Here is a 109,784-nt window from a genome sequence, read left to right on the forward strand (position 1 = left end):
GCTCGTGTTCGACTTCGGCAACCCGATGCCGAACATGAACCCGATCAACTTCGACAACACGTACAACAAGGCGTCGATCTTCTTCGACTTCCAGTGCAACCTCCCCCCGACGGCGAGCGGGCCGGGGATCTACTACTGGGACGATGTCGCCTTCGGTGACGTCATGCCGGTCGCGAGCGAAGACGGCAGCGGCCTCCCCCGGATGCTGGAGCTGACGCAGAACTACCCGAACCCGTTCGGCGCGAGCACGACGATCCACTTCTCGCTACCGAGTGCGGAGTACGTCGGCGTCTACGTCTACAACGTCCTGGGCCAGCGCGTCGCTACACTCGCCGAGGAGACGCTGGAGGCGGGTGACCACGCGCTGTCGTTCGACGCGTCGGGCCTCGCGAGCGGCACGTACTTCTACCGCCTGAACCACGGCGCGGGGAGCCTCACCCGGTCGATGGTGTTGACTCGGTAGTCTCTCCCTCCGATGCTCGTGCAGGCGAAGACGCTTCTCCTCCGACGGGGGAGGCGTCTTCGTCGTTCGTTGCATCGACGCCTTCCGTCCACTGAGCCCGGCCTGATACCATGCGCTTCCGCCTCCTGCTTCTCTTCGTCCTCATCACGGGTCTCGCCTCCGGGTGCGGCGTCCGACTAGAGCGGGCCTCCAACGCCGAGCGGCCCGAGGCCCGAGCGGACCAGACCGCCGTGGACTCGCTGCTCGCGGCTGATTCGACCGGAGTCGCGCTCGCCGCCGATGATGGACCCGCGCAGATCCAGAGTGCCGTCGGCGCGGGGAACGTGCCGACGGGCGTGGGATCGGGTGCGGCACAGGGCGTAGCGGTGGACGCGTCGCGGCTCGGCTCGCTCCGAGACGTAGAGCGCGGACCCGTCGCCGCCGACCTGCTCGACTCCGAGGCGTTCCTCCGCGCGGCGAGCACGCCGAGCGCGGTGCCGGACGACGCCGATGCCCGCGCCGCTGCGCTCCTGGCGCAGATGACGCTCGAAGAGAAGGTCGGGCAGATGACGCAGATCACGCTCGAAGTGATCGCCGACAAGTCGGCGCGGCCGTACCTCATCGACCGGGCGAAGCTGCGGCGCGCCGTCGAGGACTACCACGTCGGCAGCGTGCTCAACGTCGTGGACGAGACGTACACCGTTGCCGAGTGGCGGGCGATCACCGGCGCCATCGACAGCCTCTCGCGGGCGACGCGCCTTGGCGTCCCCGTGCTCTACGGCATCGACGCCGTGCACGGCGCGAACTACACCGTCGACGCGGCGCTTTTCCCCCAGAACATCGGGCTGGCTGCCACCTTCAACCCCGCGCTCGTGCAAGAGGCCGCTGCCCTGACGGCTCGCGATGTACGTGCGAGCGGGATCCCGTGGGACTTCGCGCCCGTGCTCGACATCGGCCGCCACGTCGCGTGGTCGCGGTTCTACGAGACGTTCGGCGAGGACCCGCACCTCGCGAGCGTGATGGGCGTCGCGCAGGTGCGCGGGTACGAAGGCGCGAATCTCGACGCGGGCACGAGCGTCGCCGCGACGGCGAAGCACTACGTAGGCTACAGCGGACCGCGGACGGGCCGCGACCGGTCGAGCGCGTTCATCACCGAGCGCGAGCTGTGGGAGCTGTACCTGCCGCCGTACCGGGCCGCGATCGACGCGGGCGTCCACACCGTGATGATCAACTCCGGCGACATCAACGGCGTCCCGGTCCACGCGAGCCATCGGCTCCTCACGGAAGTTCTGCGCGACGAACTGGGCTTCGAGGGCTTCACCGTCAGCGATTGGGAGGACATCAAAAAGCTCGAACTCATCCACCGCGTCGCCGAGAGCGAGCGCGAGGCGACGAAGATCGCCGTCCTCGCCGGCGTCGACATGAGCATGGTGCCCAACGACTTCTCGTTCTACGACCATCTCCTCGGCCTCGCGCGCGACGGCGAGGTGCCCCTCGCGCGGATCGACGAAGCCGTCGGCCGCATCCTCCGCGTGAAAGCTCGCCTCGGTCTCCTCGACGCGCCCGCCGTGGACGGCTCGGTGCCCGAAGCCGTCGGGAGCGACGCGGCGCATCGCACAGCGCTTCAGGCGGCGCGCGAGTCCATCACGCTCCTCCGCAACGGCGACGTGGACGGCGCGCCGATCCTCCCACTCGCCCCGGACGCCCGCGTACTCGTGACCGGCCCCGCCGCCGCGTCGATGCGCGCGCTCAACAACGGCTGGACGTACACGTGGCAGGGCGACGGCCGCGCCGAGCTGTTCTTCCCCGAGGGACGCACCGTGCTCGACGGCATCCGCGCGATTGCGGGCACCGAGAACGTGGACTACGTCGAGGGCACCTCGTTCGACGCCGCGCTCGACCTCGATGCCGCCGCGACGGCGGCGCGTCGGGCGGACGTGGCCGTCGTCGTGCTCGGCGAGAGCAGCTACGCCGAGGTGCCGGGCTCCATCACGGACCTCACACTCCCGCAGGGCCAACTCGACCTGCTCGACGCTGTCGCCGCGACGGGCAAGCCGGTCGTGCTTGTCCTCGTTGAGGGCCGACCCCGCGTGCTCGGCGAGCACGCCGCGGCGGCCGACGCGATCGTGATGGCGTACAACCCCGGCAACGAAGGGGGGCAGGCCGTGGCCGAGGTCCTCTTCGGGCGCGTGAACCCGAGCGGGCGGCTCCCGTTCACGTATCCGTCGGGCCCGAACATGCTCGTCCCGTACGACCGCACGCTCTCCGACGATCAGGACACGAGCTACGGCTTCGACGGCTTCCGCCCGCTCGCGCGTTTCGGCGACGGGTTGAGCTACACGGCCTTCGCTACGTCCGCCCTCGGGGTCCCGCCACAGGCGTCGCTAGACGGGCTCGGCGAGGGCGTAGCCGTGACGGTGACGGTCGAGAACACCGGGCCGGTGGCGGGGCACGAGGTCGTGCTGGTCTACCTCGCGGACCTCGTCGCGAGCGTCGCCCCACCGATGGAGCGGCTCGTCCGCTTCGCGAAGGTCTACCTCGAACCCGGCGAGCGCCGCACGCTCTCGTTCGCGCTCGACGCCCGCGCCCTCTCGTTCGTGGACGAAACCGGCCGGCGGCTCGTCGAGCCCGGCCGCTTCACGGTCCGCGTCGCCGATCAGACGGCCGACTTCGCGCTCGACGGCGATACTCCGCTCGTTCTCTCCTCACGGTAATCCTCCCATGCGCGTCCTCCCTCTCGCCCTCGCTCTGCTCTTCGTCGCGGCCTCCGGCGCGCACGCTCAAGACCCGCCGTCCGACGAGTGGATCCTCGTGTGGGAAGAGGACTTCGCCGCCCGCGATGCCGCGTTCGACGCGCGCTGGGACGTCGGCACGCACACGTTCGACGGCAACGAGGCGCAGTTCGTCGCGGAAAACGTCGTCGTCGAGGACGGGCTGCTGAAGCTCCGCCTCACCGACGAGCCGGCTGGCAACCGGCTCTACAGCGGGGCCGAGCTGCGCACCGACAACCAGACGGGCTTCTTCACGTACGGCCGCTTCGAGGCCCGGATGAAAGCGGCCACGGGGTCGGGCATCATCTCGTCGCTCTTCACCTTCCGCTACCAGCCGTGGCAGGAGATCGACATCGAGTTCAAGGGGCGCGACACGAACGCGATGCAGGCGAACATCTTCTACAACGGGGGCCGCGCGGGCGACCCGAACAACGAGCCCTACGAGGTGCCGCCGTTCCCCGAAGACGCGCCGCTGCCGTACGACGCCGCGGAGGAGTTCCACGTCTACGCCTTCGAGTGGGAGCCCGGCATCATCCGCTGGTTCGTCGACGGCGAGCAGGTGCTGGAGAGCCAAGACCCGGCGCAGGTCCCGAATCTCCCGCAGCAGCTCATGATGAACATCTGGATCACCAACCTCCCGTGGGCCGGCCCGCTCGACCCCGACGCCGCCCCCGCCGAGGCGCAGTACGACTGGGTCCGCGTCTACCGCCGCGACCGCGGCCTCGTCTTCGACACGTTCGACGACGGCGACGTGAGCGACGTCTTCGTCTTCAGCGAGACGGGCGGCGGCATTGGCGTCGGCCCGATCGAGGACGCGAACGGCGTGCCCGACCGGGCGGTCAACGTCGGCATCAATCCGGCCGGGGCGGGGTCGTTCGCCGGGGTCGTCTTCGCGGGCGATGCCGGGGTGATGGACGCCAGCGAGGCGACCGCGCTCACGTTCCAGCTTCGCCCGTCCATCCAGGCGAGCAACCTCCCGCTCACACTCGAGATCAACCTCCACGAGGACGTGAACGGCAACAACGCCTACGACGGCGCGACCGAGGACGAGTACCAGGCGACTTACGAAGTCACCGGCCCGTCGGGCTACGTCGACGTATCGATCCCGCTCTCGGCGTTCACCGACGACAACTCGGTCTTCCCCGGCGCCAATGACGGGTTCGACTACACGAAGCTGTTGGAGATCGTCGTCGCCATCGTCGGACCGACGGGGCCGGGCTACGCGCTCTCGTTCGACGAGTTCGCCTTCGCCGCCGTGACGACGGCGGCCGAAGCGCAACCCGAGCCCTTCGCCACCGCGCCGGTCGTCTTCCCGAACCCGACGCGAGACGCGGCCACGGTCGCCTTCGAGCTCGCGGCGCCCTCCGATGTCCGTGTGGAGGTGTTCGACCTGTTGGGCCGTCGCGTGGCCGAGGTCGCAGCGGATATTCAAGCGGCGGGGATGGTCCGCCTCGATGTGTCCACGGAGGGCTTAGCGCCGGGCGTCTACCTCGCCCGCGTGCAAACGGAGACGGCGGTGACCACGACGCGCTTCTCAGTCGTGCGATAACGCCGGGTCGGGGCGGAGGGCGACCCTCCATCACACATGCAGGGCAGGCTTGAAAGCGGCGGGAGATCTGGCGCATCCTTTGGCCTATCCTTTTGTTGCATCTGTTTTTATCCTATCATGAGGTCCTCCGTACGGGTTAGGCGCCGGTGCGATGGCACGGAGGCGCTGAACCGTTGGGTGTTTGTGCGGGGATACTGCCGGGTGGCACTGCCGTCTCCGGCTCGTCTCGCTCTCTCTGCTCCGTGGACGACTCATGATGCCGCCGTGGACCACCCCTCCCGCCGCAGCTGCTGACGAAGCGGCAGGGAAGCCCGTGTGCGATGAGGTGCAAGTCCGAGGAGCGTATCGCGGGGCTTTGCTCGGCCCCGAGCTCGAGTTCTTCGTCGTGAACGAGCGGACGCTGAAGCCGTGGGATGGGATGGGCGTGCTGGCTCGCCACCCGCTGTTCGGCGAGGCCATCAAGCCGGAGATCGCCCGAGAGCAAGTGGAACTCGTCGCCCCGCCGACGTGGTCGCTCGGAGAGATGGAGCGGTTCCTGACGGACCTCGTGCACGAAGTCGGAGCGCTCCTGAAAGCGGAGGGGGCCTGCCTGCTGCCGCTCGCGCTCTACGACACGGCGCCCTTCACGATCACCGAGGCGCCCCGCTACCGCCTGCTCCTCGACGTGTTCGGCGAGCACTTCTGGACGCACGCGCGCGCCATCGTCGCCGACCAAGTGAACGTGGGCGCCGCCGACGAGGCCCAGGCGTTCCGCGTGTTCGAAGCCGTAACCCACTACCTCCCGCTCTACATGGCGATCTCGGTGGCGAGCCCGTTTCTGGGAGGGCGCCCCACCGGCGTGGCGAGCAACCGGATGGCGCTCTACGACGCCTGCGCGAGCCGCTACCCCGAACTGGTCGGACTGCCCCCGCCGATCGCCTCGCTCCGCCACTACAACCTGTTGTTGGAGCGGCAGCCGGTCCTCCACCACCCGAACATGTTTTACCGCTACGCGCGGCCGATGCCTCAGCGCGGCGTGGCCGCCGAGATCCGCTGCATCGACAAGCAGCCCACGCTGCGGGACTTCATGGCGCTCGTCGCCCTCTCGAAAGCCATCGCCGGCGAGGCGACGGCGTCGGACCGGCTGTACTCGCGCGACGGGTTGGAAATACGCTTCGCCGAGGCGCGGCGGCGCGGGGTGACGCGCCCGGCCGCGTGCAAGCGGACGCTCGACCGGCTGCGGGCGTTTCTCGACGAGGGCGAGCAGGTTTACTTCGACCCGCTCTACGAACGTCTCCTCTACGGCTCGGCGGCGTCGGTCCTCCAGAAGCGCGCACGGGAGCAGGGGTACGACGCCGCGCTCCGCCACCTCGCCGCCCACTACCTCGATCCCGCAGCGTCATGACAATTTCGGCGACATCGAACGAGTCGACGGCAGCCGCTGCTGCGGAGGCGTTCGAGCGTATGGCAGCCACGTACGTCCCGCTGCGCGGACGGCTCCACGTCTTTGGCAGCGGCGAGCAGCACTTCGTCATGCCGGGCGTGGACGACGAGCGGGTGCGGCGCACGCCGGCCGGTCTCGAACTCGCCCTGCCAGACGCGCTGGCCGAACTCGAGCGGCAGGGCCGCCGGTGTCTGTTCGTTGTCGGCGGAGCGGGGGCGGGGAAGACGGCTTTTTTGCAGGCGCTCTGTGGGGCGGTAGTGCGAGACGGCGGCGCTGTCGCCGGGCGTCCCGTCTGGCACGGCGAGGTGGCAACGGTGCTCGCCACGGACTCCGGCGCGGGGACGCGTGCGCAGCTCCCGGCGAATGGGTACATCCTGCTCGACGGGTTCGACCGGATCAAACCGGAGGCCGCGCGGGTCGAGGCCGTGCGCACGCTCGAAGCGGTGATGGTGGAGCGGCCCGAGGCGCGGTTCGTTGTGGCGTCGCGGCCGTCGGCCCTGTCGTCGGCGTGGCTGGACGATCGTTTTTTAGAGGTGCGGCTGTGCGCGTTGGACGGGACAGAACGGGCGCGCCTCATCGAGCGGTGCTCCGCAGCGTCGGACGGCGGCGATGCCGATGCGGTAGCGGTGCGGTTGACGGAGGCTTGCGCGACCCCCGCCGGTGCTTTTCTGGCGCGTACCCCGCTCGTCGTCCGCGCCCTCTGCGAGCGGGTCGACCGCGACGGGACGCTGCCCGGCCCCGTGTCCGAGTGGGTGGAGGCGTGTGCGCTCTGGGCTGATGAGCGTCGCGATCTAGCCTCGACGGTGGACGGGCTGCGGCGAGGCGTGGAGGACCTCAGAAACGCATACGGCAACGGTCGCGAAGCGCTCTCCCTGATCCGGGTTCGCGGCGGCTCGTTCCCAATGGGCTCGCCAGACGACGAGGCGGGGCGGTGGAGCGACGAGGGGCCGGTGCACACGGTCACCGTACCCGACTTCCTGCTCGCGCCGCTTCCCGTGATGAACCACGCGTACGGCCTCTACCTCGCCGCTCACCCCGACACGGAACCGCCGCCGCACTGGGGCGACCCCGCTTTCTCGCACCCCGATCAGCCGGTCGTGGGCGTAGAGTGGGAGGAGGCGCGCCGGTACGCCGCGTGGGCCGGCGGCCGGCTCCCGACCGAGGCCGAGTGGGAGTACGCCTGCCGCGCCGGCACGTCGGCTCCACGCTACGGCGACATCGAGTCGATTTGCTGGTATCGGGGCAACAGCGGGGCGGAACTGCACCCCGTCGGGCAGAAGGAGCCGAACGCGTGGGGCTTCCACGACATGCTCGGCAACGCATGGGAATGGGTCGAGGACGACTTCCACGCCGGCTACGCGGGAGCGCCCGACGACGGGCAGGCGTGGTGCGATCGGCCTCGCCGAACATCGCACGTACTCCGTGGAGGCTCGTGGGCGGACGCGTCCCACGTCCCGCGCGCGGCGACCCGGCTGAACGACCACCCCGGGCCGCGTATCGCGAATGTCGGATTCCGCCTCGCCCGATCCCTCCATCCCTGACCCCGCGCCCAACGGCCCGGCCATGCCCTCGACTCCCAACCGAACCGCCTCGCACGAGACGCCCGTCGCCATTCTCGGCGGCGGCGTGGCCGGGCTCAGCCTGGCGCTCGCGCTGACGCGCGCGGGCGTCGGGTGCCGGGTGTACGAGCGGTCCCTCGACATCGGCGGCGGCGGGATGGGATTCATCCTCATGCCTGACGGGCTCGCGGCGCTGGAGCGACTGGGTTGTGCCGACGCCGTGCGGCAGGCGGGCGCTACTGCGTGGCGGTCCGAAGAGCGGTCGGCGTCCGGCGCTCCGCTCGCTGAGAAGGTGCTGCCCGAGCACGTGTGCATTCTCCGCCGCGCGCTGCTTCCGCTGCTGTTCGCGGCGCTCCCCGACGGCATCGTGCGGCAGGGCATCGCGTTCGCCGGATTCGACGAGGGGGAGCATCGCGCGGCGCGGCTCGTGACGGACCCGGGAGAAACATCCGGCGAGACCGTCACGGCAGCGGCCTATGTCGGGGCCGACGGCAAGCGGTCGCGGGTGCGGGAGGCGCTGTTCCCGGCCCACCGAGTCGAAGAGACGCCCGTCACCGAGTTGATCAACGGCCTTCACGCCCCCAACGTGGCCGAGGCGCTGCGCGACCGACTCCTCAAGTTCAGGGACGAGCGCGGCGGCCTCGCCGTCGGGCTCGCGTCGGTGGGGGAGGGCGAGGTCGTCTGGTACGTCCAGTTCGACCGGCGCGCCCACCCGATGCCGGAGGACGAGGCGGACGCCAAAGAGCGCTTCGCGCGCCGTCTCCTCCGGGGCTGGCCGGAGCCGCTGCCGGATCTCATTCGCCGGACCGATTTCAGCCGCTCCTACCTCTCGGAAGTCGTCGGGATGGCGACGCTGCCGCGCCTGTACGGCGGGGACACCGTGCTCGTCGGCGATGCGGCGCACCCGCTGCCGACGCTGCTGGGGCAGGGGGCGAACGCGGCGGTCTGCGACGCTGTCCTGCTCGCCGACGCGCTCCTCGGGAACGGCGGATTCTCGGCGGAGCCGGCAGCGCTCCAACGCGCCTTAACCCGCTACGACCGACGGCGCTTGCCGGAGGTGGACGCCCTCCACCGCGAAGGGCGGGCGCGGGTCGATGCGTTTACCCGATCCGCCGATCGGGTCGGTGCGCCCCCGCCGTTCTCCCTCCGTGAACCTTCGAGCCGAGCCACGCTATGAGCCCTGTCGCTACGCCTACTCTCTTCACCGACGATGCGGTCCGCATGGACCTGCTGCGCGAGCGGGCGCACAACATGCGGTGGGCCGAGCTTCCGCCCGACGTGATCGTACTGACGGCAGCGGACCCCGACTTCCCCGTCGCGCATGAGATTCGGGAAGCCATCCGCGAATACGTCGGCGGCGGTGTGCTGTCGTATGGCCCGGCGGAAGGTCTCCCGAGCTTCCGCCACGCCGCCGCCCGCTTCGCCCTCGAGCGGCGCGGGATCGACGCGCACCCCGACCGCGTCCTCGCTACCGACTCGGCCGCGGCGGCGATGCACGTCATCGCCCGCTTCGCGCTGGAGCCGGGCGACGAGGCGATCATCTTCGATCCCGTCGACTTCCTGTTTCAGCAGTCGGTCGAGGCGGCGGGCGGGATCGCCGTGCGGAGCCCCATCGACCCGGCACGCGGGGCGTTCGACGTGGAGGACGTGCGGGCGCGGATCACGCCGCGCACGCGGATGGTCGGGCTGTGCAACCCGCACAACCCCTTCGGGCTCGTCGCCACGCGGGAGGAGCTGCAGGCGCTCGGAGAACTGGCCATCGAGCACGATCTGTGGATCATGTCCGACGAGATCTGGTCCGACATCGTCTTCCCGCCGCACGAGCACGTTAGCATCGCGTCGCTCGGGCCGGAGATCGCCGCCCGCGTGCTCACCGTCTTCGGATACTCGAAGTCGTTCGGGCTGGCCGGCCTCCGCATCGGGTTCCTCGTCGCCCCCGACGCCGACGTCTTCGAAGCCGTGACCGAGGCCTCGCACGCGCGCTCGACCATGTTCGGTGCGGCGACGGTGTCGCAGATCGGGGCGCAGGCAGCCTACGAACACGGCTGGTACTGGGTCGATGCGTTCCTCGATCACCTCCTCGGCGTGCGCGACCGCGCCGCCGCCCGGCTCAACGCCATCGAAGGCGTGACGTGCCGTGCTCCACAGGGGACGTACCTCCTCTTCCCAGACGTGAGCGCCTTCGGCCTGAGCAGCATGGAGCTGACCGACTACCTCCTCACCGAAGGCCGCGTGGGCGTGGTGCCGGGCGCTGCCCGGTGGTTCGGCCCCGGCGCGGAGGGCCACATCCGCATCGCGTTCCCGACCTCGAATGCCATCATCGACGAGGGGCTCGACCGCATCGAGCACGCGCTCGCTCGACTCGGCGGAGGTGGGTGAGGGGACACGTTCCCGCCCACAGATCGCTTCACGTTCATCCCCGACATCCACCGTCATGTGCCGCGTCGTCGCCTACCTCGGGTCCCCGCTCCTGCTCGACGTGCTCCTCTACCGCTCGGACAGTTCGCTCGTCCGGCAGGCCTACGACCCGAGCATGCTCTCCTTCATGAACCTCGCCGGCTCGGGCTTCGCTGCCTGGGATTCGGCCTCGCCGCGCCCCGAGGTACCGTTCCTCTACAAAGATACCCTGCTGCCGATGTACGACAGCAATCTGATCCAGATGAGCGGCAAGATCCGCAGCGAGTGCATGATCGCGCACGTCCGTGGGGAGGACTACTACGGCGGGTCCGCGCCCCAAGTCGGCCGCGCCAACCTGCACCCATTCCAGTACGAGGGCGCAGGTCTGGCGATGGCGCACAACGGCGGACTGGCGCGTTTCGCCGAGATGAAGTACCACCTGCTGCCCCACATCCGCGAGGAGGTGGCCGCACGGATCGAGGGGACGACCGACAGCGAGTGGCTCTACGCCCTGCTCCTGTCCCGCTTCGAGGGGAGCGCCGCAGAGGCAGGCCCCGACGAACTGGCCTCCGCCGTGGTCGAGACGCTCCGCATCGTCCGCGCCGTCCGCGACGAGCACGGGATTGACGTCGCCTCGGGCGTGAACCTCTTCGCCTCCAACGGCACGACGCTCGTCGCCACGCGCTTCAGCTACGACTTCGGGTGCTACGACGGCCAGATCAACGAGCGGCAGCTCGTCTACCACTCGCTCTGGTTCACGGCCGGGCAGGCCTACGGGCGCTACGAGGACGAGTGGCGCATGGGCGGGAGCATGGACGAGGCCGACTCCATCCTCATCGCCTCCGAGCCGCTCACCCGCGACGCCTCCTCGTGGATCGAGGTGCCCGAGTACACCCTGCTCACCGCGACCCGCACCGACGGCCGGCTCGCCCTCACCGCCCGAGACCTCGACCTATGACGAGCACCACCAACGCCACCGCGTTTCTCCGAACGCTCGATTTGTTCAGCGACCTCTCCGATCGCGAGATCGAGGAGCTTGCGCTGACGGCCGTGCCGTTCGAACGGAGCGCGGGGGGCTACCTCTTCCACCAGGGCGATGTGGCTGACGCGATGTACGGCATCGAGGAGGGTACCGTCCGCATCACCGTGCGGATGGCCGGCGAAGAGGAGGTCGAGTTGGTCAGGGTGGGGGCGGGGGCCGTCGTGGGCGAGATGGGGCTCGTCGATGCCGACGTGCGTTCGGCGTCGGCCGCAGCCACCGAGGCGCTGAGCGGCTACCGCATCGACGCGGCGGCGTTCGACGTGCTGCGTGCCGCGTTCCGCCCCAGCTCGTGCAAGGTCGTCCGGCGTCTCGCCGAGCTGATCAGCTCGCGCATCCGCGCCACGACGCTCGACCTCTACGGAGCGGCGGACGCGCCCGCTCTGAACGACGCCGATCGCTCGCCACCGGTCTCGTCCTCCCGCCGCCACCGCCAGGACCCGGACCTGGACCACCTCCTCTGCCTGCCCATCTTCGGCGCGTTCGCTCGGGACGAGATGGCGGACCTGCTCGGCGAGATGGACTGGCTGGAAGTGCCGCGCGGCTGCGTGATCTTCGAGACGGGCGATGCGCCCGACGCCTGCTACGTCGTGACGCGCGGGGCCGTGGAAGCCACGCGCTTCCGGGGCGGCGGGCACGAGAAGATCGCGCTGTGGGGGCCGGGCCGGATGGTCGGCGAGCAGGCGCTCTTCTCGTCGGAGCCGCGCGACGTGCGGGCGACGGCCCGCGAAGACTGCCACCTGCTTCGACTGGAGGTGGAGCCCTTTCGGAGGCTCTTCGACGAGACCTCCACGATCGCCTTCAAGCTCTCGGACGCGGCTACGCAGCAGATGGTGGTGGCGCTCCGCAATCTCAACCGGCGCCGGACGTGGCTCACGGCGCACCGCGGCGGCCGCTTCCATTTCTTTAAATAGCTGGACTACGCTATGACTGACACGACCCGTGACTACGACTATCTGATTCTGGGGGCGGGCCCGGGCGGGTTGCAGATGGGGTACTTCTTGCAGCAGCAGGGCTGCCGCTACGTGATCCTCGAGCGGAACGAGGCCGTGGCGTCGTTCTTCCGCAAGCTGCCGCGCAGCCGGAAGCTCATCTCCTTCAACAAGGTCCACTCCATCTTCGACGACCCCGAAATCCTGCTCCGGTGGGACTGGAACTCCCTGTTGACGGACGATTACGGCTTCCTCTTCCGCAACTACAGCCAGCGCTTTTATCCCCACGCCGACGAACTCGTGGCGTACCTGGAAGGCTTCGCCGAGGCGTACCAGCTCAACATCCAGTTCGGCACTAGCGTCGAGGGCGTGCGCCGAGCAGAGGACGGGATGTTCGAGCTCCGTGACAGCGAGGGGGGCTGCTACCGCACGCGGGTGCTGGTCGTCGCGACGGGCCTCAGTAGCGCCTACCGCCCCGACGTGCCGGGGCTCGAAGACACCGACGATTACGAGGACGTCCCGCTCCATGCCGACGCCTTCGCGGGGCAGCGCGTGCTGATCGTAGGGAAGGGGAATTCCTCCCTGGAGATCGCCGACGTAGCCCTCGAATCGGCCGCCATCGTCCATGTCGCGAGCCCGCGCTCGCTCGTGCTCGCGTACAACTCGCGCCACCCCGGACACGTCCGGGCCGAGTACGCGAAGCTCATCGACGCCTACCACCTCAAGACGCTTAACAGCCTCCTCGACTGCTCCGTGCTCGGCATCGCGAAGCAATCGGACGGCACCTTCGTCGTCACCGTGGCCTACACGCATGCTGAGGGCGAGGTCGACGAACTGGTCTACGACCGGGTGGTCCGGTGCACCGGCTTCTGCCTCAACACCGACTTCTACGACGAGGCCTGCCGGCCCGCGACGCTGCTCGACGAGCGGCTGCCCGCGATCACGCCGTACTGGGAGTCCGTGAACGTTCCGGGGCTCTTCTTCGCTGGCGCGCTGATGCAGGGGCGGGACTTCAAGCGCTCCTCCTCGGCCTTCATCGACGGCTTCCGCTACAACGTGCGCACGCTGTTCCGCCACCTCATGAGCCGGTACGAAGACATCCCCGTACCACGTGAGACGCTGCCGGTCGATCCGGAACTGCTCATGCAGACCGTGGTCGAGCGGGCCAGCCGTACCTCGGCACTGTGGGCCCAGTTCGGCTATCTCTGCGACGTCTTCGTCGTGCGGGACGAGCAGGTCGAGTGGTACGAAGAGCTCCCCTTCCAGGGACTGCTGGAAGGGGAGTTCAAGGATGAGGCGCACGTTTACAGCCTGACCTTCGAGTGGGGGAAATGGAACGGGGATGTGATGGCCATCGCCCGTCACCCCGTGCCCGACGCGGCGCACCGCAGCGTGTTTCTCCACCCCATCGTCCGCCGCTTCGCCTTCGGCGAGTTGGTCTCGGAACACCACCTGTTGGAAGACCTGTTCGGGGTCTTCTCCTCGACGCGGGAACGGGGGGGCGTGCTCTCCCACTCGGGCGAAGGCATCGAGGACTACCACCGCTCGGCCCACGAGCAGCCGCTGGCCGCGTACTTCGCCGACGCGTTCGCGCACGGCCCGAGCTCTCAGAGCGAGCGGCTCAATGGAGTGGAGGTGTCGGTCAACGTGCCGTCGCCTCCGCCACTTTCACGAAACGAACCCTCACCCTAGACCCGAGAGATCATGGCTCACATCACCGTTCCTGAAGGCGTCCCCGGCATCCTGGGACCTATGATGCGCTACCCCGAGACGGCGCAGGCGCTCAACGCGCTCGCCCAAACCCTGCTCCGCGGCGAGTCGTCGCTGCTGGAAGCCGAGCGCGAGCTGATCGCGGCCTTCGTCTCTCGGCTCAACGACTGCACGTTCTGCTGCAACTCGCACGCCGCCACGTCGCGCTACCTGTTCGGGGAGCAGCAGGGCGTCGTAGACTCGGTGCTCGACGACATCTTCTCGGCGCCTATTTCGGAGCGGGCCCAGGCCCTGCTTGCGATCGCCGCGAAGGTGCAGCAGGGCGGGCGCCACGTGGAGGATGCGGACGTTGCCCGTGCGCGCGCAGCCGGTGCCGACGACCGAGCGATCCACGACACGGTGCTCATCGCCGCTGCGTTCTGCATGTTCAACCGCTACGTCGACGGGCTCGCCACGTGGGCCCCGCAAGAGCCGAGCGCCTACGAAGCCATCGGGGCGCGGCTGGGAGCGCACGGATACGTAGGCTCTGTGAGTGGGACCGCCTGATTCGGTTTGGAATGCCGCAGGTGAGACGCTGAATGCTTCCGATTGTGGTCGGGAGGGTAGCGGTGGCATCACTCGCAACCTCGGGTGAGCCGGGCTGCCTCGGCCGCGTGCGGGAACAGGTCGCGTGCGGCCTGCGCGTAGTGGCACCGTGCCTCCCGGTCGTTCCGCGAACGCTGGGCGAGGCGGAGCTGGACGCGGTAGTTGCCGGGGTCGAGGCGGGCTGCTCGCTCGAGGCCGGCGCGGGTTTCGTCGGCCGTGTAGAGCGCCATAGCGACCGTTTGCCTGGCGCTTTGCACGGCAGCTGCGCCCGCGCCAAGCGTCAGCACGAGGAGGGCAGTGGCGCGGGCCCAACCCGGCACGCGGACCTCGGGCGCTCCCCCCGGCGACAGCGCGCCGACCGCGGCGGCGACGAGGAGCGTGGGCCACGCCAGCAGGAGGACGGCGTCGAAGGCGCCCACTGTAGCCGTTGCGGCGAGGAGGGCACAGAGGGCGAGGGCCCGCGTTCCGGCTTCCACGTCCGGCGCCCTCCATAGCCCGCGCCAAGCGACGAGGACGAGGCCCCCGGCGGCGAGAGCGAAGAGGAGGAAGCCGACGAGCCCGCGCTCGGCCAGCAGCGCGACGATGTCGCTGCTCGGCCACGGGTTCGCCGTCCGCCCGGCCTCGCTCCGGTCCATGGCGGGGTTCCCTGGCTCGGCGAACGCCGGGTAGACCACCGGCCAGTTCCCCGGTCCGACGCCGAGCACCGGATCGGCGAGGGCCATGCGGAGCGAGGTCCCGTACTGGAGGAGCCGCCCGCGCCCGCTCCCCTCGCGGTAATTGGCGACTCCAGCGGCTGTCTCGAGGTATGGCGCGTCGCTCGTCCAGCGGAGGGCGTTGGGGAGAGTCAGTGCGGCGCCCACGCCGGCGGTCCCTACGAGGAGGGCAAGGACGAAGCGCAGCGCGAAGCGCCTCCGTCGGTGCCGCACGGCGAGGATCGCCACGCCGACGAGGACGACGGCGAGAACGACGACCAGCCCCAGCCACGCCGCCCGCGAGCGTGTTAGCACGAGGGCCCCGGCGGTGAGGGCCACGCCGAGCAGGGCAACGAGGAACGGCTTCGGACGCCGGGCGCCGGCGGCGGCGAGGAGGAGAAGCGGGAGCCCGAGAGCAGCGAAGTGGCCGACGAAGTTGCGGTTGCCCAGCGTGCCGCCGGGCGCACGCTCCACCGAGAATAGGGCCGGCCGGAATCCGTAGGCCTGGACGAGTGCGGTGACGGCGGCCAAGACGACTGCTAGCGCAAGGGCGTGGAGGAGCGGTCGGCCCAGCCCGGCGGCGCCCACCCCCCGCGCCGCCCAGAAGACGGTGACGCCCGACGCGCTGACGGCAAGCGCGCGCGTGGCGAGCCACCCGTTCGCGGCGAACACCGTGGAGGCCGCACTGGCGACGAGGAAGGCGGCCAGCAGCACGTCGACCCGAGCGAAGCGCCACCGCCGAGCGGCACCGAGCGTCAACAGCCCGGCGAGCGCAGCCGTGACGTGGAGGACGAACTCCTTCGGTACGAAGAACCGATCGAGTTCAAACGGTTCATAGGGCACGACGAGCAAGACGGACGCGAGCGCGCCGAGTTGCAGAACGCGGAGGGCCGCCCGCTCCCCACGGGTGGGAGGCGAGGTCGGGCGGGGGGCAGAGAGGGGAGACGGCACGGCAGAAGGTAGCAGCGAGAGTAGAAACGTAGAACGGTCCGCCTCGACCGAGCGCTGGTTTCCACATATGCGAAAGCCCCCACAAACGATCAGTTTGCGGGGGCTTTCTGTGGGCTCTACTGGATTCGAACCAGTGACCTCATCGATGTCAACGATGCGCTCTAACCAACTGAGCTAAGAGCCCGCTGAGGCTTCGCAGACGGCCCGAGGGCCTCCGCGAGCGGGCATCGAATATACCGTGGCCCGAGAACGGGAGTCAAGCGCGCGTGGCCCGTCACGCGGCGTCCCCACGTGAATCTTCTATGCACGGCCCTGGCATTGTGGGCCCGTGCCGGTTACGATTCGGACCCCGCTTCGGTACCTTGACCCGGCGTATGTCGCGACCCACTTTACAAGCGCGGACGCGTGAGTGGACAGGGAGACACCGACGGTCGTCACAATCCGCCTGTTTATCGGCTGCTGCGGCTGCAGATCGTTGGAACAGGAAGCCAATCGCGCGGAATGGCATATGCTTTGGGTGCCGACAGGGACCCCCTGTGCCCGGCCGGCGCTCGTTGAGCTTAAGCTGCTGGGCGTAGCCCATTTGCCTGACGCTCCGTTCTCCAATGGAATTATCATTCGCGCTCCGTTCCCATGAAGGGGCAGGGCGTTCACCGGTACCGTCGATGATGAAAGAGGCCCTAGCCCGGGCGATGGATGCGGCCCGCGACCCGCTGGGGACGCTGACCATCACGCCGTGGCGGTTCTACCTCCTCGGCGCAGAGACGATCTCGGCGGTAGCGTGGCTTTACGCCCGCTTGCTCGAAGGGGAGGTTGGGGCCGATGGCGCACGTGCGGCCTACGAGCAGTGGAGGGCCGTGCCGGGGTGGATCGTCGTGACGTGCATGCGGTTCGAGGACGAGCAGCAGATGGAAACAGCCGTCGAGGACTGCCTCACGTCGGTGCAGCGGTGCTCGCTCTCGCTCTGGAGCGACAACGTTCCGACGAACTGGGTGACCGACGTCGTGACGGAGTCCCCGGACCTGTACGAACTCGTCCAGGTGGACCCCGAGCGCGAACTCGTCCTCGGCATCCTGTGGTACGGGCACCCGGAGCGCCCCTCCGCCGGCGGGCTCAGCAACGACGAGGTGCACGAGCGGCCGTAGGGGAACACGAGAGCACGTAAGTGGTGCGGGGTAGTCCCCTCTCGCTTCTGGTTTCGACCGTGAACCTGCACCACGCCCACCCCTGGGATGTCGCCCCGCGCGAAGCCGTCGCCCTCCAGCGCGATCTCGCCGAGCGCGTCCGCTTCGAGCCGCTGCCTTCGGACATCGAGACGGTCGCGGGCGTAGACGTCAGTGTGCGGGATGATCGCGTCCGGGCGGCTATCGCCGTGCTTGCGTTGCCGGATTTGGAGGTCGTCGATCACGCGACGTGGGAGGGTCCGGTAGCGTTCCCGTACGTCCCTGGCCTGCTCTCTTTCCGCGAGATGCCGGCCATCCTCCCGGCGCTGGACCAACTCGCTTCGGTCCCCGACGTGTTCATCCTCGACGCGCACGGCTACGCGCACCCGCGCCGCTTCGGCCTCGCGTGCCATCTCGGCGTGCTACTGGACAAGCCGGCCTTCGGGGTGGCGAAGTCGCGCCTTGTGGGGAGCTACGACGAGCCAGGAACGGCGAAGGGCGAGCGCTCGCCCCTCGTTCATCGGGACGAGGTCATCGGGAGCGTCGTGCGGACGCGGGCGAACGTGAAACCCGTGTTCGTCTCCGTCGGCCACCGTGCCACGCTCGACGACGCCGTGGCTCTCACGCTCCGCCTCGCCACCCGCTACAAGCTCCCGATGCCGACGCACCTCGCCCACCGCCTCAGCAAGTACGGCGCGCTGTAAGAGCAGGGTCAGGGGCCGCGAGCGCCAAGGTTCTCGTAGCGGCGTAAGACATCTAGGCCGAGATCCCCCTGTGCAAACATGAAAAGTAGAGAGCCGAAGAGTGCGCCTGTAATGGCTCCTGCCAGAGCCCCCTCGCGGGCGGCGTTGCCATAGCCTCTACGCTCGTCGAGAGGAGTGCTGTTCTCTCCAGAAATACCAGCAAGAACTCCCGGTCCGATGCCCAGAAGCGCGCCCACACCTGCACCGACTAAACCATAGCGCATCGCCCCAGACACGTAGAAGCCTACTGACCGTACCTGAGGCGTTGCGAGGGCCATAGGAATGTGCGGACGAGGCAATCGAACCGAATCGTTGACTGCAAGGAAACGCGCTGAGTCCGCATCGAGATAGAAATCGACCCCCTTTATTGTCTGCCCTCCTACGGTCTCGATGATTACCTGCTCGCCTCTTACCTCCTCGTTGACGGAAATCTGCACCCTTGGATCGCTAAGGTCCGTGCGGACCACGGTGTCTGATTCAAGGAAACGGCCTACCGGAGCGCAGCCTGTGAGGGTGATCCCAAGAAGGCACGCGAAGTAGAAAAAGCGGAAGAAATGCTTTCCGCGTGTCGCTTCCAGTTCCATTAGAAGTTCAGCCGCATACGGACGTTGACGGTGCGCGGAGTGAGCCGCGTCGGGATGCGCTGCCAGATGCCGGTGGCGTCCTCGACGTAGGAGTACGAGATGGTGTTCGTCATGTCGAACACGTTGAGGATCTCGCCCGTCAGCTCCAGCCGGACGGGGTTGCCGGTCGGGGCGCGCTGGGCGAGGACGGCCTCCTTCGTGATGCCCATGTCGACGCGGCGGTATTCGGGGTAGCGGCCGGAGTTGCGGTCGCCGGGCACGCGGAGCGTCACGCCGCCGATGATCTGGCCGGGCTCGGGCGGGGTGTACGGCGTGCCGGTCCCGAAGAGCGCCCGGAGGTGAACCTTCCACGACGTGCTGTTCGGGACGTAGTCCTGCACGAAGAGGGCGACGTTGTGCCGCCGGTCCGTCGGGCGCGGCACGGCGCCGTTGACGCCGGGCGTCGGCGTGAGGAACTCCTCGCTCGTCTTGAGGAAGCCGTAGTTCAGCCAGCTCTCGAGGCCGGGCACGAACTCGCCGCGGAGCTGGAGGTCGAAGCCGAAGGCGTAGCCCTCGGCGTTGTTCTCGCCGGAGTAGACCGTGCGGACGTTGTCGACGTTGTACGTGATGAGGTTCGAGAGGTCTTTGTAGTACGCCTCAGCGCGGCCGTAGAACCGGATGCTCGGGAAGAACCGCTCGACGCCGGCGATGACCTGCACGGCGCGCTGGCTCTTGATGTCGCGGTTGAGCGTGCCGAGGATGATGTTGTTGCTCCCGACCGTCGTGCTGTCGTAGATCGGCTCGCCGCGGAGCTCGCGGTAGGTCGGGGCCTGGTGGTAGACGCCACCGGCGGCCGTGACGGTCGTGAACTCGTCCCAGACGTAGCGGGCGGAGAGGCGGGGGCTGACGGTCCACTCGTCGTTGAACGAGAAGTAGTCGCCGCGCACGCCGCCGGTGACGACGAGGCGGCCCGACTGCGGGAGCACGTCGACCGCGTCCTGCACGTAGAGCGCCACCTGCGACTCGTTGAACGCGGCGTCGCCATTGAGGCTGTCGAGCGCGACCTGCGTCGGATTACCGTCCAGGCCCCGCCCGGAGACGTAGCTCACCTCGAAGAGGTCGTCGCTGAAGTCGAGCCGACGGGCGCTCCAGCCCGCCTCGGCGGCGTGGCGGCCGAGCGAGAGGCGGTAGCGCCCGCCGCCGGAGAGCGTCGTGACGCGGACGGTGTTGTTCGTCGTGTCCTGCTGCGTGGCGGCCCCCGTCTGGATCAGGTTCGTCGGGTCGTCCGGGTCCTCGAACGGGTTGTCGATACGGAAGAGGCCGACGGCGCCTCGGATGTCGACCCGCTCGAACTCCTCGACGTCGAAGTACGACACGTCGTGCTCGACGCGGAACGCGGACGAGACCCGGTTGAGCAGGCGGACGCCGCCGAAGGTGAGGTCGTAGCCGTCCTCCTCCTGCCCGGTGTACCCGAACGAGATGCTGCGGAGGTCCTGGAAGGTGCCGAAGAACGTCCGCCGTCGCGTCGGTTGCAGACGGAAGCGGTTGGCGAGGAGGAGGCCGAGGCCCTGGATCTCGTGGCCCTCGGCGATGCGGTACGTGAGCGTCGTCTGCACGTCGTTGAACTCGGGGTCGTACTCACCCTTCAACTCCTGCGAGCCGAAGAAGCCCTGCGCCCGCGCCGCGCGCCCGGCCACCGCCACCCCGAGCTTGCCGCCGAGCGTCCCCACTTTCACGCTCCCGCCCGCGTCGAGCGTCGAGACGTAGCCCGAGCCGTCGACGGTGTTGCCCTCGGCCCCGCCCGGCCGGATGTAGGCCACGTCGAGCGCCGAGGCGAGTTTGCCGCCGTAGCGCGCCGGGAATCCGCCGGCGTAGAGCGTGAGCCGGTCGGTCATGTCGAGGTTGACGATGCCGAGGCCCTCCTGCTCGCCCTGCTTCGTGCGGAACGGGGTGTAGACCTCGAAGCCGTCGATGAAGTAGAGGTTCTCGTTGTAGCCGCCGCCGCGCACCGAGTATTGGTACGAGGTCTCGTTGTTGCTCGTCACGCCCGGCAGGACTTTGATGGCGCGGAGCCCGTCGTTGAGCGGAGAGGGAATGTCCTGCGCCGTCTTCGGGTCGATCGTGAACACGCCCGCATCCTCGGCCACGGCCGAGCCCTCGACCTGCACGCCTTCGAGCTCGATGTCGGTCTCGGCGAGGGCGATGTCGAGCCGTGTCGCCCGGTCTTTGAGGACGGTCACGGAGTCGGTCCGCGCCTGGAAGCCGATGGCCGTGATGCGGAGGGCGTAGCGGCCGGTCGGGAGCCGGAGGGCATACGCCCCGTCGCTCTCGGCCGCCGTCCCGAACTGCGTTCCGTCGACGACGACGGTGGCACCGGGGATCGGGGCGCCGCCGGTCTGCTGGGTGACGCGGCCTTCGATCCGGCCCCAGTTCTGCGCGAGAGCGCCGGGGGCGAGGAGGAGCGCGAAGCCGAGAACGAGAAGGAGACGCATGGCGCGGGTACCGTCGAGTGCGAGCACGAGTGCACTGGAGTTGGTGAGCAAGAGCGGACGGTATCGGAGGCGCAGCGGCGTCGGGGTCGGGTGGGCGGATCGGGACGGGAATATAAGGGTATCCGCCGCCGATCCCGGCACGGGCGGCCTGGGGATACGGTTGTGCCCTGCTTCCCCTTTTATCCCGTCAGCCCGAGCGCCCGCACGATGACCGACAATTCCACGACGGGCAGGATGAGGCCGAAGAGCGCGCCTGCCACGACCTGGCCGGGCGTATGCGCCCCCACGCGTACCCGCGCCCACATCAGGAGGGGTAGCAGGACGAGGAGCGGCGTCACCGTCACGGCGGTCAATACGAGCTCCGTCGCGGGCGGGAGGTCGCGCCAGACGGTGAGCGTGACGAAGAGGAGGATCGACACGAACCCGGCGAGGCTCGTCATGTGGACAGAGATCTTCCACCGCAGGTTGATCAGCACGATGAGCGCCGTGTTGATCGGGTAGAGCAGCGCGAGCGCGACGAGGAACGCCACCGCCGTCGTCCCCGTCGTCGCCATCACGACCATGCCGACGGCGTACGAGGTGATGCCGACGAGGAACGGCTTGAGCCGGCTCTCACGCCGCCGGATCTCCAGCGTCTCGGCCTCGCCCCGGCGGATCATTCGGATCACGTACGCTAGCGGGATCAGACAGAAGAACACGAGCGCGACGCCGACGACCCACGCGATCTCCGTGCCCGGCGCGCCGAAGTGCCACAGGATCAGCCCGAACCCCACGGGCGGGAGGACGAGCGGGTTGAACACGTACGAGAGGACGTTCGCGACGTGGTAGCCGGCGTCCACTCGGGGTTGCCGCGGCGCGAGTCCTGTGGCTGTAGCTCTGCCGGTGTGCATGGATGAGCGACGGAATGGAGAGAAAGGAGGGAAGAGAGGGAAGGGAGAGAAAAGCGCGACGAGGGGGGAAGCGGTGGCACCCCTCCATCCCTTCCATTCTCTCCCCGCCTTCCTCTCAATACGATCGGGCGAAGAGGACGCGGCCGTCGGACGGCTCGCCGGTGAGGAGGTCCTTCCCGGTCTCGTCCTCGCGCTCGAAGGGGACTACGCGGATCGTGGCCTTCGTCTCCTCCTTGATACGGGCTTCGGTCTCGGCGGTGCCGTCCCAGTGGGCGAGCACGAAGCCGCCCTGCTCGATCGCGTCCTTGAACGCGTCGTACGAATCCGCCTTCGTGGTTTTGCTGTCGCGGAAGCTCGCGGCCTTATTGAAGAGGCCGCGCTGGATCTGCGAGAGCAGGTCCGTCACCGTCGCGGCGAGCGTGTCGAGCGGGACGGACTCCTTCCCGCCCTGGTCGCGGCGGGAGAGCTCGACCTGGCCGTTCTGCACGTCGCGCGGGCCGACGGCGAGGCGGATCGGGACGCCCTGCACCTCGTACTCGTGGAACTTCCACCCCGGCCGGTGCTCCTCGCGGGCGTCGACTTTGACGCGGACGCCGGCGACGCGCAGCTCACGCTCGATTCGCTCCACGACCTCCATCACGGCCTTTTTGTCGTCCTCTTTGTTCGCCCGGTAGATCGGCACCACGACGACCTGCGTCGGGGCGAGGCGGGGCGGGAGGACGAGGCCCTGGTCGTCGCCGTGCGTCATCACGAGGCCGCCGACGAGCCGCGTCGAGACGCCCCACGAGGTCGCCCAGACATACTCCTGCTCGTTGTCTTTATTCGTGAACATGCAGTTGAACGCCTTCGCGAAGTTCTGCCCGAGGAAGTGCGAGGTGCCCGCCTGCAGCGCCTTCCCGTCCTGCATCAGCGCCTCAATCGCGAACGTGTCGACGGCACCGGGGAAACGCTCGCTCTCGGTCTTCGCTCCCTTGATGACCGGCATCGCCATCCAGTCCTCGGCAAACGTGGCGTAGACGTCGAGCATCTGCCGGGCCTCGTCGATGGCTTCCTGCTCGGTCGCATGCGCGGTGTGGCCCTCCTGCCACAGGAACTCCGACGTGCGGAGGAAGAGCCGGGTCCGCATCTCCCAGCGCACCACGTTCGCCCACTGATTGATGAGGATCGGGAGGTCGCGCCACGACTGGATCCACCGGCTGTAGGCGTCCCAGATGATCGTCTCACTCGTCGGGCGGACGATGAGCGGCTCGTCGAGCTTGGCGTCGGGGTCGACGACGAGGTCGCCGTTCTCGTCCGTCTTCAGCCGGTAGTGCGTGACGATGGCGCACTCCTTGGCGAAGCCCTCGACGTGGGCGGCCTCCTTCGCGAGGAAGCTCTGCGGGATGAAGAGGGGGAAGTAGGCGTTCTGGTGCCCCGTCGCCTTGAACATCCCGTCGAGCGCGCGCTGCATGTTCTCCCACAGGGCATAGCCGTTGGGCGGGATGATCATCGAGCCGCGCACCGGCGAGTATTCGGCGAGGCCGGCAGCGCGGACGACGTCCACGTACCACTGAGAATAGTCGTCTTGCTGGGAGGTGATGGCGTCTGCCATGGAGAACAGTGGTGGGGAGGATGGAGGTCGGAAAGGCGGTCCGCCGCGGGGGCGATCCCGGCGGCGGGCGAGGGGAGCCCTCGGGGCGGGCGGCGGCGCGTTCTTTGCAAAGTTCGGAAGCCAGCCCGTGTTACTTCGTGCCGAGGCGCGGCGGCCTCTCTCGTGAGGGCGGCCAAATATACCCCGCACCGCGCACGGCCCGCAACGCTCACGGCCCGTGCCGGGTCCATGCCGGGACCTTCAAACGCTGCCGCTGGTACACGCCGTGACGGTCTCCGCCGTAGCCGAGGCCGCCTCGCCATCCCCACGCATCCCCTGCCGTCATGACCGCGCGCTCCCGCTTTTTCGCCACGCTCGTGCTCGTCGCGAGCAGCCTCGGGCTCTCGAGCTGCTACACCCAACTCGCCGCCGACGGGGCCCGCCCCGACCGCGCCGAGGCGTACCGCATCCCGGCCGACCGTGCCGCCGAGCAACCTGCTGCCGCGCCGTCGTGGAACGGCGAAGCGCGCGTCGGGCTCGGCCAACCGGCGGAGACCGGTTTCGAGCAGGAGTACACCGAAGACGGCTACGGAACCGAAGGCGTCGAGGACGACGGCTACTACGCCGAGGGTACGTACGAGGGCGAGGCGTACGGCGGCGGGTACGACGACGTGCAGGTCACGCGCTACCGCTACGACGACGAGTATTACGACGACTACGATTACGGGTACGACGACTACTACGTCGGCGACCCGGTCCCGTACTACTACGTCAGCTACTCCCCGTACTACCGCTCCCCGCGCTGGCACTGGCACTACCTCTACTCGCCCTATTACCCCGCCCCGGCCTGGGCCTACGGGTACGACCCGTACTTCGACATCCGCTACCGCTCGGGGTGGAGCTTCGGGGTCAGCTTCACGTTCGGCTCGCCGTACCACTACGGCCGCTACTACGACCCGTACTTCCACGACCCCTTCTACGGCGGCTACTACGGCTACGGCTACAGCCCGGTGTTCTACGGCGGCTACCACAACGGGTACAACCACGGCTATCACAACGGGTACTATAACGGGCTCTACGCCGGCGGTTACAACAGCGGATACAACAACGGTGGCTATAACAACGGCGGTGTGCGCGGACCGCGCGGCAGCATCCGCTCCGCCCTCGGCACTGACCGCACGCGGCTGAACACGCTGGCGTCCTACGCAGGGGACCGGCCCGACCGCGTCCTGCTCGACTCGCCGCTCGGCATCGGGAGCGTGCGCGCCCTCGCGAACGACTCGCGGCAGCACGTCCTCGCGCAGCAGTCGATCCGCACGTCGATCCGCGGAGACGCCAGCACCCGCGTCCTGACGGCGCAGCCGGACCGGACGACCCGCGTGCAGAACGGAGGCACGACGCGCGTACAGCCGGACCGCGACGTGCTCGGTGCCCCGCCGGTCCGCACGGCCGCGCCGCCCGACCGCACGACCTCCGTCTCGCCCCCGACGCGCGTCACGCCCGACCGGACGACGAGCACGCTCCCCGATCGCACGACGCGTACGCTACCGGGCCGCACGCCGAGCGCACTGCCCGACCGCACCACCCGCACCCAGCCGGACCGGACGCCGAGCACGCTGCCCGACCGCACGACGCGGACGCAGCCCGATCGGACACCGTCGACGCTTCCGGACCGGACGACGCGGACGGCCCCGACGCCGCGCGTACCGCCGAGCCGTACCACGCGCCCTGCCCCGTCACGCACCAACGACGGACGGGCTGAGACGCCGCGGACCCGCACCGAGCGTCCGACCCGGACTCCGGCGACGCGCCGCGCCCCGACGCGCCCGGCGCCCACGCGCTCCGAGCCTGCGCGGCGCGCTGACGACGACAATGCTCGTCCGCAGCCGCGCTCGCGTCCGGCCCCGCAGTCCCGCCCGGCTCCGTCGCGTCGTGGCGGCAACAGCCCGGCGGCCCGCCCGTCGAGCCCGCCACCGTCCCGCAGCAGCGGGGGTAGCGCGGGGTCGAGCCGGTCCGGCGGGTCCTCCAGCGGCTCCAGCGGGCGGAGCTCGCGCCGCGGCGGCAACGACTGATCCGCTCCACGCTTCGCATCGGGCCCCGCGCCCGCAGAGGAGGCCCGTGCGCCCCGTACGGGCCTTTTCTATGGCCAGACCCTGCGGCTGATCTCCATACGATTCTCCTGATTCCCCGTACAGACGCAGCATGCTGCGTCTCTACCCCTCCGACGACATGAACGCACGCTCCCTCTCCGTACTCGCCCTGCTGACCGTCTTCGGCGCACCCCTCGCTAGCGCGCAGACAGGCGAAGACATCCTCCGCTACAGCCAGCGCTTCCCCGCCGTCGACACCCGGATGACGGGGATGGCCGGGGCCGCCGTCGGCGGCGTCGGTGATTGGGGCGCGGCCTACGCCAACCCCGCCGGGCTCGGGCTCGTCCGGCGCTCCCACGTCGTCGGCGCCTTCGCCGCGGGCTCGATTCAGAGTGACGCCCGCTACTTCGACGGCGGGGGCGAGGCGACGGCGACGCAGACGGCGATCGGCAGCGGGGCCTACGTCGCCGCCCTCCCGACGCTGCGCGGCTCGCTCGTCTTCGGCATCGGGTACAACCAGACGCAGGGCTTCGACCGCGAACTGGCCTTCGCCGGGTTCAACCCGAACGCCGAGTTCGAAGGGCAGGTCGGGCTCCAGCAGTTCGGCGACGTACTCGAAGATGGGCTGAGCGGCGAGCTCTCGCTCGTCGGCGCCGTCGAGGTCGCGCCGGATGTGATGGCGGGGCTCTCGATCAACCTCGTCACCGGCGACTACCAGTTCCAGCAGGTGCTCGACGAGCAGGACGGGAACGGGGCGCCGGCCTTCCTGACAGAAGATTTTCTCGAAGCCGACCTCCAGGGCGTGAACGTCCGCGCCGGCGTCTCGGCCGAGGTCGCGCCCGGCGTCCGGCTCGGGCTCGCGACGGAGAGCCCGACGTACTACCGCATCGAAGAACGCTCCGACCTCTTCGAGTCCGGCCTCTTCGACTACTCGATCACGACGCCGTGGCGGATCTCCGGCGGCATCGCCTACGACATGGCCGGCTTCCTCCTCACCGCCGACCTCGAGTTCCTCGACTGGTCGCAGGCCCGCCTCCGCCCGACGGCCGATTTCCGCCCGCCCTTCACAGAGGTGGACGAGAACCTCGAGATCCGTCAGACTTACCGCGAGGTGCTCAACACCCGGTTTGGCGCGGAGTACGACCTCGGCCCGTGGGCCGTCCGCGTCGGCGCCGCCTATCAGCCCGACCCGCTCCGCGAAGAGCTGGACCTGCGCGGGTTCGACGTGGACCGCCTCCGCACGACGTACACGATCGGGTTCAGCCTGAAGACGCTCGACCGCGTCGCGCTCGACGTGGCGTACGCCTACACCGAGTTCGAAGACGTGCTCGTGCCCTACGCCTCGTTCGAAAATCCGCAGCCGGTCGTGGCGGAAGAGGTCGCGCGCAACCGCTTCCTCGTCGGCGTCCGCGTGGACCTGTGAGCGTACGATGTGATGCGTAAAACGTGAGGGTGCCCGCAGCGAACCTGTGCTGCGGGCACCCTTACGTTTTACGCATCACGCATCACACTTCTGCCGGCACCGGCGGGGCGTTCCACTCCGGCAGCGTGGGCGCGGCGCGGCGGAGCGACGGTGCCCGCCCGAGCGCGCTGTGCAGCAGGCCGATCCCGATGAGCATCAGCACCGCGCTCGGCACCGACGCGAAGGCGACGGTTTGGAGCAGGAGGCCGAGCAGCGACGCCGGCACGGCGACGAGGAGGGGGACGAAGCGCTCGGCCATCGAGAACCGATCGGACCGCCGCGAGAACGGCGGTTGGCCGTAGAAGAGCGCCTGCGCCCGCGTGACGAGCGCGCACAGCGCGAGCCAGAATCCGGCGTGGAGCGCCGCGTGCCCGAGGGGCATCGCGAGGCTCAGCACGACCCAGAGCGCGAGGTGCAGCGGGACGAGGACGCGGAACAGCAGCGCCGACTGCGCGCCGATCTGGAGCCCGCGCCCGCTCCGCATCGGGAGCGTGTCGAAGACCCACGCCGCGCGCTCGTGCGCCGAGAACTGGACGGACTGCACGAGCGTCTGCGCGCTGAACAGCAGGACCACGAGGACCGAGAGGTGCATCTGCACGGACGGATCCGTGAGCACGTTCTCCGCGCCGTGGACGAAGAGGTCGCCGAGCCCACCGGTCCACCAGCCGAACGCGGCGAAGACGAAAGCGAGGAGCGCCGCCGGCCACACCCGCCCGCGCACGAGCGCGTCGCTGCGAAGGGCGGCGACGGTGAAGCCGAAGGCCGCGCGGGATTCGGGCGCGCGGACGAGCAGCCGCTCCAGCCTGTTCGGCGCGAGGCCGCTCGCGCTCGGGTCCGACTGCGCCTGCTCGCCGTCGGCCATGCGCTGGAGGAGCGCGAAATAGCGGTCGGGAAAGACGAAGCCGAAGCACACGGCGAGCCCGAGCCCCAGCGCGGCGAGCCCGAGCGTCGCGCCCCCGATGCCGTCGCTCAGCCAGAGCCCGTCGATCACCCAGCGCGGCGGCCACCACGGCGCGTCGGACGTGAGCTGCGGCTGCGTCCCGACCCACTGATAGCCGAGCACGAGCGCGCCGACGAGCCCCGCGCGGACGGCGGTGAGCACGGGTTTGAGCACGCGGTGAGAGAGCCCCAGCGTCAGCCCCCAGATCACCGCGAGCACGACGAGCGTCACCCCGACCATCGTCCCGACGACCAGCCCACCGACGGCGAGCGCCTCGCCGATCCCGTTCGCCGTCCCCGCGAGCCACGCGAGGGGCAGCGCCGTGGACACGCTCATCACCGCCACGAGCAGGCCGATGTTCACGAGGCGCGCGACGTAGTGCGTCGCCTCCGACGCCGGCAGCGTCAGCGCCCACGCGTGGTCAGCCGGCCGCCCCATCAGTTCGTCGTACGTGCCGACGACGGCGAAGGCGGCGAGCACGCACGCGAACGAGAGCCCGACGAACAGCACGGTCTCTATGTCGGCCGCGTGCGGCCGGAGCGAGAGGGCGAGGATGAACGACGAGAGCCCGTACGACACCACCGTCAGCAGCGCCCGCGAGGTGCGGAGCGCCCCCGTCTTCGGGTGCCGGAGGTCCAGCCGAAGCTGGGCACCTACGAGCGCGCGGACTTGGTTCCAGTCGATCATCGGGTGGTCGAGCGTGGCGGCGGTGTGGAGGTAGCGACGCAGCATGCTGCGTCTGTGCGGGGTGCGGTGGAGGGTCAGTTCTGCTGCTGCTGCTGCTGCTGCTGCTGCTGCTCGCGGCGGCGCTCTCGCATGAGGTCGCGGAAGGCGTTCGCGGCGTTGTTGTGCTCGCGGAGCGTGCGGCTGAACGTGTGCGTGCCGTCGCCCTTCGCCACGAAGTAGAGGAAGTCGTGGTCCTCCGCGTCGAGCACGGCGCGGACGGACGACTCCGACGGGTTGTTGATCGGGCCAGGCGGGAGGCCGTCGATGAGGTACGTGTTGTAGGGGTCGGAGAACTTGTAGTCCTCGAAGAGCAGGCGGCGCATCCGGCCGCCGTCGCTCCGCATGAGGGCGTACTGCACGGTCGGGTCGGCCTGCAGCCGCATCCGGCCGGAGCGCGTGCGCCCGAGCAGCCGGTTGAGGTAGACGGCGGCGATGCGGGGCCGCTCCTCCGGCCGCCGCGCCTCCCACTCCACGATCGACGCGAGCGAGAGCACTTCGTCCCGCGTGAGTCCGAGGGCGTCGGCCTTCCGCTGCATGTCGTCCGTCCAGAATCGGTCCCACTCCTGCTTCAGCCGGCGGACAGCGCCACGCGCGTCCGTCGTCCAGTAGATGTCGAACGAGTTGGGCCGCATATACCCGAAGAGGTGCGTCGTGTCGGTCTCGAGCTCGGCCGCGAGTTCGGGATCGCGGAGGGCGTCGACGAACTCGGTTGAGTCGATGTCGAGGTCGCGGCGGAGGACGGCGGCGAGGACGCCGGGGCGCGTGCCGGGTGGGACGGCGACGCGAACCGGGTCCTGCCGGCCTTTCCTGATTTTGTCGAGCACGTCGAAGTTGGTTGCGCCCGTCTCGAAGCGGTAGTAGCCCGGCTTGAGCTGACGGTCCCAGCCGGTGAGCGTCGCGGCCCACTCGAACGACATCCGCGAGTCGAGCAGGCCCGCGCTGTCGAGCGAGTCGGTGACGGTCTCGAACGAGGCCCCGCGCGGCAGCTTGGCCCCACGGTAGCCGTCGTAGTCCGGGGTGTTCGGCATAAAGAGGAGCCAGTAGACGGCAAAGGCGCCGAGCAGTCCGAGGACGAGCGCGGCGAGGAAGAGGCGTTTCAAGAGCTTCATATCATAAACCCTGCCAGCGTGCGGGCCGGGCTATTGGTCGTCGTGGAGGCGGCGTTCGAGGGAGCGTGTTTCGTCGATGATGCGCTCGTAGAGGCGGCGCACCGACGTTGCGGGGAGCGGGCCGGGGTTGGCGTCGAGGACGTTGCGGAGGACGTCTTCCTCGCGGGTCGGGACGTAGACCGGAAGCCCCAGCATCTTTTTGATTTGGCCGATGCGGGCCGCGTAGACGGCGCGCTCGTTGAGGAGGTGGACGAGGGCCTCGTCGAGCGCGTCGATCCGGTCCCGCCACGGGTCGAGGTCGGCCTCCGACGGCGGGGCCGACGGCTCGGGCCACGGCGCGTCGAGGCGACGGAGCGGAGCGTTCCACAAAGCGGGAGTTGAACGGGGGGCGTCCTCGTCCATGTTTCAACCTGAGACGGGAAGGTCAGATGGCGAGGTTCGGCGCGGCGGAGAGGGTGAGCGGGCTCTCCACGCCCGCCGCCCACTTGAAGTGCCCCGTCACAGCGACCATCGCCGCGTTGTCCACGGAGTACACCGGCTTCGGGATGAAAAGGTCGAAGCCGTCGGTCTCGGCCGCCGCCGCCGCGTCGCGGCGGAGCTGGCTGTTGGCCGAGACGCCGCCGACGACGGCGACCGAGCGGATCCCCGTCGCCCGCACCGCGTCGCGGATCGCGCCGACGAGCACGTCCACGACGGCCGTTTGGAACGACGCGGCGATGTCGCCGAGGTGCTCCGTCAGCACCGTCTCGCGCTCGGCGTCGGAGAACCGGTTGAGGTAGTACAGCACCGACGTTTTGATCCCGCTGAACGAGAAGTCGTAGTCGCCGAGCCGCGTGCGGGGGAAGGACTGGAACGTCGGGTCGCCGTCGCGCGCGAGCCGGTCGATCACGGGGCCACCGGGGTAGCCGAGCCCGAGCATCTTCGCCACCTTGTCGAACGCCTCGCCCGCCGCGTCGTCGCGCGTCGAGCCGAGGACCTCGTGTTGGAATCCGTCGCGGACGACGACGAGCTGGGTGTGGCCGCCCGAGACGGTCAGGCAGAGGTACGGGAACGGCGGGCCAGGCGGCTCGACGAACACGGAGTAGAGATGCCCTTCGAGGTGGTTCACGCCAACGAGCGGGATCCCGAGCCCGAGCGCGAGCGCTTTCGCGAACGAGAGCCCGACGAGGAGCGAGCCCGCGAGCCCCGGCCCGTACGTCACGGCGACGGCGTCGAGGTCCGACTTTGCCACGCCCGCCTCGGCCAGCGCCGCGTCCACGACGGGCACGATCAGCCGCTGGTGCGCCCGGCTCGCTAACTCCGGCACGACGCCGCCGAACCCCGCGTGCACGCGTTGGCTCGACACCACGTTCGAGCGCAGCACGCCCCCGGCGACGACCGCCGCCGCCGTGTCGTCGCACGACGATTCGATGCCGAGGAGGAGGGGAGAGGAGGGAGCGGTGGGAAGCATGGCAGCGAAGATACCACCGGCTCGCCCGCGCCCCGCCCGCTCACCGAAGCAGCGTCACCGGCACGCTCCGACTTATGCCCTCGCCCGCCGCGCGGACGAAGTACACCCCGCTCGGCAGCCCGGCCCCGTCGATCTCCACCGCGTGCTCGCCCGGAGCGAGCGGGCCGTCGTGGAGCGTCCGCACCCGGCGGCCGAGCACGTCGAAGAGGGCGATGCGGACCGTCTGCGCCGCATCGATGCCGAGCGTGACGAGGGCCTGCCGCGCCGGATTCGGGTACGGCCGCGAGAGGGCGAACGACGACGCTGGCGCCGGGCCGTCCTCGCCCGCGACGGGCGTCATCGTGGCGTCGTAGCGCGCGAGGAAGAGGCCGGTGCCGTCGATCGGGAGCGTCGTCTCGCCGCCGCCGTAGTCGAAATCGTACGGGATCTCATTGTTGAGCGTCGTCACGAGGCCGAGGAGGTAGAGCTTGCCACTCGGCACGATGTCCATCCCGTAGATCTGCACGTCCGAGCGGTCGCCGTTGGGCGGCGGGTCCTCGGTGACGTAGAGCGTTTCGAGCGCGCCCTCGGCGAGGGTGTACTCGACGAGCACCGTCTCGACGGCGTCGCCGTTGCCGACGAGCGGGCCGTCCGGCGGCTCGATCTGCTCGGCGGGCGAGGCCTCGCCGATGAGAAACGCGCGGCCCTCGGCCGTCGCGTCGAGGTAGTAGTTCACCACCTCCTGATTGAAGACGCCGCTGACCTGCCGGACCCATTCCAGCGCGCCGTCCTCGTCGTAGTACGCGGCGAACACATCGTCGAAGGAGGTGCCCGTGGGGTAGGTCAGGGCGGTGCGCGTCGCGTCGCCGTCGCCGGGGTCGAAGTCAACAGTGCCGCGGAAGTAGCCGGTCCAGAGGACGCCGCCGTCGGGAGACACCTTCATCTCGCTGTTGATAAACCGAGCCCCTTCGTTCCCGAGCGGGAACGCCCACTGCGCCGCCCCGTCGGCGTCGTACTGCACGAGGTAGAGATCGGGGTCGAAGTCTTCCCCGGAGTTGAGCACGATCCCGCCGAAGTCGATGGGGCCGAAGGAGAACTCGCCGGAGGCGTAGACGCGGCCCTCGGCGTCGACGGCGAGGCGCTCGCCCTCGGCGAAGGACATCGCTCCCTCATCGCCCGCCGCGGTCACGAGCGTCTGCGCCCATGCCAGCGTGCCGTCGGAGGTGTACTTCGCGACGAGCCCGCCCATCTCCGTCGTCTCGAACCCGCCCCCGAGCGGGTCGAGCTCGACGGTCGTGGTGATCCCGATCTCGGGGACGACGCGGCCGAAGATCTCGCCGGTGACGTATACGTTTCCGTCGGCGTCCACCGCGAGGCCTTCGAGGTGGCCGCCGACGTCGCGACTGGAGAGGTCCTGGAAGGTGGTGATGGCGATGAGCTCGAAGGCCCATCGGAGATTGCCGTCGGCGTCGTAGCTGGCGACGAAGCCGACGTCCTCGTTCGTGTCGCCGGTGCCTGCGAGCGCGGTCACGCCGGGGCCGGGATCGAAGTCGACCGGGAGGGGCGCGTCGTCGACTTCGCGGGTGGTGAAGAGGCCGGCGATCGTCACGTTGCCCGCCGCGTCGGCCCCGACGCCTTTGATGTCGAGGCTGAACGCCGTGCCGTCGAGCGACAGCCCGAAGGCCCACTGATACACGCCGTCGGCGTCGTACTTCGCCACGAACGCCGAGCGGCCCGACGTGTCGTACTCGTTATCGAAGAGGACCTCGGCCACGCCGTCGCTCATGTCGAAGTCGACGGGGATGTCCTGGGGCAGTCGTCCGGTGAGGAAGACGTTCTCGTCGCCGTCGAGGGCGAGGCGGGGATTCTGGGGCCCGCCTATCTGCGGGAACGGCGTCTGCTGGGCGTACTCGAGCACCTGCGCGGGGACGGCGGTCGGGAGGAGCAGCGCGAGGGCCGTCAGGGCGAGGGCGTAGCGAAGTGTCGACATCGTCTCATCTCAAAAGAGGGGCGGAACGGGATGCTCCATGATGGCCGAGGGGTCGGCACTCTGCCATCACCCAACGATGTGATTTTCCCGGGCTTCCCTCGGCGAAGCGACTCCGGCGATGTGATTTGTTGTTGCTCGGGAAGCAGCGGCGCCGTAACGTGATGAAAACAATGATCTCTCGGAGGCTACCGATGCGATACGCTCCGCTCCTCTTCGCCCTCGTCCTCGCGCCCGCCGCACTCGCACAGCCCTGCGATCCCGCACAGACTGACGACGCCTGCCCGGACACGACGGATTGGCACCGCTACTTTCCGCTCGAAGTCGGCAACATCTGGCAGTACGAGGACGGGAGGATGACCGGCGAGCCGGTCACGTTCTCGAGCTGGGCAATTGTCGGTCAGACCGAAGTAGCCGGTCAGGCTTACTTCGAGTTCGAACAGTGCGACGAGGCCGCGGACGGCTCGGCGGTCTGCGCCGATCCCCTGTTGCTCCGCTACGACGAGGAACACGAGCTGATCGTCCGGCGCACCGACGACGGCGACGCGTGGTGGGACGTGCTGCCCTGCAGGCTCGGCACCCCGTTCAACACTGGCGGCGGTCTCGGCGAGCCGAATGAATGCACCGGCCCGGCGTCGGGGTTCACGCCGGTCCTGGTTGAGGGCGCCTACGGAGCCGTGGTGGACGTGCCCCCCGACGAAGTCGCCGGAGACACGCGCAAGAGCTTCGAGATGTATCCCGGTACCGGACCCGAGATGTACGCCGGGCTCGGCGTCACCCAGTATTTCTATGACTTGGTGGGCGAGCCGATGCGGCTGGTCTACGCGCACGTCGGCGGCGAGCAGGTCGGCACGCCCGCCTTCGCCTCGTGCGACCCGTCGGAGGCGGGCACCGTCGTGTGCCCCGACACGACGGACTGGCGGCGCTACCTCCCGCTCGAAGTCGGCAACGCATGGCAGTACCGCGTGAGGCCACCCGTCCAGTCGAACTACGAACACGGGACGGAGATCGTGGGGGAGACCGAGATCGATGGCGAGCCCTACTTCCTCGCTCGCCGATGCACGAAGCCGTTGTTCGACGATCTGACGTGCACAAGCCCGTTCCCGATCCGCTACGACGAGGCCAGCCGGAAGGTGGTGCGACGTGGCGTCAATACCAACAGCGGGGAGGTCGTCTTCAGTCCGTTCCAAGTGAGTGACTATGAGGTACTGCCGTGTCCGCTCGATGCCCCTTTCGGTGAGAGCGTGCAGGAATGCACGTTCTTCGCTGGGGTCCCGTACCTGGTCTCCGGAGTGTACGGCGCAGGCTACGGGGGGATCGGCGACACGCAGAAGGAGTTCGACGACCTGCTCCAGGGCGTCATCACGCTCGTAGCCGGACTCGGCCCTGTCAGCGCGAATAACATCGACACCGACACTTGGGAGGATATCCTGTACGCCCGGATCGGTGGGGAGGAGGTCGGCACGCCCGCGTTCGTCTTCCCGACGGCCGGAGAACCTATTGCAGCGCAACCCACCGCCACGGCGTTCACGACGGTCTTCCCCAACCCCGCGCGCGGCCCCGTGCAAGCGCAGTACGCCCTCGGCGCGGCGCAGGCAGTGACGCTCGAACTCATCGACCTGCTCGGGCGGCGGGTGCGCTCGGAAGAGGTGGGACGGCAGGCGGCGGGGATCCACGACGTTCGGCTCGACATGGGCGGGCTGCGGGCGGGGCTTTACGTCCTCCGTCTCCGCGGCGACGCCGGGGCCGAGGCCACGCGGCGCGTCGTCGTCCTCTGAGCGATCGCGTGAACTTGGTGGATGGGTTTCGCGTCATGGGAGGGGCCCCCTCTCCACCACCTCGCACTTCGCTCGATGAAACCCTACCACCACTTCCTGATCGGCGGCGACGGCGGCGCCTCCGTCGTCGCCGACGCTGGCCTCCTCGTCCTCCGGCTGATGGCCGGGCTCGCGCTCGCGTTCGCGCACGGCACCGGCAAAATTCCCCCCTCCGCTGGGTTCATCGAGGGTGTCGAAGCGCTGGGGTTCCCTGCGCCGGCCTTCTTCGGGTGGGCGGCCGGCATCGCCGAGCTCGTCGGCGGCGTGTGCCTCGCGGTGGGGCTCCTCACGCGGCCCGCGTCCGTGCTCATCGCGTTCACGATGGCCGTCGCCTTCTTCCTTCGCCACGCCGATGATCCGTTCGCTACAAAGGAGAAAGCGTTCCTCTTCGGCGGCATCGCCCTCCTCTTCATCTTCGTCGGTGCGGGCCGTTTCAGCCTCGATTCGTTCCTCCGGGGGCGGGCGTCGAAGCACACGGTAAGCAGGTACGCGCGGTAGCGGCGAGCTCAGTCCAGCGTCACGCCGAGGTCGGCGAGGGCCTGTTCGCGGCGGGCCTGACGAGCCCGGTCTTCGAGCACGGTCGGCGGTGCAGCACGGACGTGGCACACGTCGGGCGGGAGCGGGCAGCGCTCGCACGTGAGGTTCACGTCGCGGCTCGGGACAGCGTCGTCGTTCCAGAACCGGACGGCGCGTTTGAACCCCTCGGTTGCGAGGAAGCCGATGGAGACAGCCGTGTTCGTCCCTTCGGTGAGGGCGAGCGGGCGGGCGAGCGCGATCTCGAAAAACGTTGCTCCGTCATTCAAGAAATGGGAGCGCTGGACCTGCACGATGGGCCGGTCGCCTTTCCCGGCGGACTGCTGGGCGTCGAGCGCCTGGAGCGCGGCCATCGACGGCCATCGACGGCAGTAGTGCTCGTCGCGGCGGAAGCCGTGGGGGACGGGCACGTGGCTCATGTTGAGCACCTTCGTGAGCGTGTAGCGGTCGGTTCCGCGCGCGTTGTTGAAGCGCATGAAGTATATCTCGCGCAGCCCGAAGTCGGCGGGGATAAGCTGGGTGAGGCGGTAAAAAAACATCTCCGGCGTCGCGTGATAGCGGTCGAAGGCGGCGAGGAAGGCGGCCTCGTCCCACACCGATTGCTGGAAGAAAGCGCTCAGATCTCGGCCGAGTGCGGCGCGGCTGATGAGGAGGGCCCCGGCGAAGTACGACGCCTCGAAGTTGTTGAGCACCTGCTCGAACGAGGTCACCTTCAGCCACGACGACGTCTCCGGCCGCTCCCCGCCGCCGAGCACCTCGAAGCCGAGCTCGCGAGCGTAGAGGAACGCCTGCTGCGACGGGAGCAGGCCCGCGTTGACGAAGAGCTTCGGCCCGCCCGTCGGCCCCCCGTCGGCGACGAAGACGGAGCGGAAGCCTCGCAGATCGGGGTGCGTCCGCAGCGTCTCGGTGTCGAAGGTGTAGCCGTGCTCGTCCTCCAGCACGGCGCGTAGCGTCTCGGCCCGGAGCGGCTCGTCGTTCCACCCCTTCTCGGCACGGTAGGCAGCGGCGCGGGCTTCGAGCGCGGGGAAGTGGTTCCCGTGGAGTTGCTGGTAGCTCCGGAGCGCGGCGAAGAGGACGTGCTCGACGCGCACGTCGTAGTTGCGTGAGACCTCGGCGAACGTGCGGATGAGGGCGCCCGCCTTGTCGGGCAGGCTCGCCATCAGGCTCACGAGGTCCTGCGGCTCGACGCCGAAGAGCCGGAACGGAAACTCCTGCGCGAACGGCGAGGCAATCGCCTGCTTGAGCGCGGCGAGCGACTCATCGACCTGCTGCGACACGAGCTCGTCGAACGGCACGCCGAGCGCGCGCGCGAGGTCGAGCAGCTTCTCCGGCTTCGGGTACTTCTTGCCCTTCTCGATCTCGGAGAGGTACGAGATCGACACGCCCGCCTCCGCCGCGACGGCCTTCAGCGAAGAGCCCTGCGCCTGCCTGAGATTCTTGAGCTTGAGCCCGAGAATGAGGCGGAGGTTGTCAACGCTGGGTTCCATGGGAGCGGTGGTGTGGGCGAACGGGGACGGCTCGGCTCGAATTGTAGGGGAAGCCCTACGCCGGTCAACAGGCAACGAAGGGTAGACTATCTATACGCGAACAAGGTAATGGGACCGTGCGTAAAGTACACTGTCAGCGAAATTTCGCTTGACTTGACATTTCGCACATTCTATACTCTTTGCGCCCCCTCCGCACAGCCCCTCTCGCCATGAGCACCACGATGACCTCCACCGTCCGCTGGAAATCCCTCGCCGACGGGGTCTCGATCAACGAGGCCGCCCACACCCCGCAGGCGGAGCGCGTCCTCTCTTCGGAAGCGCTTCCGCTCGTCGCCGCACTCCACCGCGCGCTCGAAGCCGAGCGCCAGACCCTCCTCGACGCCCGCACCGAGCGGCAAGCGAAGTGGGACGCCGGCGACCTCCCCGACTTCCTCGGGGACGAGCACCCCGACGCCCACGGCGACTGGCAAGTGGGCACGCTCCCCGACGACCTCCTCACGCGCCGCGTCGAGATCACCGGGCCGGTGTCGGACCCGAAGATGGTCATCAACATGCTCTCCCGCACCGACGACGGCCACCGCGCCGACGCCGCGATGCTCGACTTCGAGGACTCGATGAAGCCCTCGTGGGGCAACGTGATGCAGGGCGTCGAGAACGTCATCGGCGCGGCTGAGGGCACGCTCTCGTTCGAGAAGCGCGACCGCAGCGGAGAGGTCGTGAAGACCTACGAGCTCGACCCGGACGACATGCCGCTGATGATGGTCCGCGTCCGCGGCCTCCACCTCGACGAGTCGAACCTCCGTGTCGACGACACGCCCGTCTCGGGCGGCCTGCTCGACTTCGCCCTCTGCATGGTCCATTCGGCCAAAACCCTCATGGCGAAGGGGAAGACGCCGACGTACTACGTCCCCAAGTGCGAGCACTACCGCGAGGCCCGCTGGTGGAACCGGCTCTTCGAGCTGACGCAGGAGCACCTCGGCATCCCCGTCGGCACAGTCAAGGCGACGTTCCTCATCGAGACGCTCCCGGCCGCGTTCCAGATGGAGGAGATCCTCTACGAGTTCCGCGCCCACGCCGCCGGGCTCAACGGTGGCCGCTGGGACAAGATCTTCTCCGACATCAAGGTTCTCAAAGAGCACGAGGACCGCGTGATGGCCGACCGCGGCTCGATCGGGATGAGCCGGCCGTGGATGGAGAACTACGTCCGCCACCTCATCAAAGTCTGCCACCGGCACGGCGCGTGCGGGATGGGCGGGATGTCGGCGTTCACGCCCGGCAGCACGCCCGAGGCGCGCGAGGAGCAGACGCGGAAGGTGGTCGAGGACAAGGAGTTCGAGGCGCGCATCGGCCACGACGGCTGCTGGGTCTCGCACCCCTACTTCATCGAGCACGCGATGAAGCCGTTCAAAGAGAAGCTCGACGGCAAGCGCAACCAACTCGACGTGATGCCTGACATCCCCGATCAGCCGGACCTGCTCCCGCAAGGCTCTGGGCCGCGCACGCTCGAAGGGCTTCACAAGAACGTGAACGTCGGCATCGGCTACATGAAAGGCTGGAACCAGGACATCGGCTGCGTGGCGTGGGACGGGCTGATGGAGGACCTCGCGACGCTCGAAATCTCGCGCGCCCAGGTTTGGCAGTGGCTCCACCAGCGCATCACGCTCGACGACGGTACCGAGGTCACGCGCGACCTGGTCCGCCGCGTGTTCGACGAGGAGCTCGAAACCATCCTCAATGAGCTTCGCGAAGCGCATGCCGACGCGCCCGAGGAGACCCTCAACAAAGAGATCGAGCGGTATCGGCAGGCGGCCGCCGACGCCCTCGCCGTCTTCACCGAAGAGGAGATGCGGCCGTTCCTCGCCTGCGCCTCCAACCTCGTCGGCGACCTCGACCAACAACGCACCCTCAAAGAAACCGGCGGCTGCCGCTGACAGCCGTCGCCCGACCACACGAACGCGCCATCCCGTACAGACGCAGCATGCTGCGTCTCTACCACGAATCCAACTCGACCCCGACTCTCATGCAAATCGACATGAACGCACACAACCAGTCCGCCGCCGACCTCGCTCACGAATGGAAGAACGACGCGCGGTGGGCGCACGCCGAGCGGCGCTACACCGCCGAGGACGTGCTCAAGCTCCGCAACTCGTTCCCGATCAAATACACCCTCGCCGAGCGCGGGGCGAACCGGCTGTGGGACCTCCTCCACACCGAGGATTACGTCAACGCCCTCGGCGCGCTCACTGGCAACCAGGCCATGCAGCAGGTGAAGGCCGGACTGAAGGCGATCTACCTCAGCGGCTGGCAGGTCGCCGCCGACGCGAACCTCGCGGGCCAGATGTACCCCGACCAGAGCCTCTACCCGGCCGACTCCGTCCCGGCCGTCGTGAAGCGGATCAACAACACGCTCCTCCGCGCCGACCAGATCGCGAATGCCGAAGGGCAGGGTGACGACACGTATTGGATGGCGCCCATCGTCGCCGACGCCGAGGCCGGGTTCGGCGGAACGCTCAATGCGTACGAGCTGATGCGCGCGATGATCGAGGCGGGCGCGGCCGGTGTCCACTTCGAGGACCAGCTCGCTTCGGAGAAGAAGTGCGGCCACCTCGGCGGCAAAGTGCTCGTCCCGACGAGCCAGTTCGTCCAGACCCTCACCGCCGCGCGCCTCGCCGCGGATGTGATGGGCGTGCCTACCGTCCTCATCGCCCGCACCGACGCCGACAGCGCCACGCTCATCACGAGCGACGTGGACGAGCGCGACCGCCCGTTCATCGAGAGCGGCGACCGCACGCCCGAGGGCTTCTTCCGCGTCAAGAGCGGGATCGAGCCGGCGATCGCGCGCGGCCTCGCGTACGCGCCCTACGCCGACCTCCTGTGGATGGAGACCGGCAAGCCCGATCTCGACGAAGCGCGCCGCTTCGCCGAAGCCATCCACGCCGAGTACCCGGACCAGATGCTGGCGTACAACTGCTCGCCGAGCTTCAACTGGGAAGCCCACCTCGACAAAGCCACAATCGCCAAGTTCCAGCAGGAGCTGGGCAAGATGGGCTTCAAGTTCCAGTTCATCACGCTCGCCGGCTTCCACGCCCTCAACTATTCCATGTTCGACCTCGCCAAGGGGTACAAGGAGCGCGGGATGGCCGCCTACTCCGAGTTGCAGCAGGCCGAGTTCGGGGCCGAGTCCGAAGGCTATACCGCGACGAAGCACCAGCGCGAGGTCGGCACAGGCTACTTCGACGCCGTCCGCGACGTGATCTCCGGGGGCGAAGCCTCGACCGGCGCGATGGCCGGCTCGACGGAGACCGAGCAGTTCCACTGATCGTGACCGGGAGGGCCGATGATTCGATGAGCCGGGGAGGGCGTTCTTCCTCGGCTCATCGTTTCTCCGCCCCGTCGTTTCTTTCCAGTCCGACACGAGCCTCTTTTCCTGCTACTCAACCGATCTGCCCCATGGAATTCCACCCCTTCGACCCGCCGCACCGCACGCTCATGGGCCCCGGCCCGTCCGACGTATCGCCCCGCGTGCTCGACGCCCTTTCGCGGGCGACGATCGGCCACCTCGACCCGCGCTTCATCGACCTGATGGACGAGACGAAGGCCCTCCTCCAATACGCCTTTCGGACCGAGAACGCGCTGACGATGCCGGTCTCCGGGCCGGGCACGGCGGGGATGGAGAGTTGCGTGGTGAATCTCATCGAGCCGGGGACGAAGGCGGTCGTGTGCCAGAACGGCGTCTTCGGCGGGCGGCTGAAGGCGATGACGGAGCGGGCCGGCGGCGAGGTCGTGCTCGTGGAAGACGAGTGGGGCCGGGCCGTCTCGCCGGAGAAAGTCGAGGCCGCCCTCAAGGCGAACCCCGACGCCGAGGTGCTGATGTTCGTCCACGCCGAGACGAGCACGGGCGTGCTCTCCGACGCCGAGACGCTGGCGAAGCTCGGGCGCGAGCACGGTTGCCTCGTCGTCGCCGACACCGTGACGTCGCTCGGCGGCTCACCGTTGGAGGTCGACGCGTGGGGACTGGACGCGGTCTATTCCGGCACGCAGAAGTGCCTCTCGTGCATCCCCGGCCTGAGCCCGGTGACGTTCTCCGACCGCGCCGTCGAGCGCGTGCAGCAGCGGACGACGCCGGTGCAGAGCTGGTTCATGGATCTAGGGCTCGTCGTCGGGTACTGGGGCGAGGGACGGAAGCGGGCCTACCACCACACGGCGCCGATCAACAGCGTATACGGCCTCCACGAGTCGCTGCTGATGCTGCACGAGGAAGGGCTGGAACACGCGTGGGCGCGGCACCGCCGCCTGCACGAGGCGCTGAAGGCGGGTCTCGAAGCGCTCGGGCTGGAGTACGTCGTGCCCGAGGCGGAGCAGACGCCGCAGCTCAACATGGTCCGCGTGCCGGATGGCGTAGACGAGGCCGACGTGCGCGCCCGGCTGCTGCACGAGCACGACCTCGAGATCGGCGCGGGGCTCGGCGCGCTCGCAGGGAAGGTGTGGCGGATCGGGCTGATGGGCTACGGCTGTCGGCCGGAGAACGTGCGGACGTGCATCGGCGCGCTCGAAGCCGTGCTCGCGCGGAGCGGCGGGGCGGAGGCCGCCGAGGCGAAGCTGGGTGCGAGAGTAGAGGCGTGACCCGTTCGGCGGGCGGGGGTACGCACAAATACCAGAACATCGGGGGACGGCGTTCGTTATTGACAAACCCTGCTGCCGGCTCTATCATCCCCCCTGCACCCAACCCGTCGTCCGCCGATGCGAAGCACCTGGACCGTCCTCCTCTTCGTGGCTCTCCTCTACGCGGCTGCCCCCGCGCACGCTCAACTCCGCGCGAACCTGCCGCAGGCCGACGCCCCTGTCGCCGTCTACGAGAACCAGCAGGGCTTCTCGCTCGGCACGCTCCTCAACCCGGACCACTTCAAGGTCAGCAACTCGTACGAGATGTCGTTCTCCAGCTTCGGCGGGCAGAGCCTCGGCCTCGGCGTGCTGACGACGAGCCTCCGCTACCAGCCGACGGACAAGCTCGCGGCGCGCGTCGACGTGGGCGTGGCGCACTCGCCATTCGGCTCCGACGGGGTGCAGCAGCAGCTCGGGTTCTCGCAGGACACGCCGGCGAAGGTCTACCTCCAGAACGCGCAGATCGCGTACCGGCCGACGGAGAACTCCGTGATCCAGCTCCAGATTCAGCAGAGCCCGTTTGGCAGCTACGCCAGCCCCTACGGCTACTACAGCCCGTACGGCTACGGCGGCGGCTCGCAGTTCCGCGCGAACTACGGCGCGGCCAACTTCAACGACCTCTTCTGGCGTTCGTCGTCGCGCTGATGCAGCTTCACGGTCACCGGTTCCGGCGCGGCACGTCACCTGCGGGGGCGTGCCGCGCGTGTTTTACCTCCGACGGTTCCACCTCCGACGGCACGGCCGAGGCTTATGGGTGATGTCCGCAGCCGGATGGGGGGGCTGCTGCTGAGCCTCGGGCTCGCGGTGGCCGGCGTGCTCGCGCTCGTCCTCGTCTACTCCTTCGCCACGCGCTTCCTCGCCCCGGATACGAGCCCCGTGCGGACCGAGAACCCGACGGGCCTGCTCGGCGACATCGTGCAGGTCGAGGTGCTCAATGGGTGTGGCGAGCCGGGCATCGCCGGCCAGGTGACGCAGTTCCTCCGCGACCACGACTTCGACGTGGTGAACAGCGGCAACTACGCCGACTTCGAGCAGGCGCAGTCGCTCGTGATCGACCGCGTCGGCAACCGGGAGGCGGCGTTGCGGGTAGCTGCGATCCTCGGCATCGATGAGGCGTATGTCAGAGAGGAGATCGGCGAAGGCTATTACGTCGACGCCTCCGTCGTCCTCGGCCGGGACTACCCGAGCCTCCGCGCCTTCGGCGAGGACGCCCCTCGTTTTTCGTTCCCCTAATCCCTCCACTCCATCCCTACGATTCAGTCACTCCACCCCACGACCACATGAGCACCACCTCCTCCGCTTCTCGTCCGAAACAACGCAGCACCCACCGCCCGGCCCGTGAGTTGGCCGCCCTCGCCGTCGAGGCGATGCACAGCAAGAAAGCCAGCGACGTCACCGTCATCGACGTCCGCAAGGTGTCCGGCGTGACGGACTACCTCGTCATCGGGACCGGCGGGTCGGACATGCAGGTCCGGGCCGTCGCCGAGGCGGTGCGCGAGCAGATCCGCGAGCAGGCCGACGAGCGCCCGTGGAAGCGCGAGGGGATGCAGCACAACCAGTGGGTAGTGCTCGACTACGTCGACCTCGTCGTGCACGTCTTCGACCGGGAGCGGCGCGAGTACTACGACCTCGAACGGCTCTGGGGCGATGCCCCGATGGAGCACGTCGCCGACGATGCCGATGTCGTGAAGCTCCTCCAGCCGGAGTCCGGCCAATGAGTGTAGCCCGCGCCCTCGTCCTCCTCGTCTTCGCCCTTGGGTTCGCCGCGTGCGGCGGCTCGTCGGAGGCGACGGAGGAGAACCCGTTCGGCCGCCGCGCCGACGACGGCGAGGGGCGGGAGACGCTCCTCATCACGCCGCCGGACGAGGCCGAGGAGTTCTTCCTCTACCCGGCCATCTTCGAGACGGTCGAGGTACGGTCGGGCGTGATGGACGCGGGCCGCCGCCCCGTCGAACTGCTGATCCGGGGCGCGCTCCCAGACGGCTGCACAGCGCTCCACAACATCGAGCAGCGCCGCGTCGGCAACCTGATCGACGTGACGTTCGAGATGCGGCGGCCCAAGGGGGCCGTTTGTACCCAAGTCGTCCGCCCGTACCGGTTCTACTACACGCTCGCCGAGCCCCTCCCGCCGGGCGACTACACGCTCACGGTGAACGGCTCGGTCAAGCCGTTCACCGTCTTCCCGCTGCGCGAGGGCGAGATCGGTGGATAACGCCTCAGGCTCCGACGCCCGCCTGTTCCTCGTCGCCGGGGCGCTGTCGGCGGCTGTCGCCGTCGCGGCGGGCGCGTTCGGCGCGCACGCCCTCGATGGTGTCGTGCCGCCCGGCCGGATCGCGACGTTCGAGACGGCGGCGCGGTACGAGATGGTCCACGCGCTCGCGCTCCTGCTCGTCGGACGCATGGCGGTCGGACGCGCGGACCGGTGGTTGGCGTGGTCCGGTCGGCTGTTCCTCGTCGGGACCGTGCTGTTCTCCGGCAGCCTCTACCTCCTCGTGCTCACCGAGACGCCGTGGCTCGGCGCGATCACGCCGCTCGGCGGCGTCGCCTTCATCGCGGGGTGGCTCGCGCTGGCATACGCGGCCATGCGAGAAACGACGTAGGGGCGCAGCGAAACGCCGCGCCCCTACGGGTCGAACAGGAACGGAGCCGCGCGTTACCCCTCGTCTTCGTCGAAGAGGAGCATGAAGCTCGGGCTCAGGTTGTGCTCTTTCGCAAGGGCGAGGAGGGCGTCGGCCGCGTCGTCGGGCGTCTCGTACGTGCCGTGCTCGTTGCCGTCGACGGCGAGGGCGTAGTCGATCTCCCCGTCCTCGTCGGCGTCGAGCTCTTCCCACTCGATGGCCTCCTCGATGAGGAACGTGTCCCGCTCGGGGTCGAACGAGGCGAGGTAGAGCTCCCGCTGGTTGGCCTTGTCGATGAGGCTGACGTTGCCGAGGGCGACGTATTCCTCATCGTAGAAGAGGGCTTCGATGAGAAGCTGTCGGGCGAATTGTTCGATGCTAAAAGCCATGAGTAGTGCGGAGTGGGTGAGGAACTACGAGAAAGTAGGGCAGAGGAGGGGCCGGAACGGCAGAATGGCCGAGGGCGCAGAGTTTTTACACGTCCGGCGAGGGGGTGCCTACGCGGAACGTGTCGAGAAAGTTGTCCGCGGCGTCCCCACGATAGAGGGTTAGCGCGAGACCGAACCGCGCGGCGAGGTGGCCGAGCAGGCGCTCCGTGGCCTCGGCCTCGTCCACGGGCCGGCCGAGTTCGGCCGCGAGCGAGGTCACGCCGCGGTCGGCGATGCCGCAGGGCACGATGAGGTCGAAGTACGAGAGGTCGGTGTTGAGGTTGAGCGCGAGGCCGTGCATCGTGACCCACCGGCTGCACCGGATCCCCATGGCGCAGACCTTCCGCTCCGCGCGCCCGTCGGGGCCGGCGTCCGGTCCGATCCACACGCCCGTCCGCCCGTCGACCCGACCGGCCGCGAGCCCGTAGTCGGCACAGGTGAGGCGGACGGCTTCTTCCAGTTCGCGGAGGTAGCGGTGGATGTCGGTGCCGCTCTGGCCGTCCGCGTAGCGAAGCCGGTCGAGGTCGAGGAGGGGATAGACGACGAGCTGGCCGGGGCCGTGGTACGTGATGTCGCCGCCGCGGTCGACGGGCACGAACGTCGCGCCGCGCCGGGCGAGCCCCGCGTCGTCGGCCAGCAGGTTCGCGCGGTCGCCGCTCTTGCCGAGCGTGAACACCGGCGGGTGCTCGACGACGAGGAGGACGTGGGGGAGCGGCTCCGCCGGCTCGCTCCGCTTCGCCGCGACGAGCCGCTGCTGGACGGCGCGCTGCAACGCCCACGCGGGCTCGTAGGCGATCCGCCCGAGATGGCAGGCGATGGCGGGCTGGCTCACTGCGTTCGCTTTGGTCCGTGGTTAGTAGATAGTGGATGGTAGTCTAACGCATACCGTCGTTCCTGCTTCCCGCCACTAACCACGAACCACCCCCTAATTCGAGAACGACACGCGGAAGGTGAAGCCGCCGTTGATCGTCGTCGTCGAGGGGTTGATGCTGCCCTCGCTGTCGAACTTCTGGTAGCGGACGAAGGCCGTCGCCGTGACCTGGTTCGAGAGGGTGTACGAGAGCTGCGGCTCGACGGAGGTCCGCGTCGTGACCTCGCCCTGCGGGTTGAGGAACGTCTCGCCGATCACGCCCGAGATCGACTGCTCGAGGTCGTCGCGGAGGGTGAAGCGGCGGGCGGTGTTGTTGGCGCGCGACACGATGAGGCTGAAGCGGAGGTTGTTGTTGAGCCGGCGGCTGCTGAGGAAGGGGAGGGGGATGCGGAAGCCGGTTTTGTTGAAGCTCAGCCGGACCGAGACCTCCTCCGTCTGGAGCTGGTTCACCGAGGGGATCGTCGGCGTAAGGGCGTAGCTCTCACTGGAGATGAAGTTGATGTCGGCCTGGATGCCGCCCTTGAACCCGAGGTTGACGCCGATGAGCGGCTGGAACCGCTCGCTGACGCGGACGGAGTTCGCCTCCAGAAAAGGGGTATCCGAGAGGAAGGTCAACGAGCCGTCGGGGAGAGAGAGGGTCTCCTGGTTCTGTGCGCCCTCGAGGGGGTTCGAGCGGAAGCCGACGTCGTACGTCGCCGAGTAGCCGTGGCGGAGCGTGGCCGACTGTGCGAGGGCGCGGATGATGGGCCAGTTGGCGACGCCGGTGTAGGTGACGGTCCAGTTCGGGAGGGGGAAAGCCGTGAAGCCGCCGCGGCCGACGGAGCCAATCCCGGTGAGGAACGCGCTGCGGAAGTCCTCGACGACGGCGTTGTCCGAGAGGAAGTCGCCGGGGATGACGTTATCGCTGGGGTCCGGGTCGGCGGCGAGGTTGCGGTCGTAGCGGTCGCGGTGGAGCTGGAAGAAGTCGTCGTAGGAGCCGCCGAGGGCGAGGACCGTCGCGTTCCCGCGCCCGTTCTCCAGCACCGTCGGGTCGTCGAGGGTGGAGCGCGTGAAGCTGAAGGTCTGCTGGTTGTCGAGCCCGAGGTCCCACGTGAGGTCCACGCGGAAGGCCTGGCTGAACTCCAGCGAGGTCCGCGCGCCGAACTGGTGGTTGTCGCGGAGGATGTCCTGCACTTCGAGCGTGCCGAGGATCTCGTCGCCGAAGTAGCGGTCGGCCTCAGTGCTCCCGAGGCGGCGGCTGAAACCGAGGCGGTACCCGAGCGAGGGGCCGTCGCCCGTGAGCCCGTCGAGCAGGCTGTAGCCGGGGTTGAGCGCGCCCGACGAGGCGCCGCTGAACGAGCCGTTGTAGGTGAACGTGAAATCGCGCGGCCCGGTGAGGGCGAGGAAACCACGGCGCAGGAGGTCGACCGGGTTCGGGATGGGGAGGGGCGGGTTGGGCCGGGCGAGCGTGTCGGCGGCCTGCTGCGCCGTCGAGAGGATCGTCCGGAGCTGTTCGAGGCGGGCTTCGGTGGGGGCGGACACCGCCGCGACCGAATCGCCGGCGGCTGCTTCGACGGCGGCCTCGGCCTCGCGCAGGTTCTCCTCGGCCTCGGCGAGCCGCTCCTGCGCGGTGCGGTAGCGCTGGAGCTCCTGCTGGAACGCCTGCCGTCGCTGCTGCTTGGCCTGTTGCGCTTCGTCCTGTCCCTCTCGCAGCCGCCGGTACGGGCCGATCTTCCCGAACAGCTCGCCGAGCCGGAGGCTGAGCCCGCCCCGCACCGCGCCCTGCGTTGCCACCGACGCGACGGTCGTGTCGCTCTCGGCGCGGTCGCGCGGGTCGAGGCCGGGGACCGGCGTGTAGCGCCACGAGAAGTTGCTGGAGTACGTCACCGGCTGGAGCCGGAACCAGCTCAGCGCCTCGATTCGCTCGATGGGGGACTGGATCGTGGCCGTGGTGCCCTGGTTGTAGTCGTCGGTGAGGATGCCGCGCTCGCCGGAGATCACGTCGCCGAGCACCTGTTGGACGGGGAGGATGTCGAGCTGCGCGTTCTGGTAGTTCGCGACGAGGGCGTTCACCGAATCGGGGTCCGTGATGCCGAAGCGGGTGAAGCCGGGGCCGACGAGGTTGCTGTCCGCGTCGATGGCGAAGACTTGCTCGAACGTGAGGCCGGGGTATTCCACGAAGAGGTCCACGTCGCTCCGGCTCTGGACGAGGGTCGAGACAAACTCGTCGGCGCCGGCGCTGTTGAGGCTCTGGCTGACGTCGGAGCGGTAGCCGAGGGCGAGGAACTGGAACGGGTTGTACTGGACCTCGACGTTGCGGCGGTGGCTGAACGCGTGCTGCTGGCGGATGGGGTAGACGAAGTCCGGCCGTGCCGCTTCGACGGCGGCCCGCACGGAGTCGACGGTGAGGCCGCGGCGGGCGCGGTCCTGGTTCTCGTTGACGGAGCGACTGGCGTCGGCCGAGAACCGGAAGCTCTGCGGGAGCACGTTGAGCCGGAGCCCGCCGAGGAGCCCGACGACGGGGGCGTCGCCGAGGAACCAGAACGGGCGGACCGTCTTGGGCCGGGGCACGGCGAGGCGGTACGAGAACGCCCCGCTCCACTGGTCCGTGTCGTTGAACTGCCGCGAGGGGCTGCGCTGCTGGCGGAGCGAGTTCGTGTACGTGAGGGCGACGCCGTCGAGCGTGTACTTCAGCCACGGCGAGCGCGAGCCGGTCTTCGAGATCGGCACGCGGATCACGCGCGAGAAGCTCGCCGTCTCGGCCGCCGCCTTCACCTCGTCGATCTCGATCGCCTTCTCCTCGGGCGAGAGCCGGTCGTTCTCCTCGATCTGCGCGATCTCCTGCGCGACCGTGATGTCGCCACGGCTCGGCGAGAAGCGCGGCGTCGAGACGTCGCGCTGCACGGCGAGGTTGACGGGGATCCGCCAGCCGTAGCGCTCGGGGAGGAGCTTGTGCGCGTTCACGTTCGTCGTCACGCTGTAGCCCCAGGAGTCGTCGAACGTCCGGTTGCCGAGCCCGCTGGCGAGGTCGCCGAAGCCGTCGGTCTGCTGGTTGTAGCGGGCGTTGATGTCGAGGAAGTCGGCGAGGCGGATCGTGGTGCGGGCGTAGCCGCTCCAGCCCTTCTCCTCGTCGAAGCCGCTCACGCGGAGCTCGTTGTACCACACCTCCACGTCGCGCGGCTGCCCGACGGCGTCGTCCCCGTTGCGCACGCCGAGGACGATGTTCGACACGTCTTTGATGGACGGGTTGCCCTTGATGCGGAGCCTCGCGCCGGGCGGCGCGAAGTCGAGCGGGATCGACTGCGCGACGTAGACGGAGTCGCGCGAGATGGGCGCGCCGACGCCGTCGGTGGCGAGGTCGCGCTCGAGCTTGAGCTTGTTGAGGGCGTCGAACTCGATGTTGATGGAGTTGAGGTCGAGGAACCGCGTGCCCTCGGGCGTGGCGACGGGCACGTTCGTCTGCCACAGGCTGTCGGAGCCGCTCGGGACGTCGCGGATGGAGGTGCCGGGCGGGAGCTCGTAGGGGTAGACCGGCTGCTCGATCTCGTAGTAGTCGCTGTCCTCGTTCGAGCCGAGGCGGACGAAGACGCGCATGGAGTCCTCGCGCTCGAAGCCCTCGCCGTGGACGAACATCCGGAGGTTGGAGTACTTCGTGAGGTCGAGCTGGCGCGTGTACGGCTTGTAGATCGCGCGCTCCTGCCCCTCGCCGAGGCCCTCGACGCGGAAGACGAGGGCCTGCTCGCGCGACTGGATCGGCTGCGACGAGGCGGGGTCGCGCGTGAACGAGCGGACGGTCCCGTTCGGGATCTCGTACTGGTTCGGGTTCTCCTCGTTGTTGATCGTGGCGACGAACGACTGCGGCCGCCCGATTCCCTCCTCGGGCGCCGGCCCGATCACGGGCTCGTCCTCGCCCCGCACCTCCTCCGACTTCAGCCACTGGCTCCCGACGAGGTCGAGCGTGGCGAAGCGGAGCGTGGCGGGCCCGCTGTGCCCGTCGGTCCATACGCGGATCGTCTCGATCAGGCTGAAGTCCTCGATCCCGCCCACCGCCTCTTTCTGATCGGTGCGGACGGGGATCCGGATGAGGTACCAGTCCCGCGCCCCCTGGATGTTGGGGTTGTCGATCGTCGTGACGTAGAACGGGTTGCAGCCGACGGTCTGCCCCTCGGGGCAGGGCCGCGCGAGGAGCGCCGTGTCGAGCGGGATCTCGTAGCGGAAGAACCGCTCTGCCCGATCGGGGGAGAGGTTGAGGTTGATGTCCTCGGAGTCGGGGAAGCGGGAGTTGCCGGGCACGCCGCTCTGGGCGATCTGGCGCTGGGCTTCGAGGGAGTTGAGCTCGGTGCCGGTGAAGAACTGGCTGAAGCGCTCCTGGAGGGTAGCGCCGCCGGGCCAGAGCGTGCCGTTGTTGAAGTAGACGTCGTCCTGGAACGAGCGGAAGTCGTCGCCGGAGGGGTCGAGCTCGGCGAGGGCGAGGACGGGACTGCCAGCTGCGGGGCTGGCGCGGAGGCTGTCGAGGAACGGAGCGAACTGCTCGGCCTCGGTGGGGACGCCTTGATCGCTGTACGGGGTGCCGTTGGCGGCGGCAGCGGCGGCAGCGACTTGGCCGGGGAGCCCGTCGAGCCCGAGGTCCTCGGTGCGCTGCGTCTCGTCGTTGATGTTGACGATGCCGTCCGGCGTACCGCCGGCGTACCGCCCGTAGGCATCCGCGTTTCTGCTCCCGAGCAGGCCGTCCTCCCCGTTGGAGTTCTGGTTCGGGATGATGTCCTCGCTCGTCTGCCCGAGCTCGACGTAGAGGCGGGCGTTGGGGTCGATCCGCTGCGAGCCGTCGCGGCCGCCGAAAGGCGAGAAGATGAACTCGACGAACTCGATGTTGTTACGCGCATCGAAGTCCGTATAGCCCTCGGGGAGCCGTTGCGCCATGCCTCCCCACACCTCTTCCGGCCGCTCGGCGAAGGCGCTGCCGAGGGCAGCGTTGAAGTTGTAGGGCCCGCGCCGCGTCGGGTCGAAGTAGACGTCGAACGTGGTGAGCGTCGGCGGCGTGCCGGGCTCGAGCTCGCGCTCGGGGAAGACCTCGTTGATGAGGACGCGCGAGGTCGCGGGGTTGCCGGCGAGGGGGCGGATGGCGTCGCTCTCGTAGGTCGCCGTGAGGACGGAGTACCACGAGAAGAGGCCACGCCAGTTGGTGCGGAGGAGGCGTGAGGTGATGGCGTCCTCGCCGGGGAGCTCGGAGAGGTACGTCCGGGCGTCGTCGGGCCCGGCGCCGGGCGAGGTGAGCGTGCCTTCGGGCGCGGAGGCGGTGAGCCACGCGCCCGGCTGGAGCAGGCTGAAGCTGTTCTCGGTCCCCTCGAAGTCGTCGATGTACGAGATGCCGTCGAGCTCGTCGTCCTTGAAGTCGCGGCCGAGCTCGCGGAGGTCGTCCTGCGACTGCTCGAAGGCGAAGGTCTCGGGGTGGCCGGGGTTGAGCTGGGCGAACTCGCCCTTGAACTCGAACGCGCTCGGCGCCCGCGTCTGGACGAGGGGGAGGGCGTCGACGAGCCGCGTCATCCAGCGCGGCTCGGCGGCGTAGCGGACGTCGACACCCCAGATCGAGTTGGCGATCGGCTCCTCGCCGAGCCGGTACTTGTCGATGAGGGGCTTCTCGGAGAGCTGCATCCACGTCGCGCCGATGGCGAAGCGGTCGTTGAACTCGTAGTCGGCGCGGATGCCGAGGAGGGTCTTCTTCTGGATCGCGACGAACTGGTTGCGCTCGAACGAGATGCGCACGTCGCGGCCGGGCACGAGGTAGGCCGGGTTCGTGATCGTGACGGTCCCGGTGGCGTAGTCGACGGCGTAGTCGGCGCCCTCGGTCAGCTCGATGTTCCCGCTGCGGACCTGCACCGAGTTCTCGACGACGGCGAAGCCGAGCTCGTAGAACTCCTGCACGGACCCGCGGAACTCGCCCGTGATGTTGTAGACGTTCTTGTCCGTCTCGCGCGCGGCGACTTCGGGCTTGGCGTTGTAGAGCGTCGTGAAGACGTAGCGGTCGATGGCCTCCTCCTGCGTGAGGCTCTGGAAGCTCACGCTCGTCGGCTGCCCGTCCCGGTCCTCGTCGAAGCTCCGCTCGAGCACGCGGCGGAGGTGCTCGCCGAAGGGCTGGCGGTAGGGGAAGATGACGCGGCCGTTGCCGGGGTCGACGGTGTAGTTGATGAGGAAGTCGAAGAGGTCGTCGGGCGTGCGGTTGTTGTCCTGGTCGACGCGGTCGAGCCCGAGCGTGCGGAGGAGCGTCTGCTGCTGGCCGACGTCGACGCCGGGGAGCGTGCGCTGCGCCGTCTGGCCGCCGGCGGCGTAGAGGACCTGGAGGTCGAAGTCCGTCGCGTTGAACGACGAGCCGCCGACGCGGTAGACGTTGCGCATCGTGAGGTCCCACGTGGCGTTGTCCGGGAGCGGGTTCGGCCCGCGCAGCAGCTTGAGGATGATGGGGGGAGCGTCGGACCCGCTCCCGCTGCCCTGCCCGAAGTCGCCGATCTCGACGATCGTCCCGTCGGCGCGCTTGTAGCGGTAGGCGACGGCGATCGCCTCGTTGTTGTTGAGCGAGCGCTTGAGCGAGAGCGAGCCGAGGCGGGGGTCCCACGTGTAGTCCTGCCCGTTGCGGAGGAGGCGGTACGCCGACTCGAAGAAGTCGTCGTTGTCCAGCCCGAACCGGTCGGCGACGTCGATGCCCCGCTCCTCCGGGGGCAGGCGCAGGAGGGCGAGGTCGGACTCTTGGTATTGGTCGAAGGCCGGGTCGGGCAGCTCCGGGTCGTCGCCGACGGCAGCGAGGTAGGCCTCGCCGCCCTCAAGCACGGCCGGGGGCTCGCCGAGGTCGGCGAGGGCGAGGGCGCGGATGGTGGCGTCGTCGGAGCCGGTGTTGTTGATGTTCGACTGCTCGAAGAGGTAGACCTCGAGCTGGCCTTCGAGGATCTCGCTGAAGTCGGGGCCGAGGACGATGTTCGGGGGGGCGGCGTGGGCGGCGTCCCAGCGGTTGTGGAAGTAGTAGCCGAGGTAGAAGTTGGCGTTCGCCTCGTACTCCGTCGGCCGCTTCGAGAACGTCGTCGTCTGGCTCCCCCCCTCGATCACGAGCTCGTCGCTCTCGGCGTCCTGCTGGCTCGCCACGACGGTCACGCCGAGGCCGCCGACCTGGAGCCGGCTCTTGATCCCGAAGAGCCGCTGCCCGCCGCGGACGAGCTCGCTCGGCGTCTGAAGGAACACGTTCCCGGCCTCGACGCTCTGCAGGATCTCGTCCTCGTACCCCGTGTACGTCAGCTTGACCTGGTTCTGGAAGTCGAAGTCGTTCTGCGTGTCGTAGTTGACGTTGATCTGGAGCTTGTCGCCGATCGTGCCCGTGATGCCGAGGCCGAGCTCCTGCCCGAAGTCGGGGTCGACGCGCCCGCCCTGGCCGGTGGCGGCCTCCTGCTGCTCGTTCTGCCGGTAGGCGAAGCCGACGTCCACGTTCGCCTGCCCGTTGACGCGGAGGTCCACCTCGTTGGAGCCGAAGATGCCGGCGAACGCGCTGTTCCGCCCGCCGGGCACTTCGATGTTGAGGAGGCCGAGCCCAGCTCCGCCGCGCTGCTGCTGCCGCGAGCGCGTGGCGACGAGCTCACGGTAGTTCGTCTCCAGCCCAGCGCGGAGGCGCTGCTCGCGGTACGCCCCGAGCCCGAGCTGGACCGGCACGCGCACGTCGCCCTCGCCGACGCGCTCGGTGATGGTGTAGGCGGCCTCCGTCGAGTCGAGCTCGACGCGGCGCTGCCAGTAGGTGCCGAGCGGGAGGCCGAGCGGCGCGCGGCGGCGTGGCGCGAGGGCCGCGTTGTAGCGGTCGCGGCGGAAGGGGGGGAGCAGGCGCGCCGCGCGTCCCGTGTCCGGCAACACCTCCGTCGTGTCGGTGAGTGCCGCGAGGGAATCGGCGTCGAGCGTGTCGGCGGCGAAGCCGAGCGGGTCAGCGTCCAGCGAGTCGGCCTCGAAGCCGAGCGGGTCGGGGCCGAGACGGTCGCCGTCGAGCGAGTCGGCATCCAGCGAATCGGCGTCGAGCGTGTCTGCGTCTGCGGTGAACCACAGCGAGTCGAGGCCGAATGGATCGAAACCCAGCGAATCGGCTGCGAGCGAGTCGACCGCGAGGGAGTCCGTCGTGTCACGGGCGGCGGTAAAGCCGAAGCGTCCGCGCGGTCCGGGGTAGAGGCTGACGGGACCGGTTAGCGCCGCGCGGCGGATGAGGGCCTCACGGTCCGCTCCGGCCGCAGCGTCGGTCACGTCGAGGGAGACGAGCATCCCCAGACAAGCCAGCACCACGCCACCGACGAGGGTCAGCAGCAGAGCACGGCCCTCCGGCAGGCGGGTCGAACGGGGCATACGCACGCGCAGGTTCTAGCAGGCAACGAGCGCCCCGGACCGAGGGGTCGGCGCGGGGCGGGAACGTCGGGAATCGGGGAGTAGCAGATGCGCGTCTAAGCGTACACGGTGCGTGGTCGGGGAGGGACGGCGGGCGGGCGGGTTAGCGAATCCGACGCCGGGGCGGAAAGTAATGCTGTTGCGCGCTGACTTCAAGGGTAAGAACGGCGCCCATTTCCGTCGCTCGCCGTCGGCTGGTACCTTGTCCGCCTTCGGAACGTGTCGTTCGGCGTCGTTCGTACGCCGACGTTCGCCGAAGCGAAGTAACGTCCCCCCGCGCCTTTTCTTTACTCCGACGTGTCGCCGCCATGCGTGCCCTCTTGTCCACTCCGCTGCTCGGGTTCTGCCTCTTCCTCGCCGCCTGCGCGGCGCCCGTCGCCACGCCCGACGCGCCGCCGCCGCCGGACGCTGCCGCGGCCATCCGCGCCGTGCTCGACGCGCAAGTCGCAGCGTGGAACGAAGGCTCCGTGCGTGGCTTCATGGACGGCTACGCCCGGACGGACTCGCTCCGGTTCGCCTCCGGCGGGAATGTCCGCACCGGCTGGCAGGCCACGCTCGAAGGCTACGAGCGCGGTTATCCCGACGGCGCTGCGATGGGCACGCTCCGCTTCGACAGCCTCGACGTGCAGGTTCTCTCGCCGAGCTGGGCCGTCGTGTTCGGCCGTTGGCGGCTCGACCGAGCCGAGGACACGCCGAACGGCCTCTTCACCCTCCTCTTCGAACGCCGCCCCGAAGGCTGGCGGATCGTCCACGACCATACCTCCTCCAGCGAGTGATTCAATCAGCGAGTCACCCCATCAGCGAATGAAAACGGATCTCACCGGCAAGACCATCGTGCTCACCGGCGCCTTCGGCCGCCTCGGGCGCATCCTCACCCGTCGCCTCCTCGCCGACGGCGCGACCGTGGCCGGCCTCGACGCCCGCGCCGCCGACCCCGTCGTGGCGTCGGACCGGCTCCACCTCTTCAAAGCGGACCTCGCCGACGAAGCTTCGGTGGCGGAGGCGTTCGCGGAGGTGGAGCGGACCGTGGGCGCGGCGGCCGGGCTCGTGCACACCGTCGGGATGTGGAGCGGGAAGCCGTTCGCCGAGACCTCGCTGGAGGCGTGGGAGACGATGATGCGCGTGAACCTGACCTCGGCGTTCCTCTGCTTCCGCGCCGCCGTGCGGCAGATGCAGGCGGGCGGCACCGGGCGGCTCGTCGCGATCGCGTCGAAGCAGGGCGCGGACCGGGGCGTGGCGGAGCAGGCGGCGTACTCGGCGTCGAAGGCGGGCGTCGTCCGGCTCGTCGAGGCCGTGGCGGCGGAGTACGTGGGGACGGGCATCACGGCCGCGGCCGTCGCGCCCTCCACGATCCTCTTCGAAGGCGGCGGCGACGGCGTCCCGGCGGAACAGGTCGCGGCGCTCTGCGCCTACCTCTGCACCGACGAAGGCGCGGCGCACAACGGCTCGGTCCTGCGCACCTTCGGCAGCGCGGTGGGGTAACGCGGGGCCGAGGGAGCTAGGCGTCGACGGTCTCCCGCGCTCCCTCGTGCCAGCGCTCTTCGATCTGTAACCCGCGCTCGGTGAGGGCGGCGAGGAAGGGCTCGGTCGGGATGATGTGCTCGGGCGGGGCGGCCCCGCCGCCCGCGACGGCGCCGGCGGCGAGGAGCGAGGCGATCGCCGCGGCCGGGAAGCCTGTGCAGCGCTGCATCGCCGAGAACCCCGTCGCCTCGTCGAAGCGGTCGACGAGCTCGTACGTCAGCGTGCAGGTCTCGCCGTCACGCTGCCCCTCGAGCAGGATGCGGACGATGACGGCGTCGCGGTACTCTCCGCCGAGGTGCTTCCGGAGGCGGCGCGTGAGGATGTCGCGGTAGGTCAGGTGCGTCCGCACGTCCACCGACGTGTCCTCGCCGAAGCCGAGGGCGAAGACCGACCGCATCGCGGCGGCGTGGCCGGGGTGGCGGAGCGTCTTGTAGTCGAGGGTGCGGACGCGGCCCGCGAGGTCGTGCGGTAGCGTCGACTGCTTGCCGGCGGTGTAAAACGCTTCGAGCTCGCCGGTCGGTTCGGGAAAGGAGACGGTTTCGAGCCCCGTCAGCGGCTCGGCGTACTCGACCGCCCCGTCGCGGACGATCGCCACGGGGTCGGTGTACCCCCGCACGAAGCGCTCGGTGGCGTAGCCGACGCGGTGGAAGAACGGCGGCTCGGCCTCGATGGGGATGTTGCCCACCCGCATCGTCACGGCGTCGACAGTGTCGAACCGGTCGAGCCCGCGCGTGACGAGGATGTTGACGAGGCCCGGCGCGAGCCCGCAGTTCGGGACGATCCACCGCGTCCGTTTTGCGGCGGCTTCGCGGAGCGCGAGCTCCTGCTGCACCGTCGCCCGGTCCCCGCCGAGGTCACAGAAGTGCGCGCCGAGGCCGACTGTGAGCGCGGCGAGCTTCGCGTTGAGAGGACCGCCCGTGCTGCCGACGACGCACGCGCTGCCGGCCAGCACCGGCGTGATGGCGCGCTCGTCGCGGACATCCACGCGGACGGTGCGGAGCTTCGGGCTCTGGACGAGGTCTTTCAGCGTGCGGAGCGCGCTGCTCCGCGCGTCGCAAACCTGTACGTGCGACACGTCGGGACGGCTCGCGAGGTCGCAGGCGATGGCGGAGCCGATGGCGCCGGCGCCGAGGACGGTGATCTTCATGGGGCGGAGGGTGGGGTTCGGAGCGCAGGATACGTCGCGCGTGGGTCCGCGTTATAACGCGTGACCGTCCGCATCGTTTTGAGCGGGCCGAAGTTTTTGACCCGCAACGACTTGTGCGAGCTATCGATTCCCGGCGAAGCGGAGCGCGAACGTCGAGAGCCCGACGAGGCCCATCAGGAGGACGCTGTACGCCGCCGCCGTGCCGAACTCGTAGAGCCGGAGCTGCGCGAGGATCTCGACCGAGATCGGCCGGTTGCCGTAGACGTACAGCATGATCGACGACACGAACTCGCCGAGCGCGGCGACGAACGTCAGCAGCGTGCCCGCCGCCACGCCCGGCAGGATCGCCGGCCACACGACGCGCCGGAACGTCGTCCACGTCCCCGCCCCGAGGTCGGCCGAGGCCTCGGTCAGCCGGTCGTCGAAGCCGTCGAGCGCCGCCGTCGTCGCGCGGACGACGAGCGGGATGTGACGGATGAAGTAGGCCAGCGGCAGGATCCAGAACGACCCCACGAGCACCTGCCCGGCCGACAGCGGCGACGGCTGAGAGAACGTCACGATCAGGTTCAGCGCGACCACCGTCCCCGGGATCGCGAACGGGAGGACGGCGAGCGTGCGGATCAGCCCGCGCCCCGGCACCGTCCCCTTCGCGATCACGACGGCCGCCGCCACGCCGAACACGACGTTGAGGACGGTCGCGATGGAAGCCATCTGCAAGCTGTTCGCGATCGGGTCGAAGAACTTCGGGTCGGCGAAGAGCGAGGCGTAGTTGGCGAGCGTGTACGCAGGCGGCAGGATTTGCATCGTCCACCGCGCCGCATCCGCGAACGAGATCAGCACGACCGTCAGCACCGGCAGCACAACGAAGAGCAGCACGACGCCCACGCCGAGGCCCGCGAGCCACGCCGCCGGGCCGCCCACCGGCTCGACCGGCCGCGCCGTCCCCTTCGACGCGCCGAGCAGGTTGCGTCCCGGCCGCGCTTCGAGCAGGAAGAGGAAGCCGAGGCAGATCGCCGTCAGCACGGTCGCCACGGCGGCGGAGAGGGCGAGGTCGCCGTTGATCTTGAGGTTGTAGATCTGCACCGTCATAAACGGCTCCGTCCCGGCGAACAGCAGCGGGGCCGTGAAGCTCGCCATCGACAGCATGAACACGAGGAGGGACGCGCCGACGAGCGCGGGCCGCAGCAGCGGGATGACGACGCGGCGGAACGCCCGCCACCCGCTCGCCCCCAGATCGGCCGAGGCTTCGAGCAGGCTCGCGTCGAGGTCGCGGAGGGCGGCGGTGACGAAGAGGAAGAAGTAGACGTAGAAGGCGTAGACGTGGACGAGCCACACGGCCCACAGCCCGCTGAAGGCGAATGGCACCTCGGCGAGTCCGAACAGGTCGCGGAGTGCACGCGGGAGGATGCCCGTCTCGCCGTAGAGGAAGAGGAACGCGAGCACGCCGACGAGCGGCGGGAGCGCGAGCGGGAGCGCCGCCGCCGCCTGCAACGCGCCGCGGAACGGCAGCCCGTAGCGCCACAGCCCCCACGCCAGCCCCGTCCCGACGACGCTCGCCCCCGCCACCGTCGCCAGCGAGATCCCGACCGAGTTGATGAGTGCCCGCACGTTCGCTCCGCGCCATCCGCCGAAGAACTCCGGCAGGTGCTCCACGCCGAGCACGAACGTCCGCAGTGCCGGCCACAGCACGTACCCGAGGAGCACGAGCGCCACCGGAACGGCGAGCACAAGGGCAGCGCGGCGCGTCAGCATCAGCGGGCTTCTTCCTCAGCGATAATCGCTTCGAGCCGGTCGCGGAGCAGAGGTGCTTCGACGGCTGCCACGTTCCACACGACCTCGTAGTCCACACCGATATAGCCGTGGATCAGCCGGTTGCGCATTCGGGCCATTGAGCGCCATTCCACATCTGTGTACCGATCGCGTAGGTCGGCAGAGAGTTGTTTCGTCGCCTCACCCATGATTTCGGTGCTGCGAGCAAACGCTCGGCGAAGCGTCGGGTCGGTGAGAAACGTGGATTGGTCGAGACCGTCGCTCGCGGAAGCGAGGTAAATCGCTTCGTCAAGAATGTGCCGGAGATACACGGTGTCAGGCCTCGACATACTCGACTTCGCGCAAGATGTACGGGCCGATGTAAGGGCTGAGCGATTCCGGCGTCACGAGCTCGACACGGCGTTGGAGTACGTCTTCGAGCAATTCGGCGAGCGCAGAGAAGCTGCGGAAGGTTTTCTTTCCCGGTGCGAACTCGACAAAGATGTCCACGTCGCTCTCCGGCGTCGGCTCATCGCGCACGAACGAACCGAATACACCGAGCCGCGCCACGCCGAGCCGACGGATCGCAGCCTGCTGCTCGCGGAGCCGCTCGAATAGCTCGCTCTTCGTGTGGACCGTTGCTTCCATGAGATCAGCCTGTCCATTGCGCTGCATCTACCGTTGCCCACACGTTGACAGCAAGACCGAGAAGGAAAAGGGCACCAAAGCTGGCGAGGGTGATGAGCCAGCAAAGGCATGCGAGAGCGAAGAACGCAGCGGACGCTAAAAGCCTACCCTGTATAAGTTGTCCTAGACCTGGTACGAAGAAGCTAGCGAGCGCAGCCAGTGTATTGCTGCTACTACGCGCATCGATGACTGTAACGCGGCTCGGGTCAGAACTATTAACTCTCGAAAGACCGCGCTCGTCCAACCACTCTCCACAGTAGCGACACTTAATAGCCTCCGCTTGAATAGGCTCGGCGCAGAAGGGGCAAGGGACTGTTGAGTGGGTCATCTGCTGACTCAGACCTGAGAGCGGCCTTCGAGGGCGCGCGTGAGCGTGGCCTCGTCGGCGTATTCGAGGTCGCCGCCGATGGGGAGGCCGCGGGCGATGCGGGTGACGTGGATGCCGAGCGGCTGGAGGAGCTGCGAGATGTAGTACGCCGTCGTGTCACCCTCGACGTTCGGGTTCATCGCGAGGATGACTTCCTGGATCGGCTCGGCCTCATAGGCCGCTGCGTCCTCGGACACGCCCTCGGCCGTCTCTTCCTTCGCGGCGGCGGGCTCTTTCGGCGCGGCGACGCGGGCGACGAGCTGGCGGATCTTGAGGTCGTCCGGTCCGATCCCGTCGAGCGGGGAGATCACGCCGCCGAGGACGTGGTAGAGGCCGCGGTACTCGTTCGTCCGTTCGAGCGCGAGCACGTCGTTCGCCTCCTCGACGACGCAGACGACGGAGCGCGTGCGCTTGTGCGAGCGGCAGATCGGGCAGGGGTCGGTGTCGGTGACGTTGAAGCAGACGGAGCACTCCTTCACCCGGTCCTTCACATTGACGAGCGCGCGGGCGAGCTCGACGACTTCGGCGCGCGGCATCTTCAGCACGTAGGCGGCGAGCCGCTGCGCCGTCTTCCGCCCGACCGTCGGCAGCTTGGAGAACTGCTCGACGAGGGTTTCGACGGATTCGGAGGTGATCTGCATGGCGGCGGGGCGAAGGCGAGGGAGGGCAATCAGACGAAGCTAGCGCCGCGCGGTGACAGCGCTCCGTCACGCGTGCGGTCGCCAGAGCCCGTCAGCCGCCCATCAGCCCGCCGAGGTCGAGGCCGGGCGGGAGCATCGTGCCGGCGGCTTTCTTCATCTCGGTCTCGCGCACGGCCTCGGCTTCTTCGAGCGCCTTGTTGACACCGGCGACGAGGAGGTCTTCGAGGAGTTCGAGGTCGTCGGGGCTGACGACCTCTTTCTCCATTTTGATCGAGACGACGCGGCCAGCGGCATTCGCGACGACCTTCACCATGCCGCCGCCGGCCTCAGCCGAGGCGGTTTTGCCGGCGAGGGCCTGTTGCGTCTCGGCCATCTTCTGCTGCATCTCCATCATCTTGCCAAACAGGTCGGCCATGTTGGGTTGGTCCATTGCGGTGGGGGAGCTAAGAGGTCAAAGGAAAAGGAGGGGACGCCGCGTGATGCGTGACACGTGATTTCAAGAGCAACGGTGGCGCCATTTCAAGAGCAACGGTGGCGCCTGGCCCCACGCATCACTCGTCACGTCCACACGATCTCGCCGCCGAACTGCTCGAAGATCGCGCGGATGACGGGGTGCTCGTGGCGAAGCTGCTTGATGCGCTCGAACCGGTCGGGCGGGGCCGCGGTTTCGCTGACGGCATCGGTGCGGACGACGAAGGCGAGCGGGGGCGGCTCCTCGCCCATCGCCGCGGCGAGGGCGTCGGTGAACGACGCCTGCTCGCTGCGGAGGAGCTGTTGCACGAAGGCGCTCGGGACGGCTACCTGCACCGTCCCGTGTTCGACGGCGACGGGCTCGACGTGGGCGAGCACGCCGGCCACGCTCGGCCGCTCGGCCTTGACCGTGGCGATCAGCCGGGGCCACACCTCGCGCACGCGGTGGAGCGAGACGCCGAAGTGCACGTCCGCCGTGGCCACGCTGACGGCCTCGGCGCGGCCGCTGGCCCCGTCGCCAAGCGCGGCGGACGGATCGCCGTCGGGCGTGCTTTTGCGCTGGAGCGCCGGCGCTCCGAACAAACCGATGCGGAGATCGGGCTCGGGCTGCTTGGGTTGCGGCGCGGCCGGCGGCGGGGCGGGGCGGGGCTCGGGACGCGCAGGCGGCGGCTCGTTCCGCTCGGGCTCATCGGGCTCGGGTGGGGCGGACTCGGCAGCCGGCGGGGGCGCTTCCTGCGGGAGCGGGGCGGCGGTGTAGTCGTCGGCCGTTTCGGTCGCAGGCGTCGGGGCCGGTGTAGGGAGAGAGGACGGTGGCGGCGCGCTCGGGCTCGGTGCGTTCGGGGCTGGCGTGCTCGGAGTAGCAGCGTACGTCGGGGTCGTGGGCTCGGCCGTCTGCGCGGTCCGCTCGGGCGTGGGTTTCGGGCTCGGGACGGACGGGGGCGTCTCCCCGCTGGAGCGGGGCAGGCTGCCCCGCTCGATCATCCCTTCGAGCCGTTCTAGCTTCTGGAGGAGGAGCCGGAGGTCGGCCGTGCGGTCGAGGCTGGCGAGCTTGAGGAGGGCGAGTTCGAGCTTGAGCCGGGGCTGCGGGCTGTTCTTGACCTCGCGCTCGGCCTCGTCGATCACCATCAGCGCGCGGAGCAGGTCGGGCTCGGCGAGGTCGTCGACGGAGTTGAGGTAGCGCTCGCGCGTGGCGGCGTCGGCCTCGATGAGGTCGGCCGACTGCGTCGAGGCGGCGACGTAGAGCCCGCGGTAGTGCTCGGCGAGGCCGACGAGGAACTCCTGCAGGTCGTAGCCCCGCCGCACGAGCGCCTCGACGAGGCCGAGCAACCCGGCGCGGTCGCCGGCCTGCACGCGGTCCGACACGTCGAAGAACAAGTCGGTCTCGACGACGCCGAGCGCTTCGGCGAGCTCCCCATAGCGGAGCGTCGTGCCGCAGAGCGAGACCGACTGGTCGAAGATCGAGAGGGCGTCGCGGAGGGCGCCGTCGCCTTTGCGCGCGATGAGGTGGAGCGAGGGCGCGTCGGCGTCGATGCTCTCGGCGGTGCAGATCTCGCCGAGGCGGTCGACGGTCTCGGGCACGGTGATCCGCCGGAAGTCGAACCGCTGGCAGCGCGAGAGGATCGTCGGGAGGACCTTGTGCGGCTCCGTCGTCGCGAAGATGAACAGGACGTGGGGCGGCGGCTCTTCGAGGGTTTTGAGGAGCGCGTTGAACGCCGCCTTCGAGAGCATGTGGACCTCGTCCACGATGTAGACCTTCCGGTTCGCGCCCTGCGGCGGGATGCGGAGCCGCTCCTGCAAATCGCGGACATCGTCGACGCCGTTGTTCGAGGCCGCGTCGATCTCGGTTACGTCGAGGCTGCGGCCGTCCTCGAAGGCGCGGCAGCGGTCGCACGTCCGGCACGGCTCGGCGCCGGTGCGATCGGCGAGCGGGGTCTCGCAGTTGATCGCCTTCGCGAGGAGCCGCGCCGCCGTCGTCTTGCCGACGCCGCGCGGCCCGCTGAAGAGGTAGGCGTGGGCGAGCCGGTCGTGGAGGATCGCGTTCTGCAGCGTCTCGGTGACGTGCTCCTGCGAGACGAGGTCGGCGAACGTCTGCGGGCGGTACTTGCGGGCGGTGACGAGGTAGCGGGAGGCGTCGGCCATGGGCGGGGATGCAGCGGGGGATCGGGGCTCCGCCAACATACCTCTGCCCTGCCACCGCCGCAAGCCTCCGCCGGGGCGAACGGGGTCCTACATCGCTTCTTCCGGCGTGAGGTGCAGGACCTCGGTGCGGACCGCCACGGGAGCCACGGGCACCGGCTTCAGCACGTCGGTCCGGGCGAGGTCGTCGCCCCAGCGGACGCCGCTCGGGTTCGTCACGAGCCAGTACAGCTCGTAGCCGACGAGGCCGAGCGCTGCGAGCGTGAGGAGGTAGCTGACGGGCGAGGCCATGAAGGTGAACGCCTGCGCGAAGAAGCCGACGGTGAACATCCAGTTACGCCGGATCGATGTCAGCACGTCCATCCGCTCGCCGCCGATCCGCTCGACGGTCAGGCCCATCACGCGCTTGCCAAAAGAGCGGAGGTGCATGGCGTCGACTTCGAGCCCGTCCGAGAGCAGGAGGTACGCGCTCGCGGCGAGGCCGCCGAGGAAGAACGCAGTGAACCAGCTCGTGAAGAACGCCGAGACGAGCCCGTACAGCACGGCCGCTACGGCCCCGTCGATGAGCTTGGCGAGGATGCGCGTCGAGAGCTCGGGCACGACGCCGGCAACGGCGGGAGCGGGCGGGGCGTCGGGCAGCGCGCCGTCGTCGGCGTGGAGGGTGACAGGCGCGAACGAGGCGTCGGCGAAGGCGTTCGCCGGGATCGTCTCCGGCACATCGGAGAACTCGATGAGGTCCGAGAAGTCGAGGCGAGGGTCCATGAGAGCGGGGGTGGCGCAGCGGGCGCGGGACGTCGCCTGCCGCGGGTTGGGAGGTCGGCACCGCAGGGAGCCACGTTGCCTCTTTCCAACACCCTATTTCAAAAGCCGTACCGCTCGCGGAAATAGGCGTAGGCCTCGTTGATCCGTTTCGTCTCTTCCTCGGCCAGCACGCGGAGCTTGACGCCGAGGCGGGCGACCTGGTCGGGGTGGTATTCGCGGACGCGGTCTTTGTACGCCTGCCGCACGGTCTCGGGCGTCGCCTCGCCGGTGAGGCCGAGGGTCTCGCCGTGGAGCCGCTCGAGGTTGACGGGGCCGGGGACCTCGGGCTCGGCTCCGGCGCTCGGCCCTCCGCGCGGGGGGCGATGCCGGGCGCGCTGGGCGCGGGCGCGGCGCTCTTTGTCGAAGTACTTCGTGCGGACGCGCTCGCGGTCTTTCCCGCCCCATGCGCGCGTGGCGCGGCCCGCCGCCTGAGCGCGGAGCTGCCGCCGGTTCAGCACCTGCGCTGCGATCCACGCGCCGACGCCGACGACGGCCGCGAGCAGGACGAGGCCGATGAAGAGGGCGAGCGCCGTTTCGGTGAGGGAGGACACGTCGGGATAGACGCGGACGCCCCGCTAGGGTTGCTCGACGCGCACGCCGGGTTCGGGTCGGGCGACCGGCGTCGATGCGGCCGGAGGCGCCGCTGAGGGCTTCGCCGGGGGCTCGAAGTGGAGCCGGCAGCGCGGTTCGTACGCCTCTTTCTCGCCGACGAGCACGCGGTCGTCGCTCGCCACGAGGCGCTGCGAGTGGTTCGCCGGGGCGCCGCAGACGACGCAGATCGCGTGGAGCTTCGTGACGTACTCGGCCACGGCCATCAACTGCGGGAGGGGCTCGAACGGGCGGCCCCGGAAGTCCTGGTCGAGCCCGGCCACGAGCACGCGCCGCCCCTGCCGCGCGAGCGCCTCGCAGACGCCGACGATCTCGGCCCCGAAGAACTGCGCCTCGTCGATCCCGATGACGGCGGCCTCGCCGGCCAGCAGCAGGATCTGATCGGCCGTGTCGACGACGATCGACGGGATCGCGTTCTCATCGTGGGAGACGACGGCGGTCTGGGCGTAGCGGTTGTCGAGGGCGGGCTTGAAGATCTCGACCTGCTGCCGGGCGATGCGGGCGCGCTTGAGCCGGCGGATCAGCTCTTCCGTTTTGCCGCTGAACATGCTCCCGCAGATGACCTCGATCCAGCCTCGGCGCTCGGCGTCGTTCGGGGGTAGGACGTGGGGCTCCATCGGGACGGGGTGGGATTCTGGACACGGCGGTGGGTGGAAACTACCACATCTGCTCCGGCGATGGCGCCGCGCATCGGTGTCCGCTAGATCTCTTCGAGCGCCGACGCCCCGGCCCACGCCGTCGTCCCGTCGGGGAGCCGAACGCCGCGCCACGCACCGCGCTCGGCCGCGAGGGTGAGCACCGATCCCTCCGGCACCGTCGCCGCCACCGCTCCCGTCGACGATGGCGTCGTGCGCAATGCTGCCGCGTCGGCAACGACGACGGCGCGGGGTTGAGCTTCGTACCGGGCCGTCGCCACGGCCGCGACGGCGACGAGCAGGCCGAGGGGAACGAGGACGAGGAGCGCGCGCCGCCGCCACGGGTTTTCTGTCTTCGTCCACAGCTGGAACCCGACGAGCCCGAGCACGCCGAGGTAGAGCGCGAACAGCAGCGCCGCCATCCCGTCGCTGCCGACGCGCATCGCGAGCCACCGGGCCGCGGCCTCGGCGGGGGCGAGCGGTGACGGCTCCGCGCTCGGCACGCGCTCGCGAGCGAGGCGGAGGTTGTGCTGCACGGCCTCGTTGCGTGGGGCCAGTCGGTGCGCGCGCTCGAAGTGGAGCACGGCGCGGCCGAGTTGCCCGGCTTCGAAATAGGCATTGCCGAGGCGGAGTTCGAGCGCGGGGTCGGTCCAGCCCGTGTCGAGCGCGCCTTCGTAGGCCGCCGCGGCGCCCTGGAAATCGCTCTCTTCGTAAAGCCGATTGCCGAGGGCGAACAGCGCCTCGGCTTCGTCGGGCGATTCGGCCTGCGCAGGCAGGAGGAGGGCGAGGGCGAGGAGCAGCGTCACGACGCCTCCGGCTCGAGCGGATCGGCCTGCGCATCCACGTCGGCCATCAGTCGGGCGGCGCGCTCGGAGGTGGCGGCGGTCGGGTGCGCGGCGAGGGGGGCGAACTGCGCGGCCTCGCTCTCGCGCAGCAGGCGGACCACGTCGTCGCGCGTTTCGGGCGTGACGCCACGCTCGGCGAGGAGGGCGGCGAGTGCGGGGAGGGCGAGGCCGGCGGTACCGGTGCCGAGTCGGGCGGCGAGGAACAGCCGGAGGGTCCGTTCGAGCCCGGCGTAGAACGCGCGCGGCTCGCCCGCTTCGAGGTGGGCCGCGGCGTCGCGCAGGCCGCGCTCGGCGTCGGGGAAGGCGCGGAGGCTGCGGGCGTAAGGGGAGTCTTCGTCCCGGTCCCGACGGCGGCGCACGGCGACGAGCCCGAGGAGCGCGAGCGCCGGGAGCGCGAAGCCCGCCCACACCCACGGCCGGGCGTAGAACGGAACGGGCGCGCGGTACCGCTGCCACGTCGGCGCGTCCGTCGGCACGGCGAGCGCGTTGGGGTCGGCGGCGGGCGGACCGGCTTCGGCGAGGGGTGCGGCGGGGCCGAGCACGCGGAGGCGGAGCGAGTCGGAGCGGAGCGTGCGGTAAGCGCCGGCCTCGGGATCGAAGTAGGTCCACGTCACGGGCGGGAGCGTGACGGCGCCGCCGTAGCGGGGGACGAGGGTGTACGTGAACGCCTTCCGCCCGCGGAGCTGCTCGCCGCGCCGGTCGATCTGCTCGCTCGCGCGCGGCGGGTACTGCTCGAGCCCCGCCGGCGCCTCCCAATCGGGCGCTTCGAGCGTGGCGAGGTTGCCGCGCCCCGAGAGCGTCGCCGTCACACGGACCGGCTCGCCCGCCTCCACTTGGTCGCGGTCGGACTCGACGGCGAGGCCGAACTGCCCGACGGCGCCGTCGAAGGAGGGCGGCGCACCCGGCGGGAGCGGCTCCACGTCGACGGTCACGGGCGGGGCGGTGATCGTCTCCCGCTCGAACCGCGAGCCGAAGCTGTTGTAGATGAAGCTGCGCGGGCTGCCCGGCGGGCCGAGCCGCGTCGCGCGCAGCACGTCCACCTCCACATCGAGCGAGTCCACCTGCAGTCGCCCCGTCCGCGTCGGGAAGACGGCCATCCGCTTGATCGCCGCCGCCTCGAACGTCCGCCCGCCGACGTTCACTGTCCGCGTCCCGCCGAACCGGTCCAGCTCCAACTCCTCGCGCCAGAACCCGTCGGCGTCCCACGCGCTCGCGATCCGGCTGTTGCGCGGGAGCACGTTCGGGTCGAAGTAGAGGACGTAGTCGATGACGACCTGCTCGCCGAGGTAGACGGAGGCCCGAGCCGGCTCGGCGCGGATGAAGAGGTCCGACGGCGGGGCGTCGGCGGCGAGGTCGGGCCGGGGCGAGCCGGTGGGGCTCGGGACCCACGTCGGTGGGGCAGGCCGGCTCGACTGCGGGACGACGCTCACGACGATGGGGTCGGTCGTGTAGTCGCGCCCGTCGATGCGGAGCGTGGCGGGGCCGAGGTACGCCGTGCCGGTGCCGAGCGGGCGGTACTGCCACTGCAGCGTGAGTTTCTGCCGGGTCTGGTTGCCCAATGTCGTGGGCCGCCAACTCTGCACGGGGCTCGTCTGCACGGCGGTGAGTCCACGGGTTGACGGGGCCGTGATGCGGTTGAGGTCGCGGAAGTCGCCGGTGGCTTCGATCGTGAAGAGGAGCGTCTCGGCCTCGCCCATCGTAGTCTTGTCGACGAAGGCGAAGACGGAGATCTGGGCTGCGGCGGGGGCGGCGAGCAGGCACAGCCCGAGCACGAGCCCTGCGACTCCCGCTCCCCACCCGTTCCGATGCACGCGCGACGTCATCCGGCTCACCAGTCTTTCTCGACGTAGCGGGGGCGGGCGCGGCGGCGCTGCACGTCGCGCAGCAGCTCCAGCTCGTCCGACTCGACGGCGCGGAGGATGCGCTCGGCCTCGGCCCGGCTCATCTCGCCCGGCTTCACGTCGAACGGCGACGGCGTCGTGCCGCCGCCCTGCGGATCGGCCGGCTCCTGCTCGCCCTCGGCCCCGGCATCGCTCTGCTGCTGTTCCGACGGCTCCTGCTCCGACGGCTCCTCGGGCTGCTGTTCGCCCTCTTGTTGCTGGCCCTCGTCCTGTTCGCCGTCCGAGGCCTTGTCTTCCTGCTCCTGCTCGCCGGATTGAGCGTCGTCCTGCTCTTCGCCCTCGCCGTCGCGCTGCTCATCGGCCTCGTCCTGCTGCTCCTCGCCGCCGCTGTCGTCGGGGTTGCGCTCGCGGATCTTGTCGAGGAGCGCCTGCAATTTCGCGTCGTTGGGGGCGAGGGCGAGGCCTGCTTCGGCGGCGCGTTCGGCCTCGGCGTTCTCGCCGCCGATGTACGACTGCGCGGCGGCATGGTAGTAGTCCGCCACCGACTGCGCCCCGGCCGGGGCCGCCGCGAGAAAGAGGAGGAGAGGGAGGGAACGGTGCATCATGGCTGGTCGGGTGGGCCGCCTTCGATCTCGACGACGGCACCGAGGCGGCCGACGAAGTCGCTGTACGCCTGCACGGTCGAGTCGGCGAAGAGGCCGCGCTGCATGGCTTCGAACGCGGCGCCGTACTGCTTGGCGGCGACGAGGGAGTCGGCCTGCGCCTTCAGCCGCTCGGCGAACGCGGAGGGCTCGACGGGCGGCGCGTCGGGCGACTGCGGCCGGTCTTCCTGCTGCTGGCGTTTGAGGTATTCGTAGTTGAAGGCGGCCTCGCCGTAGCCGGGCCGGGCGAGGAGGGCCTGGCGGTAGAACCCGAGGGCGGCCTCGAAGTTTTGCTGCTGCGCGGCGGCGTTGCCCGCGTTGAACGCCGCACGGGCCCGTCCTTCGGGCGCGAGGGCGGCGGCCAGCGAGGCCTCGAACGACGCCTGCGCCTCGGCGAACTCCTCCTGCTCGTAGAGCGCGCAGCCGAGGTTGTTCAGCAGGTCGGCGTAGACCGTTCCCGCTCCTTCGCTGCGACCGAGTCCTTCGCGATACGCGGCGACCGCCTCCTCGAACTGACCGTCCTCGTAGTGCGCGTTCGCACGCTGCCCTTCCCGCGCCCCGGCGGGCACGGTGAAGAGGAAGAGGGCGAGGAGGGCGAGGCGGAGGGTCATACGGGAAGCGCGGGCTCGCGGCGGCGGACGGCGACGAAGCGCTCAGCGACGAGCAAGAGGAGGCCGAGCGCGAGCGGCCACTGGTATTGCTCGGCGTACGTCTCGAACGACTCCGAGGCGACGACGCCCCGATCTAAACGGGCGAGGGCCGTGGTTATTTCCGGCAGATCGCTCGTGCCGCGCCCGATGCGGTAGTACGCCCCGCGCAACACGAGATCCTGCAGCGACTCCTCGTGGAGCGCCGTCTGCACCGTCGCGCCCGCGCGGTCGGTCTTGTAGCCGGCGAGGCGGCCCTGCCGGTAGATGGGGATCGGGGCGCCGTCCGTCTCCCCGACACCCGCGGCGAAGACGGCGACGCCTGCCTCATCGGCTGAGATCAGCGACGGGCGGAAGCCGCCCGCGTGGTTCTCGCCGTCGGAGAGGACGAGGAGGGCGCGGGCGCGCTGCGCGTCCGACCCCGCACTCGCCACGTCGAACGCTTGCACGGCGACGCGGAGCGCCTGCCCGAAGTCGGTCCCCTGCGTCGGGATGAGCGAGGGCTCGGCGGCGTCGAGGAAGAGGCGAACGGCGCCGAGGTCGGACGTGAGCGGGCATTGCAGGAACGCCTCGCCCGCGAACACTACGAGGCCGACGCGGCTGCCGGCGAGCCCGTCGAGCATCTGGTCGATCTCGTATTTCGCCCGCGCCAGCCGGCTCGGCGCCACGTCCTCGGCCAGCATCGACTGCGAAATGTCGAGCGCGATGACGACGTCGAGCCCCTGCTGCTGGACCTCGCGGAGCTGCGTCCCATAGCGCGGCCCGGCGAGCGCGAGCGCAATGCACAGCACGCCGGCCGTGGCGAACGCCGCCTGCCACCGCCGCTCCCGCGCCACCGCCTGCGCCCCGGCATCGTCACGCCCCGCGAACCGTCGGAGCGCCTCGCGCCGCTGCACCGCCGCCCACGCGAACAGCCCCGCCGCGATCGGCACGGCGAGGAGGGCGAAGAGGGCGAGGGGGGCAGACCAGGTCATTTCAACGTGTGGAGGTGCGGACGTTTGGAGGTGTGGACGTTCGAGTGTTCGATCGTAGGGGCGATCCCATGTGGTCGCCCTCGCCGGGAATGGCGCGGCGACCTGTTCGAGTTCACGGCACCCTCCGCAGTCGCGTCGTCGAAAGCAAGACGCCGAGCAGGAGCAGGCCGAATGCGGGCCAGAGGAACAGTGGGTAGCGCTCGTCCACGTCGAGGTACGTCGTCTCCTCGACCTCGGTCGTTTCGAGTTCAGAGATCTCGTCGTAGATCGCGGCGAGGGCTTCGCGGTCCGTCGCGCGGAAGTAGCGCCCGCCCGTCTTCTCGGCGACCGTCGTCAGCATTTCCTCGTCGATCTGCGCCGACTGCGGGAGGAGTTGCTGCATGTAGTTCGGGATCGCCTGTCCGAACGCGTCGCGTCCCTCCGCGCCGACGCCAATCGCATAGACCTTCACCCCGAGCGCGGCGGCGACATCGGCGGCCGTGGCGGGGTCGACCTCGCCGCGGTTGTTCTGCCCGTCGGTGAGGAGGATGATGACCTTGCTCTCGGCCTCGGAGTCGCGCAGCCGGGCCGTCGCCGTTGCGAGCGCGGTGCCGATCGCCGTGCCGTCCTCGATCAACCCCATCTGCACGTCGCGCAGCATCTGCTTGAGGAAGTCGTAGTCGAGCGTGAGCGGGGCCTGCGTGTAGGCCTGCGCCGCGAACACGATGAGCCCGATGCGGTCGGACACGCGGCCGTCCACGAACCGCGCGCCGACGTCCTTCGCCGCTTCGAACCGATTCGGGCGGAAGTCCTCGGCCTTCATCGAGGTCGAGAGGTCGAGCACGAGCATGATGTCGATGCCCTCGGCCGTGCGCTCGTGGACCACGTCGCGGACCTGAGGGCGGGCGAGGGCGAGGATGCCGAGAGCGAGCGCGCCGAGTTGAAGCGCCGTCGGGAGGCTACGCAGCCGCACCCACAGCGTCGGGTCGACGGCTTCAGCGGCGGCGGTGTCGGAGAAGAGCACGCTCGCGGGCCGCCGCCGCGCACGCCGCCATTCCCACCACGCGAGCACAGGCACGGCGAGGAGGAGCAGGAGGAAGAGAGGATGCGCGAAGGTCATGACTTCCGCTCAAGGACAGCGGCGACGAGGGCGGGCAGCACCGCGCCCGACGCTCCGAGCACGACCTCGTCGAGCGCGTGGGCGATGTCGCTGCGCTCGACGTTGACTTCGGCGACGTAGGCCCCCGACTCTTTCGCGATGAGGGGGAGGCCGGCGGCGGGATAGACGACCGCGCTCGTCCCGACGGAGAGGAACACGTCGGCGCGCGAAGCGGCCTCGGCGGCGCGCTCGAAGGCACCCTCAGGCAGCATCTCACCGAACCACACCACGTCCGGCCGCAGCAGGCCGCTGCACGCCGGGCACCGCGCCTCGTCCCCGTTCGCAATCGCGGCGAGCGCGTCCGGCCCGGCCGCCGCGCCGCAGTCGATGCAGTAGCTCCGCGCCAGATTCCCGTGCAGTTCCACGATGGCGCGGCTGCCCGCACGGCGGTGGAGGTCGTCGACGTTCTGCGTCGCGAGGAGGAAATGCGGGACGAGCGTCTCTAACTCGGCCAGCGCCTCGTGCCCGGCGTTCGGCTGCACGTCCTCGACGACGGCGCGGCGGTGGGCGTACCAGCCCTGCACGAGCGTCGGGTTGCGGAGGAAGGCGCGGACGTTCGCTAGTTCCTCGGGGCGGAACTGCTGCCACAGCCCGCCGGGGTCGCGGAACGTCGGGACGCCGCTCTCGGCGGAGATGCCGGCACCAGTGAGCACGGCCACGCGCTCGGCGCGGGCGAGCTTTTCCACGAGGGTGTCGCTGAAAGCGGGCATGGTCGAGAAAACGGTGGCGAAACGGTAGAGACGCATCATGCTGCGTCTCTACGGGATGGCGCTACGGTGTCGGAGCAGTCGCGGGTTCAGGCTCGGGGGCGCGGGCGGCTCCGAGGGCAGCGACGGCTTCACGCGCACGGGCGAGCGCGGTTTCGTGCGCGGCAGCGCCGGGCTGCACGCTCGCAAACTTGGCGAGGTCGGCGAGGCGTAGGACGAAGTCGAGCGGGTCGAGGGCATCCGCCGGGGCGTCCTCGCGGCGGGCGAGCGTGGCGAGGAGCTCGCGCGTCGTCTGCTCGCGGGCGGGCACGCCGAGGGTGCGGGCGAGGTACGTCCGCAGCGCGTCCGAGAGCTCGACATAGAACGGTTTGACGGTGGCGGCCGACGTCGGGAGCGCGGCGGCGAGGGCATCGAGCCGGTGGCGGACTTCGTCGTCCGGCGCCAGCACGGACGTGGGAACGGGGCGATTCCGCCGCCGCTCGCGCCACCACCACAGCGCGGCGAGGAGGGCGACGACTGCGAGCGCGGCCAGCAGCCACGGCCCCCACGCGCGGGGGAAATCGGCGAGCGGGGCGAGGCCCTTCGGCTCGGGGTTCTCGGCGGGTACGAGCGAGCGGACGCCGACGAACGCGATGGGGGAGGCTACCGTCGTCGTGTCGCCGCCACGCACGATCTGCACCGTCACAGGCCCGACGCGCGCCGAGTCGAGCGCAAACGTCGCCGCCTCGAACACCACGCTGTCCACGCGGACGCTGCCGCGCTCCGCCGGGGGCAGCCGCCGCGCGGTGGCGAGTTCGGCCTCGCCCGCGCGCAGCGGGTTCTCGACCGCCGCCGTGGCACCGGGCGGCTCGGGGAAGACGACCTGCACCCCGGCCGCGTGCTCCACGGCCACGGCCACGCCGAACCGTTCGCCGATCGTCACGCTGTCGGCGAGCACGTGCAGCCGCACCGTCTGCGCCGATGCGGGCATAGCCAGCAACAGAAACAGGGCCACGGTAGAGACGCAGCATGCTGCGTCTCTACGCCATCGGTCGGACAGAGAGCCAATCATCCCCATCACGCGGCCCGATTGCGCTGCCTGAAAAAGCCGACGAGGGGCTCGACGTAATCCTCGTCCGTCCGCACCGCCACGGTGTCCACGCGGGCGCGGACGAGCGCCGCCGCGATCTCCGCCTGCCGGGCCTCGGCCTGCCGCGCGAACGCTTCCCGAGCCGTGCGGCTGCCCGTATCCACGAGCACGGCCCGGCCCGACTCCGCATCGCGCAGCGTCAGCAACCCGACGTTCGGAAGCTCGGTCTCGCGCGGGTCGCGGAGGTGGACGGCGATGACGTCGTGCCGCCGGGCGAGGGCGCGGAGCTTCGGCTCGTAATCGCGGTCGAAGAAGTCGCTCACGAGGACGACGATCGCGCGGCGGCGCAGGACGTGGAGGAGGTGGTCGAGCGCGGCGGTGATCTGCGTGCCGCGGTCCTCTATGTCGTGGGCGAAGAGGTCGCGGATGAGCCGGAGGACGTGGCGGCGGCCCTTCTTCGGCGGGACGAAGCGCTCGACGCGGTCGGAGAACATCAGCAGCCCGACTTTGTCGTTGTTGCGGACGGCGCTGAAGGCGAGCACGCCACAGATCTCTGCCGCCATCTCCCGTTTCTCGACGCCGCCCGTCCCGAAGCGCTCGCTGCCCGAGACGTCGACGGCGAGCACGAGCGTCTGCTCGCGCTCCTCCTCGTAGAGCTTCACGAACGTCTCGCCCGTCCGCGCCGACACGTTCCAGTCGATCGTCCGCACGTCGTCGCCGATTTGGTACGGGCGGACCTCGGAGAACTCGATCCCGCGGCCCTTGAACGCCGAGTGGTACTCGCCGCCGAAGACGTTGTTGACGAGGCCCTTCGTGCGGATCTCGAGGTGGCGGATCTTGCGGAACAGCTCGCGGGGGATCACGGAGGAAGGCCTGTGAAACGGGGAGGGAAAGAGCCGAGGAAGGTACGGATCGGAGGAACCGGGGAGGCTAGAACGCGCTATCTTCGCCCCATCGTGTCCCCGCCTTTTTGCCCCGCCCGCCGATGTCCGTCCGATTCGCCGTCCTCGTCTTCCCCGGCTCCAACTGCGACCACGACGCCTACCACGCGGCGAAGCACGTGATGGGGCAGGACGCCCGCTTCGTGTGGCACAAAGACGACGCGCTCGGCGAGGCCGACGTGGTCATCGTCCCCGGCGGCTTCTCGTACGGCGACTACCTCCGCTCGGGCGCGATCGCCCGCTTCTCGCCCGTGATGCAGGACGTGGTCCGGTTCGCGAACGAGGGCGGGCTCGTGCTCGGCGTGTGCAACGGGTTTCAGGTGCTGTGCGAGGCCGGGCTGCTGCCGGGCGCGCTGATGCGGAACGCCTCGCTCCGGTTCGGCTGCAAAGACGTCCACCTCCGCGTCGAGAACGCCGCGACGCCGTTCACGAATGCCATGAGCGAAGGCGACCTCCTCACGATCCCCGTCGCCCACGGCGAAGGCAACTACTACGCCGACGACGCAACGCTCGACCGGCTCGAAGCGAACGGGCAGGTCGTCTTCCGGTACACCACGGCCGAGGGCGAGGTCACGCCGGAGGCGAACCCGAACGGCTCGGCGCGCAACATCGCGGGCATCGTGAACGAGCGGGGCAACGTGCTCGGCATGATGCCGCACCCCGAGCGCTGCGTCGAGTCGATCCTCGGCTACGCCGACGGGGCGAAGCTCTTCCAATCCGTGATCGAGCATTTGCAGTCCGGCGTCGCGGCGTAGGTGCCAATGGCACTAGCGCGGCGTCGGAAGCCCCCAACTCACGCTGAAGCCGGGTCGCAGCAGCACGCGATCTGCACCGACGATCGGCGTGAAACCGACACGGAGACCGGGCCGCCCCACCTTCGGCTGTAAGCGGTAGCCGACCGTCGCGGTCACGGCGGCGCGCGGCAGGAAGCTCTCGACCCCCGACTCGACGTGGCCGACGAGCACGCCGAGCCCGAGTTCGAGTGCGTGCGTCGGTCCGCCGACGAGCCGGTGCCCCATCACGACGAGGAACGCCGCCGCCGGCTCCTCCTCTCCGTCGCGCCGCGTCCGTCTCCGGCACTGCACGTCGTTGTCGCGGCACCCGAGGAGGGGGCGCGGGTCGATGAACCCGCCGATCCGAAAGCCGACGCCGTACTCGTTCACCGAGTCGACGTTGAGCGAGGCGATGCCGGCGTTGCCGAGAACCTCGACGAAGGCGGAGTAGCGAGCGGGGGATTCCTGCGCGCGGCAGGGCGCGGCGGCGAGCGCGAGCACGCAGAGCGGGAGGGTGAGCGGGGAGAGGCGCATGGTGGGCGATGGGTCTACGGCGATAGCCGCCGAGCCGTGCCGGGGAGTAACGCCGCCTGAGGTGCTGAACAGCTTCAGTCGAGCGGGGCGCCCCTATCTTCCCACCCCTCGCCGCGCTCTCCAATCCTTCGCCCCGATGACGTTCTCGAACCCCGCCGGCACGACCGGTGCCAGCGCCGCCGCCTACACCGCCGCGCTCCTCGCCCTCCTCGGCGACCGCGACCCCATCGAGGTCCAGCGCGGCCTCGTCCCTGCCCTCCGCGCCGCGACGGACGGGCCCAGCGACGAGGCGCTACGGAAGCCTGAAGCTCCGGGTAAGTGGTCCATCCTCGGCGTCGTCCAGCACCTCGCGGACTCCGAACTCGTCTACGGCTACCGGATGCGCGTGATCGTCGCCGAAGACAACCCCGCACTCGCGGGCTACGATCAGGACGCGTGGGCCGAGCGCCTCCGTTACAACGACGAGGACCTCGACGATGTGCTCGCTGAACTCGACGTGCTGCGCCGTCGCAACCTCCGCTTCCTCGAACGCCTGCGCGACGATGAGTGGGAGCGCGCCGGTCAGCACAGCGAGCGGGGGACGGAGAGCGTCCGCCACATCGCGCGGCTGCTGGCCGCGCACGACCTCGTGCACCTCCGCCAGATCGAGCGGATCAAGCGGGCGCACGGGCTGGGATAACGCCGCCCTCCGACGCGCCCCCGGAGCGCGGAGAGGGCAGCGGTCGGTCAGGCCGCCCGGCGCTCGGGGTCGTCCGCGTCGCCGCGCGAGCGCTGGGGCGCGGGCGGCTGCGAGAGGTACATCGCGGCCTTGATCTGCTCGTCCGAGGGCTGCGTCCATGCACTCTTGTTGAGGATGTGCATGGCCGCGGACACGAGCACGGGCGGGACTTCGCCCTCGCCGAGTGGTCCGTGGCCGCCTTTCTCGAACGCGTTCATCAAGAACGATTCGGCAGCGGATTCGAGCTGGCCACCGTAGGAGTGGCGGAGCATGGGGTCGGCCGTGAGGCCGGAATCGTTGGGGCGCACGTCACGCGCGGCCCGCATTCCTTCGCGGTTCAGCATAGCGTGTAAAGAGATTAGTGTGAACCAGAGCGATGCGCCTAAATACTTCCCCGCTAGACGCACCGTGGGTATCGGTAAAGCTAGTGTGTAAACTAAAGAGGCTTACGGACTATTGCGCTCTGCTTTACGCCCGACACCTCGTTCCCCCCGGTAGAAAGAGGGGGGAAAGCCGCAGGGAGCAGCCGCGTGTCCGATGGAACGAATGGGCTAGGCCGGAGGTCAGACCCCGTGCCCCTCTCCGCTGCTGCCCGCCGGGCGGCTCCCTTCTCTACTCGCTGCCATGCTCGCTCTCCACCGGCCCACCCTGCTCCTCCTCAGCCTCGTCGCGACCCTGTTGCTCCTCGTGTCGCTGATCGCCGGGTAAGGGACGCGGCGAAAACGGAGACGGCCGCAGCACTCCTTCGCGCTGCGGCCGGCTAAATCGGTTCTCGGGTTCGCTCCCGCTTAAGCGTCGGCGGCTTCGAGCTTGGCGGCGGCGTCTTCCCACCGCTTCATCAGGTCCTTCATCTCCGTCTCGACCGTGGCGAAGGCCTGCATGGTTCTCTGGAACGCCTCGGCCTGCTGGTAGAAATCCGGCTCGGCGAGCTTCGCTTCGAGCGTGGCCTTCTCCTCCTCTTTCGCCGCGATCTCGTTTTCGAGCTTCTCGACGAGGCGGCGCAGCAGCGTCGGGTCCTGGATTTTCGCAGCGGGCTTCCCATTCTGGAGGGCTTGGTAGAGCCGGTTGCGCTCCTCGGCCTCGCGCCGCTTCTGCTCTTTCGACTTCTTTCCGCCACCGGAAGGTTTGCTGCCGGACGAGGCGGGTGCGGCCGGGGCGGATTGCCCGTCGCCGCCGGAATGGGCGCGCGCCGCCGCGGGGGCCTTTCCCTGCTCGCGCTGCCAGAGGTAGTCGGAGTAGCCGCCCTCGTACACTCGGACGCCGCCGTTGCCGACCCACCAAACGCTCGTCACGATCTGGTCGAGGAAGTGACGGTCGTGCGAGACGACGACGAACGTGCCGGCGTACTGCCGGAGCGCCTCGACGAGCACGGCCTTCGAGGCCATATCGAGGTGGTTCGTCGGCTCGTCGAGGATGAGGAAGTTGGCGGGGGAGAGGAGCGTCCGCGCGAGCGCGAGCCGGCTCTTCTCGCCGCCGGAGAGCACGCCGACGGGCTTGAACACGTCGTCGCCGGTGAGGAGGAACGCGCCGAGGAGCGAGCGGAGCGCCGTCTCGGATTGCCCATCGGCGACGCGACGGAGCGCCTCCAGCGCGGTCAGCTCGTGGGGGATCGTGTCGGCCTGGTGCTGGGCGAAGAACGCCGGTTGGACCTCGTAGCCGAGTTCGCGCGCGCCGTCGAAGTCCTCCTTCCCGTCGAGGATGCGGGCGAGCGTGGACTTGCCGGCGCCGTTCTTCCCGATGAGCGCGATCTTGTCGCCGCGCTCGATTTCCAGCGCGTCCGCGTTTTTGAACACCTCGACCGTGCCGCCCTCGGGGTTCGGGTACGACTTCGAGAACTTCGAGACAGAGAGGACCGTGCGGCCGGAGCGCGGCGGCTCGGGGAAGCGGAAGCGAATCGCGGCCTCCTCCTGCGGCGGCGGCGGGATCCGCTCCATCTTCTCCAGCATCTTGATGCGGCTCTGCGCCTGCTTCGCCTTCGTCGCCTTCGCCCGGAACCGCTCGACGAACCGCTCCATCTGCGCGATCTCGCGCTGCTGATTGTCGTAGGCCGACTGCTGGAGCGCGCGCCGCTCTTTCCGCTCTTCGAGGTAGAACGCGTAGTTCCCGGCGTACTCGGTGATGCCGCCGCCGTAGAGCTCGGCGATGCTCGTCACCATCCGGTCGAGGAAGTAGCGGTCGTGCGAGACGAGGACGACGGCGCCGGGGTAGCTCTTGAGGTAGCCTTCGAGCCAGTCGATCGACTCGATGTCGAGGTGGTTCGTGGGCTCGTCGAGGAGGAGGACGGAGGGGTTCTGGAGGAGGAGCCGCGCGAGGGCGACGCGCATCCGCCAGCCTCCGGAGAACGTCCGCAGCGGCCGGGCCATGTCGTCGTCGGAGAACCCGAGGCCGGAGAGGACCGACTCCGTCTTCGGGCGGATGAGGTGCGCCTCCATCCGGTCGAGGTCGGCCTGCGCGCGCGTGAGCGCTTCGACGCGCTTCATGTAGGCGTCGGAGGCGTGGTCCTCCATCGCTTCCATCTCGGCGGCGAGGCGGTGGACCTCGTCCTCGCGGCGGAGCACGGCGGCGAAGGCGTCGAGCGCGGCGTCGAGGACCGTCGTCTCGCCGGGCATCTCCTGCACGTCCTGCGTGAGGTAGCCGACCGTCGTCCCGCCCTCGGACGTGACGTCGCCGCCATCCACGGGCTGCAACCCGGCGATGACGCGGAGGAGCGTGGACTTTCCGGCCCCATTCGGCCCGACGAGCCCGGTGCGGACGCCCGGCCGGACGGTCCACGTCAGCCCGTCGAGCACGAGCTGCCCGCCGAAGGCAACAGAGATGTTGGTGAGGTAGAGCATAGGATCTGGGCTGCGGAGCCCGACAGCATACGGCCCGGCAGCGCGTTTCGGCAGCCGGGCCGCGTGAAACGTCTGCCAGATTCGTCAGAGGCGGGCGCGCAGGTAGCGAGCGAGGAGCGCGTGTCCACGCTCGGAGAAGTGGATGCCGTCGCCGTAGCGGTACAACGCGGCCGGGTCGGAGACGCCGTCGAATGCCTCGGCCGCATCGTAGAACGGGAGGCCCTCGGCGGCAGCGGCTTCGCGGAGGCGGCGCTGCGGCTCGAAAGAGTCGGCCGGCGCGTCCGCTCGGAGTTGCGCTTCGTACGGGAGAGCGACGAGGTCGAGCCGGACGCCGTGCTCGGTGGCGATGCTGTCGAGCGCACGGAGGCTCGACGCGGCCGACGCGAAGGCGCTATCCGACGTGTAAAACGCCCGGTCGTGACGGTAATACGCGAGCGGCCGGTCCGCGAACGTCGCCTTCGCCCACTGATAAGTCCGAACGTGCCGTCGCAGGAAGTCGAACAGCAGGCCTTCGCTCGCCCGCACGGTGGGCGCGGTCGTGCCGACCCACTGCCGGGGCGCGTACGCGTCGTTGAGGCACCAGAAGACGGTGACGCGCCCGATGTCCGGCCGCTCGTTCAGCAGGGCGTCGAGGAGGGTGACGTAGTCGGCGGCCTGATAGCCGATGAGGGACGGGTTGAGGACGACGGTCGTATCCAGCGCGGCGGCCACCCGCCCGGCGAACGTCGAGTCCGCGGCGACGCCGGGCCCCATCGTGACGGAGTCGCCGAGGAAGAGCCAGCCCGGCAGCGGAGAGCCCGCCCTTTCATGCGAGGGCGCGTACTGCCAGAAGCCCTCCGCATCCACGGTGCGCGCTACCCCGCCGCTTCGCCCCGTAGCGTACGGGCGGAGGCCCGGGGTCGATCCGAACCGGCCGTTCTTGGCCAGCCGGGCGTCCGAACCGAGCGGGCGGATCTCGGGGAGGGCGAGCCGCACGCACCCCTCGATGCCGAGGAGGAGGCCCGCCGTGACGGCGAGGTTGATCGCGAGGAGGCGCAGCACGCGCAGGCTAGTAAGCGTTCTCGTGGACGAACCCTTTGAACAGGGTCAGGAACACGATCTTCACGTCGAGCCACAGCGACCAGTGCTGGATGTAGTACAGGTCACACTCGATCCGCTTCTCGATCGACGTGTTGCCGCGCCAGCCGTTCACCTGCGCCCAGCCCGTGATCCCGGCCTTCACCTTGTGGCGGAGCATGTAGTGCGGGACGCGCGTCTTGAATTCCTCGATGAAGATGGGCCGCTCCGGGCGCGGGCCGACGACCGACATGTCGCCCCATAGCACGTTGAGGAACTGCGGCAACTCGTCGAGGCTCGTCCGCCGGAGGAACGCGCCGACGGGCGTCGCGCGGTTCTCGCCGGGCCGCGCCCACACGGCGCCCGTCCCGGCCTCGGCGTTGACGGGCATCGAGCGGAACTTCAGCATCTGGAACGTCCGCCCGTTGAGCCCCATCCGCTCCTGCCGGTAGAACACGGGGCCGGGCGAGGAGAGCTTGACGGCGGCGGCGATGACGAGGAAGAGTGGGGCGAGGAGGAGGACGACGACGGCGGCGAACGCGATGTCCGCGCTCCGTTTCACCACGCGGCGGAAGTCGAACGGTGTCTCGTCGATGAGGTGGATGATCGGGAGCCCGTCGATGTCCGAGACGCGGCTGTTGAGGATCATCTCGAACTGGAAGAGGTCCGGGACGAGGCAGATGTGGGCGAGCCGCGTTGCGGCGGCGTCGATGAGCGCTTCGATCTTGGTGCCGGCCCACGACGGGAGGCAGAGGTAGACGAGGTCCACGCCCCGGTCCTCGGCCGCGAGCCGGTCCATCACCGGGATGAGGTCGTCGAGCGTACCGAGCACGTCGGGCGCCTCGGCGTGGTCGTCGAGGAAGCCGACGACTTCGAAGCCCATCCACGGGTACTGGCGGAAGGCGTTCGCGAGCCGCTGCCCCGCGCGCCCGGCCCCGACGACGAGCACGCGGCGGAGGTTTTTGCCCTGCTGCCGCGCCCGGTGGAGCACGGCGTAGATCACTAGCCGGAGTAGGACGAGCAGCGTCGAGGTCAGCACGCCGAACGTCAGCATGTGGAGCCGCGAGAACGAGAACTCGCGGTAGAAGAACACCGCCGCCACGCTCGCGATGAGCCCGAAGAAGACGGCCCGCGCCACGGAGAACACGACGAGGGGGAGGCGCTGTGCGCGCCGCGTCCGGTAGAGCCCGGAGAGGAGGAACACCGCGCCCCACACCACGAGCACGCCGGGCAGGTACGCGAGGTACCGCGTGAGCGGGATCCATTCCGGCGGCGTCAGCACCTCGAATCGGATGACCCAGGCCAGGACCCACGCCACCGCGATCAGGCCGAGGTCGGCCACGAACAGGAGCCGTTGGAGCAGGCGGCTGCGCTCTTTCAACATGCTGCGTACCCTAGTGACACCAGAAAAGAAGAAACCGGGCGGAATATACAGCCGCGCCGCGCCGTGCGCGACGGGTCGCCGCTCGCTCCTCCGCCGACCCCGTACGGTTAGTGGTCCTCGGCCGATACGTCTCCTTTCTCGGCGACGGCGTCCGCGAGAGGGCGGAGCTTGGCGGGGTGGGTGGCGCGGATCAGCGCCCGCGCGAGCGTCTCCGTCGAGTCGATGAGCGGCAGGCCCTCGAACGACGCCTCGGGCACGGCGAGGGGCAGTTCCGTGCAGCCGAGGATGACGGCGTCGGCCCCGCGCTCGCGGAGGTGGCGGATGCCGCGGAGGAGGTGCTCCCGCGCCCGCTCGGTCGGCGGATCGCTCTGCGCTTTGATCCCCCACACGGGGTCGAAGATGACGGGGTTGATGACCTCGTTCTGGAAGTCCCACTCGGGGTCGACGGCTTCGAGCCCGATGCGCTCCAGGGCGTCGGAATGGAGCCGGTTCCGCAGCGACGAGTTCGTCGCCAGAATCCCGACGCGCCGCGCGCCGCGCTCCCGCGCCACATCCGCGCAGGCGTCGATCATGTTGAGGAGGTCGATCGCCCGGCCCTCAGCCGCCATCGTCTCGCGGAGGACGTCGAAGATGACGGGGGCGTGGGCCGTATTGCACGGCATCCCCGCGACGGAGCAGCCCGCGTCGTGGAGCCGCCGGAGGACTTCGGCGAGGGCGGGGACCGGGTTCGGTTTTGACTGATCGGCGATGTACGTCGAGCGGTCGGGGAAGTGGCCGGGGTACGAGATCAGCGCGACCGGGAGGTGCTCTTGGTCGGCGGCGGCCACCGTGTTGTCGAAGACCTTCTTGACGAGGTCGAGGCCGGCGTAGGGGCCGAGCCCGCCGATGACACCGATGGCGTTGCGTTCGTTCATCGCGCAGGGAGAGATTGAGAGGAGGCGGGGTGAAGAGGCGACGGGGTCGGGCGGAATCGGCCCGCTGCCGCGTGAAAGCCACGCGAAAAGCGTGCCCGCGCAGGATGGGATGAGGCAGGGTAGGGGAGCCTGAACGGCGAAAGGTAGGGGTCGGCGGCCGATTGGTGCGCGCCGAACCGGCCGCGCGAGGTTTTAGGGTCCGCCGCGTCGTTGACAGGGGGCCGTCCGAACCGCTATTTTTCTGTTCTCTCTGCGCGTGGCGAGCCGCGCCTGCCGCCGCAGTTTCCACCCCGTGCCCGGTGGTGTAATGGCAGCACAGCACTCTTTGGAAGTGCTTGTGGAGGTTCGAATCCTCCCCGGGCAACTCCCCCGTCCTTCCGACCGCCCGATACCGCCCGCCGCGGGCCTCCGCGCGCAGGCTTTTTCTTTACGGACCCGACCGTCGAGCCCCCCTCATGGCGCTCTCGAACGACCTCCCGATCTCGCTGTTCGCCGGGCGCTCTAACCCGGCGCTCGCCCGAGCCATTGCGCGGGCGTACGGTCAGGAGTTGGGCGACGTCACGATCAAGAACTTCTCCGACGGCGAGATCTACGTCCGCTACGAGGAGTCCATCCGCGGGTCCGACCTCTTCATCATCCAGTCCACGCCGCCGCCGTCGGAGAACTGGATGGAGCTGATCTTCCTGGTTGACGCGGCGCGGCGGGCCAGCGCGGGGCGGATCACGGCCGTGATGCCGTACTTCGGCTACGCTCGGCAGGATCGGAAGGACCAGCCCCGCGTCTCGATCGCGTCGAAGGCCCTCGCCAACATCCTCACGACGACGGGCGTCGACCGGGTCCTGACGATGGACCTCCACGCCTCCCAGCTCCAGGGGTTCTTCGACATCCCCGTCGACCACCTCTACGGGTCGGCCGTCCTCATCGAGCACCTCCGCGAGCACGCGGCCGATGACCTCGTGGTCGTGGCCCCGGACGTCGGCTCGCTGAAGATGGCCCGCGCCTACGCCAAGCGGCTCCACGCCGACCTCGCCCTCATCGACAAGCGGCGGCCCCGGCAGAACGTGGCCGAGGTGATGAACATCATCGGCGACGTGAGCGGCCGCAACGTCCTCCTCCTCGACGACATGGTGGACACGGCGGGCACGCTCGTCTCCGCCGCCGCCGCCCTCCGCGAGGCCGGCGCGCTCGACATCCAGGCCGCGGCCACGCACGCGCTCCTCTCCGGCCCCGCCTACGAGCGGATCGAAGGCTCGGAGATCAGCAGCGTGCTCGTCACCGACACCGTGCCGCTGAACCGGACCTCGGAGAAGATCCGCGTCGTCTCCGTCGCCGAGCACTTCGCCGACGCCATCCACCGGATCTACGCCGACGAGTCCGTCTCCACCCTCTTTATCCCCTGACGCGAGGGGCGCGGGGCCCAGCCCGCCGCGCCCGTCCGCTGACTCTACTACCACCGACCGAACCCGAACGATCATGGACGCTATCAAGCTCGAAGTCAAGCCGCGCGAGACCGGCAAGCGCGCCGCCAAAGAGATCCGCCGCGCCGAGGAGGTCCCCTGCGTCCTCTACGGGCAGCACACCGACCCCGTCCACTTCCGCGTCGGCGTGCTCGACATGCGCCCGCTCATCTACACGGCCGAGACCCACGTCGTCGCGATCGACGTCGACGGCGAGCACCACGAGGCGATCGTCAAGCACATCGACTTCCACCCCGTCACCGACGTCCCGATCCACGTCGACTTCCTCGCCCTCACCGCCGGTGAGACGATCGACATGACGATCCCGATCGTCACCGTCGGCACGGCGCCGGGCGTGAAGGCGGGCGGGCTCCTCTCGCAGCCGCTCAACGAACTCCAGGTCCGCTGCCTGCCGAAGGACATCCCCGGCCACATCGAGGTCGAGGTCGGCGAGCTGGAGATCGGCGACTCCGTCCACGTCTCGGACCTCACGGTCGAGAACGTCGAGATCCTCACCGACCCCAGCCGGACCGTGATCACGGTGACGGCGCCGCGCATCGAGGAGGAGCCCGAGGAGGAAGAGGGGCTGCTGCTCGAAGGCGAGCTGGCCGAGGGCGAGGAGCTGCCCGAAGGCGAGGAGGCCGAAGCGGGCGAGGACGAAGCCGAAGGCTAAACCCCCCGTCCCGTGCGCGACCCGCACGCCGACCCATTGCACGCTACGAGCAGGCCGGGAGGCCGCCCTTCGGGGTGCCTCCCTGGCCTGCTCGCGCGTCTGTGGCCTGTCTCCACCGCGCCCACCGATTCCGAACCCCCTGCGATGGCACGCGCTCGGCGGCTCATCATCGGGCTCGGCAACCCCGGCCCGAAATACGAAGCCACGCGGCACAACGCCGGCTTCCTCGTCGCCGACGCCGTCGCGGCCAAGACCGGCGTGGCGTTCGACGACAGCAGCGGGCCGTACGTGCTCGGCGCGGGCAGCTACCGCGGCACGCCCTTCGCCGTCGCCAAGCCGATGGACTTCATGAACCGGAGCGGCACGGCGGTGAAGAAGCTGATCGGCCGGTTCGGGCTGGAGCCCGACGACGTGCTCGTCGTCTACGACGACCTCGCGCTCGACCTCGGGCAGATCCGCCTGCGCGGGAAGGGCGGGGCCGGCGGCCACAACGGCGTGCAGGACATCATCGACGCCCTCAATTCGGCGAATTTTCCCCGGCTTCGCATCGGCATCGGCGCTAGCTTCCCACGCGGTCAGCAAGTCGACTTCGTGCTCGCGCCCTTCGCTGAGGAGGAGCGGCCCGTGATCGAGGGCGCCGTGGAAGACGCCGCCGAGGCCGCGCTCGTGTTCGCGAGGGAGGGCCTCGTCCCGGCGATGAACCGCTTCAACAGGAAGTAACGACCCGTACAGCGTAAGACGTGAGGGTGCCCGCCGAGCGCCTCGTCCCGGCACCCTCACGTCTTGCGCTTCACGTTTTCACCCCTCTCACCCGAACCCAACCCCGTTTCTCATGGAGCTTGAAACGTTAATCTCCTACTTCGTACCGATCGCGGGCCTGCTCGCCCTCGGCTACGCGTTCATCCGCGCCCAGTGGATCAGCAAGCAGCCCGTCGGCACCGACCGGATGGCCGAGATCGCCGGCGACATCGCCGAGGGCGCGCAGGCGTTCCTCCGCCGCGAGTACCGCGTGCTCGTGGTCTTCGTCGCCGCCGTCGCCGTGCTCCTCGCGTTCGCCAACATGGGCCGCGTGGACTCCTCGCCGCTGATCGCGCTCTCGTTCGTCGTCGGCGCGTTCTGCTCGGCGCTCGCCGGCTTCATCGGGATGCGCGTCGCCACGAAGGCGAACGTCCGCACCACGAACGCCGCGCGGACCGGCCTCGGCCCCGCGCTCAACGTCGCGTTCTCGGGCGGGCTCGTAATGGGGCTCTCCGTCGTCGGGCTCGGCGTGCTCGGGCTCAGCGTGCTCTTCCTCGTCTACCAGGGCATCTTCGTCGACGAACTGGGCGTGCCGAACATCGCGACCGTCATCAACGTGCTCGCCGGGTTCTCGCTCGGCGCCTCGTCGATCGCGCTCTTCGCGCGCGTCGGCGGCGGCATCTACACGAAGGCGGCCGACGTCGGCGCCGACCTCGCGGGGAAGGTCTACGAAGGCATCCCCGAGGACGACCCGCGCAACCCGGCGACGATCGCCGACAACGTGGGCGACAACGTGGGCGACGTGGCCGGCATGGGCGCCGACCTCTTCGAGAGCTACGTCGGCTCCATCATCGGGACGATGGTGCTCGGCGCGGCCTTCATCCCGACGCTCGTGGCCGAGGGCGGCATGCCGCTCGGCGCCGTGCTGCTCCCGCTCGCGCTCGCGGGCGTCGGCATCATCGTGTCCATCATCGGGTCGTTCTTCGTCAAGGTGAAGGAGGGCGGCAATCCGCAGCGCGGGCTCAACATCGGTGAGTTCGGCGCGGCGGCGATCATGGCGATCCTCTCGTACTTCATCATCGCCGCGATGCTGCCGGCCGAGTTCGAAGCGACGACGCCGATCGTCGGCCTCTTCAACTACTCGGCGCTGGGGATCTACTTCGCCGTGCTGATCGGGCTCGCCTCCGGCGTCGCGATCGGCCTCATCACCGAGTACTATACGGCGACGCACCGCGGCCCCGTGACGGGCATCGCGAAAGCGAGCGTGACGGGCTCGGCGACGAACATCATCTCCGGCCTCGGCGTCGGGATGTACTCGACGGGCGGCCCGACGATCGTGCTCGTGCTCGCCATCATCGGCGCCTTCAGCGCGGCGGGGCTCTACGGCATCGCGATCGCCGCGCTCGGCATGCTGTCGGTGACGGGCATCCAACTCGCCGTCGACGCTTACGGCCCGATCTCGGACAACGCCGGCGGTATCGCTGAGATGGCCGAGCTCCCGCCGGAAGTCCGCGAGCGGACCGACCTCCTCGACGCCGTCGGCAACACGACGGCCGCGATCGGCAAGGGCTTCGCGATCGGGTCGGCGGCGCTCACCGCGCTCGCCCTCTTCGCCGCGTTCATGCAGCAGGCGCAGATCGAGACGATCAACGTCGCCAACCCCATCATCCTCTCGGGCGTGCTGCTCGGGGCGATGCTGCCGTTCGTGTTCTCCGCGATGGCGATGAACGCCGTCGGCCGCGCGGCCGGCGACATGATCAAGGAAGTCGGCCGGCAGTTTGCCGAGATCCCCGGTCTCCGCGAGGGCACGGCGAAGGCCGACCACAAGCGCTGCGTCGACATCTCGACGAAGGCGGCCATCCGCGAGATGGTCCTCCCGGGCCTTCTCGCCGTCTCCGTCCCCGTCCTCATCGGGTTCATCGACAAGAACATGCTCGGCGGGCTCCTCGTCGGCGTGACGGTCACGGGCGTGCTCATGGCCATCTTCCAGTCGAACGCCGGTGGTGCGTGGGACAACGCGAAGAAGCGGATCGAGTCCGGCATCACGATCGACGGCGTCCACTACGGCAAGGGCACCGAGGTCCACAAGGCCGCCGTCGTCGGCGACACCGTGGGCGACCCGCTGAAGGACACGTCGGGCCCGAGCCTGAACATCCTCGTCAAGCTCATCGCGGTTGTGGCGCTCGTCATCGCGCCGCTCCTCGTGTGATAGTCTGAACTGGCGTAGGGCGACCGGCCGGTCGCCCCGACTACCGGAGCCCGGTCCCGCTACCTGCGGGGCCGGGCTCGTGCGTTTTTTCCGCTCCACCCCTCCCGTTGTGCGTATCAGGCGCGATTTATATATTCGGATTTATCAGTAACTAACCTTGTTGTGTCATGAAAAAGATTGTCAGGTGGGGCGGAATCGTGTTCGGAGGGCTGCTGCTGACGATCCTCCTCGTCGGCGGCGCGATGTACGTCGTCGGGGGATCGAACCTCGGGCGGACGTACGACGTGCCGACGCTCGCGTCGCTGGACGTCCGGGCGGACTCGGCGCACCTCGCGCGCGGCGCGCACCTCGCCACCATCTACGGCTGCAACGATTGCCACGGCGAGAACTTCGCCGGGCAGGTGATGGCCGATGCGCCGCCGTTCCGCATCGTCGCGTCGAACCTGACGGCGGGCGCGGGCGGCCTCGGCGCGCGCTACTCGGTGGCGGACTGGGACCGGACCGTGCGCCACGGCGTGAAGCCGGACGGCCGCTCCGTCTTCGTCATGCCGTCGGCCGCGTTCCACCGCGTCGCCGACCGCGACATGGAAGCGCTCATCGCGTACCTCCAGACGATCCCGCCCGTCGACAACGTGCTGCCGCCGACCGAATTCAAGCCGGTCGGCCGGATCATGGCTGCGACGATGGCCGAGGACCTCGCCTTCGAGGTGCGCTCGGAGCCGGCCCGCGCCGACCGGCCCGAGCCCGGCGTGACGGTCGAGTACGGCGAGTACCTCGCCGGGGTCTGCGCGTATTGCCACGGGGACGACATGGAAGGCATGCTGGAGCCACCGGGCCCGCCGGGGATGATCCCCGCGCCGTCGCTCGTCGCCACCGGCGGGTGGTCGCTCGAAGCGTTCGAGCACACGCTGCGGACGGGCGAACGGACCGACAAGGCCGATATCGACCCCGAGTTCATGCCGCTCGCGCTGACGAGGCCGATGACCGATGAGGAGATCCGTGCGCTCCACGCCTACTTCGCCTCGCTGTACGCATCCCGCGCCGGTGCCTGACCACGCGGACGGCCTGACCACGCGGAGGGATCGCAGTGGCGACGCGGCGGGATGCAGCGAAAACGCATCGGCATGCGGATCGGAATGGCGCTACCTTTGGGGACGGACACGTCTTCACTCGCTCTCACGTCCCTATGGCTGCACCGTCAACCCCGTCGCCCGTCGCCTCGGCTCCCACGCCGCCCGCTGAGGCCCCGCCCTCGGCTGCGGCCGTGAAGCGCCGTCGCTGGGTGCTCCTCGGCATCGCCGGGTTCTTCCTCCTCCTCGCGTTCTTCAGCGCGCTCGACCCCTTCGGCGAGAAGGGGTACGTCGGCATCTCGCACGGCGACCACACGCACTATGTCCCCGAGGACCGGGACCCTGACGTGTCGATCTCGAACTTCCCCGGCACGCCACCCGGCCCGAACGAGCGGATCCTGCCCGACGGCCGCGTGGTGCCCCGCGAGTAGCGCGGACCGTGCCGGGGCCGAGCGGTCCCGGTTAGCCGTCGGCGTCGGCTAGGAGCACGGCCACGACGCTGCCGTGCTCGCCGGGTTCGATGTCGAGCCGCGCGCCGATGAGGGCGGCGCGGTACCGCATCGTGCGGAGCCCGAGCCCGGACGACTGCTGGATCATCGCCGGGTCGATGCCGATGCCGTCGTCGGTGATCGTGAGGCGGAGGCCCTCGCCGCTGCGCGCGAGCGCGATCTCGATCTCGGACGGGGCGGCGTGCTTGACGGCGTTGTTGACGGCCTCCTGCGCGATGCGGAAGAGGTGGGTGGCCGCCACGTTATCGGCCACGCCGACGTCGCCATCCGTGCGGAGCCAGCAGGCGACGTCGAAGACGCGCTCGGTCTGGTCGGCGAGTTGTTGGAGCGCGTCCATCAGCCCCTCGGCCTGCACGTCCACGGGCGAGAGGAGGCGCGAGAGGTCGCGCATCTCGGCGAGCGCACGGTTGATAAGGTCGGTGAGTTGGCTGGCGGCATCGGCCTCGGGCCGGTCCCCGGCCGTGAGGCGCTGGGTGAGGACCTGGCCGAGGAACGCCGCGCCCGTGAGCTGCTGCCCGAGCTCGTCGTGGAGGTCCTGCCCGATCCGGCGGCGCTCGAGCTCGGCCGCCTCGATCACCTCGCGCTCCAGCCGCTTCCGCTCCGTCACATCGAACCCGATGCCGAGGATGCACGTGAGCCCGCTGATCTCGATGAGCTCGGCCGAGACGAGGACGTCGCGGAGGACGCCGTCTTTGGTGTGGATGACGAATTCCACCGCACTCGCGCTGCCCGTCGTCTCGAGCTGGGCGGCGTGGGGAATGGCCGGCGTGCCGTCGGGCATGATCCCGAGTTCCTCGGCGGTCCGGCCGAGGAGCTCGTCGCGGGAGAAGCCGGTGAGGGCGCAGTAGCTCCCGTTGACGTCGAGGAACCGGTTCTCGTGGAACGTCGAGATCGTCATGGCGACGGGGGCGGCGTGGAACGCCTTCGCGAAGCGCTCCTCGCTCTCGCGGAGGGCGCGCTCGGCCGCGTCGCGCTCGGCCACGTCGCGGACGTGGAGCAGCAGGGCCTCTTGCCCGCCGTACGTGACCCGGTCGGTCCGCACCTCGACGGGGACGACGAGGCCGTCGGCGGTGTAGCTGTGGCTCTCGAGGAGGGAGGTGTCCCCGCGCGCGAGCCGCTCGAAGTCGGCCTGCGCTCGCTCGCGGTAGGCGGGAGGGACGAGCTCGCCGAGGTCGCGGCCGATGAGCCACTCCCGCGTCGTGTTGTGGAGGCGGGCGGCGGCGGGGTTCACGTCGAGCACGACGCCGTCGAGGCTCTCGACGAAGATGGCGTCGGGCGAGCCCTCGAACAGCCCGCGGAAGCGCTCCTCGCTCTCGCGGAGGGCCCGCTCCGCTTCTTTCTGCTCGGTGACATCGCGGATCGTCACCGTGAGCCCGTCGCCGAGTTTGACGGCGGTATGCTCAAACCATCCTTTGACGGGGCCGGCCGTGTAGTAGCGGAGGCCGCGCGAGGGCTTCCCAGTCTCGATGACGCCGACGAAATCGTCGAAGTACCCGCTCGCACGGATGCCCGGCAGCGTCTCGCTGAGGCGCGCGCCGAGGAGGTCCGCCGCGTTCTGCCGGGCGAGGGCGGCGGCGGCGGGGTTCGCGACGAGCCACACGAGGTCCTCGATCTGGCCGTCCGCGCCGCGCAGGGCTTCGAACGCCGTGATCCCGTCGAGCGACGAGAGGAGGACGCCGGCGAGGAGCTGCTCGGACTGCTCGATCTGTTCCTGCGCCCGCTTCTGTTCGGTCACGTCGCGGACGACGCCGAGCCCACCGACGACGGCACCCTCGGCGTTGCGGAGGGGGGTGTAGCGGGCCTCGTAGAACCCCGAGCGTCCGGTCTCGGGGATGGTGTAGGGCCGGTTCTGCGAGGTCAGGTGCTTGCCGTCGAGCGCCGCCTGCTGGTAGATCGTCTCGCCGGATTCCTCGAGGAAGGGGAAGACCTCGGCGGCGACGCGGCCGAGGACGTCGTCGCGGCCGAGCCCGGAGATCCGCTCCATTCCGGCGTTCCACGCGGTGTAGCGGTGCGCCGTGTCGATGGCGAGGATGCCGTCGTGCGAGCTCTCGATGAGCAGCTCGGACCACGCCTTCTGCTCGCGGAGCGCGTCCTCGGCCGCCTCCCGCTCCAGCGCCGTCCCCACCCACTGCGCGAGGAGGGCGACGAGCTCGCGGTCGCCGTCGGAGAACGGCTCGGCACGGGGCGTCGCGCTCGTGAAGTTCAGCGTGCCGCGGACGGCCCCGCCCACGCGGACCGGCGCGCCGGCGTAGCACTCGATGTCGAAGGCGTCGCGGCACGGGTGGCCCCGGTGCGCGGAGGCGCTGAGCTGCCCGATCATCAGCGGCTTCTCCCCCGTCAGCGTGATCGCGCACGGCGTCTCGCCGACGGCGAACGTCTGCCCCGGCTCAAGCCCGGTGCCGGGGGCGTAGCAGCGCTCGACGGTGTACGTGTCGCCCTCGATGTGGCTGAGGATGCCGACGTCGAGGCCGAGGAGGTCCGTCGTGAGGTGGAGCGCGCGGTCGATCTGCTCCCCGACGTCGTCGGCGGGCTGGGAGATCACGTCGTAGAGGAGGCGGAGGCGGGCCTCGCTCTCGCGCAGCGTCCGCGTCCGCGCTGCGACGCGCTCTTCGAGGTGGTCTATCGCCTCGATCCGGTCGACGGCCGAGGCCACGGCGTTCGCGACGGATTGGAGGAAGCGGGCGTCGGCGGCGTCGAAGGCCTCCGGCGTGCGGCTGTGCGTGCCGAAGACGCCGAACGGCGCGTCGAGCCCGCCGATGACGACGCTCACGCCGCTCGCCACGCCGTGGTCGGTGAGGAGGGCGGGGCCCTGGAAGCGCGTCTCCCGGTCCATGTCCCCGACGAGGACGGGCTGGTCTACGGTGAGCGTGTAGCCGCCCTGCGAGCCCGCGTCCGTCGGGACGGTCGCGGTGCCGGTGAGGCCCGGTTGCCACCCGATGCCGGAGCGGAGGAGGAGGGTTGCCTCGCCGTCGGCGCTGGCGGGCTGGAGCTCGAGCACCTTCGTGAAGTCCGCCCCGAGCGCCTCGTGGACGACGGCGACGGCGCGGTCGAAGAGGGCTTGCGTGTCCGTCTCGGTGAGGGCGTAGAGGCCGAAGGCGGCGAGCGCGGTCTGCCGGCCCGCCTCGACCTCGCGCACGGCCTCGGCCTCCTTCCGCTTGGTGATGTCGATGATGCCGCCGACGAAGCGGGCGACCTCCCCGCTCTCGTCGCGGTGGGGGACGCCGCGCGCCCAGATCCAGCGGAGCGCGCCGTCGGCCCGGTGGATGCGGCCCTCGAAGTGCCACTCGGTCCCGGCGGCGATCGCGGCGTCGAAGCTCTGGCTGATCGAGTCCCGGTCGTCGGGGTGGACGTGGTCGAGGAACTGCTCGTAGGTCCACGCCGGGAGCGGCTCGGCGTAGCCGAAAATCGCGTCGTGGCGCGGGGAGCGGACGGCCTCGCCGGTCCGCACGTCGAGGTCCCACGTCCCCATCTCCGCCGCGTCGACGGCGAGGCGGAGGCGCTGCTTGTTGGCGCGGAGGGCGTCCTCGGCGAGTTTCCGCTCGGTGACGTCGGCCGCCATCGAGACGACGAGCCGCCGCCCCTGCCCGTCCGTGCCGACAGGGGAGGAGGAGAACTGCCAGACGCGCTCCTCCCCGTCTTTCGTGCGGACGCGGTACTCCCCCTCCTCCACCCGGGTGTCGAGTGCGTAGAGCCGGTCGATGTGGCCCGCCACGCTGACGGCGCGTTCTCCGTAAGCGCGCTCGGTCCAGGCATCGAGCGTGGGGATATCCTCGGGGGCATAGCCACTCAGCTCCGTCAGCGCCCGGCTGATCTGGAGGATCTCCCCGTCCTCGGCGTGGAGCAGGATGGGGAAGGGCGCGTCGGCGATCACCCGGCGGAACCGGGCCTCGCGGCGGTTCGCGGTCTCTTCGGCCTCGACGCGGCGCGAGATGTCGAGGAACGTCGCCACCACCCCGTCGACCTGCTCGGCAGCCGTGCGGTAGGGGACGATGCGGGTGAGGAAGCGGCGGCCGTCGTCGGCCTCGACCTCGCGCTCCACCGCGTCGAGCGTCTCGAGGACGCGCCGGGCGTCGTCGATGAAGGCGGGGTAGGCGACGTTCCGGGTGAGGTGGCCGATGGGCCGCCCGCGGTCGGTGGGGAGGACGTTGAAGAGCTCGCGGAGGCGGGGCGTGGACCGCGTGATGCGGAGGTCGCGGTCGAGGAAGAGCGTCGCGACGTCGGTGGAGTCGATGAGGTTTTTGAGGTCGGCGTTCGTGTGACCCAACTCCTCGATCTTCGTCTTGAGCTCGTGGTTGACGGTGACGAGTTCCTCGTTCACGCTCTGGAGCTCTTCGCGCCCGGTCTCCAGTTCCTCGCTCGTGCTCTGGAGCTCCTCGTTCATCGAGAGGAGCTCCTCGTTCGACGCCTTGAGTTCCTCGTTGCTCGTCTCGTATTCCTCGATCGTGCTCTGGAGCCGGGCCTTCGTCCGTTCCAGCTCAGCTTCCAGGGGTTCGAGCGCGGGCGGCGCCGCGCCGTCGGTGGGCGGCGTGGCCTCCACCGCGACGGGCTCCTCCTCGAACACGACCTGGACGAGGCCCTCCGCCCCGTCCCGCTCGCCGAGGGGGCGGACGGTGAGGACGACGTGGGCGGGCTCCCCATCGAGGCGGGTGCGAATGCGGAGGCGTTCCGTCGTCCGCCCGCGCTCGGCGGCGTGGAAGAGGGCGGTGCGGAGCTCGGGCCGGAGCCCGGTGCGGACGACCTTGAGGAGGTCGCTCGTGGGACGGCCGGGGGCGAAGGCGAGGTAGCGGCTGACGTCGCCGGCGACGTGGAGGATCTCGTGCCTCGGGTTGACGAGCACGCTCGGCGGGACGTGGTGCGCGAGGAGGAGCCGCTGGTGGAGGTCGTCGAGGGAGGCCGGGGGCGGCTCGGGGACGGGCGCTTCCGGCGGCTCGGCGGGCTCTCGGAGGGGCGTTGCCGGGAGGGAGGGCGTGATGGGGAACCGAGGGCGGGGCGCCACGCCGCGCGCCCGGAACAGCCGCTGCTTCTTGTCGAGCGTCGTGAAGAAGTCCCGCGTGCCCTCCACAGACTCCGACGTGCCGAGGAACAGGAAGCCGGGCGTGCGGAGGGCGTAGGCGAAGAGCTCGAAGATCCGCTGCTGCGTGCCCCGCTGGAGGTAGATGAGGAGGTTGCGGCAGGAGACGAGGTCGAGGTTGGAGAACGGCGGGTCCTTGAGGAGGTTGTGCGAGGCGAAGAGCACGCGCTCGCGGAGGTGCTCGCTCACGCGGTACGCCCCGGCCTCGCGTTCGAAGAACCGTTCGAGCCGGTCGGGCGAGACGTCGGCCGCGATCGTCTCGGGGTAGACGCCGGCGCGGGCGAAGGCGAGCGCGCCTTCGTCGATGTCCGTGGCGAAGACCTGGAGCGCGGGCGGGGCGTCGAGGCGGGCGGCGTACTCGCTGAGGAGGATCGCGATGGCGTAGGCCTCCTCGCCCGTGGCGCAGCCCGGCACCCACACGCGCACCTGCGCCCCGGCGCGCTTCCCCGCGAACATCGCCGGGATGACCTCCCGTTCGAGCGCGGCGAAGGCCTCGGGGTCGCGGAAGAAGTTGGTGACGGAGATGAGGAGGTCTTGGAGGAGGGCCTCCACCTCGCGGGGGGCGGTGCGGAGTGCGCGGGCGTAGGCGCGGAGGTCGGCCGCGCCCGTGACCTGCATCCGCCGGCCGATCCGGCGGAGGACGGTCGTCTGCTTGTAGCGCGAGAAGTCGTGGCCGGTGCCGGCGCGGAGACGGGCGAAGATCTGCGCGAGCGCCTCGCTGTCGGGCTCGGAGAGCGACTCGGGGAGGGGGGGGAGGGGCTGCCCCCGCTGCCGGAGTTCGACGAGCCGGCCGCCGAGCTCTCGCGCCGGGAGGACGACGTCCACGAGCCCGGTGCCGACGGCGCTGCGCGGCATCCCATCGTACTCGGCGTCGGTGGGGTCCTGCGCGGCGGTGAGGCCGCCGACCTCCTTCAGCTTCTTGAGCCCGAGCGTGCCGTCACTTCCGGTCCCCGAGAGGACGACGGCGACGGCGCGCTCGCCCTGGTCCGCCGCGAGCGAGCGGAAGAAGTCGTCGATGGGCGCGCGGTGGCCGTGGGGGCGCGCGGGCTCGTCGAGGCGGAGGACGCCGTCCCGAATGGAGAGGGCTTTGCCGGGGGGGATGACGTAGACGCTACCCGGCTCGGCGCGGACCCCGTCCTCGACCTGGATTACGCGGAGCGCCGTGTGGTTCTGGAGCAGTTCGGCGAGCTCGCTCTCGTGGTCTGGCGCGAGGTGCTGCACGAGGACGAACGCCATGCCCGGCGCCCCCGGCAGTCCGGCGAAGAACTCGGCGAACGCCTTGAGCCCCCCCGCCGACGCGCCGACGCCGACGATCGTGAAAGCGGCCCGCGCCGCCGTGCTGTCGGCGGTTTCGGGAGAGGGGTCGTCGGGTCGGTTAAGCTCCACGTCGACACGTAGTTGGGGGCGTCAGGCGTACGGCGGCAGCGCTGCGGGCCTGAATCGGTGATGGGGGAGGGGCGCGGCCGAGGGCGTCGAGGCCGAGCGAATCTGCCGCAAGATCGTATTATACGACCCTGCGGCCCTCCTCACGCCGCCGGGCGCGCGTGGTTTCCCCCGCAGGGGAACGGGCCCGGATCGCCACTCCCGTGCCGCCGACCACGCATCCGCCGGAGGCCCGGCAGCGGCGGGTGGAGCCTCTTCCTTACCCTTGTCCTCCTCGCCCCGACGACCATGCTTCGCCTCCTGCTCCTGTCCGTCGCGCTGCTCGCTTTCGTCCCGGCCTCGGCACAGCCTGTCGATGACGCGCCACCCGCCGACGAGGCCCGCTACGTCCTCGCGATCCACGGCGGGGCGGGCGTGATCGAGCGCGGCAGCATGACGCCGGAGCGCGAGGCCGCCTACCGCGCCGCGCTCGAAGAGGCCCTCCGCGCCGGCCATGCCGTCATCCAAAACGGCGGCTCGGCCCTCGACGCCGTCACGGCCGCGATCCCGCTCCTCGAAGACTCGCCGCTCTTCAACGCCGGGCGCGGCGCCGTCTTCACGAGCGAGGGCACGGTCGAACTCGACGCCTCGATCATGTCGGGCGAGACGCTCGCCGCCGGGGCCGTGGCCGGCGTGAAGCACATCAAGAACCCCATCCGCCTCGCCCGCCTCGTGATGGAAGCCTCCCCGCACGTGATGATGACGGGCGACGGGGCCGAGGCGTTCGCCGCTCAGCACGACGTGGAGACGGTTCCGAACGAATATTTCTACACCGAATCGCGCCGCGAAGCGCTCGACCGCGTGCAGGAGCGCGAGCGCAACGCCTCCGGCGATGCCGGGCGCACGCCTGAGGCGTGGCAGATGACCGGCACCGTCGGGGCCGTCGCCCGCGACCAGCGCGGCCACCTCGCCGCCGCGACCTCCACCGGAGGCATGACGAACAAGCGCTTCGGCCGCGTCGGCGATGCGCCCATCCCCGGAGCCGGCACGTACGCCGACGACCGGACGTGCGCCGTCTCCGCGACCGGCCACGGCGAGTACTTCATCCGCCTTGCCGTCGCGCACGACGTCTCGGCGCGGATGATGTACCTCGGGGAGTCCGTCGCCGAGGCGTCCCGCGCCGTCATCCACGAGCGGCTCGGCGAGCTAGGCGGCACGGGCGGCGTGATCGCGATTGACGGCGAGGGCCGCGTGGCGATGCCGTTCAACACCCCGGGCATGTTCCGCGGCACGATTGACGCCGACGGGAACGTGACGGTCGAGATCTACCGCGAGGGATGAGCTACGACCTCGACACCGCCGCCGCCCACCTCGCCTCGGCTGACCCCGTGATGGCGCGGCTCGTCGACATCGTCGGGCCGTGCCGGCTGGAGTTCGCCCGGCTCGACAACCCGTTCCAGTCGCTCCTCCGCGCCATCGTCTTCCAGCAGCTCTCCGGCAAGGCCGCCGCGACGATCCACCGCCGCCTCCTCGACCTCTTCCCCGGTGAGCACCCCGACCCCGACGAGATCCTCGACACGTCCGACGACACGCTCCGCTCGGTCGGCCTCTCCCGCGCCAAGACCGCCGCCGCCAAAGACCTCGCGGGGCGGACGCTGGACGGGACCGTGCCGCCGCGCGACGTCCTCCTCACGATGGACGACGCCGAGATCGTGGCCCGGCTGACGCTCGTGCGCGGCGTCGGACCGTGGACGGTCGAGATGCTGCTGATCTTCCAGCTCGGCCGGCCGGACGTGCTGCCGGTGACGGACCTCGGCGTGCGCAACGGGGTGCGCCGGGCGTACGGGCTCGACGACCTCCCCGCGCCGAAGGAGCTGCGGGCGTTCGGCGAGCGGTGGGCGCCGTACCGGAGCGTCGCGAGCTGGTACCTCTGGCGCGCCGCCGACCTCGTGGAGTGGACGGCACCGATGCCGGGCCGCGGGGGAAAAGGGCTCGGCGAGTTGCGCCGATAGGCGCGCGGTGTCTATGGTAGCCCCGTCACCAACCCCCGAACCGATGAACCGTACGTGGATGCAGAGCGCCCTCCTCGCGGCGATGCTCTGGGCGCTCGGGCCGCAGGCGCAGGCGCAGGCCATCGACACCCTCTTCACGTGGCAGACGTACGACGCCGAGGGGGTCACCCACATCCGCGTTTTCCCCTCGGACGATGAGGACCGGCCCATCACGGCCGTCGTCGACGAGCTCGCCGAGAACCGCGCCGGGGCCGTCACCGACGACGTCCGCTACTTCGTCGACACCTTCGGGCGGGCGTTCGGGCTCGACCCGACGGAGATCACGTTCGTCTTCCGATTCTCCGGCCTGAGCTTCAGCGCCGACGGCACCGACGACAAGCAGATCCTGCTCCGCGCCACGTTCAACCGCACGAAGGCCGGCAACCTCGGCTCGCCGTCGTGGCGCCTCATCTCGCGCGACGAACTCGCCGAGCTGACCGACCGGGCACTTTACTGAGGCTGGCGGGCGTGCACGCAGCTTCGCTCGGTATCCATTTGCCAGACCCGAGTTGCGCCCTCGCCCTCTGTCATCCCGAACGCAGTGAAGGATCTGCCTTCGAGGCGTCTCGCGGCGGGGGAGACCCTTCGCGCTGCTCAGGATGACAGGAAAGGGGGACGGTGCGTTTCCGCTGGTTGCCACGCAGTCTCTCACATCTTGACAAAAAGGATCATTTGGCCGGCCGCGCCGTGTAACACCTTCGCATTTCTGTCGCAACAAACGACACTGAGGATTTCGCATGGCAGGCATCTCCACGTTGAACGGCGAGGCGCGAGAGCTCGAACTCGACAAGCTCTCCGAGGACGTCTCCATCTCCAAACAGACCCTCGTCCGCTGGGCCGACCGCGGCCTCATCGATGCTGAACTGGACTGGGCGATCTCGGACGACAACGAGGAACTCCGCCTCATCCGCATCACGCCGCGCTCGCTGGAGTTCCTCGAAGGCTTCGCCGAGGAGTACCGCGACGACACGGTGAGCCGGACCGAGGCCCGCCGCATCCTCAAGATGATCGACCGGAGCCAGGTGCAGAAGCTCCTCCGCCAGGGCGATCTCACATCGCGGAAGGTGGACGACGAGACGCGCGTGGTGATCGGCAGCGTCGAGGACTACCTGATGGGGCTGGAGAGCGACGACGAGGACGAGGCGTAGCGTTCGGAGGCGGCCTTTCGTGGGGCGGGTGTTACCTCGCCGCCCGACGGCTCGGCTTGCTATGGGGGGTGCCCCCCGCCGTATACTCCCGCCTCCTTTTCACTCTCCCCTCTGCCATGCTCTCTCGTTTTGCCCCCCGTCTGTTCGCCGTCGCGCTTTGCGGCGCGCTCGCCCTCTCCGTCCTCCCCGGCTGCGACACCACCGATCCGATCCCGCCCGCGGATACGACAGAGGTGACGGGGACTTACGACTTTACCCTGTTTCGCTTCAACCCGGATCCCCAGTTCGTACCGGATGCCGTCGTGTTGGACACGCTGAACCAGGAGCGGACGAGCGTCGAACTCCTCGATAGCGGCCAGTTCCAGTTCCGGTACCGCGTGGTGGGTGGGCTCGACAACATCATCAACGGCACGTTCACGGTGACGCGGGACGAGGTCACCCTCACGTTCGAGAGCGGAAACGAGGCCCGGCTTCAGCGGCTTCTGCTGGATTCCACGCTGCAGTTCGACCGCGCGGACTCGGAGACGCTGACGCTGAGCCGGACGAAGCGCGTCGACCTCGAAGCATACTCCGAGGTGTACCGGAACACCGGCGGGCTCGATCTCACGGACGTGCGTGGTCTGCTCGAAGTGAACCTGAACCGCCGGGGCCGCTGACGTGGAGGCGGCGTTGCCGAGTCCGGCGTCGTGGAGCGCACGCGCACGCGGGCTGATCCGCATCGCGCGTCCGCTGAACGTGGTGATGTTCTTCGCAGGCGTCGCGCTCGGCGGCCTTCTCGCGGCCGGACCGAGCGCGTTCGTCGGAAGTGAAGGGCGGGCCCTCGCCCTCGCCACCGCGAGCGCGGCGCTCATCGGCGCGGGCGCGAACGCGATCAACGACGTGTTCGACGTGGAGATCGACCGGGTGAACCGGCCGGACCGACCGCTGCCTGCGGGCGTGCTCTCGGTTGGGGCGGCCCGCGTGTTCTGGGGACTCACGTCCGGCGCCGGCGTGGGGTTGAGCGCGTGGCTTTCCCCGCTGCACGTCGCGATTGCCGTCGGTTCGGTGGCGCTGCTCTACGGCTACAGCGCGCGGCTGAAGCGGACGGCGCTGTTCGGCAACCTCGCCGTCGCGGCCGTGCTCGGCCTCGCGATCCTTTACGGCGGCCTCGCCGTGTCTCCGGCCGCGTGGTCGGTGCCGCTCCTCGGCGCGGCGTTCGCCTTCGGCTCGACGCTCGCGCGTGAGGTGGCGAAGGACATCGAAGACGCCGTCGGTGATGCGACGGGCGGGGCACGGACGTTGCCGCTCGTCGCCGGGCCGCAGATTGCGGTGTGGGTGGCGGTGGCGGCGGTGGGCGCGACGCTGGCGTCCTTCCCGCTCGCGCTCGTGGCGGGGCTGGGCGCGGACTTCTTCGCGCTGGGGCTCCCAGCCGCTGGGCTCCTGCTGGCAGCGGCGTGGGCCCTCCTCGGCGCGCCGAACGCGCTGCTGCGCCGCCGGGCGGGCAGGGCGAGCGCGCTTCTCAAAGCGGCGATGGTCGCGGGCATCCTCGCGCTCGCCGCCGCCCGATTAGTCGACGGAACGTGGTAAGTTGCGGGCCGGCGCGGTTGGACGAGGGGAGCCGTACTCCCTCAGGCGCCCTCCTTCGGCATTCTTTCACGCCTCCGAGGGGCGTGCCCTGTGACTTCGGGCGCGCGGTCGGCGGCTCATAGCACGGACGCCCCCTACGGGGCGACGCAATCCCCATGCAAGCTTTCGATTCGGATGCCGTCCTCCGGGCGCAGGCAGGCGACGACGGGGCCCGCGAGCGACTGCTCCAGGCCCTCGAGCCGATCCTGCGGCGGTTCTTCCTGAGCCGCATCGGCGGTCGGCCCGACGTAGACGACCTCGTGCAGAATACCCTCCTCCGCGTGCATACCGGCCTCGAAGCGCTCCAGAATCCGGCGCGGCTCAAGGCGTTCTCGATGAAGGCCGCCGTGTTCGAACTGCAGGACTTCTACCGGGGCCGCTACAGCGGGCGCGAGTACCTCTACGACCCCGAACGCCCGCCGGCCGACCCCGGCGGCACGGAGTCGACGGGCCTGCGGGTGGACCTCGAACGTGCGCTCGACGTGCTCACGCCGAAGGCCCGCCGCATCATCGAACTGCGCGAGATGGGGTACCAATACAAAGACATCGCGGACATGGTGGACACCACCGAAGCCGCCGTGAAGATGCAGGTCAAGCGCGCCTTCGAGCGGCTGCGCAGCGAGCTCCTCGCGCTCGTGATCGGCCCCCTATCCCTCCTGCTCGGCTGACCGACCCACCGAACGACCTGATGAACGACTCCTACGACTCCCTCTTCGAGGCGCTCGACCCCGCCGAGAGCGAGGCCCTCCGCCACGCCCTCGGCGACGACGCGAGCACGGCCGACGCGCTCGCGCTCTGGACCGCGCTCCGCGCCCGGCTCGGCGCCGACCTCCGTCGCGCTCTCCCCGACTTCGACCTCCTCGTGCTCTACGCCATCGGCGAGGCCGACCCCGCCACGCTCGCGCCGGAGGAAGAGGCCCGGCTGATCGCGGCCCGCCCGTCGCTGGAGCGCGCGATCGCCGCCCACCCCGCGCTCGACGACGTGGTCCGCCGCATCCGTGCCGATCACGCGGCGTTCGACGCGGCGTGGGAGGCGGAGCCGGCACCCGCCCCGGCGACCGTGCGGGAGGAGATCGGAATGCGGAAGCGCGCCGAGGACCGGGCGCCCGAGCGACCGCGCGCGGCGCGGCGGTGGGCGTGGCGCTCGGCGGTGGCCGTCGCTGTCGTCGCGTTCGCCGCGATCATGGTGTTCATCCTGCAGCGCGACGCCGGGTTCGAGACGTACGACACGGCAGCCGACGAGACCCGCACGGTCACGCTCGACGACGGCTCGACGGTGATGCTGGCGGCGTCCTCGCGGTTGATGGTCGAGACCGAAGACGACGGCGAGCGCCGCGTCCGCCTCGCGGGCGAGGCTCTGTTCGAGGTCGTGCCGAGCGACGAGCCCTTCGTCGTCGAGACGGCGACGGCGCTGACGACGGTGCTAGGGACGACGTTCGGCGTGGACGCGAACGAACTGGAGACCGAAGTCGTCCTCGCGAACGGCTCGGTGAAGGTGGCGACGCGGGTCGACCCCGAGCAGTCGGTGCGGCTGGAGCCGGGGCAGCGGAGCCGTGTCGTCGGTGGGCAGGCACCCGAGCCGCCGGCGCGGGCCGACGTGGTGGCGTCGCTCGCGTGGACGGGCACGTGGTACTTCCACAACGCCCCGGCCGACGAGGTCGCCGAGCGGTTCAGCGCGCACTACGGTGTCCCGATCATGCTCGACCCGTCGCTCGCGTCGGTCCGCGTCGGCGGGGCGTACTCGGCGGACCGGCCGGCCGAGGAGTCGCTGCAGGCGCTCGCCGTCTCGCTCGGCGCTCAGGTCGAGCCCGACGCGGCGGGCGGCTACCGCATCGTTCCGGCGGGCCGCTGACCCCCCGCCCCGTTCGCATCGCCCGATGGGCTCAGCGCTCACGGGGCGGTCCCTGCCCTTCAAGGGGGACAGTTTGGTGAAGCCGGGAGCGCAGCGACCGCGAATCAAACGGGGGGTCCGAGTGCGGCGGGGGTCGCAAGGCCATAATCGAGCGGTCGAAGCGTTATCGTGAAGCTGGTGTGGCCGCCGGGTCCGCCTGCAACTCTGCGTTCCGCCTCTCGTTCACCGCCTCATGCGCCGTCCGTCCCTCGTCCTGCTGCTCTGGGCCGCCGTGGCCGTGTTCACGGCGCCGGAGGCCACGGCGCAGACGATCCGGCTGACGGCGGAGCGGACGCCGCTCGAAGCCGTGCTCCAACAGCTCGCCGCGCAGACCGGCATCGACGTCGTGTACGCGCAGCGGCTCGTCGAGGGCCGCGCCGTCACCGGGCGCTACCTCGGCGACGATCCCGAGCAGGCGCTCGCCACGATCCTCCGCGACAGCGGGCTCCGCGCTGAGCGGCTCCGGCCGGGACAGTACGTCGTCGTCAGCGCGTACCCGACGCCGGGGCTGGAGCCCGAGCCGTACTACGGCACGCTGCGCGGGACCGTCGTCGACGGCGAGACGAACGAGGTGCTGCCGGGCGCGCACGTCGTGCTCATCGGGCTCGGGCTCGGGACGGCGACGAACCCGGCGGGCTACTTCGCGCTGCCGGGCCTGCCGGCGGGGGCGTACCGCGTCCGCGTGTCGTACATCGGCTACCGGACCGTCGAGCGCGAGCTGTCAGTCTATCCCGAGTCCGAAGAGGTGCCGCCGACGGTGCGATTGCTGCCGCAAGTCGTCGTCGGGGGTGAGGCGATCGTGGAGGGGACAGAGGGCGAGCGGAGCGATCTCTTGCCCGTGCCCGGCAGCGACGCCGTCGACGTCCGGCACGCCGCCGCGATCCCCGCTTTCCTCGGCGAGAGCGACCTGTTTCAGGCACTCGAATGGCTGCCCGGCGTGGGCCGCGCGGGCGAGGCCGGCGGCGAACTCGTCATCCGCGGCTCCGACTCCCACTTCAACCGCTACCTCCTCGACGGTGCTCCGATCATCCACCCGTGGCACACCTTCGGGCTGTTCTCGACATTCCAGACCGAGGCGCTCAAGAGCGTCCGGCTCTACAAAGGCTCGTTCCCGGCCGAGTACGGCGGCGGGCTCTCGTCCGTGCTCGACGTGGAGATGAAAGACGGCGACCGGGACGACGTGGCGGGCACGGCGTCGCTGAGCCCCGTTGCGCTGCGGGCGGTGGGGGAGATCCCGCTCGGGCGCGGGGCCTCGCTGATGCTCTCCGGCCGGCGGAGCTACCTCGACCTCCTGTTCTCGCCGCGCGTGCAGGCGACCTCGTCGGCGCTCTTCCTCGACGAAGGCGAGGCCGCGCCTGAAGCGCAGCAGGACTTGGGCTACTACTTCTTCGACGTGGGCGCCAAAGTCACGCTCCGGCCATCGCAGTTCCACCGCCTCTCGCTGAGCTATTACGAGGGTGGCGACGACCTCAACGCGGATGTGCCGTTCGTCTCGCTCATCGAGCCGGTGCGCCCCGCGGCGGCGCTCGGGGGCCCGCTCGGGCTCCGGTTGAACTACGGCTGGGGCAACCGCGTGCTCTCGGCGCGCTACCGCTACCTCTACGGCCGTCGCCTCTTTGTGACCGCCACGGGCTACTACTCGCGCTACCGCGCCACGGAGCAGGCCTTCGCCCAGCCCACTGCCGCCTCGCTCGTCGACAGCGACTACCGCGTGCGCTTCGCCGAGGCCGGGCTCACGGCCGACGCCGACTACTACTACTCGCTCGAGCACCAGCTCCGGTTCGGCGTGCGGCTCGTCGGGCGGACGTTCGAGAGCACGCTCGAAGAGACCGTGCTCCGCTCCGAAGCGGGGGAGGGGACGGCGCGGACGCAGCGCGACGCCGTCCGCGCGCTCGAAGCCGTGGTCTACGTGCAGGACACGTGGCAGCCGAACCCGCAGTGGCAGGTGCAGCCCGGCCTCCGCGCCGAGCTGTTCGGGCTCGGGCCGTACCTCTCGCTGAGCCCGCGCCTCAACGTGCGCTACGTCGTCACGCCGGAGCGGCTGTTCTTCAAGGCCGGGCTGAGCCGGCAGGTGCAGTACCTCCACCGTCTCCGCGATCGCTACTCGTACACCTACGACCTCGCCTCCAGCCGCTGGATCCCGGCGAGCGAGGCCGTCCGCCCCGCCGTCGGCTGGCAGGCCGCGATTGGGCTCGAAGCCGTCCCGGCCGACTGGCTCTCGCTCGGCGTCGACGTCTACGGCCGGCAGCTCGGCGACATCCTCCTCCCCGCCGACGAGTTCCAGTCGAAGGACGGGATCGAGGGGCCGGGGATTCTGCCGGGCGCCCTCCTGGAGCAGTACGTGGCCGGGTCCGGGCGGTCGTTCGGGATCGAACTCGCGGCGCAGGCGGAGCGCGGGCGGTGGCGGCTCGGGCTGTCGTATGCCTTCGCACGCTCGCAGGAACGCCCGCCGGGCGAGGTCTACCGCCGCGCCCGCTACGACGCGCCGCACGCGCTCAAGAGTCTGTTGCAGGGCGGGCTAGGCCGGTGGACCGTTTCGGTCGCGGCGACGCTCCGAAGCGGCTACCCCGTCACCGTCCCCGTCGCCCGCTACGCCCTCGGCGACGTGCTCGACGGCGACGACGCCGAGCCGACGTACTACCTCGCCCGCCCCGCCATCAACAACGGGCGGCTCCCGGTCTATGCCCGGCTCGACCTCGCCGTCGGCTACACGTTCAAGCTGTTCGGGATGGACTGGGACGCGAACGCGCAGGCGTACAACCTCCTCAACCGCCGTAACACCGTCGGCCAGCGCTTCGACCCGACGCCCCCGGTGGTGACGCCGACCGACGTGCAGGGCCTCCCGATTCTCCCGATGGTTAACCTGAAGGTGCAATGGTGAAGGGGGTGACGAGACGAGGAGGCGGAGAGACGAGGAGGCGAGGATGGGCTCGTCGGCTCGCGTCGATTCCTCGGTTCATCGTCTCCTCGCTTCTCCTCACGCTCGCCGCGTGCGACGTGGCGGAGCCCGAGCCTGCGCGGCTCGTCGTCGAGGCGTTCGTGGAAACGGGCCGGCCGCTGCCCGCCGTGACGATCCGCCGCACGGCCGACCTCGACGACCCCGCCGCCGCGCCGCCCGTGGCCGATGCCGTCGTGACGCTCACACTCGGCGGCGAGGCGGTGGGCTACGCGCCCGTGCCCGGGCAGCCGGGGCGCTACGCCCCGCAGCGCGCCCTCGCGGCAGCCTCAGGCGCAACGCTGAGGCTGGAGGTGACCGCTCTCGGCCAGCGCGCGACGGCCGCCAGCCTGCTCCCCGCGCCGATCACGCTCGATAGCGTCCGCGTCGTCCCCGCCGCTGCGCCCGTCGAAGCCGTCTTCGCCGACTCGCTCGGGCTGGAGGTGCGCGAGGGCTTCCTCTACCCCGTGGACGTGACGCTCTACTGGACCGCGCCCGCTGCCGACTCGAACGCCGACTCGTCGTGGGTCCGCGCTCGCCTGAGCCCACCCGCCGCGTTCCCCTCCGCCGTCGTGGACTTCGTGTTGCTAACCGACGCGACGCGACGCGAGGCCGACCTCGCCGCAGGGGGGGCCGTCCGCCGGTGGAGCGGCGTCTACGCCGTGCCTGTCGATACGTCCGACGACCCGCTGCCGCCGCACGCGCTCGACGTGGCGCTCCTCCGTAGCGGGCCGGACTACGCCCGCTACGCCCTCAGCCGCACCGACCCCGACCGCCGCGAGCCCGTCGGGAATGTGACGGGCGGCATTGGCATCGCCGTCGGCCTCGCGCTCGATCGGTGGACGCTGGCGGTCGGGGAGTAGGGGGAGCGAGGTGGGCATAGTGCCGCCGCATCCTTCGACGCCGCACGAGGGAGGCAGTACTTCGCTGCGCGGGCATCGTATCCTCCGCTTGGGACGCGCGTGTGCCTTCCATCCACCGCACCCGAGCGGCCGACGGTTCTCCGGGTGGCGAGGTACAGCACCTCCCTTCCCTTTATCCGCCTCCTGCTCCCCATGGGCACCTCGTCCGCTCGCTTCTTCTCCGACCTGCCGATCCATCGGACCACGCTGAGCGCCTTGTTCGCCGACGCGTCACTCTTCGCCGACGTCCCACCGGATTGGCACGTGATCGTCACCGACATCGAGAATTCGACGGACGCCGTGCGTGCGGGGCGGCACGAAGTCGTCAACCTCATCGCGACGGGGGGCATCATCGCGGCGCTCAACCTCGCGCGCCGGTCGGGCCTCACGCTCCCATTCTTCTTTGGCGGCGATGGAGCGACCATCCTCGTGCCTCCGGTTCTGTTGGAGCCCGCGCTGGCTGCGCTGGCCGCCCACCGGCGGAACACCCGTCAAAACTTCGGCCTCGAACTCCGCGTCGGCTCCGTTCCGGTCCTCGACCTCGCCTCGGCCTCCAGGACGCTACGCGTCGGTCGGTTACACCTCTCCGACCTCTTCTCCATCCCGGTAGTGTTGGGCCACGGGTTGGCCGAAGCCGAACGCCGCGTCAAGGGGCTGGAGCGTCCCACCCCACTGACTCCGAGCGATGTCCTCGACCTTCAGGGGATGCAGTGCCGCTGGGACCGAATTGGGCCAGCGGTCTCCACCCATGAGGTGGTCAGCTTGCTCGTAACGACGCCGGTCGAGGAGGGCCAGGCCGCCGTGTTCAAGCGCGTCGTAGACCTCCTCGACGAAGTCTATGGGGCGCTTGACGCTAGAAATCCCATCGCGCGGTCGAGCCTCCGCCTCGACGGGACCATCGCCAAGCTGACGACGGAGCTCAAGGCACGGCATGGGTACGTGACGTTCTGGGACCTCGCTCGGGCGTGGATCGGCACCCGCCTCGGAGGGGCTGTCTTCCTGCGGAGCTCGCGCGGCAAACGCTACCTCGATCAACTCGTAGTTCTAACGGACACGCTCGTCATCGACGGGCGGATCAATACCGTCATCGCAGGCTCTAGGCAGGAGCGGGAGCACTTGGAGGCAAGACTCCAGGAGATGGAGCGCGAGGGCGTGATCACCTACGGACTCGCGGTCAGCCGTGAATCAGTCATGTCCTGCTACGTGAGTGACTGGACCGACCAGCACATCCATTTCGTAGACGGCGCGGATGGAGGCTACACGCTAGCGGCCGGGATGCTGAAGCAGAAGGTCCGGGATCGAGCGGCAAGCGCGTAACGCATCAACACCCTTGGGCGCACGGACCCTCCTGCTATAAGCCCGCCGAGAATGTAGCGGGCGGGATCGGCATCGCCGTCGGTATCGCCCTCGACCGTCGAACGCCCGCGGGGGGGAATGACGGATGCCTTCGCTGGCTGTGTCCGACCGCTTGGGACGGGTCGGTCGTACTGCCCCAGGTTTTTTGAGTGAGCACTTGCATGTGCTTTGTATTGCAAAGTACATTGTGATGTGGCGCGATCATTTAACCCTCGAACGACTATGAACACGGACATGCACGGAGGAGAGGCTATGACAGCGAACGGTGACGGATGGCGTGGGAGCCGGTGGCGGGTAGCGGCGTGGGCCGCCGCGGCGCTCGTGCTGCTGCTCCCCCTGATTGCGATGCAGTTCACCGATGAAGTCGACTGGACGGGGAGCGACTTCGTCTTCGCCGCCGTCCTCCTTTTCGGCTCGCTCGGGCTCTTCGAACTGGCCGTGAGGAAGAGCGGCGATGCCGCGTACCGAGCCGGAGCCGGCGTAGCGCTCGCGGCCGTATTCCTCCTCGTGTGGGTGAACGGGGCCGTGGGCCTCACCGACAGCGCCGCCGATGTGCTGTTCTTCCTGTTGGTGCCCGCCGTCGCGATCGTCGGCGCCCTCCTCGCGCGCTTCCAACCCCGTGGGATGGCGCGTGCGATGTTCGCGACAGCGCTCGTTCTCACGTCCGTCGCGGTGGCAGCCCTCGTCGCCGGGATCGTCCCCGCGTACAACTCCACGTTCGAGATCCTGGGGATCGCCGGGTTCTTCGCCGCCCTGTTCGTCGGATCTGGCTTGCTGTTTCGGGAGGCCGCGCGCGAAAAACCGGAGCGGGGCGCGGTGTGACGTCGCGCCGCCCGCAGGTGAAGCGCCCCCCGCTTCGCGAGCTTCACCGCCAGATTCTAGCCGCTCCCGCTCACCCAATCCTCTGTACGATGGAAAAGCTCAAGGTGCACACGCTGCTCTCGGTACTCATCGTCGTGGTCGGGGCCGGGCTTATGGCGTACATGATCACGGTGGAGAGCGAGCCCGGCGCCATCCCGCTGCTGCTCGTCGTGATCGGGAGCGGGTGGTACCTCGTTATGCGTGGCCGAATTCGGTCGCGGCCTACGTGATCGCAGGGAGTCAGCAGGGCGACTCACGACACGAGCGTGCGCGGTCATCACAATCCATGGCCGCTTCGATCAGTGAGGCGTGGCGTCGGGAGATGGACGAAGTACCTTTCGTGCTCTCCCCGTCCATCCGCCTGTTTCTTCGATGCATCGTTTCCTGCTCGCCGCTGCCCTCGTCCTGGCAGCCCCCGCTTTCGCGCAGACGGCCACGCTCGCCCCGCCCGCCGTCGAGCCCGTCGACACGCTCGCTATCTCCTTCCTCAAGGCCGAAACGTCCGAGCGCGGCCAGGTGATGGACCACGCGACGTGGATGACCGACGTCCACGGCGCCCGCCTCACCGGCTCCGAAGCGCTCAACCGCGCGCAGCAGTGGGCGCACGACCGGTTCGAGTCGTGGGGTGTCTCGGCTGAGATCGAGCCGTGGGGCACGTTCGGGCGCGGCTGGACCGCCGACCGGATGTCGATGGCCGCGCGCGTCACTGGCCCCGACGTGGCCGCGCAGTCGTTCCCGATCACGGCGGCACCGAAGGGCTGGAGCCCGTCGGCCGCCCGCGTCAGCGGCGAACTCGTCGTGATCGACACCGAGGCAGAGATCGACCTCGACGCGCTCGACCTCGCGGGTAAAATCGTCCTCGTCGGCGACCTCAGCGAAGTCGCCCGCGGGCTGGAGCCGCTGGCCCAGCGCCACGACGAGCACGACCTCCTCGAACTGGCGAACGCGGGCCTCGCCGGCACGCAGGGCGCGCAGCGCCGCTACAGCCCCGAGGCGATCGCTCGCTACCGCGCCCGTGCCGCCCGGACGAGCGCGATCCTCGAAGCCGACCCGCTCGCCGTGCTGACGCCGTCCAACACCGGCGGCAGCGGGGCCGTCCGCGCCACGCAGGCCTCCGTCCCCACCGGGAGCGAGACCGGCGCCGGCGGACGTTCCGCGCCGTGGACCGTCGGGGCCGAGACCGTGCCCCAGTTCGCCGTGCTCGACGAGCACGCCAACAGGCTGATCCGGCTCGCCAAGGCGGGGCAGAATGTGACGATCGACCTCGACTTCGAGGCGACGTTCACCGACGAGGCCGTGGTCGAGGAGAACGTGATCGGGGAGATCCCCGGCACCGACCTCGCCGACGAGATCGTCATCATCGGCGGCCACTTCGACTCGTGGCACAGCGGGTCCGGCGCGACCGACAACGCAGCCGGCTCGGCCGTCGTGATGGAGGCGGCGCGCGCGCTCAAGGCGTACTACGACGCGCGGGGCGAAGGCCCGCGCCGCACGATCCGCTTCGCGCTCTGGAGCGGCGAGGAGCAGGGCCTCTTCGGCTCGCGCGAGTACGTCAACCAGCACTTCGCGACGGTCGAGGGCTACGGCCAGGCCGCGTCCGAGCTGAAGCCGGAGCAGGCGAAGGTCTCGGCCTATTACAACATGGACAACGGCTCCGGCCGTTTCCGCGGCATCTACATGCAGTCGAACGAGGGCGTGCGCCCCGTCTTCCGCGCGTGGCTCGACGCCTTCGGCGACCCCGAGGCGCAGACGCTCACGACCCGCGACACGGGCGGCACCGACCACGTCTCGTTCGACGCGGCGGGGATCCCGGGCTTCCAGTTCATCCAGGACCCGCTCGCCTACTTCGCCAAGACGTGGCACACGCACCTGGACGTGTACGACCACCTCGACCCCGACGACCTCCAGCAGGCCGCCGCGATGATGGCCGTCTTCGCCCACCACACCGCCGAGCGCGACGAGCTGCTGCCGCGCAAGCCGTTCGTGCCGGCCGAGCCCGAAGTCGTCGGGACCAACTAGAGCAGGGTTCTGGATGATGTAAGTTGGGGCGACCCCAACTCCTCGCTCATGCGCGCCTTCTCGCTCGACCTCCGCCAACGCGTCCTCGACGCCGCCCTCCGCGGCGACCACACCGAACGAGCCGTCGCCGCCGCCTT

89 protein-coding genes and 2 tRNA genes are annotated in these 109,784 nt (G+C 69.8%); 50 read left to right on the forward strand and 41 right to left on the reverse strand.

Annotation, left to right across the window (positions count from 1 at the left end):
• The 11 genes from ABJF88_06785 to ABJF88_06835 form a co-directional block, all read left to right on the forward strand.
• A partial coding sequence (locus ABJF88_06785) for a T9SS type A sorting domain-containing protein (protein MEP0546618.1) occupies nt 1-463 on the forward strand: 463 nt, incomplete at its 5' end.
• A gap of 110 nt (nt 464-573) precedes the next feature.
• Nucleotides 574-3,156: a glycoside hydrolase family 3 N-terminal domain-containing protein gene (locus tag ABJF88_06790; GenBank protein MEP0546619.1), complete on the forward strand. Its 2,583-nt coding sequence runs from the start codon at nt 574-576 to the stop codon at nt 3,154-3,156.
• A 7-nt stretch (nt 3,157-3,163) separates the two neighbouring features.
• Nucleotides 3,164-4,762 carry a family 16 glycosylhydrolase gene (locus ABJF88_06795; GenBank protein MEP0546620.1) on the forward strand — a complete coding sequence of 533 codons (1,599 nt, stop codon included), beginning with the start codon at nt 3,164-3,166 and terminating at the stop codon, nt 4,760-4,762.
• Nucleotides 4,763-5,117: 355 nt separating this feature from the next.
• Complete coding sequence (locus ABJF88_06800; GenBank protein ID MEP0546621.1) at nt 5,118-6,146, forward strand: glutamate-cysteine ligase family protein; 1,029 nt, start codon at nt 5,118-5,120, stop codon at nt 6,144-6,146.
• A 59-nt stretch (nt 6,147-6,205) separates the two neighbouring features.
• A complete protein-coding gene (locus ABJF88_06805) occupies nt 6,206-7,726 on the forward strand; it encodes an SUMF1/EgtB/PvdO family nonheme iron enzyme (protein MEP0546622.1) in 1,521 nt (506 codons plus the stop codon).
• Nucleotides 7,727-7,748: 22 nt separating this feature from the next.
• On the forward strand, nt 7,749-8,921 hold the full coding sequence (locus ABJF88_06810; protein MEP0546623.1) for an NAD(P)/FAD-dependent oxidoreductase: 1,173 nt from the start codon (nt 7,749-7,751) through the stop codon (nt 8,919-8,921).
• Nucleotides 8,918-10,123 carry a pyridoxal phosphate-dependent aminotransferase gene (locus ABJF88_06815; GenBank protein ID MEP0546624.1) on the forward strand — a complete coding sequence of 402 codons (1,206 nt, stop codon included), beginning with the start codon at nt 8,918-8,920 and terminating at the stop codon, nt 10,121-10,123. Before ABJF88_06810 ends, ABJF88_06815 begins: the two co-directional genes overlap by 4 nt.
• A 55-nt stretch (nt 10,124-10,178) precedes the next feature.
• Entirely contained in the window at nt 10,179-11,099 is a 921-nt protein-coding gene (locus ABJF88_06820) for a class II glutamine amidotransferase (protein ID MEP0546625.1), read from the forward strand.
• Nucleotides 11,096-12,094: a cyclic nucleotide-binding domain-containing protein gene (locus tag ABJF88_06825; protein ID MEP0546626.1), complete on the forward strand. Its 999-nt coding sequence runs from the start codon at nt 11,096-11,098 to the stop codon at nt 12,092-12,094. The genes ABJF88_06820 and ABJF88_06825 overlap by 4 nt, the downstream gene beginning before the upstream one ends.
• A 12-nt stretch (nt 12,095-12,106) precedes the next feature.
• Entirely contained in the window at nt 12,107-13,804 is a 1,698-nt protein-coding gene (locus ABJF88_06830) for an NAD(P)-binding domain-containing protein (protein ID MEP0546627.1), read from the forward strand.
• Between the two features lie 12 nt (nt 13,805-13,816).
• The gene (locus ABJF88_06835) at nt 13,817-14,368 is read left to right on the forward strand and encodes a peroxidase-related enzyme (protein ID MEP0546628.1); all 552 of its coding nucleotides are present in this window, start codon (nt 13,817-13,819) and stop codon (nt 14,366-14,368) included.
• Between the two features lie 68 nt (nt 14,369-14,436).
• Here the strand turns inward: ABJF88_06835 and ABJF88_06840 are convergent, their stop codons facing one another.
• Together ABJF88_06840 and ABJF88_06845 are read right to left on the reverse strand one after the other, a co-directional pair.
• Complete coding sequence (locus tag ABJF88_06840) at nt 14,437-16,050, reverse strand: O-antigen ligase family protein (protein ID MEP0546629.1); 1,614 nt, start codon at nt 16,048-16,050, stop codon at nt 14,437-14,439.
• A 110-nt stretch (nt 16,051-16,160) separates the two neighbouring features.
• A tRNA-Val gene (locus tag ABJF88_06845) sits at nt 16,161-16,234 on the reverse strand.
• Nucleotides 16,235-16,715: 481 nt separating this feature from the next.
• Here ABJF88_06845 and ABJF88_06850 point away from each other — a divergent pair.
• Nucleotides 16,716-17,195 (forward strand): hypothetical protein, encoded by a 480-nt coding sequence (locus ABJF88_06850; GenBank protein ID MEP0546630.1) that lies wholly within the window; start codon nt 16,716-16,718, stop codon nt 17,193-17,195.
• A 59-nt stretch (nt 17,196-17,254) separates the two neighbouring features.
• A complete protein-coding gene (gene nfi, locus ABJF88_06855; protein ID MEP0546631.1) occupies nt 17,255-17,917 on the forward strand; it encodes a deoxyribonuclease V in 663 nt (220 codons plus the stop codon).
• A gap of 8 nt (nt 17,918-17,925) precedes the next feature.
• On the opposite strand, the gene ABJF88_06860 is transcribed toward nfi, so the two are convergent.
• The 4 genes from ABJF88_06860 to proS all read right to left on the reverse strand — a co-directional run bounded on the left by ABJF88_06860 (nt 17,926) and on the right by proS (nt 23,492).
• Nucleotides 17,926-18,540, reverse strand: a complete 615-nt coding sequence (locus tag ABJF88_06860) for a hypothetical protein (protein ID MEP0546632.1) — start codon at nt 18,538-18,540, stop codon at nt 17,926-17,928.
• A complete protein-coding gene (locus ABJF88_06865) occupies nt 18,540-21,011 on the reverse strand; it encodes a TonB-dependent receptor (GenBank protein MEP0546633.1) in 2,472 nt (823 codons plus the stop codon). Before ABJF88_06865 ends, ABJF88_06860 begins: the two co-directional genes overlap by 1 nt.
• 179 nt (nt 21,012-21,190) lie before the next feature.
• Nucleotides 21,191-21,850, reverse strand: coding sequence for a hypothetical protein (locus ABJF88_06870; protein MEP0546634.1), 660 nt, complete (start codon nt 21,848-21,850; stop codon nt 21,191-21,193).
• Nucleotides 21,851-22,016: 166 nt separating this feature from the next.
• On the reverse strand, nt 22,017-23,492 hold the full coding sequence (gene proS / locus ABJF88_06875) for a proline--tRNA ligase (protein MEP0546635.1): 1,476 nt from the start codon (nt 23,490-23,492) through the stop codon (nt 22,017-22,019).
• A gap of 323 nt (nt 23,493-23,815) precedes the next feature.
• Between proS and ABJF88_06880 the strand changes: the two genes are divergently transcribed.
• Both ABJF88_06880 and ABJF88_06885 read left to right on the forward strand, forming a co-directional pair.
• Nucleotides 23,816-25,543 carry a hypothetical protein gene (locus tag ABJF88_06880; GenBank protein ID MEP0546636.1) on the forward strand — a complete coding sequence of 576 codons (1,728 nt, stop codon included), beginning with the start codon at nt 23,816-23,818 and terminating at the stop codon, nt 25,541-25,543.
• 157 nt (nt 25,544-25,700) lie between these two features.
• Entirely contained in the window at nt 25,701-26,984 is a 1,284-nt protein-coding gene (locus ABJF88_06885) for a hypothetical protein (GenBank protein ID MEP0546637.1), read from the forward strand.
• Nucleotides 26,985-27,066: 82 nt separating this feature from the next.
• Here the strand turns inward: ABJF88_06885 and ABJF88_06890 are convergent, their stop codons facing one another.
• From ABJF88_06890 to ABJF88_06910, 5 genes are read right to left on the reverse strand one after another with little or no spacing between them, the layout of a single operon-like run.
• A complete protein-coding gene (locus tag ABJF88_06890) occupies nt 27,067-28,695 on the reverse strand; it encodes a hypothetical protein (GenBank protein ID MEP0546638.1) in 1,629 nt (542 codons plus the stop codon).
• A 29-nt stretch (nt 28,696-28,724) separates the two neighbouring features.
• On the reverse strand, nt 28,725-29,798 hold the full coding sequence (gene mltG / locus ABJF88_06895) for an endolytic transglycosylase MltG (GenBank protein ID MEP0546639.1): 1,074 nt from the start codon (nt 29,796-29,798) through the stop codon (nt 28,725-28,727).
• A gap of 30 nt (nt 29,799-29,828) precedes the next feature.
• On the reverse strand, nt 29,829-30,167 hold the full coding sequence (gene pheA, locus ABJF88_06900; GenBank protein MEP0546640.1) for a chorismate mutase: 339 nt from the start codon (nt 30,165-30,167) through the stop codon (nt 29,829-29,831).
• 55 nt (nt 30,168-30,222) lie between these two features.
• On the reverse strand, nt 30,223-31,248 hold the full coding sequence (gene tsaD, locus ABJF88_06905) for a tRNA (adenosine(37)-N6)-threonylcarbamoyltransferase complex transferase subunit TsaD (GenBank protein ID MEP0546641.1): 1,026 nt from the start codon (nt 31,246-31,248) through the stop codon (nt 30,223-30,225).
• A 40-nt stretch (nt 31,249-31,288) separates the two neighbouring features.
• The gene (locus ABJF88_06910; GenBank protein ID MEP0546642.1) at nt 31,289-33,217 is read right to left on the reverse strand and encodes a T9SS type A sorting domain-containing protein; all 1,929 of its coding nucleotides are present in this window, start codon (nt 33,215-33,217) and stop codon (nt 31,289-31,291) included.
• A gap of 191 nt (nt 33,218-33,408) precedes the next feature.
• Between ABJF88_06910 and ABJF88_06915 the strand changes: the two genes are divergently transcribed.
• Both ABJF88_06915 and ABJF88_06920 read left to right on the forward strand, forming a co-directional pair.
• Nucleotides 33,409-34,992 (forward strand): T9SS type A sorting domain-containing protein, encoded by a 1,584-nt coding sequence (locus ABJF88_06915; GenBank protein MEP0546643.1) that lies wholly within the window; start codon nt 33,409-33,411, stop codon nt 34,990-34,992.
• A 75-nt stretch (nt 34,993-35,067) separates the two neighbouring features.
• On the forward strand, nt 35,068-35,529 hold the full coding sequence (locus ABJF88_06920; GenBank protein ID MEP0546644.1) for a DoxX family protein: 462 nt from the start codon (nt 35,068-35,070) through the stop codon (nt 35,527-35,529).
• Between the two features lie 8 nt (nt 35,530-35,537).
• On the opposite strand, the gene ABJF88_06925 is transcribed toward ABJF88_06920, so the two are convergent.
• A complete protein-coding gene (locus ABJF88_06925) occupies nt 35,538-37,052 on the reverse strand; it encodes an XRE family transcriptional regulator (protein ID MEP0546645.1) in 1,515 nt (504 codons plus the stop codon).
• A gap of 209 nt (nt 37,053-37,261) precedes the next feature.
• Here ABJF88_06925 and ABJF88_06930 point away from each other — a divergent pair, with 209 nt between their 5' ends.
• The 8 genes from ABJF88_06930 (at nt 37,262) to ABJF88_06965 (ending at nt 44,314) form a co-directional block, all read left to right on the forward strand.
• Nucleotides 37,262-38,983 carry a malate synthase A gene (locus ABJF88_06930; protein ID MEP0546646.1) on the forward strand — a complete coding sequence of 574 codons (1,722 nt, stop codon included), beginning with the start codon at nt 37,262-37,264 and terminating at the stop codon, nt 38,981-38,983.
• Nucleotides 38,984-39,072: 89 nt separating this feature from the next.
• On the forward strand, nt 39,073-40,371 hold the full coding sequence (gene aceA / locus ABJF88_06935) for an isocitrate lyase (GenBank protein ID MEP0546647.1): 1,299 nt from the start codon (nt 39,073-39,075) through the stop codon (nt 40,369-40,371).
• Nucleotides 40,372-40,502: 131 nt separating this feature from the next.
• Nucleotides 40,503-41,675 carry an alanine--glyoxylate aminotransferase family protein gene (locus ABJF88_06940; protein ID MEP0546648.1) on the forward strand — a complete coding sequence of 391 codons (1,173 nt, stop codon included), beginning with the start codon at nt 40,503-40,505 and terminating at the stop codon, nt 41,673-41,675.
• 117 nt (nt 41,676-41,792) lie between these two features.
• Entirely contained in the window at nt 41,793-42,359 is a 567-nt protein-coding gene (locus ABJF88_06945; protein MEP0546649.1) for a hypothetical protein, read from the forward strand.
• Between the two features lie 105 nt (nt 42,360-42,464).
• Entirely contained in the window at nt 42,465-42,947 is a 483-nt protein-coding gene (locus ABJF88_06950) for a LytR C-terminal domain-containing protein (GenBank protein MEP0546650.1), read from the forward strand.
• Between the two features lie 47 nt (nt 42,948-42,994).
• The gene (rsfS, locus tag ABJF88_06955; GenBank protein ID MEP0546651.1) at nt 42,995-43,432 is read left to right on the forward strand and encodes a ribosome silencing factor; all 438 of its coding nucleotides are present in this window, start codon (nt 42,995-42,997) and stop codon (nt 43,430-43,432) included.
• Nucleotides 43,429-43,926, forward strand: a complete 498-nt coding sequence (locus ABJF88_06960; protein ID MEP0546652.1) for a hypothetical protein — start codon at nt 43,429-43,431, stop codon at nt 43,924-43,926. The genes rsfS and ABJF88_06960 overlap by 4 nt, the downstream gene beginning before the upstream one ends.
• Nucleotides 43,919-44,314, forward strand: coding sequence for a DUF423 domain-containing protein (locus tag ABJF88_06965; protein ID MEP0546653.1), 396 nt, complete (start codon nt 43,919-43,921; stop codon nt 44,312-44,314). Before ABJF88_06960 ends, ABJF88_06965 begins: the two co-directional genes overlap by 8 nt.
• Before the next feature lie 53 nt (nt 44,315-44,367).
• On the opposite strand, the gene ABJF88_06970 is transcribed toward ABJF88_06965, so the two are convergent.
• From ABJF88_06970 to sprA, 3 genes are all read right to left on the reverse strand, one after another.
• Nucleotides 44,368-44,721 (reverse strand): hypothetical protein, encoded by a 354-nt coding sequence (locus ABJF88_06970; GenBank protein MEP0546654.1) that lies wholly within the window; start codon nt 44,719-44,721, stop codon nt 44,368-44,370.
• A gap of 85 nt (nt 44,722-44,806) precedes the next feature.
• A complete protein-coding gene (lipB, locus tag ABJF88_06975) occupies nt 44,807-45,592 on the reverse strand; it encodes a lipoyl(octanoyl) transferase LipB (protein MEP0546655.1) in 786 nt (261 codons plus the stop codon).
• A gap of 93 nt (nt 45,593-45,685) precedes the next feature.
• Nucleotides 45,686-53,971 carry a cell surface protein SprA gene (gene sprA, locus ABJF88_06980; GenBank protein MEP0546656.1) on the reverse strand — a complete coding sequence of 2,762 codons (8,286 nt, stop codon included), beginning with the start codon at nt 53,969-53,971 and terminating at the stop codon, nt 45,686-45,688.
• A gap of 347 nt (nt 53,972-54,318) precedes the next feature.
• Here sprA and ABJF88_06985 point away from each other — a divergent pair, with 347 nt between their 5' ends.
• Both ABJF88_06985 and ABJF88_06990 read left to right on the forward strand, forming a co-directional pair.
• Nucleotides 54,319-54,786: a DUF4440 domain-containing protein gene (locus ABJF88_06985; protein MEP0546657.1), complete on the forward strand. Its 468-nt coding sequence runs from the start codon at nt 54,319-54,321 to the stop codon at nt 54,784-54,786.
• Nucleotides 54,787-54,814: 28 nt separating this feature from the next.
• The gene (locus ABJF88_06990; protein MEP0546658.1) at nt 54,815-55,492 is read left to right on the forward strand and encodes an SDR family NAD(P)-dependent oxidoreductase; all 678 of its coding nucleotides are present in this window, start codon (nt 54,815-54,817) and stop codon (nt 55,490-55,492) included.
• Between the two features lie 16 nt (nt 55,493-55,508).
• Here the strand turns inward: ABJF88_06990 and ABJF88_06995 are convergent, their stop codons facing one another.
• The 19 genes from ABJF88_06995 to ABJF88_07085 form a co-directional block, all read right to left on the reverse strand.
• The gene (locus ABJF88_06995; protein ID MEP0546659.1) at nt 55,509-56,678 is read right to left on the reverse strand and encodes a saccharopine dehydrogenase C-terminal domain-containing protein; all 1,170 of its coding nucleotides are present in this window, start codon (nt 56,676-56,678) and stop codon (nt 55,509-55,511) included.
• A gap of 120 nt (nt 56,679-56,798) precedes the next feature.
• Nucleotides 56,799-58,430, reverse strand: coding sequence for an iron ABC transporter permease (locus ABJF88_07000; protein ID MEP0546660.1), 1,632 nt, complete (start codon nt 58,428-58,430; stop codon nt 56,799-56,801).
• Nucleotides 58,430-58,777, reverse strand: a complete 348-nt coding sequence (locus ABJF88_07005) for a DUF86 domain-containing protein (GenBank protein MEP0546661.1) — start codon at nt 58,775-58,777, stop codon at nt 58,430-58,432. The genes ABJF88_07000 and ABJF88_07005 overlap by 1 nt, the downstream gene beginning before the upstream one ends.
• Nucleotides 58,764-59,075, reverse strand: coding sequence for a nucleotidyltransferase family protein (locus tag ABJF88_07010; GenBank protein MEP0546662.1), 312 nt, complete (start codon nt 59,073-59,075; stop codon nt 58,764-58,766). Before ABJF88_07010 ends, ABJF88_07005 begins: the two co-directional genes overlap by 14 nt.
• A 375-nt stretch (nt 59,076-59,450) precedes the next feature.
• A complete protein-coding gene (recR, locus tag ABJF88_07015) occupies nt 59,451-60,122 on the reverse strand; it encodes a recombination mediator RecR (protein ID MEP0546663.1) in 672 nt (223 codons plus the stop codon).
• A gap of 91 nt (nt 60,123-60,213) precedes the next feature.
• Complete coding sequence (locus ABJF88_07020) at nt 60,214-60,537, reverse strand: YbaB/EbfC family nucleoid-associated protein (protein MEP0546664.1); 324 nt, start codon at nt 60,535-60,537, stop codon at nt 60,214-60,216.
• A gap of 143 nt (nt 60,538-60,680) precedes the next feature.
• Nucleotides 60,681-62,732 (reverse strand): DNA polymerase III subunit gamma/tau, encoded by a 2,052-nt coding sequence (gene dnaX / locus ABJF88_07025; protein MEP0546665.1) that lies wholly within the window; start codon nt 62,730-62,732, stop codon nt 60,681-60,683.
• A gap of 87 nt (nt 62,733-62,819) precedes the next feature.
• The gene (locus tag ABJF88_07030; protein ID MEP0546666.1) at nt 62,820-63,491 is read right to left on the reverse strand and encodes an RDD family protein; all 672 of its coding nucleotides are present in this window, start codon (nt 63,489-63,491) and stop codon (nt 62,820-62,822) included.
• A 98-nt stretch (nt 63,492-63,589) separates the two neighbouring features.
• Nucleotides 63,590-64,081, reverse strand: coding sequence for a J domain-containing protein (locus ABJF88_07035; protein ID MEP0546667.1), 492 nt, complete (start codon nt 64,079-64,081; stop codon nt 63,590-63,592).
• Nucleotides 64,082-64,105: 24 nt separating this feature from the next.
• Complete coding sequence (locus ABJF88_07040) at nt 64,106-64,756, reverse strand: thymidine kinase (protein ID MEP0546668.1); 651 nt, start codon at nt 64,754-64,756, stop codon at nt 64,106-64,108.
• A gap of 83 nt (nt 64,757-64,839) precedes the next feature.
• Nucleotides 64,840-65,580, reverse strand: a complete 741-nt coding sequence (locus ABJF88_07045; GenBank protein MEP0546669.1) for a tetratricopeptide repeat protein — start codon at nt 65,578-65,580, stop codon at nt 64,840-64,842.
• Nucleotides 65,577-67,442, reverse strand: coding sequence for a BatD family protein (locus tag ABJF88_07050; GenBank protein MEP0546670.1), 1,866 nt, complete (start codon nt 67,440-67,442; stop codon nt 65,577-65,579). The genes ABJF88_07045 and ABJF88_07050 overlap by 4 nt, the downstream gene beginning before the upstream one ends.
• A 5-nt stretch (nt 67,443-67,447) precedes the next feature.
• Nucleotides 67,448-68,065: a hypothetical protein gene (locus tag ABJF88_07055; GenBank protein MEP0546671.1), complete on the reverse strand. Its 618-nt coding sequence runs from the start codon at nt 68,063-68,065 to the stop codon at nt 67,448-67,450.
• Nucleotides 68,062-68,712, reverse strand: coding sequence for a tetratricopeptide repeat protein (locus tag ABJF88_07060; protein MEP0546672.1), 651 nt, complete (start codon nt 68,710-68,712; stop codon nt 68,062-68,064). Before ABJF88_07060 ends, ABJF88_07055 begins: the two co-directional genes overlap by 4 nt.
• Entirely contained in the window at nt 68,709-69,722 is a 1,014-nt protein-coding gene (locus tag ABJF88_07065; GenBank protein ID MEP0546673.1) for a VWA domain-containing protein, read from the reverse strand. The genes ABJF88_07060 and ABJF88_07065 overlap by 4 nt, the downstream gene beginning before the upstream one ends.
• 112 nt (nt 69,723-69,834) lie before the next feature.
• Nucleotides 69,835-70,821 (reverse strand): VWA domain-containing protein, encoded by a 987-nt coding sequence (locus ABJF88_07070; GenBank protein MEP0546674.1) that lies wholly within the window; start codon nt 70,819-70,821, stop codon nt 69,835-69,837.
• Nucleotides 70,818-71,609 carry an NAD-dependent deacylase gene (locus ABJF88_07075; GenBank protein MEP0546675.1) on the reverse strand — a complete coding sequence of 264 codons (792 nt, stop codon included), beginning with the start codon at nt 71,607-71,609 and terminating at the stop codon, nt 70,818-70,820. The genes ABJF88_07070 and ABJF88_07075 overlap by 4 nt, the downstream gene beginning before the upstream one ends.
• 22 nt (nt 71,610-71,631) lie before the next feature.
• Entirely contained in the window at nt 71,632-72,537 is a 906-nt protein-coding gene (locus ABJF88_07080; protein MEP0546676.1) for a DUF4381 family protein, read from the reverse strand.
• Nucleotides 72,538-72,623: 86 nt separating this feature from the next.
• Entirely contained in the window at nt 72,624-73,499 is an 876-nt protein-coding gene (locus ABJF88_07085; protein ID MEP0546677.1) for a DUF58 domain-containing protein, read from the reverse strand.
• Between the two features lie 122 nt (nt 73,500-73,621).
• Between ABJF88_07085 and purQ the strand changes: the two genes are divergently transcribed.
• Nucleotides 73,622-74,332: a phosphoribosylformylglycinamidine synthase subunit PurQ gene (purQ, locus tag ABJF88_07090; GenBank protein MEP0546678.1), complete on the forward strand. Its 711-nt coding sequence runs from the start codon at nt 73,622-73,624 to the stop codon at nt 74,330-74,332.
• A gap of 12 nt (nt 74,333-74,344) precedes the next feature.
• Here purQ and ABJF88_07095 read toward each other — a convergent pair whose 3' ends face one another.
• Nucleotides 74,345-74,884: a hypothetical protein gene (locus ABJF88_07095; protein MEP0546679.1), complete on the reverse strand. Its 540-nt coding sequence runs from the start codon at nt 74,882-74,884 to the stop codon at nt 74,345-74,347.
• Between the two features lie 136 nt (nt 74,885-75,020).
• Between ABJF88_07095 and ABJF88_07100 the strand changes: the two genes are divergently transcribed.
• Nucleotides 75,021-75,563: a DinB family protein gene (locus ABJF88_07100; protein ID MEP0546680.1), complete on the forward strand. Its 543-nt coding sequence runs from the start codon at nt 75,021-75,023 to the stop codon at nt 75,561-75,563.
• A gap of 47 nt (nt 75,564-75,610) precedes the next feature.
• Here ABJF88_07100 and ABJF88_07105 read toward each other — a convergent pair whose 3' ends face one another.
• The 5 genes from ABJF88_07105 to ABJF88_07125 all read right to left on the reverse strand — a co-directional run bounded on the left by ABJF88_07105 (nt 75,611) and on the right by ABJF88_07125 (nt 81,790).
• Nucleotides 75,611-75,946: a hypothetical protein gene (locus tag ABJF88_07105; protein ID MEP0546681.1), complete on the reverse strand. Its 336-nt coding sequence runs from the start codon at nt 75,944-75,946 to the stop codon at nt 75,611-75,613.
• A 444-nt stretch (nt 75,947-76,390) separates the two neighbouring features.
• Complete coding sequence (locus ABJF88_07110) at nt 76,391-78,436, reverse strand: ABC-F family ATP-binding cassette domain-containing protein (protein MEP0546682.1); 2,046 nt, start codon at nt 78,434-78,436, stop codon at nt 76,391-76,393.
• A gap of 84 nt (nt 78,437-78,520) precedes the next feature.
• Entirely contained in the window at nt 78,521-79,477 is a 957-nt protein-coding gene (locus ABJF88_07115) for an SGNH/GDSL hydrolase family protein (protein ID MEP0546683.1), read from the reverse strand.
• A 7-nt stretch (nt 79,478-79,484) separates the two neighbouring features.
• A complete protein-coding gene (locus ABJF88_07120; protein ID MEP0546684.1) occupies nt 79,485-80,876 on the reverse strand; it encodes an undecaprenyl-phosphate glucose phosphotransferase in 1,392 nt (463 codons plus the stop codon).
• A 107-nt stretch (nt 80,877-80,983) separates the two neighbouring features.
• Nucleotides 80,984-81,790, reverse strand: coding sequence for an amino acid racemase (locus ABJF88_07125; GenBank protein ID MEP0546685.1), 807 nt, complete (start codon nt 81,788-81,790; stop codon nt 80,984-80,986).
• A gap of 293 nt (nt 81,791-82,083) precedes the next feature.
• Here ABJF88_07125 and ABJF88_07130 point away from each other — a divergent pair.
• From ABJF88_07130 to ABJF88_07160, 7 genes are all read left to right on the forward strand, one after another.
• Nucleotides 82,084-82,154: transfer RNA gene (locus ABJF88_07130), tRNA-Gln, on the forward strand.
• Between the two features lie 91 nt (nt 82,155-82,245).
• Entirely contained in the window at nt 82,246-83,190 is a 945-nt protein-coding gene (locus tag ABJF88_07135; protein ID MEP0546686.1) for a ribose-phosphate pyrophosphokinase, read from the forward strand.
• A gap of 73 nt (nt 83,191-83,263) precedes the next feature.
• Nucleotides 83,264-83,920 (forward strand): 50S ribosomal protein L25, encoded by a 657-nt coding sequence (locus tag ABJF88_07140; protein ID MEP0546687.1) that lies wholly within the window; start codon nt 83,264-83,266, stop codon nt 83,918-83,920.
• 144 nt (nt 83,921-84,064) lie between these two features.
• A complete protein-coding gene (gene pth / locus ABJF88_07145; GenBank protein ID MEP0546688.1) occupies nt 84,065-84,640 on the forward strand; it encodes an aminoacyl-tRNA hydrolase in 576 nt (191 codons plus the stop codon).
• A 112-nt stretch (nt 84,641-84,752) separates the two neighbouring features.
• Complete coding sequence (locus ABJF88_07150) at nt 84,753-86,867, forward strand: sodium-translocating pyrophosphatase (protein MEP0546689.1); 2,115 nt, start codon at nt 84,753-84,755, stop codon at nt 86,865-86,867.
• A gap of 167 nt (nt 86,868-87,034) precedes the next feature.
• Nucleotides 87,035-87,919, forward strand: a complete 885-nt coding sequence (locus ABJF88_07155) for a c-type cytochrome (protein ID MEP0546690.1) — start codon at nt 87,035-87,037, stop codon at nt 87,917-87,919.
• Between the two features lie 134 nt (nt 87,920-88,053).
• Nucleotides 88,054-88,368, forward strand: a complete 315-nt coding sequence (locus tag ABJF88_07160) for a hypothetical protein (protein MEP0546691.1) — start codon at nt 88,054-88,056, stop codon at nt 88,366-88,368.
• A gap of 31 nt (nt 88,369-88,399) precedes the next feature.
• Here the strand turns inward: ABJF88_07160 and ABJF88_07165 are convergent, their stop codons facing one another.
• Nucleotides 88,400-94,903: a PAS domain S-box protein gene (locus ABJF88_07165; GenBank protein MEP0546692.1), complete on the reverse strand. Its 6,504-nt coding sequence runs from the start codon at nt 94,901-94,903 to the stop codon at nt 88,400-88,402.
• Nucleotides 94,904-95,188: 285 nt separating this feature from the next.
• Here ABJF88_07165 and ABJF88_07170 point away from each other — a divergent pair, with 285 nt between their 5' ends.
• The 14 genes from ABJF88_07170 to ABJF88_07235 all read left to right on the forward strand — a co-directional run bounded on the left by ABJF88_07170 (nt 95,189) and on the right by ABJF88_07235 (nt 109,647).
• Nucleotides 95,189-96,220 (forward strand): isoaspartyl peptidase/L-asparaginase, encoded by a 1,032-nt coding sequence (locus ABJF88_07170; protein ID MEP0546693.1) that lies wholly within the window; start codon nt 95,189-95,191, stop codon nt 96,218-96,220.
• A complete protein-coding gene (locus ABJF88_07175) occupies nt 96,217-96,891 on the forward strand; it encodes a DNA-3-methyladenine glycosylase (protein MEP0546694.1) in 675 nt (224 codons plus the stop codon). The genes ABJF88_07170 and ABJF88_07175 overlap by 4 nt, the downstream gene beginning before the upstream one ends.
• 43 nt (nt 96,892-96,934) lie before the next feature.
• On the forward strand, nt 96,935-97,387 hold the full coding sequence (locus ABJF88_07180; protein ID MEP0546695.1) for a hypothetical protein: 453 nt from the start codon (nt 96,935-96,937) through the stop codon (nt 97,385-97,387).
• A gap of 280 nt (nt 97,388-97,667) precedes the next feature.
• Nucleotides 97,668-98,078: a hypothetical protein gene (locus ABJF88_07185; GenBank protein MEP0546696.1), complete on the forward strand. Its 411-nt coding sequence runs from the start codon at nt 97,668-97,670 to the stop codon at nt 98,076-98,078.
• Nucleotides 98,079-98,194: 116 nt separating this feature from the next.
• Complete coding sequence (locus ABJF88_07190; GenBank protein MEP0546697.1) at nt 98,195-98,734, forward strand: hypothetical protein; 540 nt, start codon at nt 98,195-98,197, stop codon at nt 98,732-98,734.
• Between the two features lie 85 nt (nt 98,735-98,819).
• Nucleotides 98,820-99,644: a geranylgeranylglycerol-phosphate geranylgeranyltransferase gene (locus ABJF88_07195; protein ID MEP0546698.1), complete on the forward strand. Its 825-nt coding sequence runs from the start codon at nt 98,820-98,822 to the stop codon at nt 99,642-99,644.
• Between the two features lie 155 nt (nt 99,645-99,799).
• Complete coding sequence (locus tag ABJF88_07200; GenBank protein ID MEP0546699.1) at nt 99,800-100,351, forward strand: sigma-70 family RNA polymerase sigma factor; 552 nt, start codon at nt 99,800-99,802, stop codon at nt 100,349-100,351.
• Between the two features lie 20 nt (nt 100,352-100,371).
• The gene (locus ABJF88_07205) at nt 100,372-101,535 is read left to right on the forward strand and encodes a FecR domain-containing protein (protein ID MEP0546700.1); all 1,164 of its coding nucleotides are present in this window, start codon (nt 100,372-100,374) and stop codon (nt 101,533-101,535) included.
• Between the two features lie 232 nt (nt 101,536-101,767).
• Nucleotides 101,768-104,455 (forward strand): TonB-dependent receptor, encoded by a 2,688-nt coding sequence (locus tag ABJF88_07210; protein ID MEP0546701.1) that lies wholly within the window; start codon nt 101,768-101,770, stop codon nt 104,453-104,455.
• Between the two features lie 116 nt (nt 104,456-104,571).
• Nucleotides 104,572-105,372 carry a DUF4249 family protein gene (locus ABJF88_07215; GenBank protein ID MEP0546702.1) on the forward strand — a complete coding sequence of 267 codons (801 nt, stop codon included), beginning with the start codon at nt 104,572-104,574 and terminating at the stop codon, nt 105,370-105,372.
• A 192-nt stretch (nt 105,373-105,564) separates the two neighbouring features.
• Nucleotides 105,565-106,728, forward strand: coding sequence for a DUF3095 family protein (locus ABJF88_07220; protein MEP0546703.1), 1,164 nt, complete (start codon nt 105,565-105,567; stop codon nt 106,726-106,728).
• A gap of 360 nt (nt 106,729-107,088) precedes the next feature.
• A complete protein-coding gene (locus ABJF88_07225) occupies nt 107,089-107,589 on the forward strand; it encodes a hypothetical protein (GenBank protein ID MEP0546704.1) in 501 nt (166 codons plus the stop codon).
• 89 nt (nt 107,590-107,678) lie between these two features.
• The gene (locus tag ABJF88_07230; protein MEP0546705.1) at nt 107,679-107,858 is read left to right on the forward strand and encodes a hypothetical protein; all 180 of its coding nucleotides are present in this window, start codon (nt 107,679-107,681) and stop codon (nt 107,856-107,858) included.
• 142 nt (nt 107,859-108,000) lie between these two features.
• Nucleotides 108,001-109,647 (forward strand): M28 family peptidase, encoded by a 1,647-nt coding sequence (locus tag ABJF88_07235; protein MEP0546706.1) that lies wholly within the window; start codon nt 108,001-108,003, stop codon nt 109,645-109,647.
• The last annotated feature ends 137 nt before the right edge of the window (nt 109,648-109,784 follow it).

The sequence above is a fragment of the Rhodothermales bacterium genome, assembly GCA_039944855.1.
Lineage (GTDB): Bacteria > Bacteroidota > Rhodothermia > Rhodothermales > JANQRZ01 > JBBSMX01.

Bases quoted from the DNA above. Each gene is read 5' to 3' on its own strand.
- ABJF88_06790 (MEP0546619.1), top strand. From the start codon at position 574: ATGCGCTTCCGCCTCCTGCTTCTCTTCGTCCTCATCACGGGTCTCGCC.
- ABJF88_06795 (MEP0546620.1), top strand. From the start codon at position 3,164: ATGCGCGTCCTCCCTCTCGCCCTCGCTCTGCTCTTCGTCGCGGCCTCC.
- ABJF88_06805 (MEP0546622.1), top strand. From the start codon at position 6,206: ATGGCAGCCACGTACGTCCCGCTGCGCGGACGGCTCCACGTCTTTGGC.
- ABJF88_06810 (MEP0546623.1), top strand. From the start codon at position 7,749: ATGCCCTCGACTCCCAACCGAACCGCCTCGCACGAGACGCCCGTCGCC.
- ABJF88_06815 (MEP0546624.1), top strand. From the start codon at position 8,918: ATGAGCCCTGTCGCTACGCCTACTCTCTTCACCGACGATGCGGTCCGC.
- ABJF88_06820 (MEP0546625.1), top strand. From the start codon at position 10,179: ATGTGCCGCGTCGTCGCCTACCTCGGGTCCCCGCTCCTGCTCGACGTG.
- ABJF88_06825 (MEP0546626.1), top strand. From the start codon at position 11,096: ATGACGAGCACCACCAACGCCACCGCGTTTCTCCGAACGCTCGATTTG.
- ABJF88_06830 (MEP0546627.1), top strand. From the start codon at position 12,107: ATGACTGACACGACCCGTGACTACGACTATCTGATTCTGGGGGCGGGC.
- ABJF88_06835 (MEP0546628.1), top strand. From the start codon at position 13,817: ATGGCTCACATCACCGTTCCTGAAGGCGTCCCCGGCATCCTGGGACCT.
- ABJF88_06850 (MEP0546630.1), top strand. From the start codon at position 16,716: ATGATGAAAGAGGCCCTAGCCCGGGCGATGGATGCGGCCCGCGACCCG.
- ABJF88_06860 (MEP0546632.1), bottom strand. From the start codon at position 18,540: ATGGAACTGGAAGCGACACGCGGAAAGCATTTCTTCCGCTTTTTCTAC.
- ABJF88_06865 (MEP0546633.1), bottom strand. From the start codon at position 21,011: ATGCGTCTCCTTCTCGTTCTCGGCTTCGCGCTCCTCCTCGCCCCCGGC.
- proS (MEP0546635.1), bottom strand. From the start codon at position 23,492: ATGGCAGACGCCATCACCTCCCAGCAAGACGACTATTCTCAGTGGTAC.
- ABJF88_06880 (MEP0546636.1), top strand. From the start codon at position 23,816: ATGACCGCGCGCTCCCGCTTTTTCGCCACGCTCGTGCTCGTCGCGAGC.
- ABJF88_06885 (MEP0546637.1), top strand. From the start codon at position 25,701: ATGAACGCACGCTCCCTCTCCGTACTCGCCCTGCTGACCGTCTTCGGC.
- ABJF88_06890 (MEP0546638.1), bottom strand. From the start codon at position 28,695: ATGCTGCGTCGCTACCTCCACACCGCCGCCACGCTCGACCACCCGATG.
- mltG (MEP0546639.1), bottom strand. From the start codon at position 29,798: ATGAAGCTCTTGAAACGCCTCTTCCTCGCCGCGCTCGTCCTCGGACTG.
- tsaD (MEP0546641.1), bottom strand. From the start codon at position 31,248: ATGCTTCCCACCGCTCCCTCCTCTCCCCTCCTCCTCGGCATCGAATCG.
- ABJF88_06910 (MEP0546642.1), bottom strand. From the start codon at position 33,217: ATGTCGACACTTCGCTACGCCCTCGCCCTGACGGCCCTCGCGCTGCTC.
- ABJF88_06915 (MEP0546643.1), top strand. From the start codon at position 33,409: ATGCGATACGCTCCGCTCCTCTTCGCCCTCGTCCTCGCGCCCGCCGCA.
- ABJF88_06920 (MEP0546644.1), top strand. From the start codon at position 35,068: ATGAAACCCTACCACCACTTCCTGATCGGCGGCGACGGCGGCGCCTCC.
- ABJF88_06925 (MEP0546645.1), bottom strand. From the start codon at position 37,052: ATGGAACCCAGCGTTGACAACCTCCGCCTCATTCTCGGGCTCAAGCTC.
- ABJF88_06930 (MEP0546646.1), top strand. From the start codon at position 37,262: ATGAGCACCACGATGACCTCCACCGTCCGCTGGAAATCCCTCGCCGAC.
- aceA (MEP0546647.1), top strand. From the start codon at position 39,073: ATGCAAATCGACATGAACGCACACAACCAGTCCGCCGCCGACCTCGCT.
- ABJF88_06940 (MEP0546648.1), top strand. From the start codon at position 40,503: ATGGAATTCCACCCCTTCGACCCGCCGCACCGCACGCTCATGGGCCCC.
- ABJF88_06945 (MEP0546649.1), top strand. From the start codon at position 41,793: ATGCGAAGCACCTGGACCGTCCTCCTCTTCGTGGCTCTCCTCTACGCG.
- ABJF88_06950 (MEP0546650.1), top strand. From the start codon at position 42,465: ATGGGTGATGTCCGCAGCCGGATGGGGGGGCTGCTGCTGAGCCTCGGG.
- rsfS (MEP0546651.1), top strand. From the start codon at position 42,995: ATGAGCACCACCTCCTCCGCTTCTCGTCCGAAACAACGCAGCACCCAC.
- ABJF88_06960 (MEP0546652.1), top strand. From the start codon at position 43,429: ATGAGTGTAGCCCGCGCCCTCGTCCTCCTCGTCTTCGCCCTTGGGTTC.
- ABJF88_06970 (MEP0546654.1), bottom strand. From the start codon at position 44,721: ATGGCTTTTAGCATCGAACAATTCGCCCGACAGCTTCTCATCGAAGCC.
- sprA (MEP0546656.1), bottom strand. From the start codon at position 53,971: ATGCCCCGTTCGACCCGCCTGCCGGAGGGCCGTGCTCTGCTGCTGACC.
- ABJF88_06985 (MEP0546657.1), top strand. From the start codon at position 54,319: ATGCGTGCCCTCTTGTCCACTCCGCTGCTCGGGTTCTGCCTCTTCCTC.
- ABJF88_06990 (MEP0546658.1), top strand. From the start codon at position 54,815: ATGAAAACGGATCTCACCGGCAAGACCATCGTGCTCACCGGCGCCTTC.
- ABJF88_06995 (MEP0546659.1), bottom strand. From the start codon at position 56,678: ATGAAGATCACCGTCCTCGGCGCCGGCGCCATCGGCTCCGCCATCGCC.
- ABJF88_07000 (MEP0546660.1), bottom strand. From the start codon at position 58,430: ATGCTGACGCGCCGCGCTGCCCTTGTGCTCGCCGTTCCGGTGGCGCTC.
- ABJF88_07005 (MEP0546661.1), bottom strand. From the start codon at position 58,777: ATGTCGAGGCCTGACACCGTGTATCTCCGGCACATTCTTGACGAAGCG.
- ABJF88_07010 (MEP0546662.1), bottom strand. From the start codon at position 59,075: ATGGAAGCAACGGTCCACACGAAGAGCGAGCTATTCGAGCGGCTCCGC.
- recR (MEP0546663.1), bottom strand. From the start codon at position 60,122: ATGCAGATCACCTCCGAATCCGTCGAAACCCTCGTCGAGCAGTTCTCC.
- ABJF88_07020 (MEP0546664.1), bottom strand. From the start codon at position 60,537: ATGGCCGACCTGTTTGGCAAGATGATGGAGATGCAGCAGAAGATGGCC.
- dnaX (MEP0546665.1), bottom strand. From the start codon at position 62,732: ATGGCCGACGCCTCCCGCTACCTCGTCACCGCCCGCAAGTACCGCCCG.
- ABJF88_07030 (MEP0546666.1), bottom strand. From the start codon at position 63,491: ATGGACCCTCGCCTCGACTTCTCGGACCTCATCGAGTTCTCCGATGTG.
- ABJF88_07040 (MEP0546668.1), bottom strand. From the start codon at position 64,756: ATGGAGCCCCACGTCCTACCCCCGAACGACGCCGAGCGCCGAGGCTGG.
- ABJF88_07050 (MEP0546670.1), bottom strand. From the start codon at position 67,442: ATGACGTCGCGCGTGCATCGGAACGGGTGGGGAGCGGGAGTCGCAGGG.
- ABJF88_07055 (MEP0546671.1), bottom strand. From the start codon at position 68,065: ATGATGCACCGTTCCCTCCCTCTCCTCCTCTTTCTCGCGGCGGCCCCG.
- ABJF88_07060 (MEP0546672.1), bottom strand. From the start codon at position 68,712: ATGACCCTCCGCCTCGCCCTCCTCGCCCTCTTCCTCTTCACCGTGCCC.
- ABJF88_07065 (MEP0546673.1), bottom strand. From the start codon at position 69,722: ATGACCTGGTCTGCCCCCCTCGCCCTCTTCGCCCTCCTCGCCGTGCCG.
- ABJF88_07070 (MEP0546674.1), bottom strand. From the start codon at position 70,821: ATGACCTTCGCGCATCCTCTCTTCCTCCTGCTCCTCCTCGCCGTGCCT.
- ABJF88_07075 (MEP0546675.1), bottom strand. From the start codon at position 71,609: ATGATGCGTCTCTACCGTTTCGCCACCGTTTTCTCGACCATGCCCGCT.
- ABJF88_07080 (MEP0546676.1), bottom strand. From the start codon at position 72,537: ATGCCCGCATCGGCGCAGACGGTGCGGCTGCACGTGCTCGCCGACAGC.
- purQ (MEP0546678.1), top strand. From the start codon at position 73,622: ATGTCCGTCCGATTCGCCGTCCTCGTCTTCCCCGGCTCCAACTGCGAC.
- ABJF88_07095 (MEP0546679.1), bottom strand. From the start codon at position 74,884: ATGCGCCTCTCCCCGCTCACCCTCCCGCTCTGCGTGCTCGCGCTCGCC.
- ABJF88_07100 (MEP0546680.1), top strand. From the start codon at position 75,021: ATGACGTTCTCGAACCCCGCCGGCACGACCGGTGCCAGCGCCGCCGCC.
- ABJF88_07105 (MEP0546681.1), bottom strand. From the start codon at position 75,946: ATGCTGAACCGCGAAGGAATGCGGGCCGCGCGTGACGTGCGCCCCAAC.
- ABJF88_07110 (MEP0546682.1), bottom strand. From the start codon at position 78,436: ATGCTCTACCTCACCAACATCTCTGTTGCCTTCGGCGGGCAGCTCGTG.
- ABJF88_07120 (MEP0546684.1), bottom strand. From the start codon at position 80,876: ATGTTGAAAGAGCGCAGCCGCCTGCTCCAACGGCTCCTGTTCGTGGCC.
- ABJF88_07125 (MEP0546685.1), bottom strand. From the start codon at position 81,790: ATGAACGAACGCAACGCCATCGGTGTCATCGGCGGGCTCGGCCCCTAC.
- ABJF88_07135 (MEP0546686.1), top strand. From the start codon at position 82,246: ATGGCGCTCTCGAACGACCTCCCGATCTCGCTGTTCGCCGGGCGCTCT.
- ABJF88_07140 (MEP0546687.1), top strand. From the start codon at position 83,264: ATGGACGCTATCAAGCTCGAAGTCAAGCCGCGCGAGACCGGCAAGCGC.
- pth (MEP0546688.1), top strand. From the start codon at position 84,065: ATGGCACGCGCTCGGCGGCTCATCATCGGGCTCGGCAACCCCGGCCCG.
- ABJF88_07150 (MEP0546689.1), top strand. From the start codon at position 84,753: ATGGAGCTTGAAACGTTAATCTCCTACTTCGTACCGATCGCGGGCCTG.
- ABJF88_07155 (MEP0546690.1), top strand. From the start codon at position 87,035: ATGAAAAAGATTGTCAGGTGGGGCGGAATCGTGTTCGGAGGGCTGCTG.
- ABJF88_07160 (MEP0546691.1), top strand. From the start codon at position 88,054: ATGGCTGCACCGTCAACCCCGTCGCCCGTCGCCTCGGCTCCCACGCCG.
- ABJF88_07170 (MEP0546693.1), top strand. From the start codon at position 95,189: ATGCTTCGCCTCCTGCTCCTGTCCGTCGCGCTGCTCGCTTTCGTCCCG.
- ABJF88_07175 (MEP0546694.1), top strand. From the start codon at position 96,217: ATGAGCTACGACCTCGACACCGCCGCCGCCCACCTCGCCTCGGCTGAC.
- ABJF88_07180 (MEP0546695.1), top strand. From the start codon at position 96,935: ATGAACCGTACGTGGATGCAGAGCGCCCTCCTCGCGGCGATGCTCTGG.
- ABJF88_07185 (MEP0546696.1), top strand. From the start codon at position 97,668: ATGGCAGGCATCTCCACGTTGAACGGCGAGGCGCGAGAGCTCGAACTC.
- ABJF88_07190 (MEP0546697.1), top strand. From the start codon at position 98,195: ATGCTCTCTCGTTTTGCCCCCCGTCTGTTCGCCGTCGCGCTTTGCGGC.
- ABJF88_07195 (MEP0546698.1), top strand. From the start codon at position 98,820: ATGTTCTTCGCAGGCGTCGCGCTCGGCGGCCTTCTCGCGGCCGGACCG.
- ABJF88_07200 (MEP0546699.1), top strand. From the start codon at position 99,800: ATGCAAGCTTTCGATTCGGATGCCGTCCTCCGGGCGCAGGCAGGCGAC.
- ABJF88_07205 (MEP0546700.1), top strand. From the start codon at position 100,372: ATGAACGACTCCTACGACTCCCTCTTCGAGGCGCTCGACCCCGCCGAG.
- ABJF88_07210 (MEP0546701.1), top strand. From the start codon at position 101,768: ATGCGCCGTCCGTCCCTCGTCCTGCTGCTCTGGGCCGCCGTGGCCGTG.
- ABJF88_07220 (MEP0546703.1), top strand. From the start codon at position 105,565: ATGGGCACCTCGTCCGCTCGCTTCTTCTCCGACCTGCCGATCCATCGG.
- ABJF88_07230 (MEP0546705.1), top strand. From the start codon at position 107,679: ATGGAAAAGCTCAAGGTGCACACGCTGCTCTCGGTACTCATCGTCGTG.
- ABJF88_07235 (MEP0546706.1), top strand. From the start codon at position 108,001: ATGCATCGTTTCCTGCTCGCCGCTGCCCTCGTCCTGGCAGCCCCCGCT.